This is a genomic window from uncultured Cocleimonas sp., from assembly GCF_947495625.1.
Classification (GTDB): Bacteria; Pseudomonadota; Gammaproteobacteria; order Thiotrichales; family Thiotrichaceae; genus Cocleimonas.
The window spans coordinates 1-115,343 of record NZ_CANLZW010000003.1 but is presented as its reverse complement, the minus strand read 5'-3'; the positions used below and the strand labels follow the sequence as shown (position 1 = coordinate 115,343).

Genomic DNA, 115,343 nt, shown 5'->3' with positions numbered 1-115,343 from the left:
TTCTTTTACTGGCTATCATTTCAGCTGGATTTGCTCAGATTTAAATAGCTATCCGATATCTCGTGCCGTTGCTGCCTCTTCTGCCGTGCCTGTTGTTTTCTCTCCTATCACTCTGGAGAATCACGCGGGCAGTTGCAAGTTTTCACCTATCGTTTGGGATGTTCAAAAACGCAATAGAAACAAAGTAAAAAATAAGCAAAAGCGTTATAAAGATGCCCTTAGAGTTAAAAACTACCGCGATAATAAAAAGTTAAAATACCTGCATTTAGTCGATGGTGGAGTCGCTGATAATCTGGGCATACGCTCTATTCTGGATATCATTTCGTTTCATAACGACAGCATGTGGAGTGCGATGAAAACCTACGGCATGCAGGACACCAAAAAGATGGTTTTTATCAGCGTTAATGCCGCCAGTTTTCAAAACCCCATTATTGCCACCCGAAAGCGAGCGCCTTCAACGGTTGATGTGATTGATACCACCACCACAATCCAATCCAATAAGTACAACACGGAGACTATTGACTTATTAACGAGCAAATTCCCTGTCTGGAAAAAACAAGTACAAACATCACGCTGTCGAGAAAAGCCCAGTAAAGACTGCGCAAATATAGAGTTTCAATTGATTGAAATTAATCTTGAAGACCTGAGACCCTCGGAACTTAAAGAATTAGGAATCGTTCCCACTGCCCTCGAGCTACCGAATAAAACCGTAGATCAACTGGAAGATGCTGGCATGAAATTAATGCAACGCTCAAAGAGCTTTCAAGCATTTATTAACGGGCTAAAGTAAGGCATTCAATATTTAAGGTCACCCCCCTACTTTGGAGCACTTTTTTAAAAGCATTCTCAAAGAGATGCTTCAAAGCCTGCTAGAAAGGAGACATCAACACTTCTGCGGATATAATAATTGTCGCCGCAAGCATTAGGCTAATGATCAATATGGGTAAGATTGTAAGTTTCATGATTAGCTCCTTTGTCTTTTATGACTGTGACTATTGCTGTATGAATAATATATTGGATTCTCACTGTTAATTCCGTGAAGTTCATCACACTTTCACAAAAGATCCGTTAATAATTTAAAGGTCACCCCCCTACTTTTAACCGCTTTTTTAAAGAGTATTTCCAAAGACCCTGATTCAGCGTTAAAATAGCCTTCTACCATTTATAATAGAGAAGAATCCCCATGCCAGAGTATCGTTCACGCACATCCACCCACGGCCGTAATATGGCTGGAGCCAGAGCCCTATGGCGCGCTACTGGTATGAAAGATGACGATTTCAGTAAGCCAATCATCGCTATTTCAAATTCATTCACGCAGTTTGTGCCAGGTCATGTCCACCTGAAAGACATGGGTCAGCTTGTAGCACGCGAAATAGAAAAAGCGGGCGGTGTCGCAAAAGAATTCAATACCATTGCTGTTGATGACGGTATAGCAATGGGTCACGATGGCATGCTTTATAGTTTGCCATCACGCGAAATTATCTCTGATTCTGTGGAATACATGGTGAACGCGCATTGTGCGGATGCTTTAGTCTGTATTTCTAACTGCGACAAAATCACACCGGGCATGTTAAACGCTGCCTTACGCTTGAACATTCCAGTGATCTTTGTATCTGGTGGACCGATGGAATCGGGCAAAGCGGTTATTCAAGATCAGGTGGTAAAACTTGATCTGGTTGATGCCATGGTTTCCGCCGCTGATGATAAAGTCTCAGATGAAGATGTGTTTAAGACGGAAGTTTCAGCCTGTCCTACCTGTGGTTCGTGTTCAGGCATGTTTACTGCAAACTCAATGAACTGTTTGACAGAAGCTTTAGGTTTATCGTTGCCAGGCAATGGTTCGATGCTGGCAACACACTCTGATCGTGAGCAGTTATTCTTAGAAGCGGCTCGTCAGATTATGGTTCTGACTAAACGTTGGTATGAAGAAGACGACGAGACTGCATTACCACGTAACATTGCTAACTTCAAAGCCTTCGAAAACGCGATGAGTCTCGATATCACCATGGGTGGTTCGACCAATACTGTTCTGCATTTACTTGCAGCAGCTCATGAAGCTAAAGTCGATTTCACCATGGACGATATGGATCGTTTGTCTCGCTCAGTGCCTAATTTGAGCAAAGTAGCACCTGCAACTCAGCTATACCACATGGAAGATGTACATCGCGCTGGTGGCGTTTTCAGAATTCTGGGCGAGCTAGAACGAGGCGGTATGCTTCATACAGAATGTAACACCGTTCACGCGCGCACAATGGGCGAAGCACTGGAAAAGTGGGATATCGCACGTAACCCATCTGAAGAAGTACAAACTTTCTATAAAGCGGCTCCGGGAAATGTACGTACCGTGCATGCCTTTAGTCAAAGCAAACGCTGGGATGATCTAGACATTGATAAAGTCGGCGGCTGTATTCGTGATGTTGAACACGCTTACTCTAAAGACGGTGGTTTAGCAGTACTTTACGGAAATATCGCAGAAGATGGCTGTATCGTAAAGACAGCGGGCGTTGATGAACATATCTTGACCTTTGAAGGGCGCGCACGTGTTTATGAATCTCAAGATGATGCAGTAACCGCAATCCTTGCTGATGAGATCGTCGAAGGCGATATCGTTGTTATTCTTTATGAAGGACCAAAAGGTGGACCGGGCATGCAGGAAATGCTGTATCCGACCAGTTACTTGAAATCAAAAGGTCTTGGCAAAGCTTGTGCATTAATCACCGACGGTCGTTTCTCTGGCGGCACATCGGGTTTATCGATCGGACACGCTTCACCAGAAGCAGCAGAAGGCGGAGCGATTGGACTAGTCGAAGAAGGCGATACCATAGATATCGACATTCCGAACCGTAAAATTTCGCTTAGAATTTCTGATGATGAGCTGCAACAGCGCCGTGATGCAATGGATGCCAAAGGTAGCGCAGGCTGGAAAGCTGGGCCTCGTCCGAGAAATGTCACTCCAGCATTAAGAGCCTACGCAGCTATGGCAACATCTGCAGCAAAAGGTGCGGTTAGAGATGTGTCTCAAGTTGAAAAGTAATGTTTAGCGTTATACCTATGCATTGAATGTATTAAAAAAGCCTCGATACTCTCGAGGCTTTTTTGTGCTTTATTTTCGTATATAGTTTTTATATAACCATGCTGCTTTGTTGTCATACACACCCCCCTACTTTGGGGCGTTTTTTTTCAGGAATATAAAAAAATCTGTTAAAACCTATTTACTGAAAAACTACTCAATACGTCTTTAAAGTCAGCCAGTGTTTGATTGTTTTTATCACTATCAATCAACGCCGTAATAATTTTTGCCGATATGGGTGCTTGCGTTAATCCCAAATGTTGATGACCAAAGACCATCCCAATTTGAGGATGTTGCGGGTGCAAGTCGATAACTGGCAAAGAATCTGGCAATGTTGAGCGATTACCCATCCATTCACTGGGCTGTTGTTTATCAGCATCAAAATTCGGGATTATCGCATTGATATGCTTACTCAAGGTTTCATAACGCTTTGCAACGGGTTTTGAATCCACATTGGCAAACTCGGCAAAACCGGTGATTCGCATTCCGGTTTTGAGTGGCGTTAACATCACATGCCTATCAGCCGACATAATCAAACGCTTAAATTTAACTGGGCTATCTGGAAACGTTAAGTGATAACCTCGTTCGGCTACCAGCGGAATATCCAGCCCCAGCTGTTCAAGTAGTTTTTTACTCCAGACTCCCGCGCAAACCACTAATTTATCAAAGTCAAAATCACCACTGGAGGTAGATAAACCAACGCGTTGATCAGGCGTAGAGATTTGCTTCACTTCTGATTGTTTGAAATTCCCACCTTGCTCTACAAAGCGATCAAATAGCGCGACTGCCGTTTCATAGGGCTCTAATAATTGCACGGATTCTGGGCAATAAAGCGCATGTTTTATATCACGTGATAACGCGGGCTCTATATCAAATAATGCCGAATCTTTTAAGATTTCACACTCAATACCCTGTGCTTGTAGTGCTTTCTGGCAGTTTTCTGCTTGCTTGATACTTGAAGACTTTTCCCATACTTGGAGATAGCCACTTTTACGCATCATTTCTTCGCAATTAGATTTATTTAATAGCGATTTCCAGGCATTTATGGAATGTTTATTTAAAGCGACAATGGCTTTACGGCTTTTATTTTGCCGTGATTTAGCCGCCTTTTTTAGAAACTTGATGCTCCACGGGATGAAGGAAAACAAGTGATCTGGGGTAACTTTTAATGCCGCATTTTCACTAAAAAGTTGCTTCACTGCAGAGACAATATTCCCCACTGTAGCCTGAGGATCAATGAGCTCTATGGCAAGGAAGCTGGCATTACCATAGGAAGTCTCAGTTGCTGGGTTCGTTTTATCAAATAACGTAACCTGATAACCAGCTTCCTGTAATTCGAGCGCTGTAGTAATACCAATAATGCCACTGCCGACAATCGCAACAGTGCCTTTTGGTTGGTCTTGATTCATCTTAAGTTTCGTCTACTAAACCTTCATAAGCCAAAATAGCTGCCGCTAAATCCTCTCTTGCTGCACCCACCGATTTAAAGAGTGTAATTTGTTGATCGCTGTCTAAAAGCTGACTGCGACCCTCGTGCTGCTTTCCACTTAATTCAGATAATTCGGCAACGACATCATTTTTATCAAACGTACCATTTTCTATGGGTTGAGTTAAATCACCCGCTTCAACGATGGCTGCCAATCGTGTGTCGACAAAAACGGCTGATTTCTGGACCGCAGCATCATCAGTTTCACGCATATCTGGTTTAAATCCACCTACTAAATCGAGGTGCGTACCAGGCGTTAGCCATTCACCTAAAATAATTGCTTGAGTCGACATGGTTGCACAGCTGATGATATCTGCCGAAGCTGCGGAATAAGCTAAATCTGCATCCGTACAGACCGTTGCGGGCAATCCTTCTGTAACAAATGTGGCAACCAGTTTTTCTGCAGATTGTTGATTGCGGCTCCATACTTCGATTTGATCTATTGGTCGGACAGCACTGTGTGCATATACTAATTCACGGGCTAATCGACCAGAACCGATGAGCAATAATTTATGCGAATCTGCACGGGATAAATATCGGCAGGCCAGCGCTGAGGCTGCAGCAGTGCGTCTGGCAGTTAGCTCATCCGCATCAACTTGCAATAATGGTTCGCCTGTTTTTGCACTACTGAGTAGATAACTACCATTTAGCCCGGGAAGCCCTCGAGCGCTATTCCCAGGAAAAATAGTAACTTGCTTCACCCCAAGATACTCGCCTTCAATCCAGGCTGGTTTTAATAACAAAGAAGCGGTTGGTTCATTGGGTACGTTCAAGTCATGCTGGTGACGCAAGGGCTCAATCACTTCAGAGGTGAAAACGGTATCGATGGCATCAATCAGGTCTAGCCACGGAAGTTTTGCTTTAAGTTGCTCACTGCCAAGATAAGGTATGGAATTCATTTAAATGCTCACAATATTTGATACAGGATATTATAGTTTATTAAAATCACACCCCCCTACTTTGAGGGCATTTTTTTCTTATGAGGATGAATCAGAGAACATAATAAAAATTACAGGATAGATCAAAGACAGGGAATTAAAGATAAGTAATCAGTAATTCAGTTTTAAAAATTAGAATTCAGGCTTCAACTCGCGCGCAAATAATTCTGTGACGGCATCTTCGGGTGCCATGCCTTTATAAAGAACCTGATGAACGCATTCGCTAATCGGCATCTCAATCCCGGCACGCTCAGCTAGCATATGGATACTGTGTGATGTCTTGGCGCCTTCCACGGCTTGTCCAATCTCAGCAATTGCAGCATCAAGATCTTTCCCCTCACCAAGCGCTAAACCCAAACGTCGATTACGTGATTGATTGTCGGTACACGTTAAAACCAGATCACCAACACCGGATAAGCCCATAATTGTTTCATGTTGCGCACCCATCTTATCGGCAAGTCGCATAATTTCCGCAAGACCTCGAGTGATAATCGCAGCTCTTGCATTTGCGCCAAAGCCTAAACCATCAGAAATTCCAGCGGCTATGGCTAGCACATTTTTCACTGCACCCCCGAGTTCTACGCCGAGCACATCATCACTGGTATAAACACGGTAATTACCCCCTTGAAATGCTGCAGCAGTTCGTTCTGCCAATGCTTCTGTAGATGCCGCTGCAGTCATTGCTGACGGCAAACCTTTGGCAACTTCAGTGGCAAAGGTAGGTCCAGAAACCAAACCATAAGGTATATCTGTACCTAATTCTTCAATAAGCACTTCATGCAACAACTTTCCGCTTCCCACTTCAAGGCCTTTGGTTGCCCAAACAATGGTGTGTTGCTTGCTAAGTTTTGGTTTTAATTGCTTAAGCAAATCACGAAAGCCATGACTGGGTATAACGATTAATTGATCGTAAGAATGTTGAACTAGATCATCGATTGAACTAGAACACTTCAGATTATCTGGGAAAGGAATTCCCGGAAGGAATCCGGTGTTTTCGCGGGCTTTATCGTAAGCTTCGATATGCTCGGGATTGAAATCCCAGAGCAATACATCTATGCCATTTCTAGCGAGTTGCAACGCCAGAGCAGTTCCCCATGAACCTGCACCGTAAACCGATATTTTCTGGGGACGCTCTGATGTTGTCATGTTTTTTTACTCTTCTTAAATTTACTCTTCTAATACTTACTCTTAAACGATATATGCTTAGACAGATCGACTAATTATACTTCAGTCGTCTCTGCTGGTGCTCCACCGTTTGCTTGAGCTTCTTGCTGCTTAGCAACGTTTTGTGCGTAAAGTGCATCAAAGTTAATTGGAGAAAGATGCATTTCAGGGAAGCTACCTTTAGATACCAAGTTTGAAATCACTTCACGTGCATAAGGGAATAAGTTGCTTGGACAGTAACTAGCCAATAAATGGTTTAATTGCTCAGCTGGGTAACCTTTGATAAGAAAAGCACCTGCTTGAACTACTTCTACAAGAAACGCCGTTTTTCCGTCTTTACCTTTTACTGATACTGTTAAATGAAGCTCAACTTCATAATGATCTTCACCCAACGGATTAACCTGAGTATTTAGGTTTAGGTTTGTATCTGGTTCCCAATCCTGTGTGAAAATAGCTGGACTATTCGGAGACTCAAATGAAATATCTTTTACGTACACACGCTCGATAATGAACTGCTGCTCTTGAGCTTCAGTTTTCTGAACAGCTTCCTGTCCGTTTGGTTTTGCGCCGTTTTGTGAATTTGTATCTTCAGCCATCTTGTTCTATCCCTAATTTCTGATCCAGTTCGCCTTGTCGGTCGAGAGCGGCAATGTCATCATAACCACCTACGGATTCATCATTTATAAAAATTTGCGGAACGGTATTTCGCCCGCTACGTTGTTCCATTTCATCCCATAGATCACGGTCGCGACCTACGCTAATTTCAGTATATTCTACGCCTTTTTTCTTGAATAAAGACCTTGCACGCATACAATATGGGCAGAATCTTGTGGCATACATAATTACTTCAGCTGGCATATCTAAAACTTCTATCGCTTAGACAATGGTAAATTTGCTGATTCCCATGCCATGATACCACCAGCAAGATTAGAAACATCTTCAAAACCAGCTTTTGTTAATTGATTACATGCATTTCCAGAACGACTACCACTACGGCAATAAACCAATACCGGAGATTGTTTGTTCTTGCTTAATTCACCAATTTTTTGAGGTAATTGCGCCAAGGTTATATGTCTAGCACCTTTAATGATTCCTGACGTTAATTCTTTATCTTCACGTACATCAACAACCACAGCGTTATCTTTATTTAATAACATTACGGCTTCATTAACATTAACCTGCTTATATTTTCGTGTAAAACGAGATATTTCAAGTTTGATAATAAACAATAATACTGCAACAAAACCCAGTATAGGCAATGGGTTATTACCAGCGAAATCAATATATTCTTGCATGAATTTTCTTTAGAAATGAATAAAAAGGGGTAAGATAACCGCACTAGAGCTTTGCGTAAAGCTCTAATACTGTTTTTTCAGGCTGAAGAGTCAGCCTGATGGAATTTTATATTGCTATTCAGTCGAAAGTTTAATGCTTAAAACCTAGCGATAAATATCAGTGTGTACTGCAAAAAACATCTTGCATCATGCTGATAAGCTTAAGCGTGCGAGCATCACCAACACGATAAAATACTCGATTTGCTTCTTTTCTCGAAGCGAGTATTCCTTTGTCACGTAAAATAGCTAAATGCTGTGAGATATTGCTTTGTGATGTACCGACACATTCTACGATATCTTGAACACTGACTTCATTTTCACCAAGCACACACAAAATTTTCAGACGCAATGGATGAGAAATAGCTTTAAGTGAACGCGATGCTGTTTCAACGTCCTCCTCTCTAACTAAAAGGTCGCTCACAAGTGTGCAACTTTCATCTGCACCCTGGGCAATTTTCGGACTATTCATATATTATAGATACTCGACAGGTAGGTTATATTCGTTATTCAATATATTATAAAACAACGATACTATAATATACTCCGACTGTTTTTATATCAAGCCGATTATAATTTACGTTAATGCTTAAAAGTTCGTTTACGAACTGATAAAATCTCGACAAATGGGGCTAAAAATTACAACAATTAAAATAAAAAGTTCGACTGTGAAAATGAATGTTTTTACGGCACTTGCTTGCTGTGCTTTACTGACAATGCCTATATCCAGTAACTTTGCAGAAACATCTGGACAAAAACAAAGCAAAATCCAGAACAAGATATCAAACACAAACAAAATACTTGAGAAGGAACGAAGCAAGTCGAAGCAGCTCTCAAAAAAAGTGATAGTCACAGAAGACAAACTCAATGAGATTTCCAAAAGACTCCATAGTACCGAGACTAAAATAAATTCATTAACGTCCAATCTAAACAAGTCGAACGAAAAAAAACGGAAATTATTGATACAAACCAATCAACAAAAAGATGCCCTTGCACAGCAAATGCAGGCTTTGTATACATCGGGCAAACAATCTCATTTACGGTTATTACTCAAGCAGGACAATCCATCAGATATTAGTAGAACGATAAAGTACTACGAATACATGAATAAACATCGTTTAAAGCGTATTAAAGGCATTCAAGTCCAGCTGGATAAAGTAAAACTGATCCAAGATAAGATCAATGCTGATACCAAGACCTTAAATGAATTGCAAGCCAAACAAAGTTCAAGAAAAATGCTGTTGAAAAAGACAGTAGCAGAACATGAGTCCGCCCTTAAGAAACAGAAGAAAGTCGTCTACTCGCAAGAGCAAAAATTATCGAAACTGAAGAAGGAAGAGTCACGCCTAAAAGGTGTCATAGAAAGACTCGCCCAAAAAAACCGAAAGGAAGAAGCGGAACGAAAAAGACAGGAACAACTGAAAAAAATAGCTAGCCAAAAAGCAACACCAAAGACAACACCCAAAGCAACTAAACCAAAACAAACAGGCCAGGTAGTCAGCAGACGATTTGTTCCTAATAAACCATTTTCTTCTCTCAAAGGAAGACTTTCATGGCCAGTTAAGGGTCGTCTTACTCAAAAATATGGCAGCAGTAGAAACACTAAACAAAGATGGAAAGGTGTCATTATTTCTGCGCCAGCGGGCTCCAATGTACATGCCATAGCCCGTGGCAAAGTCGAATATAGCGGCCGATTAAAAGGCTATGGCTATCTTGTTATTATCCGTCATGATAAGAATTATCGCAGTCTGTATGCCTATAACCGCAGCGTTTATAAGAAAGAAGGACAGATTGTAAAGGCGGGCGAAATCATTGCCGCAGTAGGAAATTCTGGCAGCCAAACTAACTCTGGCTTATATTTTGAGATTCGCCGTGGCACAACACACCATAATCCTGCCCAATGGTGCAGGTAAGTATTAAAAAAATAAGCATTTTTCACTCAGCTTATTTAGTGACAATATCTCTAATATTAGGGTAATATCGATTCATCCTACTTGTGTATTAGAGAGTTGTATGCCCTTAAAAAAATCACTAACTACTGGCGCTATTTCTGGCGTTTTTATTGGGCTCGCGGTCTCTTTTAGCATTAATGCGTTTGCTTTAAAACCTAGCTCTCAAACGCTTCCACTTGCGCAACTCAAAAAGTTCTCAGAAGTCTACGCCAGAATCAAAAATGATTATGTAGAAGAAGTGGATGATAAAAAATTAATCACTGATGCGATCAGTGGCATGCTATCAGGGCTTGACCCTCACTCTGCATATCTTGATGAGGAAGCTTTTACAGAATTGCGTGTGGGCACTTCAGGTGAATTTGGCGGCTTAGGTATTGAAGTCGGCATGGAAAATGGCTTCGTTAAAGTCATCGCTCCTATCGACGATACGCCAGCGAAAAAGGCAGGGCTAAAATCAGGTGACTTAATAATTCGCCTCGATGATAAATCGGTTAAGGGTTTAACACTCAACGATGCAGTCAAATTAATGCGTGGTAAACCTGGCGAAGCCATCGAACTATTAATTACTCGTGAAGGTAAATCAAAGCCGTTCAAAATCACAATCGTTCGAGATGTAATCAAAGTAAAAAGCGTTAAAAAGAGAATTCTAGAAAAAGATTATGGATATCTTCGTATCTCTAGCTTTCAATCTAAGACAACTGATAACACCAAAACGGCTATTGAAGATCTACTTAAAGATAATAAAAATGCACTAAAAGGACTGGTACTTGATCTAAGAGATAACCCTGGCGGTGTTTTAAATGGGGCAGTTGGCGTATCTGATGTTTTCTTAAGAAAAGGTAATATCGTCTATACCGAAGGGCGCGTTGATGATGCCCTAATGCGTTATAACGCGACACCTGATGATTTACTCGAAGGTGCGCCCTTAGTCGTACTCGTTAATCAAGGATCAGCCTCAGCCTCTGAAATTGTTGCAGGCGCTTTACAAGATCATAAGCGAGCACTAATCATTGGCACTAAAACATTTGGTAAAGGATCCGTTCAAACGGTACTCCCTCTGGACGAAAAGACTGGCGTAAAATTAACCACAGCACGTTACTTCACACCATCAGGCCGATCAATTCAGGCGAAAGGCATTGAGCCAGACATTACCGTTGAAGAACTCGAATTCAAAAAGAAAGATGAGAATACTGAAGAAGACATTTCTCCTCTATCAGAAGCAGATTTAAGTGGCCACATCTCTAATCCCAACGGAGAGAAAAAGAAACCTGAAGCATCTAACAATGATGCAATAGATGCTAAAGATAAATCAGAAGAGAAAAACTTAGTCGAAACTGATTTCCAACTCTACGAAGCCCTTAATTTGTTGAAAAGTATGAATCTGATTCAAGAAATGAATTTAAAGAAAGGCTAATGATTCTTTTAAGAATTTATTATAAAAATGACTGTGGGGGATTATTAAATAGTCACCCCCCTACTTTTAGGCACTTTTTTTGCGAGACCAAATATTAATTAGCCTTACACTTAAAGTTTTCGCTAAAGAGTAAGGCATCAATCATTTTTTGCGGTAGAATCCCCGCCCATGAATATTCGCACACAACTTGAAACAATAATCACTCAGGCATTGGCCGATGCTGGCGCGCTTAACAATGCTCCTGCCGTTGTAAAAACTTCCTCTCGACCAGAGTTTGGTGACTACCAGGCAAATGGCATAATGGGCGCTGCTAAAGCACTCAAAATGAATCCCCGAGAATTTGCCGCCAAAGTTTTAGAAAACCTTGATCTATCGACCTACGCGGATAAGCTGGAAATAGCCGGACCTGGATTTATCAATATTCATTTAAAGAACGAGTGGTTGCAACAACAAGTAGAAAAAACGCTCGAGTCAGATAGATTAAATATAGAGAAAGCAGAACACCCTGAAACCGTCGTCATCGATTACTCAGCACCAAATCTAGCCAAAGAAATGCATGTTGGCCATTTGCGTTCTACCATTATCGGAGATTCAATCGCCCGTGTTTTAGAGTTTAGCGGACACAAAGTGATTCGCCAAAACCATGTCGGCGACTGGGGCACTCAATTTGGCATGTTGCTCACATACATGGGTGAGTTAAAACAGCAAGACAGTGAAATCACGCTGCAATTAGCCGATTTAGAAAAGTTTTATCAAGCAGCAAAAGTGCGCTTTGATGAAGATGCTGATTTCGCTAAACAGGCTCGTGATAACGTAGTCAAACTACAAGCAGGTGACCCAGAGTTTCTGGCCTTATGGAAACAGTTCATTGATACCTCACTCAATCATTGTGATGAAATCTACAAAATTCTGAACGTATTACTAACACGTGAAGATGTGATGCCAGAAAGTGCCTATAACGACGACTTGGCCAATGTTATTAGCGACCTGAAAACAAAAGGTCTATTAACTGAAGACCAAGGCGCGCAATGCGTTTTTCTCGAAGAGTTTAAAGGTAAAGACGACTCAATCATTCCGATGATTGTGCAAAAATCTGATGGTGGCTATTTATACGCGACGACAGACTTAGCCGCACTTCGCTATCGTAATGATACGTTGAAGATGACACGTGGCCTGTATCTTGTCGACGCACGCCAAAGCCTGCATCTCAGACAAGTATTTGCTGTGGGCAAAAAAGCAGGATTTGTAAAAGAAGAAACCAGCCTCGAACACATGGCATTCGGCACCATGATGGGTAAAGACGGCACACCATTTAAAACTAGAACTGGTGGCACCGTGAAACTTATTGATTTACTCAATGAAGCCCAGCAGCGCGCGCTTGATCTTGTTACGGAAAAGAACCCTGACTTAGACCAGGAAAGTCGTGAAAGCATCGCCAAGACTGTTGGCATTGGCGCTGTAAAATACGCAGACTTGAGCAAGAATCGGACGTCCGACTATATTTTCAACTGGGACACCATGCTCAGCTTTGAAGGAAATACAGCTCCCTATTTACAATACGCCTATGCGCGAATTCAAAGCATATTCCGTAAAGCTGGTGCAATTGATACATCTGCGAAAATTATTATTGAAGAGCCTGTAGAACGTCAGTTAGCAAGCAAGCTATTACAACTTTCAGAAGCCATTGAAGCTGTAGCCAAAGATGGTACGCCTAACATTTTGTGTAATTATCTTTATGAGTTATCTGGAAACTTCATGACTTTTTATGAAGCTTGCCCAATTATGAAAGCCGATGAAAACACCAAACAAAGCCGCTTAAAGTTATCTCAACTTACCGCTAATACGCTGAAAACTGGATTGGACTTGCTGGGTATTGATGTAATGGAACGAATGTAACGTATTCGTAGATTGAATCATCAATCCTCAATCATTAATTTAAAGCCTTCATGCGAGGCTTTAAATCCAAGATCATTATAAAACCGGATAGCATCAGAACGCTGTTTGTTTGAGGTTAACTGAACAATATTACACCCCCGTACTTTGGCGCGTTTTATTGACCATTCGAATAGCTGCTTACCATATCCTTTACTGCGATGATCTTTATGCACACGCACACCCTCGATTAAACAACGCCATGAGCCTTTATAAGTGAGATATGGAATAAAGGTAAGTTGCAACATCCCAATAATCGATGTTTCTGATCCTTCTTCTATCTCCGCAACTATCAATTCATTATTGATATCATCACTAATTATCTTCAGCGCTTTTATATAAGCCTCATTAACAGGCTTTGAAGAATCTTCGCGATGCGCACCCAACTGATCATCAGCCAACATTTCTATTAAAGTAGAGAGGTCACTTTCCTGCGCTTGTCTATAAATCAAATCCGCTACCATTTCTTTAGAGTTTAAATATTCTTAGTTTTAACAGCGCTCAGGCTTTAACGGCTTCACTAAGTTTTTCTTCTGTTATCGGGAAACTCAATGATTCCGCAATATCATAGCGAGCCTGCAATTTAGCTAATTGGCTTTCGTGCTCTTTATCATAGAAAATAATTACTCTTATTCCACTATGTCTTTGAACGACGGACATCATGGATTCTAAAGAGCTGGTTCGATCACGAAAGTCGGATTGATAATTAAATTCGGCGACGATTACAGTAGGGACTTTTTTCTTAAGCAACTTTAGTACTTTCCGCATACTGGTTTCGGTGATGACTTCAAAGCCCAGTTTTTGATACAACTCAGTGAAATTTGGATACCCCCCAATTTCACTGACTGCTAACAATAATGGAGATTCACTCACCCTAATCCCTTTCAAACTCGTAAATTAAATCAAGACCGTATTCATCCACCGACGTTTCAGCTTCGAGCGACAGCACCTTATTAATTTTGTATTTAATCGCAATTTTTTGGGTTTGGTCAAATAAACCGAAGAGATAGCGTACATATAATCTCGATCCCAACCTTTTACCTAAAGCCAACTCACTTTCTCTTAAGTCCTCTTTAGTTACGATATTAACGTCATCCAGACCAAACGATGCGCCGATATTCTGAGCCAAACTACCACTACCGGTTATACCAAGGCCCCTAACTGCTGACATCAATAAAGCACTTTCCTGACCAGATGCCGAAGATAAACTATGCCCTGTTAACAGGAAGCTCAATGCCTCACTTTCGGGCATCGCAGGGTTAGAGAAAATAGTAGATTTAGGGTTAAGAACATTTCCACCAAGGTGAACGCCAACAACTTGATTATCGACTGTTCTAGTAGCTCGAATATCCATACCCACAAGCTTAGGTGAGCCATTGAATATTAATCGACCATTGTTGATTTCTAAATCCTGACCATAAGCCTGAAATTTTCCATCAGTCACTCTTAGAGAACCATTGGCTAAAACATCCCGTCGGTTGTGAGTGACATTAACATCACCAGATAGTCTTGCTTTTAAACCAAATGCATCTAATCGTACTTTATCACCTAATACGATAATCACATTCGGTTGTAATTTTACTGCTGAAACCTGTTCACCAGGCTTTCTCTCACCAATGACAAATGCATCACCTGATTCATCGATACTACTTTCAGGAATATCATTTAATCGTATATCAGCATAAGGAATAGTCACCTTGCCTTTGATACTGACTACCTCAGGAGATAAGCCTAAAACGATATCTGGAGACATCGTAGCCTTAATTTCATTGGTGTTCATAAAGCGAATATTATTGCCGCTAATTTTTATATTTGCTTTCCACTTTGCCACATCTTGAATATCCATATCGCCGGTGACATTTAAAGCGCCTTTACCCATCAACATTCTACCGTTGATTTTAGCTTTTCCGGGCTGATCTGCAGTGACATTAATATTGATGTCGGTTAACTCTGTACCTGCTTCAGGTAATCTAAGGTAAGCATTTTTTATATCTGCCTGACCTTTTATTTGAGGCTTACTTAGTAATCCACTAAAGCTAAACTTACTACTGAGCGCCCCACGTAAGCCTCGACTATGAGGGATAAGCTCCTGAGCAAAGTTAATATTTGGTATATCGAAATTAGCCTTACCATCAATAGTATGTTTGCCATTTTCTGGAGACAGTTTGATTTTGGCATTTGCTGAGAATTGACCTCGATTAACTATTTTCATCGAGGCATCAGCATTAATAGTTCGATTATCTATGGTTGCATTAATTTCTGCGTCTTCATAAAAGAAATCACGTACCTCATCATCAGCTTTAAAGGAGAAACTATTACTCGGGAGCTTAAATTGTATCTTCCCCTTAGGTCTCCCACTGTTTTGCTGGATATCGTAAGATCCATTTACAACACCATTTAATTCCATACCCTCTGGCAACCAGGGCTTTGCTAACTCCAATGGTATTTCATTCAAGGTACCCTTGGCATTTATACCAGAAGCTTCAGACCAACTAGCTGTTGAACAAGCATTGGTCTTTTTACTCGACAAACAAAATTGATCAGCACTAAATCCACTTTTTGAAACACTAACTCGTGCAGGCTTTTGAAGTGCCCAATCACCTGCTTGGGTATCATCTAATTTTAATTGCTGAAGAATCCCACTCCACTGTTGGTTTTTCCAGCCGCCATTAGCCTTAAGTTGTACTTTCGCCTCTTGATGATCAATTAACGCAGAAATAGTATGATTTTCTATAGATCCATTTAACTCTAAATTAGCGTCATCTATCTTCTGACCATCACTTTCAAAATTCTTGAGCTTTCCATTTATTTTATAAATATTGTTTGTAGTACTCGCTGTGAAGTCAGCAGAATCCAGGTTAAAAGTTTTATATTTTATTTTTTTAGCGTCTACAGTCGCATTTATAATAGGCTTATCTATGGTTCCCTGGAGTTGGCCTTTAACTATTAATCTTCCAGATAATTCTGATGCAATTTCTTTAAGATTTTTACTATCAATATTCCAACTTAAGTTAAAAGGACTGCTGGCACGCCCCGTCACCTGAAAACGGTTATCTCCAATAATGGTGTTCAGTTCTTTAACCATCGGTACACCATCAACTAATTGAACTTCACCTTGCAGATTCATATCTGACTGACCTAACTTAAAGTCTTGGTACTGCAAATTAGAGGCTACTAATTTTGTTGTGATAGTAGGAGACTTATAAAGACCAACAATCTGGGTATCTCCCTGTATACGTCCGGCTAAATCAGGTGAAACCTGCTTCAGATCTGGCGCATTAATATTAATTTTTAAGTCTAGTGGCTCGCCTGCATTACCGTTTACTAGAAGAATATTTTTACCACTAGCAACATTGAGCTCTTTCAACTGAATTATTTTTTTATCTAGGCTAATTTGTCCTTTTAGGGTTAAAGCTTCTTCCCCTTGTCTAATCCCATTAAATTCGAGATTTTTTGCGGTTATATCTAAGGTAGATACAGGCTTTTCAATCAGACCTTTTAAGGTTGCGCTTCCATTGATACTACCGGCTAATTGGGGAGAAACCTGTTTTAGATCATTAGCCTCAATATTCCATTTCAAATCAAGTGGTTCAGTAGCAGTTCCAGATAGGCTTACGGTGTTCTTTCCACTTTTGATTTGCGCACTTTTTAGACTTAGCACGTCATTATCAACAACCACATCCGTTTCAATTAATATTGGAAGTGTTGATTGCTTATATCCAGCATAGGCAAGGCTATTGGCTTTAACTTTGGCCTGTATTTCTGGCTTTTTATATTCACCTTTGATGGTAACAGCGCCTTCAACTCTTCCTGCGACATCTGGAACTAATTGTTTTAGTGATTTCGCATCAACTTTAATATCCAGATTTAATGGCTCTGTTACCGCGCCATCAACCATAATTGCGTTATCCCCGAGTGTCACCTCAAGTTTGTTTGCTTGAACTAAGCTCTCTCGTTCTGTAACCTGACCTTTGGCTGTTAATTTCTGTCCACGGAACGTCCCATCTAACTCTACAATTTGTAACTGGTTCTCTAACCGGGAATCTAAAAAGGTGCCTGTATATTTTATTTTTGCATCAGCACTGGCTGGCCATTCTGGTAATAAACTACTCGTGGTTAGATTTTTTGCATCAGCATCAAAATTCCAGCGAATTTCCGGGTCCCAATTCACATTACCTTTCGCTTCTGCATTACCATGAACACTGACGAATATAATGTCATCAAACGTAACTTGCTTGTAATCTCCTTCACCTTTAACCAGGGCTGTTCCCTTGCCTAGCTGTTTTTGCTCAAGAACTAAATCGCCATCAAAAATATAATTAGTGAGTGTTCCTTTAACATCAACTGTTCCATTTACATTTCCAATGACATCATGCTCAAAGGACGCAGTGCCTTTAGTTTTGATTTCATGGGGCTGATTCATGTTCAGCTCACCATCGACCACATCGATTCTTAAGGGTCGATTTAAAATAATAGGAGCGCCTTTTAATTCTTCAAAATTAAGTATATTTTGCTTTATTGTTGCTTTATTGAGTTGGATATCCTGAATCTGGAATAGCAACGTTTGACTCTTACTATCCCCAGGTATGCTTTTAGTAATTTGTAATGATTCTAGTTTTAAAACATCAGCATCTAGATTAATGGGCAATCCAAAGTTAGGCAAAGAAGTAACATCCTTTGACACCTCATCTGACTTAGTCTTTCCTTGCAAGTCTATTGATAATTTTCCGACAGTTACATTTTTGGCGTGGATCTTTTCATTTTTGATATCAAATTTATTGAGTTTTACATCGATATTCTCAAGCACGACCGCAACGCCATCCTCCCAAACGAACTTGTCTACATGAAGTCCTGATAAAACACTACCCGATACCCCTTTAAGGGTGAGTTGCTTTAGTGAGGAGTCGGCAAGGTACGCAATAGTTTTCGGGCCTATTGGAGTAAAAAGCGTGATCACTAATGCAAATAATAGAACTAGTAATAGTGACATCACCCAGAACAAAGGCGAGAACACATACTGATTTAAATGTTTTCTCACAAATCAGATCCCACACTTAGATGTAGATGAGGGTCGCCAAAATCATCCTTAGGAAATCCGATATCAATTCGAACAGGACCAACGGGAGAGCTCCAACGTGCACCAAAACCAACACCTACTTTCATACCAGGATCACTCCAGCTTTCAAATGCATTACCTGCATCTACAAAAACTGCTGCACTCCAGGAGTCATTAATTGGATGTTGATATTCTAGACTTAGGTCTAACAGATGCTTACCACCTATTACTTTTCCATTATCATTCTCTTCACCAAGGCTTTCAAAAGTATAACCTCTGACACTAGTGCTACCGCCGGCAAAAAACCTTAAACTTTTAGGAAGACTATTAAAATCTGAAACTATAGAAGCGCCTAGATTCATACGGGCCAAAATACGTCCAGGACCAACTTGCTTGATACCTTTTGCTTGAACTTTAAGCCGAGTAACATCCTGATCGCTCAGGAGTGCTTCCAAAGCAGAGTCTAGAGATAATTTTAAGCGCCACCCATCTTTAGGATTAAGTAAGCTATCGGCAACTACTTTTTCTAAACCAACACCGAACATCAATAGTTCAGCATCAGTTTCATCCTCGCTATCCACCTGCGTCTTATCTTTAATAGCCTTTATGGAAGCCGTTCTAACCCACCCATTGCCAAATTTACGAACAAGAGTAGCCCCAACAGATAAGGTATGACTTTCAATATCATCATTTGAGTCTTTCTTTAGATCAATACTATAGATCAGACTATTATCATCAGGATTATTTCTAGGGTTTAATAACTGAACAGAGAACTCTGGAAGTTTTTCAGAATATTGAGCCTTGACCTTTAGTTGCTTGCCACTTTTTCCCAAATAGCGCCTATTCATTTCTGCAGCTATACGAGCACCTGTATCAGAGCCATAGCCTACTTTGAACTTGTAAGCATTTCGTTTTTTAGCGGTTAACGTGATTACAACAGGTAAACGGAAATTTTTAGCTTGTTCATTAAGTACTTCGACCTTAATCAAATTAAAATAACCGCTACGTTGCAATAGTTGCTGTTGATTAATTAGGTCTTCAGCGAAGAAAGGATCACCTGTTTTAAGCAGTATATATTTTGACATCGCTTTTTCAGACAGAAGCTCTTGATCAACCGTTATTTCTCCGTATTGATAACGCTTTCCTGTATTTAGAATGAGTACAACGCTCGCTCGATATGTTGTTGGATCGACCTTGATACTATGCTTTTCAAATTCAGCATCATAGTAGCCTAATGATTGCGCAGCTTCTGAAAGCTTAGTTTTGAAATCAGTATAATTCTGATGATTGAGCACATCACCTTTTGAATAAGGCGGTTTCTTAATTATATCTGTAAAAAGCTTTTCGTTTTTACCTTCACCAACAACTTCAGTTAATATTGATGTGACTTTAGTTGATTTACCCGGTTTAACCGTCAAACGTAGCTTCCAACAGTTATCGACGATAGATCCACCAGACACCAGCTCTGCATCGTAGTAACCCAAAGCTCTAGTAGCTTTTCTTAAATTCTTTTTTACCGTTGTGAAGAACTGTTTCACTTCTGCTCGATCGGCAGTACATTCAGGAACAGTAACAGGCATATGGAGTTCGATGTTTTTCTTTAGATCATCCTCAACCCCAGTAACGTCTATGGTTGCTAACTTTGCTGATGGTAGAGTAGCTTCATCATCAACTTTTGTTTCAGACTTTTTGCCAGTTTTTGTGTCAGGCTTATTCTCAGGTGTCTCTTCAGACTCTGTATCATTTTTTGTAATAGCTGCTTTAATGATTTGATTGTCAACATCATCATTCGCATCTCCTGCAAAAACAGAATACGAAATAAGTAAACTACAGAGAATAAAGGGTAAGCTTTTCAACATCTATTGCTCAAAGCTCCAACGAAGGATGGCATCTTGTATTTTTGCACCGCGCCCAGCTCCCGTTCTTTTTCCATTATGTTGAATGGCAATAACAAGTCTTTTCCCTTTTCGATTTAACATATATCCAGAAATTGCCGTCACAAAGTCTAACGTACCAGTTTTTAAATGACTTCTCCCACGCAGTTCGTCTTTCCTGAAACGATTCACCAAAGTTCCATCAACACCTGGCAAAGACATGGAGGCCATAAATTCAGGCATATACGGATCTCTATAAGCGGCCTCTAACAAATTACCCATTTGTCGTGCAGTCACTAGCGCTGACCTTGATAAACCAGAGCCATTTTCTAGCTGGATGCCATTAGTATCAATATTATTAGCATTCATTGTATCTAGAATAGCTTGTCGTCCCTTTGTTAGAGTACCAGGTGACCCATATTTTTTCGCACCAAGAGTAAGCAATAATTGTTTTGTCATCACATTATTACTCCATTTATTGATCAGTCGTATCTGTTCTCCAAGTGTTGGAGAGCTATGCACATGAAATAGTTCATCTTTTGCTGATACTCTACCTACTTTCAGGCTCCCTTTAAGAGTGCCGTTGAGGTCTAACCAAAAATCACGGAAGGCATTAAAAACATGTTCTTCAGGTTTAGAAATAGCACGCAAGATAAATCGTTGTTTACATTTTGCGGCGTAATTTCCACTGATAATCAACTCGCCCTTTTTATCCCTTTTTAATTTGGGACGTAAATGGGATTTCCTGCACCTGCCTTTGGTTAATTTTATCTGATTCTTAAAATTAAAATCAGTTATATCAGGATATGGTTTAACCTTAACCTTACCGATCGACTTACTTTTTTTACTCTTTTTCTTTCCTTTGGATACCTGATCATTCTCTTCAGGGGTAAAGAGAAAACGAGTTGCCTGAAAATTAAACATCAACGCAGAGGATTGAGCGTTATAAATTCGAAATGCCTTACCGTCAAAAGCTGCCGGGTCATGAATGGGTAACTGGAAATAACTATTATCAATAATAATATCTCCTTCAATATGCTTTAAACCCTTATCACGTAAAGTCTTAACCAGCTTCCAGAAATTTTCATAAACCAGAAAAGGGTCTCCGTAACCCTTTAAAATTAAATCACCGGATAACACCCCCCCACTTATAGGCCCTTTTGTCCAAACCTCTGTTCTCCAGGAATAATTTGGTCCTAACTCTTTAAGCGCGGCATAGGTAGTTAGCAACTTCATGGTTGATGCTGGTGTGCGTAATTTATCAGCGTTAAGTTCCAGCATCGGAGCATCAGCGTTTAAATCACGCACATAAATACTGATATTTTTTGTGGGTATCTTATATTTTTTTAAAAGTTTATTAACTGACTCTGGTAAATCTTGAGGCGTTTGTTTATTGATGTAATATGTTTGTGCGGGTTGCGGATCTTCTTTAGCATCGCTTACTTTAGTTTGACTGGACTCTTTGGCATTTACTGATCCGACATTAACTGAGCCAGCAATGAAAAGCCCACAGGCAATCATTATCTTAGCGCATGAAAAGATACGCTCTTTTCTATCTGTTAATTTCATTAAATCCCCAATCGACAAAGTCACTGATCTTTATTTAGAGTACTGAATATTTCATCGATATTAATTGATGCTTAAGACCTTGATAGCGTTATTTTCGCAGTATTGCCATCTTAGGTCAAAATCAAGTAATTTCATTGAGTAGATTCGTTGTTTGTTAGTGTTATTTTCATGATATGAAGGTCTCGGATCGAGCTCTAATAATTGCCTTATCAAAACTTCAACATCTTCTCCTAAACGATGACTGGCATAATGACACGCCTGAATTATTTCGTCACTCATAAGCACTGTCATTTTGTTTAAGGGTCTCTCTTTTGCATACCCAGCTTCTGCTTCAGGTATTGCATCGACATATGGCAGATAAGGTTTTATATCCAAAATGGGCGTACCATCCATAAGATCACAACCTTTAAGGTGCAACACGACCCTCGAAGATTCTATTTCAATACTTTCCAATTCAACGACCGACAAACCTATTGGGTTAGGACGAAACGTGGAACGCGATGCAAACACACCTACTTTTGTATTTCCACCCAATCGTGGCGGTCGCACCATAGGTTTCCAACCTTGAGATTCTGTTTTATGAAAGGCAAATTGTAGCCAGACATGTGAAAAACCGTCTAATTCTCGAACACTCTCCTCGGTAAATACCTTATCCAGTTTAAGCTGAGCTTTTGCCGCCGTTACTAATCCAGGTTGCCTGGGTATCCCAAACTTCTCTTTAAAACAGGAGGAGATTAATCCTATAGATGTAAAATTCAGGCTTTTCATTCTGCTGGATTATACTGATGCTCCGACCTATTATTAAATGCTTCATACAAAAATAATCAAATGAGACTAGAATTAGAGCTAAACTTAACTACATTCATATTTTACAAAATTATTTTAATTAACCGATGTCAAACAACATAGCTATAAAATAGCAAAGGCCTGATTTTTATGAGTCAAGATAGCGATAAGGATGCCGAGTTGAATAATTATAATATCCAAGTAACCGTTTCTACCCAGTACATAGAAGCTGAATCTAACCCCGAAGCCAGTCGATTTGTTTTTGCTTACACCATTAAAATTGAGAATAAAGGTGATATCGCCGCTAAATTAATCAGTCGCCACTGGATAATTACGGATGCTAATAACCGCATTCAAGAAGTGAAAGGCAAAGGCGTGATTGGCGAACAACCCTATTTAAGGCCTGGCGAATCCTTTGAATACACCAGCGGCACAATGATGGAAACCCCCGTTGGATCAATGCAAGGCACCTATCAAATGGTTGCCGACGATCAACATCACTTTGATGCAATTATCGAGCCGTTTACGCTAGCTCTACCGAGAATGTTGAACTAGTACTCACTGTACGAAAGCCCATCATCAAATAGGTGTTCCATTCATCTTAAGTCAGTAGACAAAATTTGCCATTAGACATAATCTTTGCTTAACCCCAAAGACAATAGTTACCTAATAATTATAATAAAGACTAATAATTGATGAAAATAGCAACTCACTATTTCTCCAGCATTGTTTTATGCACTTTTATTCTGACATTCAGTAGCCAGGCGCATGCCGCTATGTATAAGTATGTAAAAAAAGATGGCTCCACCCTGCTTTCGGGTGAAAAACTCTCAGGCTCTGGATATAAATTAGTAAAAATCTATCAGATCAAGAAAAAAGGCGCGTACAAATCTAGTATTAAGAAAAAGCCCAAAACAGATAAAGTTTCATCAGCGCGAAAAACAAAACAAAAATCCACTTATAAAAAACGTAAGAATTCACGTTTAAGCAACAACAAAGGCATCAAATATGCCAACCTTGTCGACCCTAAAGGTCGCGACAATGGAATTATTGTTGGCTGTGGAAACGATCGACATTTAAACAAACAAGCACGTGTTTACAAAAAACCGATTCAGATTTATTCACGTATTTACGATGTTGATGAAGAACTGATTCACGCAATTGTAAAGCAGGAATCCTGCTTCAATGAAGGCGCGCATTCACGTGTCGGAGCGATAGGCCTGATGCAATTAATGCCACAGACCGCGCTTGGATTAAGAATTAATGACCCCTGGAACCCAGAACATAATATACAGGGTGGCGTAAAATATATTGCAAAAATGCTGGAAAGATTTGATGGTAATTACAAACTTGCAATTGCTGCTTATAATGCCGGACCTGGTAATGTAAATAAATACAACGGGATTCCACCTTTTAACGAAACACGAAATTATGTAAAAAAAGTTTATGCCGAATATAAACGACTGAAAAAAGTTGGGATTGGCTATAAGAAAAAAATACAACTAGCCTCTAAATAACAAAAAATCAGCATATCCGTAATTATAGAAAAATATAGTCACCCCCCTACTTATAGGCACTTTTTACAATTATAGAAGTAAATTAAAAGTACCTAATAGAAAATCCAATATTTTCCATCTTTTTAGCTTTCTCCAATTGTTGACGTATCACAAGCTGTAGTATCCTTACGCCTTGAAATATTGCGTTTAAAATAGGAGTTAAACGATGTCAATGTCTGACCGCGACGGTCTAATCTGGTTTGATGGAAAAATGGTACCTTGGCGTGAAGCCAATGTGCATGTACTTACTCATACATTACATTACGGAATGGGTGTTTTTGAAGGCGTACGTGCTTATAAAACCGATCAAGGACCTGCGATTTTCCGCTTGAAAGAACATACGGATCGTTTGTTTGATTCTGCAAAAATCATGAATATGGAAATGCCATTTTCAAAGGAAGAAATCACTAAAGCACAAATAGCTGCCGTTAAAGAAAATAACCTGGATTCCGCTTACCTAAGACCCATGTGTTTTTATGGCTCAGAAGGTATGGGACTTCGAGCTGATAATCTTAAAACGCATACCATTGTTGCAGCCTGGGAATGGGGTTCGTACCTTGGCGCAGAGAACATGGAAAAAGGATTACGCATTAAGACATCTTCATTCACACGTCACCACGTGAATATCAGTATGTGTAAAGCTAAAGCGAACGGTCATTACATTAATTCTATGCTTGCACTTCAAGAAGCACTAACGGATGGTTATGATGAAGCACTTCTTCTAGATGTTGAAGGTTTTGTTGCAGAAGGTAGTGGTGAAAATATCTTTATCATTAAAAATGGTGTCATCTATACGCCAGACTTAACATCTGCACTCAATGGAATTACTCGCAATACCATTACTGCCTTTGCTAATGATCTTAACTACGAAATCGTAGAAAAGCGCATTACTCGCGATGAAGTCTATATTGCGGATGAAGCCTTCTTTACTGGAACAGCAGCAGAAGTAACTCCCATTCGTGAATTAGACAATAGAGCTATCGGTAACGGTACTCGTGGCCCTATTACTGAAAAATTACAATCATTGTATTTTGACAGCGTTCATGGGAAGGTTGAAAAATACAAAGACTGGTTAACTCTGGTATAACACTATAAGAGTTACAAACAACGAAAGGACATCAAATGGCATCACAGGGAAGTTCAGATAAAGAAGCGGATTATAAAAAGTTAAATATTACGAATGATGTCACTATTACCCGTAATGAATTACCTTTGCATTGTCCGACAAATGTTTCTGCCCTGTGGTGCGCACATCCTAAAGTTTATCTCGCGATAGAAAACTCGAAAGATGGTACTGCACGATGTCCTTATTGCGGAACGTTGTACCATCTTCAAGACTAATTAATATAAACGTTAAAATGCCCTCAAAATTTTTCAACCCACGTTATTGGCCAACTTGGCTTGGGGTTGGAATTCTCAAACTCATTATTCTGCTCCCTTGGTCTGTTCAAATGGTGTTAGGCAAGTGGCTGGGGATTTTGATTTATTCTGTTGCATCCTCTAGAAGAAAAATAAGTCAGATTAATCTGGAAATTGCTTTTCCTGAACTTTCAAAAGCTGACTTAGAAAAACTCAACCGAGATCATTTCATCTCAATGGGTCAAGGCCTTATTGAGGCTGCACTAGGCTGGTGGGGTTCTGATGAAAAAATAGAAAAGCTCGCGCATGTGGAAGACTTTGATTATCTAAGGGATGCATTAAAAGATGGCAATGTCATTATGTTAGGTGCTCATTTTTCTAGCCTGGAAGTAGGTGGAAGAATTATGGCGTTAGAAATGCCCATTCATGTTACCTATCGCCCACACCAAAATGCACTGATAGAATATTTAGTGGCTTTACAAAGAGATACTAAATACGGCAAAGCCATACCTAAAAGCAGAATTCGTGACATGATAAAAAGCATTAAAAATGGATCACCTGTCTGGTATGCCACCGACCAAAACTACCGAGGCAAAGGAAGCTTACCCGTCCCTTTCTTTGGCGTTGATGCTCCAACAAATACGGGTACCGCGAGACTAGCAAAGATGACAAATGCCAAAGTTATACCTTGTATAACAGTCCGTTTAACTGGCAAAAATGACAGCCGCAAAGGCTATCTAATAAAAACTTATCCACCACTTGAGAACTTTCCAAGTGATGACGCATTGAATGACACAACGCGCTTGAATCAGATATTAGAAGATTTGATAAAAGAGTATCCCGATCAATACTTATGGACACATAAGCGATATAAAAATTACAAAACAGAAAATAGAGACTTCTATAAAGAATACTCGAAAAGCCAACTATCAGGTCACAAATCATGATTATCCAGCGCTATCTGGTGCGCGAAATCATGTCTACATTTTCAGCCACTTTACTGGTATTGATGCTGATTATTGTTGGCAATACTTTTGTCCGTTTATTGGGAAAAGTTAGTGGCGGCAATTTACCTATTGATGCGCTGAGCAAACTGGTTTTTCTAGGATCCATTAATGGATTAATAAAACTTGTTCCAATCGCCTTACTGATAGGCATGATGCTCGCATTCGGGCGTCTTTATAGAGACCATGAAATGTCGGCTTTGCATTCCTCCGGCATTGGTCCAAAACAATTTTACAAAGGCATTTTCCTATTTGTTGCACCATTGACGCTCATTATTGCTGGGTTAACCTTATTTGTCATTCCAGATTTAGAGAAAACCAGTTACAACATCAAACAAGAAATAAAACAACGGCCTGAAGCATCTGGTATCCCTGTCGGTGAGTTTATGCACAGTAAAACCGGCGGAAAAAGCATCACTTTATTTGTTGAAGATATCGATGAAGAAAATGTTGTGATGAAACGCTTCTTTATGCACCTAAATGATAAAGAGGAGACGCCTAACAAAACTGAATCTACAGATTCCCCAACTAAAGTTGACGATAAAAAAACAGAAGACAATGTTGAAATTATCGTTTCTGCACAACAAGCCCTACTTTACGTCGACCCCAAGAGCGGCAATAGAATTGTCAAAATAGAAAATGGAAGTCGCTACGATAATAATAAAAGTACCGGTGAATTCAGTATTTTTAATTTTGCAGAACATGGCATTCATATCCCGGCACTCGAAATAAATATTTCTAAAGATTTGGAAACAGAGCCTACTCTTGAATTACTAAAACTTCAGAGTAATGAGAGTAACGCAGAGATCCATTGGCGCTTGGCATTGATTCTTCAAGCACCTGTGATGGCACTTCTGGCATTCCCCCTTAGTCATACGACACCTCGACAAGGACGTTTTGGGAAACTTGCGTTTGGCATACTGCTTTATGCGGTATATGCCAATTTGATCATTACAGGTAAATCAATGATAGAAGATGGGCGAATTCCTAATTGGCTCGGGCTTTGGTGGACCCATGCGATTTTTATTGCTCTCTCCCTGTGGTTGCTCCGTAGACAATATGGAAATCTAAAATGAAGATTTTAGATCGCTATTTATGGAGCTCTACCATCCAAGGCATACTCATTGCATGGCTGGCCTTGGTAATTTTAGATACCTTTTTTGCTTTTATTAATGAAGCGGGGAAAACCAATGCGCTTTACACCACAATGCAGGCAATTATTTATTTAATTTACACTCTTCCAGCTAGTTTCTATGAGTTTTTCCCGACTTCAGTTCTGATTGGGACCCTTTTAGGGTTAGGCAATCTTGCTGCAAACTCTGAATTTATTGCGATGCGAGCCGCCGGAGTATCTATTGGAAATATTGTGTCCTCAGTTATAAAACTAGGTGCTTTGTTGGCGATAGGGATATTTGTTGTCGGCGAGTGGCTAGTCCCTGCCAGTGATTTACATGCGCGTAATTTTAAAGCGCAATTAAAAAATAAAAATATTGTTCTTGTGGATGATTCTGGTCTCTGGGTCAAAGAAAAGCGAAGCATCATCAAAATAGGTAAAGTGTTATCGAGCACACAAGTATCAGATGTGTCGATTTATTCGTTTAAAGAAGATCACTCGGGTCTTGAAACTTTAACCTCAGTGAAAAATGCCAAGGCAAATGATAAAAACTGGGATTTTTATCAAGTTAGTACAACTAAATTTGAAGATAACCATGTGCTGAAGACATCAAATGAATTAGAAACGGATATAGCGTTTATAGACCCAAAAGTTTTAGATGTTGCAAATACTGACCCGAATCAATTATCCAGTAGCGCACTTTCTAAAATTATTGAATACCAAAAACAAAATGCCATCAAGACTGACAAATACGAGCTTATCTACTGGAAAAGATTCTCAATTCCCTTATCGACATTAGTCATGCTGATACTAGCAATGCCATTTTTATTTAGCTCAAACCGGGGGGGTGGCATCGGACAACGAATTTTCGTAGGTATTCTTGTTGGAATCATTTTCTATCTGGCAAACAGAACCGCCAACGAATTAGGTGCGGTTTATGGCTTTTCTCCCCTGGTTAGTGCATTTCTCCCCTCTATTATTTTTCTATTTATTGGGCTTTTGGCAATAAGCAGGAAAACTTGATTCCTTTATAAATTAAATTATCGTTTTTTTACACATCTAAAGCGATTAGATCGAGAGAAAGAATTCACTTACAATGCTAGCCATAACACTCCTACCCCATTTTAACCACCACTTAGGAAGCGAGTAGTAATTCCATGACAGATAGCCCCACACATAATATACCGAGTGACAATTTGAGGTGGTGTCTTGAACAGATAGAAAACGGCCCATGGAGTGCTATCCAATTACGAGGAGAGCAAATATCTGACACTCAGTTCAATCAGGACGATATTGACCTTCTCGTATCTAACGAATCTGCGAAGATTTTACTTAGTGCTATATATACTTGGGTATGTGAACGCAAATGTCACGCTCGAGTTATGTCTCGGAAAAATCGAAAAGTACAACTGATATTGTATTCAACAGATGGGAAAGATTGCGTCATATTCGATCTTTGGCTAGAACTTTGGCAACTTGATCACAAGAGATCCTGCCTCACTTATTCTGGAGCAAAAGATGCAATCAAAACACCGCAAAGTTCTATCAGCAGATTTCCTGCTAATCTTGAAGCATGCATCTATATCCAACATCTTATATGCAAAAAACGCAGCATCGATAATCAATCAACCATTAGTAGATTAAACTACTACAACGAAAACTGTGACAAAGAACTCACAGATGTGATCGTAGATATAGTAAACACTCAAAAAATTTCGCAAACGATCGACGAATTGACACTGAAATATATCAATGAACGATGCTTAATTAAAAGTCCCAGTAACTTTACACACACAACCAAACGATTAAGCTCCCTAATCAAAGAAAGCTGGCTGGCTGCTCCTAGAGAGAACCGAATGATCTCTATCATGGGCAGTGACGGTGCGGGAAAAACAACTATAGCAACCCATTTACTAGAATCAGAAGACAATATATCTCGTGTATTTACCGGTAAACACCTATATAGAAAATCATATATCCATAAACTGTTGGTCATTTTTATCAGACCTCTGCTATTTCAATCGAGAGAGACTTTCGATGAAAAACTAGCGCCGTGGGTTTATCTTAGAGCCAGTCTAGGCATTCGCATAAAATACTGGAGACAGAAAAATAAAGGACTGATGTTAGTAGATAGAACAATTATGGATTTTCTGTATCTAGACAGAAAAACAGATACACCACGATTTTCCAGATTCAGATTTTTATCCAATATCTTCGGCAAAAGAATCCCTATCATTCATTGTATTGTTAATCCTCAAAACATATCTGACAGAAAACCTGAAATGACAGAACAAGGAATCCTGCACTACAACCAGGACATGTTTAACTGCCATTCCCTGCGATCACCCACAGACTACCTGGCATTTAACAATGATTGTTCACTTGAAGATTCTGTGGAAGCGCTCACAACCATACTGAACAAGCTGTGATTCCAGTTAAATCGGTTATAACAAGACATCAGAGTGAGTTATAATTCCAGATCACATTAATCACCATACTCACATTTACAGGATTGCCACCCTATGAGCTCCAGCGAAGTCCTACAACTTAAAGATAAGTCGGCATTTGGCGCAGGCGGCAGGCGACTTTGTTTTACCCATCCTAATGATCCCAGTAAGTGCGTCAAGATACTCAGACAAGATGATGAAAGAACCGTGCGCTTAAAAAAGAAGAGAATTATTCCTGCCAGCTTTCACCGTGAATACGACAATAATCGCCATGAAATGGAAGTGCTGAATGAGCTATACGATCAAATCGGAGAGGGGATGACAGACCACTTGCCGAGATGTTATGGCATGCATGAAACTGACTTGGGACCAGGTCTTGTTTTAGACCTAATCCGAGATGAAGACGGTCAAATTGCAAGAAGTATTCGTCAGCTGATTACCGATGGTTTTGATCTTGCAGATTTACGAACTGCATACGATAAGCTTGGTGATTTCCTGCATGAGCATATAGTACTTTCCAGAAAACTACTTGACCATAACATCGTCGTAAGCTTTGACAAAGATGGTGTCCCAACCATGTATATCATAGACGGATTGGGAGACCCAGCTTTTATACCTCTTGCGCGCTGGTCTAAAACTCTGGGAAGAGCCAAAGTAAAAAGGCGCGTCGAAGAAGCATGGCCCAGGTTTGAGAACTTCGCAAAACAAGGTGGCGTTACGCAAGAAATGCGAAAAAACAGTACGTGGGATCAAGGTATACTTAGACACAGAGATTAAGATTGAACATAAATAAACAATCTCTGAAATCAACAACTATATTCCGAAACACAATTTCGAGACACAGGCACGTTTAATGAGAAACGCCCACACAGAAAAACTGAAAGGCATCATCAGACCTTTTTTTTACAAGCTATTCAAACAATCAGGAAAGAGTTATCTTTGCCCAATCTGTGGATACCAAGGACCCTTTAAAGATAAACGCATAAGCAAACAACCCGATCTGGTTCGTATCGATAGTAAATGCCCCAAATGTGCCTCCAACGAACGTCACCGTATGATGTACCTCGTATTCAACGAAGTATTTAATGCCGCTGAAACACAAGGAAAGAGCGTACTACATATCGCACCGGAAGATTGCCTTAAAGATCTGGTCGCAGAGAAGTTTGAGACGTATCACACCGCTGACTTACTAAAACAAGATGTGGACTTTAACGAAGACGTTCAAGCCATGTCATTCAATGACAACTCCTATGACTGCGTAGTAATTTCAAGGGTACTTACTATACCGCCCGATTTGGATGCAAGTCTTTCTGAGATTCATCGTGTACTCAAACCTGGAGGATTAGCTGTTATAGCAGAAATATATAAACATGAAGAAACCAAAGAGTTTGGTAAAATGATTAACGAGCGTTCTCGTGAAATCGGGATCGACCTCATAGACAAAATTGACACTGTATTCGATGAAGTTGAATGCTTTTCATCAAATCGTTATGACGAACAGTATCAACTGGCGAACAAGATGGTACTCGACGGGCAGCCCACCGATAATTTCCCAGACAAAGTTAAAATCAACAATGTGGGGTTTAGCGAGCTGGTTGTCATTGGCAAAGTCGCGAACAAGACCTAATTAATTGAGAGCAGTTTGTCATGAAATCACCAATGCGCTGGCTAAAGCGTCACAAAGAACTAAAGAAAAATGCCAGCCGACGCATTGAAGTTGAAGCCGCACTTGAACGACGCGAAGGGCAAAAAATAAAATTAAGCCCAGCTGCAGCAAAAGGAGGTTACGATGAGATTTACTATGCATCCAAAAATGGAAGCAGATTTGCAGTAGTTAGAATAAATAGCGAGCACAAAATAATAAATGACCCAATTGGCCCTCTTGACCCTGGTATCCCGCTTGGTCCCGTTGATCGTTTAAGCAGAGAATGGGATGCCTACGTACAACTTGCACCAGGTGGACTTTCTCCTGAACCGCTTTGGCGATCTGAACACGCGATTGCGTGTAGTTGGTTACCCTGGGAAAGACTTTCCGGATATTTAACAAAAAACCGAGCGGAATTATGGAAGGTGCTAAGTAACGTTTTTCCTCTTATTTCAACAATGCATAGTCTAGGAGTGATTCATCTGGATCTTAACCTTGGCAACATACTCATAGACCCAAATAGTGAGAAACTATCAGTCATTGATTTTGAATTTGGCCCCGTGGAATGGGTTAATCAGGAACAACAAATGGCGTTTGACTATTTGCGGCTGATTGACGATTGCCTGAAGCCTAGACGCGGAGGAAAAGTATTACTTGAAGATCCGAATAAATTAATAGAACTGCTCGGGGAGCATGTACCGGAAGCGACAAGAAACGCCGATCTTCACTTCGTTTACTCAAAGCTGCAACGCCTACAGCAACAACCTGAACTTTGTGTGCTGTTACAAACGATTTTCATCAATTTGCCAAACCCTCACACTGAAGAATAGCCTGAACTAGCAATCGAACATTATCTCAAAAAGTCTTTTAAACGTTCTAGTTTTACATTTTTTCTAATAGATTCGACAGTATTTTTTATTTCTTAATACCTCGTCGACCTATTTTCATCTTTAGCTTGAATGCATAAAAGTTATCTTTTCCACTTACCGTTACTCGTTTTAAAAGATAGGGATTTGTTTTTTTAAAATCAGAAATCCCCGTTTCAACAGTCGTCGCATTTGTATACCCTGCTGATTCGACTAAGTCTAAATCAGCTTGATCAAACAAGCCAAACGGGTAGCAAAATGAATGGCACTTAATACCGAAAAGATCTTCTATTTTTTTCTTAGAACACACTATTTCTTCATGCTTCTGTTTTTCTGAAAGCGTCGGCAAATTATCATGAGTAACAGTATGCGAACCTATTTCAATCAAGCCAGATTCTAATAACTCTTTTACCTGTTCGTCTGAAAGCTTAGGCTCAGCCATTAGCTCACCTGAATTATTCTTTTTTTTACGTTTGCTCGACCATTCTCTATTGTGCCGATCAATAACTAAATAAATGGTCGCTTTCGCTTTATATTTCTTTAGCAATGGCAGAGCATTGCTAATGTTATCTTGATAACCATCATCGAAGGTTATAGCGATACTTTTTTCAGGCAACTGATCCTTTTTTGACACTAACTCAGACATCGTAAAGAACTGCCAATCATTATCAATCAGGTATCGAAGCTGCTTTTCAAACATTTCAGGTGAAACACGTAAAGAATTGAATTTTGCCCCTTTGATAGGGTTACTAATCATGTGATACATCAGTATTCTGGGATACTTAAATGGAACTGCCTTTTTCCACCAGGCATATCGATGCGAATAATATGCGCCTAATAACACGAGAAATAAAATCAGTCCTACATAAATAGACATAAACTAATTTTTCTCACTCAATGCGTCATATAAAGCCACAGTCTTATCTAACATTTCCTGTTTACTGTAAACAGCTAGCTCACCTTGAGGAGCTTGAATGCTACCATTATATAATTGCTTACATCGTATTGCGGTTTCTTCAGTATCGTTCAAAGCTACCAGACCAGCCGGATAAACTTGCCCCATAGTTTCACCAACACCACCATGATTATAGGCAATGACTGGCGTTCCCAAACTAATCGCCTCAACGGCTGTGCGACCAAAAGACTCCGGTTGCGTTGAGAGTGACAAAACAGCATTTGAGATAGCGTATATTTCCTTCATGTCTGATCGATAGCCGGCAAAGGTAACGTAGTCTTCAAGCCCATCAGACTTTACTCTTGCATACAGCTCTTGCGCATATTGCTTTCTTTTGGGATCTTCTCCACCAACGATCAAGCCATGCACATTGAGATTTTCTGATTTCAATGTATTCAGAACATCCAGAAAGTCATTGTGACCTTTCAAGCGCGTCAAACGACCCGGCAGGGTGATTACCCATTTCCCCTGAGTTTGTGGATACTCTTGATACCAGGCAGCAAGCCATTCAGCTTCTGGTTGATAGTGAAATGGAAATTCTTTTATATCGATACCGCGTGCAATGGTAATGATTTTATCTTCATTGGTTTCAGGGTATTTATCGAGAATATAAGATTTCACCGTATCTGAAACGGCAATGACTTTCTCACCATAAGTCATTATCTTACTGTAACGACTCACTGAATTTAAACCATGCATTGTGGTGATAAAGTGCGGTCGATTATTTGATGCCATTTTACGCCAGGCTAGCCAAGCCACCCAAGCAGGCATTCTGGATCGTGCATGAATAATATCGATTTTATTCTGCTGCAACCATGCTCGGAGCTTACTGCCCTGCAAAAAAGTCAAAGGTGACTTTTTACCTAAATCCCAAAATATGTGTTCGCTGCCCTCTTCCTCAAGTCTTTTTACTAAACGACCACCTGCAGACATTACAATTGACCTATGTCCGGCATAAACTATTGCTTTAGCAACCTCTAGCGTTCCCTTTTCCACCCCCCCACTTTCAAGGTCAGGAAGTAATTGCAATATCGTTAATTGTTTAGTCATTTATAACTCAAACTTCTCTAATAAAAGTTTTGCACAGCGATCTGCCTCGTAGAGTTCAGTTACTGTATGGGGTCGATCTAGAGTGTTTAAAGAATCAACCGCGCCTTCGCTGATCAATCGGTCAATTTCTTTAGTTATCCGGGAAAGCTTATCATAATCAAGTTCAATTACGCCTGCTTTAGCTCCTGATGTGAGCGCTTCATATATCATTGAAATACTGTCAGCCGTCACCCAAACCTGTTCACTTTCATGCATTTTTTGTGGGAGCCAATCCGAAGAGACATTTTCAGGAACAATTAACACCAATTCCGGGAAATTTGTTTTAACTTCATCGTAGGTATCTTGTGGCGTTCTACGTGAACCAGCAATCACCCATTGGATTTCTGGCTGTTTCGTAAGTACATTCTGGATCTGTTTAATAAGCTTTTTCGAGCTCCATTGATAATGTTTAGAAGGCCCTCCAAGCATTATCAAACCAGTATTCTTCACTGATGACGTTGTATTTGGCACGACACGATTAATCGCACCTACTGTTTCAATGATATTACTTCTGTTACCTGGGTTATCGTGTCTAGGGATAAAACATAAATCAAAAAAGAGAGAAGGCAGACTTGGGCTCATCATCACCACGACCTTTCCACCAAAACACCTTCTATAAGCAAGTAAGCTCAAATGCGTTTGATGTCCTGCCCCTACAATTAAATCTGGAGTATCCTCTTTTTTATTTATAAAACACCAGTTGAACAACCACATTTTCAGTGCTTGAATCTTAGTCAGTAAAGGAGGGCGGACAATATTAATCTGACGATATTTGCTTAATGCTTCAACTAATCCTTCAGATTGATTAGCATGACCAGGTCTTCCATCCGTTAATACCCAGACATTTAATGTATTGTCTTTTTTTATATCTGAGATATTCATTATCTTTTGCTCATCTAATTAGTTTAATAATTAGAAACATTGCCTATATTCACTAACTTTGTCATCCTATAGGATTCTAATCCTTATCGCATTTTAAAACTTCTGTTTTAGCTAATTTAACTATGAAAATATCTATTATCAGCGGCAGCCACCGCCAAAACTCTCAAAGCATCAAAGTAGGCAAACATATTGAGAAAACATTATTAGAATCTAAATTATCTGATGATACTTATTTATTAAGTCTAGCTGGAAATCCAATACCTTTGTGGGATGAATCTATTTGGGAAGGTGATGAAGAATGGAAGCGTATTTTAGATCCCATCTCTGATGAATTAGAGAACAGTGATGGATTTGTAATTATTTCACCTGAATATCACGGGCAAGTACCTGCGGCACTTAAGAATTTCTTTTTAATGTGGAAAAAACAGTTATCTCATAAACCCGCACTTATTGTTGCGGTATCTTCTGTTGACGGTGGTTCTTACCCTGTTGCTGAATTACGCATGAGTAGTTATAAAAACAACCGAATCTGTTATTTACCAGAACACTTAATCATTAGAAATGTAGAATCAGTACTTAACGATGATCAAGAGAAGAATGATGTCGAGGCTGACAACTATTTTCGCGAAAGAATCCAGTGGAGCTTAGGTATACTAAATGAGTATTCCAAAGCTTTGAAATTAGTTAGGGATAGTGGTGCTACTGATACAGATAAGTTTACTAACGGCATGTAAAAGAGTTGAACAAGCAACGTCTAGAAAAAAAGCCCTAAAAGTAGGGGGGTGACTTTTTAAATTATAGGATGGGTTATAGAGGCTTCTGAGCAATGATCATTGCTTCATTTCTTAATCCAGAATCAGTTTTACCTAGCTCTCCATTTTCTCTGTAGAGAATTATCTGTAATGAATCACAAAGATCTAGAAGCTCTCCTGCTTTTAATCGAAAATCAGGATTACTAGGTCCTGTATCAGTCACTTTTAGCTGAGACCAGGTTTGATAAAACAATAACCCTCCCGGCTTTAGTGACTCTACTATTTGAGGGAATAACTCACGATTCAAAAAGTAACTCACTACGATAACATCGTACCTCTTTTCAGGCATTCCATCACTTTCAACGTCTCGAAGAATCGTATCTATCTGTAATTTATTCTCCATAACATAAGAAGACAAACCATCAAGAACAACAGATGAAATATCTACCGCATCGACAATAAAGCCATTTTTAGCTAAAAATTGAGCATTGCCCGCCCTTCCACAAGCTAAATCTAAGGCATCTCCTCCTGAGAGAGGCAGCAGATAAGAATTGTCACTAAGTACTGTTGCGACTTTTGCAGAAGAAAAGTCAGCCTGCTGATATGCTTGATCCCATTTGTCTTTTTTACCTGACATTTATTTCCTCCAGAACGCGGGCGTAAGGACGACAAGCAATGTAAATATTTCTAAACGTCCCATAAGCATCGATAAACACAATAGCCACTTGGAAAAATCACCCACTTCTTTATAGTTTTGTGCCACTTCTCCGAGCCCGGGACCTAGATTATTTAACGTTGCTGCTACAGCAGAAAACGCAGTAACCTGGTCCATTCCTGCAGCCATCAAGATCAACATAAACAGTACAAAAATACCGATATAAACCGAGAAAAACCCCCACACCGCTTGAATAACACTTCTATCAACAGGTTTTTTATTCAATTTAATCGCAATTCGTGCATTTGGATGAATAAGCCTGAGTACTTCACGCCAGCCCTGTTTAAATAACAACAGAACCCTGATTACTTTCATTCCGCCACCTGTAGAACCTGCGCAACCACCAACAAAACTAGCAAGAACTAACAAGACAGGTAAAAATCCAGGCCAATGACTATAATCTGTAGTAGTAAAACCTGTGGTTGTAGCAATCGAAACCACCTGAAACATTGCATGATAGTAGGATTCTGAAAAGCTCCCATAAACATGCATAAAGTATAAATACGCAAGAGTTACAATGGTAAGCAGAACGAATAGCAGACCATATAATCGAAACTCAGAATCTCTTTGGTAAGCTTTTAAGCTCAATGATCGCCAGGCGATGAAATGTAAGCTGAAATTTGCCCCGGACAACAACATAAAGACGACGGCAACAAGTTCTATCGCATGGCTATTAAAATAGCCCATACTCGCGTCATGAGTAGAAAACCCACCAATCGCTACCGTAGAGAAACTATGACTAATAGCATCAAATACATCCATACCCGCAAGATAATATGCAACCGCACAAGTGACAGTAAACGTCAGATAAATAATCCATAACAGCTTTGCTGTGCCTTTTATTCTTGGTGTTAACTTAGAGTCCTTTACAGGGCCAGGAGCCTCAGCACGATATAACTGAATGCCACCAATACCGAGAATGGGTAATATTGCTACAGCCAGTACGATAATACCCATACCGCCCAACCACTGTAACTGTTGCCTGTAGAATAGAATGGATTTGGGTAAATCATCGAGACCTACTATGACAGTAGCTCCGGTAGTCGTTAGTGCAGATACAGACTCAAAAACCGCATCAACAAAAGAGATCTGCAGCTCATGCGAGAAAATTAAGGGTGCAGATCCGGCCATCCCTAGTACGCTCCAGAATAGAACAACTACTAAAAACCCTTCACGTAAACGCAGCTCTCTTTTTCTATGCCGTACAGGAAACCAGAGGACGGCACCTACAATAAAAACAAGTAAAAAACCTTTGATAAATGGTGCTATGGAAAGGTCATTATAAATCCAGCCAACCAAAACGGGTGGCAACATGGTGAAACTGAACAACACCATGAGCAAACCCAAAATACGCTGAATGATAAAAAGTTGCATAAAGAATCAGGCCTAAATGTGGCCTAAACCAACCTGAAACATTTTTTCAACGGCATTAATATAGCGTTTATCAGCAAGGAATAAGATGACATGGTCTTCTTCTTCTATGACGGTGTCATGATGCGGCATGATTACCTCATCTTTGCGAACAATAGCACCTACGGTAGCACCAGGAGGTAATTTTAAATCAGCACGCTTCCTACCAACGACGCGTGAATTTTTAGCATCACCATGAGCGACAACTTCAATGACTTCTGCATCACCTTTACGTAATGAGTGCACTGATACAATGTCTCCACTTCTAATATGGGTGAGTAACGCACCAATAGTTATCTGCTGAGGAGAAACGGCATGATCTATATTGGCATTTTCGACTAAATCCACATAACCCGTTCGATTCACTAAAGACATCACTTTTCGTGCCCCCAATCGTTTAGCAAGCATTGCCGATAAAATATTAGCTTCATCATCATTGGTCAGCGCACAAAAGATATCAGTATCTTCAATATTCTCTTCAAGCAGTAAAGACTCATCTGCAGCATCACCTTCTAGAACGATTGTCTTATTTAAACTCTCTGCAAGCTTTTTTGCAATTTCAGGGGACTTTTCAATTATTTTGACTTTGTATCTGCCTTCTTCGAGTGCATTGGCCAATCTTCTTCCTACATTTCCGCCGCCAGCAATCATAATGCGTTTGTACGGCCTATCGACACTTCTTAATTCACTGACGACAGCTCTGATATGTTGAGCACTCGCGATAACAAAAATTTCATCGTTAGCCTCGATGACAGTACTTCCATTTGGACTAATCGCTTTTCCATCTCGAAATATCGCTGTGATCCTTACCTTCACTTCTGGTAGGTGCTCTCTCAATTTCCGGATTTCACGGCCAACCATCGGCCCTTCATGGAATGCTTTAACCGCGACCAATCTTACTCGACCACCAGCAAAATCTAAAACCTGAGTAGTACCTGGATTAGAAATAAGGCGAAAAATATAATTGGTAATTAACTGTTCTGGACTGATCAAAACATCAACCGGAATTAATTCAGGTGTGAACAGTTCTGGGTGTTGCAAATAACCTGAAGCTCTTACTCTAGCTATACGTGTTGGGGTTCTAAACAAACTGTATGCAATCTGGCAAGCCATCATATTAACCTCATCACTATTGGTGACGGCAATTAACATGTCAGCATCATTCACATTGGCCTGCTCTAAAACATCGGGGTGAGATGCTGGGCCTAAACGAGTATGTACATCCAGCTTTTCTCTGAGATCACGAAGCGAAGCAATGTCTGTATCAATGATAGTAATATCATTATCTTCATTCGCTAGATTTCTCGCTAAGGAGCTACCAACCTGACCTGCTCCCAGAATAACAATATTCATTGCTTAATTTCCCACACACTGCTAAAAAACTTGGTGCTCAAATTATTTTCCATATTTTTTGGGATCAATCTTCAGCGAACGCATTTTACGATATAAATGAGTTCGTTCCATTTGCACTAACTCAGCGAGTTTGCTTACATTACCCTCTACCAGCTTTAACTGGTGATCTAAATAGTCATGCTCGAATTGCTCTCTAGCTTGTCGTAAAGGCAACTCAAATAAACTATCCGAATTCTGACTAAGTTCTTGTGAGAAGACAGGAATTTCAGTACCAATGGCCTCTTCAACTTCTTCTTGCGTAATTTCTGAATCGGTTCCTAAAATCAATAATCGTTGTACCAGATTACTTAATTCACGAATATTTCCTAACCATTGATAGTTCCTTAAAAAGTTTTGGGCAGGCACTGAAAAATGTCGATAAGGCAAACCTTCGTGTTCAATCTGTTGATCTACATAGTAATTTAACAATTCTGGTACATCTTCCGGATGCTCACGAAGTTCCGGAATCATTAATGGAACAACACTGATTTCCAGATAAAGCTCTTTATCAAAACTGTCTGCTTCTACATCGTCTCTTAAATCATGCTGGGATGAGAAAATCAATTTTACATTGAAAGGAATATGTGAATCTCCACCCACACGAGTGAAATAACCTTGACGTAAAGCAATTAATAAACGTTTTTGAGCATCTTTTGATAATGCTCCTATATCAGAAAGATATAATGTCCCGCCCTGAGCTTGATCGAATAACCCATAAGTAATTTTATCATCAGACTCAGAACCAAATAGTTCGTTGCTCATATTATCTTTGGGGATAAGAGAAACTGTCGACTTCAAAAATAATCGCCCACTATTATCACTCTGGGAATGGATATAACGCGCAAATACCTCTTTACCCACACCACCTTCGCCGTAAATAAGAACCAGACTATTATGTTTTGATATACGGTCTGCCTGCTCTCTAAGCTTGACCATGATGGGGCTATTTCCCACAGGATATTGAGGCTGGCTTATTTGATCCCGTAGTTCTTTGTTCTCTTGAACCAGCTGTTCAGAACGGAGTGCATTCTCGATACACAACAGCATCTTGGCAATCGACAATGGCTTTTCAATAAAGTCATGAGCACCTAAACGTGTTGCTTCTACAGCTGTTTCTATAGTGCCGTGCCCTGACATCATAATCACTGGACAGACCAGAGAGCTACTGTTTTGCCAATCTTTTAGTAAAGAGATACCGTCTTGACCTGGCATCCAGATATCAAGTAAAACCAAATCTGGCCTTCGTTTTCTTCTAAGCTCTTTAGCTTCTTCGGCATTTTCAGCCGTTTCAACTTCGTACCCTTCATCTTCAAGTATTTCACTCACTAACTGACGAATATCTGGCTCATCATCGACTACGAGAATATATTGTGCTGTCATCAACTATCCTTTTCATACGGTAGGTACATGGTAAAACTTGCACCCCCGTTTTCATTATTTTTGGCTAATACATTGCCGTCATGTTCTTCTATTATACGCTTTACTATGGCTAGTCCTAATCCCCCACCTTTGGTTTTAGTGGTTTTATAAGGTTCGAACAAATGTGGCAGTAACTCTTTAACTATCCCAGGTCCATTATCTTCAATCACCAGAACAAACTCTTTTGCTCCTTTTGTTGATACTATAACTTTACTGCTAATGCTTAATTTTGAATCTCCATGACCATCAAAATCATGCATAGCATCCAGCGAATTCTTTATTAAATTGACTAAAAGCTGCCTGATACGATCTCCATCGATGTTAAGTATAGGTGAGCCTTCTAATTTTAGGATAATTTCCGCATTGGATTGATTAATTCTATATAGTTCAACAACTTCTCGAATCAAACCATTAATATTTATTTTTTTAAGTTTAAGCTCTGGTATTCTTGCATACTCACTAAATGCATCAACCATTGTTTTCATGCTATCTACTTGATGCACAATAGTATTACTCATTCTTTCTAGTAATTCTGCAGAGTCCTGATCTAATAAAGGCTTAAGTCTGCGTTGTAAACGTTCTGCTGAGAGGCGAATAGGCGTTAATGGATTTTTGATTTCATGAGCCAGCCTTCTAGCCACCTCTCCCCAGGCAGCATCATGCTCTGCCTGCACCACTTCACTGATATCATCAATAACCAATAGATAGCCTTGTGCGCCGTCGATAAGTTCGGGTAAGACAACACCTCTACACACCAAAGTATGTTTTGTATTTCCCAGCATCAGCGTTACTTCTGTTTGCCAATCCTTGTCTTTTGGATCATCGCTAGAAGCAGATTCCATTAACTTAGGCATTATTGATCCATAAAACGGCAACAACCCATCCGTAACACTACATAATGCTTTGAAACGCTTACCTTTGAATTTATCTAATGGAGCATCTAAAAGCTCTTCAGCGGCATGATTTATTCTTCTGATTATAAAATCTTCATCGAGTGTTATGACACCCGAGGTTAGGCTTCCTAAAACTACGTTTAAATAATCATGTTGCCTTTGAACTTCTTGTTGACTATCAGCACTTTCCTTTTGCGCTCTGGACAATTTTGTGGTCATCACATTAAAAGATCTAGCTAATAAGCTAAAGTCATCTTTCTCGTCAACATCTAACTTTTTTTGTAGATCACCTGAAGCAACGGCATTGGTTGCTTCTAATAGTCTTCTGACCGGTTTCGTTAACCGAATAGAATATATAAACGCTGCCCAGACTGAAAATAAAATAGAAAGCAGCATGATGAGCAATAAGGTTATTCTAAATCCCCTTTTGATAAGCTCTTTCTGATAGCTGATTTCCTGATACTGTTTATAAGTATCTTGAACACTATCGGCTAATATTCTCTCTTTTTCAGAAAAAGGAAATAAAGCGGTTAAGATAAATGTTTCTCTCCCAACACCCAGTGAAATATTTAATGCCACACGTGAAAACAAGCCGCCCTCACCTACTGGCTCAAGTTGGTACATATACCCGCGACTGGACAGTTTCCTAATGATATCCTCAGTGGGAAAGTGAGGTAACAAAGAGCTCATTTCTTCGCCGCTATAAACCAGTACGCGTTTATTGCTGCCGAATAAAACAATCTCATAGGCTCCCATTGCAATTAGTTGTCTATCCAGAAATGACCCATAATCTAAAGTATCGACTCGCTTAAGTGCCGTACCTGCCCTTTCTAAATTAAACAAATGCTGCCTCATACGAACATCAAGAGAGCTTCTAGCAAGCTCCAGTGAATCGTCTAACGCCCCTTCAATTTTTACATTAAACCAGTTATCTACCCTGTCTCCGATAAAATTCATCGAGAAATACGAAACAACCAATACAGGTAAAATAGTTAACAGAGAAAAGGCGTACATCAAACGTAACGTAAAACGCGAACCCGCTTTTTTGGATCGTAAATGAACTAGCGCTTTAACGACGTTATAAAGTATTAAGCTCGTCAATATTACCAGCACGGCAATATTTAATGGTATTAACCAGGTATTAATTGCACTGGATTGATCAGGGTTTTTTGTCGATACGCTTAATAATATAAAAGAAGTTACTAACAACAAAAAAGTAACTAAAACAGGAAAGATTTGAAAAAAGAAGGTTCTTAAGGAAGGGGCCACAACACGCCCTCGCTAGTCAAACGATACTGATCGTTAAATAGTGACTGGATACGCAACGGCAATCGTAAGGTAGCAGGAGCCATATCAGCGATGGCAAAAATATAAAACTCTCCATCATCACCATCTTTTAAAAATTCAGTGATATCTGGCAACTCATAGCGCCTTGATTCACCTAATTTCCGAAGGGAAGCGGATAAGCTTGAAAAATTCCAATGCTCATTAGTATCAATCTTAGATAAGACATAATGTCGACTTAAAGCATGATACTTAAGTTGATAGTTGACGGTTAAAATGGGTATATCTTTGTTAAACCACCAGCTACTGTGTTCACCTAAACGAATTTGAACCCGGGTATTTAATGTCACACCATTTTTTAAAGCATCTCTGAGATAATCAGTCAATTTATACTCTATACGAGTAGACACCTCGAATTTTTTAGGCGTTCCTTTTAGATTAAAGTCTTTGAAATCAATATCACCAGCAAAAACATTGCCCGATGGCAAAGCAAAAAGCATAGCTACTATTAGAGGGAGAAATATTTTTGGAAAACCAGACATGTTGCAATTTTACCACTAATGATAATCGTTGTAATCAGCTGGCTGATATAAATCGAAAGATTAATACACCCCCCTACTTTAAGGGGCTTTTTTACTATTCATTATGCTGATAATAGTTAATAAAGGTAGGCATAAACCTACCTTTATTAAGACTATAAGCAGACTAAAAGTTCACAAAATACGTGATCTAGCCTGTAAGAATATGCTTTTTAGATTAACTAACAGCTAATTCTTTTTCTTTTTCTGAAATTTGTTCTGAAACTTGCTCTTCCATATTTTCATGAATAGCCGTTTCTTGAGGTGCAATTTTTTGCATGGACTTGATTTTATTTTTAGAAAAATCCTGAGACCAGAAGTCTTCCCATAGATCAATGAAATTTAGGGAGTTCTGCAATAAATCAGACTGATCATAACCGCCTGCACCTTGCGCTAAAATCAACCAAAGATCATTTTGATGAAAATCATCACAGGCATCATTTTCCTCATCTTCTGAAACTCCATGCACCTGGTAATAGCCTTCCTGAACAGGAATTCCTAATGCGCCAGTGTTCAAACGCATTACTGGACTGAATATCATGACAATTTCTTCAGCGATGGCTAGCAGTGTTAGAAGTAGTGGATAATCATCATACGCAGCCAAAAAGCATTCTTTTAACTTTTGAGTAACTGGCGAAGGGACAAACTCCTGTCTATCTTCATCGGTAATGCTCATATCTGTCATCAACTCTTCAAATAGAATCAAATGAGATCTTTGAGGTGTACCCTGGAAATAACAAGGCTCGCCAATTTTGTAATGAAAACCAAATTCATCCAAAGTATTTAGTGTCAATAAAAAGCGCGCATAGGCTTTACTACCCGGCTTCATTACATTTTCTACTTTTTTAGATTGGTACTGAGCCATCAACAAGGCATCGGTAAAGATATGCACAATTGCACGGTATTCCATGTGCATGGTCTGCATTTCCTGCAATGAATATTCACAAGCATTCATTGCAGAAACAATTGGATGTTGATTTATTTTATGATTTTTGACAGATGAAATCAGGACTTGGAGGAACTCCATATTTTCGTTCCACTTAGTTTCACCGACACTCGCTATCATTTCTTTCACTGCGTTTTGTCTAATCTGATCCATGATTAATCTCCTTAATATTAAGTTAGTAAGAGCAAACGTTTTGCAAAGAAATATGCTCAATCAATAACTGAATTGGGGGTTTGGAAATTTATCCTTAGGGCATGAAATATGTATATTTTCCCGAAAGATTATCATCACCAAAATCTTCAGAAAGTGACTAAGAAGACGCATAAAAGGTCAATCCGTTGAGCCATTTATGGTTCATATTTCTTTTTTGGTAATCATAATAATCAGCAAAAAATACTGATTATTATGATTTCATACTAAATAATATATGTATTGCGCACAAGTGATTTGAACGATGAATATTAGCTAGAAACATAGATTATGGGCGCAAAGCCATACGGTGAAAGGCTGAGAGGTACTTAAATTAATTGCTGTTATTTGTTTTCTGGATTTTGGCGTAATAAAAGCCATCCATTGAATTATCCCCGGGAAAAATCTGCTTACCCAAGGACTCAGAAGAATCTATCACAACTATTTCGGCATCAGCATTATTGTCTAAAAATGAGCGGATTTGATCTTCGTTCTCTTCAGGTAAAATTGAACAGGTAGCATAAAGAAATAGCCCACCTGGCTTTAGTTTTTCCCAGAGTGCTTGAAGCATTGCCGCCTGAAGTTTTTGTAACTCGGCAATATCGCTGTTTCTACGTAACACCTTGATATCAGGGCGCCTTCTTATAACGCCTGTGGCAGAACAAGGCGCGTCCAATAAAATCCGGTCAAACAGAATATCTTTGGCATAAGCCTCAGTATCCAATGCATCTGCTACGACTAAATTAGCTTTTAGGTTCAATCGCTCAAGGTTTTCACTGACCCGTTTCATGCGTGTTTCACTATTATCAATAGCGATCACTTTCAGTTTCTCAGCAGATTCAAGAATATGCCCTGTTTTGCCACCGGGTGCTGCACACGCATCAAGTACCTGCATGCCTTCTTTGCAATCTAACAAGATACCAGCAAGTTGCGCTGCGCCATCCTGTACTGATGAAGACCCTTCAGAGAAACCGGGAAGGTCTTTTACATTTTGAGGTTTAGTCAGCTTTACTGCAGTGGATACGCCTTCCAAAGGCTCAGCAGCTATCTCAGCATCATTAAGTTGTTGCAAATACGCATCTCGGGTTTGATGATTCAGATTAACCCTAAGCGTCATTGGAGAACGTAAATTAGACTGCTCTAAGATTTCTTCCCAATTATCGGGCCATGCTTTTCTAATACGATCTATTAACCATTGCGGAAAAGCATATTTGGCTGGTTCTTCAGCTAGCATTTCTTTTTGAAGTTTTACTTGCCCCCGTAAGAAATTCCTTAAAACGGCATTTACCAAATTTTTAGCCCAAGGCTTCTTCAGACCTTTGAGCGCACTTACGGTTTCACCCACAGCCGCATGGTCGGGAGTTTTCTGGTAAATAATTTGATACAAACCAACACGGATCAAACACTCTACATCCTTATCTTTCTTCTTTAAGGATTTACTCATAAGAATGCTGATAAGCGCAGACAATGGTTCGTGCCAACGCAAACTTCCATAACAAAGATCGCTAACCATTGGGCTATCATTATCAGACAGAGCAGTGCTTAAGGATTCTCCGTTATAAATAACAGATTGAAGGATTCGGGCTGCAGCAACTCTTGGGTTAACAGCCTGCTTATTGTTATTTTTCTGCATAGTTAGAGTGATTTTATTGAGTGACTATCGTGAATTAAACGCTTTTCAAGCATTAGAGCACTCATCATTAAGCAATGACACCCCCCTACTTTCAGGCACTTTTTTAATATTGAATCTTTTGATGAATGCTCTGATGAATCTTTTAATCTATTTATAGTGGCGCGCATTATGAGGGAAATACATTTCCCATTAGCGATTGGCCATTGATAAAATCCTTTACATCCATCGCTTTTTTACCTGGCAACTGTAAACGTGAGAATGATAAAACACCATCCCCTGTAGCAATGACAATGCCTTCTGAAGATTCAGAGATTACTGTGCCTGGTTTCTGGTCGCTATTTTCTTCCACTACTTTCGACATATAGATTCGAAGAGGCTTACCATTCAATAGAGTAAAAGCTACTGGCCATGGATTAAATGCGCGTATCTTTAAATCAATATCTTTCGCTGACTGACTCCAATCTATCTCGGCTTCCGCTTTATTGAGCTTTTCAGCATAAGTCGTTAAAGCATCATCTTGAATCACAGGTTCTAGTTCATCTTTTTCGATGAGATCCAAAGCTTTTAGTAGGGCTTCGGCACCATCACTGGCAAGGCGATCATGAATCGTCTGGCTCGTATCTTCTGTGGTAATTGGACAAGTGCGCTTAAGTAACATATCGCCCGTATCCAGCCCCAAAGCCATCTGCATGATAGTGACGCCTGTTTCCGTATCACCGGTTTGAATTGCGCGGTGGATAGGCGCAGCACCGCGCCATCTAGGCAACAGTGAACCATGGATATTCAAACAACCATAGCGCGGCATATCTAATACTGCCTGCGGCAAAATCAAACCATAAGCCGCTACGATCATTACATCTGCATCATAAGCACTGAGTGTTTGCTGCGCATCTTCATCCTTTAAGGACAATGGTTGCTCAACAGGTATTCCAGCATCAACCGCTACTTGCTTTACGGGACCGAACTGAACTTTTCTGCCTCTACCAGCGGGTCGATCTGGTTGGGTATAGACAGCAACGACCTTATGCCCAGAGCTTATTAAAGACTGAAGCGCAGGAACTGCAAAATCAGGCGTACCTGCATAGACGATTTTCAATGTTTATTACTCTTTAACGTTCTTTTGGGGCATTTGTTAAGCGCTGGCAGCTTGTTTAGCGAGCTTTTCGAATTTCTTACGTAATCGTTGCTGCTTTAAAGGAGACAAGTAATCAACAAATAACTTACCTTTTAGATGATCTAATTCATGTTGAATGCAAACTGCCAATAAACCATCAGCGTTTAATTCAAACTCCTTACCGTCTCTATCTAATGCTTTAACCGTGATAGATTCTGATCGTTTTACTTCAGCGTAATATTCAGGCACAGATAGGCAACCTTCTTCACAAATCTCTTCGCCTTCGCCATGCAGAATTTCCGGATTTATCAGACAAAGTGGTTCATTCTTCTCTTCCGAAACATCCACTACTACTATTTGTTGATGTACATTTACCTGTGTTGCAGCCAGGCCGATACCTGGCGCTTCGTACATAGTTTCAAACATATCATCAACAAATGCTCGAATCCCATCAGTCACTTCTGTCACTGGTACTGCTTTGGTGCGTAAACGCTTATCCGGAAAACGCAAAATATCTAAAATAGCCATAAAATAGTCCAATCTCAATTATTTTCTAATAATACCGTAAGTCTGAAAACAGTGCATGAGATAGATGAGGTACGATATTATTAATTCATAGTTTTATAACAACATATAGACACCAAAATAATAAACAATAAAAATAAGAGGGTTTTCATGTCTTTTAATTTCCTAAATTTAACGCGTCTTCCAGTGTTAACGTTATCGGTATCTGCACTCTCTCTGTCTTTACTAAGTGGTTGTAGTGGCTTAGATGGCTACCAAGGTGCATCTCAGGCAAAACCTGCTGCTTCCTCCTCGCATGCGCATGACCCTTACGATAGTTACTACGGAGCGCCATTAGCCAAGTCAAAAACTGCAGGCTACAGCCCTAAAATTGCACGAATAGTCACTAAAGCTAAGTTTAAACACAACGCGCCTAAGCGTTATGTGGTTAAAAAAGGTGATACTTTGTGGGGGATTTCAAACAAATTCTTGCAAAATCCGGCTTATTGGCCTGAAGTTTGGGACAAAAACCAAAAAGTAAGAAACCCACATCTAATCTACCCTGGTGACGTACTATTTATTTACCAAGGCAATAGAAATGTAAAAATGTCTGACGGATCGATAGTAGAGAAACTCATTCCTCAAATGCGTATTGAGCGAACTGGCGATGGTGAGCCAATATCTACTCTGGCACCATTTTTAGTGTGGCCAAAAGTAGTTGATGAAGACACCATAAAAAATGCGCCTTATATCGTTGATGCACGTGATGCAAACTTGTTAATTGAAGAAGGTCAAACGGTTTACGTTAAGAATCTAAAAGATAGAAAAGCGGGTGGCGAATACGCGATTTTCAATGTAGGTGAAGTGATTTCAGACCCTGAAACCCAGAGAAGTTTTGGGCGTGAAGTGGTTTACACAGGTTTCCTAAACGTTGAAAAACTCGCTATGAATACCGAAGTGGCAACCGCACAAGTGGTAGAATCAAAACGTGAAATCAGACGTGGTGATCGCCTGATGTATATAGAAGATCATACACATACACTAAATAAACCAATCATTATCCCTACTCACAAAGTTCGCGGAAGCATTATTTCTTTATTCGATGCAGAAATGATTTCGGGTCAAACACAAGTTATCACCATTAACAAAGGCGCTCGAAGCGGAATTAAAGAAGGTTATACCTTAGGCGTATATTCACCAGGAAAGATGGTTGATGACCCTATCGCTTTAAAAACAGGCAAGAAATTCTATGAGCCTGTAAAAGCAGCGAAGGTAGGAATACCGCCTTCACGTTCTGCAACAGCAATTGTTTACAAAGTATTAAACGATATTAGTTACGCGGTAATTACCCATTCAACTCATGAAGTTAAAAATGGATATAAGATAGGTAACCCATAACATTACTGTTAACTCTTAATATTAAACATCATTTAGGGCCCATGTATGATTTATACTGGGTCCTTTTTAATGTCTTAACATTTTTGGTCAATCTAAAACCTGATGAAAACAGAAGATGAATTACAATCCTGGATAGCGTTATGGCGGGTATCTGGAGTCGGCTCAAAAAGCTTTCAAAAGCTTTTAAACAATATTGGTGACCCCGTTTCTGTATTTTCATCCAATATGTCTACACTTACCCAGGCAGGTATCTCAGAAAAACTGGCACATGCCATTCTTGATGCTAAAAAGGATCAAGAGATGGCCACTCCAGATATCGAGTGGCTAAATGCAGCTGATGACCACCATATCATTACCATTCTATGCGAAGAGTACCCTGAGTTATTAAAACGCATCAGTGACCCACCACCTTTATTGTATGTTCACGGTCAGCTTTCATTACTTAAAGACCCTCAAATAGCTATCGTAGGAAGTCGTAATCCTACTCAAGGCGGGACAAACAACGCTTATGAGTTCGCCAAACACTTAGGTCAAACAGGCTTTTGTATTACAAGCGGCTTAGCAATGGGCATCGATGGCTCTGCGCATACTGGAGCATTGGAAGTAAAAGCACCCACAATAGCGGTTATCGCTACTGGCATCGATAGAGTATATCCAGCCAAACATCGAGAGATGGCACATAAAATTGCGGATAACGGCGCAATAGTGACCGAATTTCCGATCGGCACACAACCTGCATCCAGCAACTTCCCGCGCCGAAACCGGATTATTAGTGGGTTAAGTTACGGCACGCTTGTGGTTGAAGCTGCCCAGAAAAGCGGCTCATTGATTACGGCACGCTTGTCGATGGAGCAAAATCGAGAAGTTTTTGCCATTCCCGGATCCATTCACAACCCACTTGCGCGCGGCTGCCATCAACTTATCAGGCAAGGGGCAAAGCTAGTGGAAACCGCACAAGATATTATGGAAGAAATGGCGAGTGTCATTGACCTCAACTCACTGTTAAGCGATCAACAGGTTTCAAGCAGTAGTGCTAATGAAAAATCTACCGATAATAAAGAAGCGTTCGGAGCAGGTTCGGCAAGTAGCAAACCCAACACTGAAAACCAAGCCATTGATTCGAAACAAAATACACATACAGACGACGACCAACAAATCATTTTGCAAGAAATGGGCTTCGACCCCATCTCGATTGATCAATTAGTGGTCAGAACAGGAATCGATACGGCCTCGCTATCAGCATCTCTATTAATGCTGGAATTACAAAACCAGATTGCATCAAATGGTGGTGGAACTTACACCCGGCTTAAGTAACAGAAGAATAACTAACGAATAGCCAAGCAAGCCAAGATCAAGCTGTCATAACAACCAGCTGTCAGTTTAACCATGTCAATCAGACTTGTTCAGGTGACATTCACCTTCATTTACTATAAAATTCCTCTAATAATACGATCTTGTATAAACCTACAAGATAATTTAGAAAAAAACTTCTCTCCCCGTAAAGAAGCATTTTCTGATAGCAAATTAGAGACCCCAAAACACATGAAAGAAAATACATTGGATGTACTTTTTTACCTTTTTGATAACTTTGCTGAAGCTGAAGATGTCGCTCAAAATAGAGATATTCTTCATGGTGAACTTAAAGATGCTGGTTTCCCCAAGACCAGAATTACTAAAGCATTTGATTGGCTAGAAAGTCTTGCTGATGATGACAAAATTTATATTTCAGAGCCTAAAGCACAATCAATTCGTCAATTTTCAAAATACGAAGCACGTTGGCTAGATCAGGAATGTCAGAACTATATGTTCTCTCTTCGCCAGACAGGTGTTCTAAGTTCTGAGATGTTTGAACGCACGGTCGATCGTATTTTAACGTTAGGCGATAAGGAATTTGATATTAATCGCCTTAAGTGGGTGATTTTGATGCTATTACTCAACCAGCCAGACACTGAAGCTGAATACATCTGGATGGATGACGTGGCACTTGGAGAAGAATCCCCCGTTTATCATTAATTTATGATTTAACACTGCTAACAATACAAACAGATTTAAAAATGGTCCTTTTTAGGGCCATTTCTCATTTTTGACGTAAACGAAATTCTATCAATTCTTTGCTCTTTAAACGAAAAGTCACCCCCCTACTTTTGAGCACTTTTTTGAAGAATCGTGAACCTCAGTGATTTTTATTTGTCATTAAATTTAGCTTTATAGTATTTAATTTAGATTACATCTAAGGCTCTCAAAAATGCCTATATTTCGCACTAAATCGCTAATTAGAAAAATTTCATCCTTTACTAAAATGAACATTCCAGTGTATTGTTGCCACCAATTTCCCAACAAGATCCCGATTAAAATATCGATTTTTAATCATTTCACAGACATTTAATAAGGCACGATATAACGTATTATGGGCAGATCACTAGTCATTGTGGAGTCGCCAGCAAAGGCGAAAACCATCAACAAATACTTAGGCAAAGAATACATTGTGAAATCGAGTGTAGGTCATATTCGTGACTTGCCAAAAGGCGGCGGAAGCCAAACTGGAAAGAAAAAAGCACCAACACTCGCCCAACTGACGAAAGGTATGAGTGAAGTCAAAAAAGCGGCTTTTAAGAAGAAACGCGATAATGACAACCTTGTTCGTCGTATGGGAATTAACCCTGATAATGACTGGCAAGCTCAATACGAAATACTCCCAGGCAAAGAGAAGGTAGTTGCCGAATTACAAAAATTGGCAGCCAAAGGCGATAAAGTCTATCTCGCGACCGATTTGGATAGAGAGGGAGAAGCCATTGCCTGGCATTTAAAAGAAGTTATCGGCGGAGATGATGATCGCTTTGAGCGCGTAACGTTTAATGAAATCACCAAAACAGCTATTCAGGAAGCCTTTAAAGAACCTTCAAAACTGGATGTAGATCGTGTTAATGCTCAACAAGCCAGACGTTTTCTAGACCGTGTTGTGGGATTTATGGTCTCGCCTTTATTATGGTCGAAAATTGGACGTGGTCTTTCTGCGGGTCGAGTACAGTCAGTTGCTGTGCGTTTGATCGTTGATAGAGAACACGAAATCAATGCATTCAACCCTGTTGAATTCTGGGACATACATGCTGATCTTGCTACCAAAGCTGGCGAAGCCTTGCGCATGGAAGTTACCAAAGACAATGGTGAGGCGTTTAAACCTGTTAATGAAAAGCAGGCAATGGATGCCGTCGCAAAACTGAAAGATGCCGACTATTCATTACTTAAACGCGAAGACAAAGCAACTAGCAGCAAACCCAAAGCACCTTTTATTACATCAACGTTGCAGCAAGCTGCAAGTACTCGATTTGGCTATGGCGTAAAACGCACCATGGGCTTAGCTCAACGCCTTTACGAAGGTGGCTACATCACCTATATGCGTACCGACTCAACCAATTTGAGTAAAGATGCACTGGAAAGTGTGCGCGAATACATCGGCAAAAAATACGGTAAAGAATACCTACCTGAAGCGCCAAATCATTACGGTGCCAAGAGTGGCGCACAAGAGGCCCATGAGGCGATTCGTCCGTCTGATGTAAAAGTCATGATGAGTGACTTAAAAGACATGGGTGATGATGCGAAAAAGCTATACGAGCTTATCTGGCGTCAGTTTGTTGCCTGTCAAATGGTGCCTGCTAAATACGATTCAACACGTTTGACCGTACAAGCTGGCCAATACTATTTAAATGCTTCGGGTCGCACCTTGCGCTTCCCGGGTTGGACAAAAGCTCTGCCGCCATTGAGCAAAAAAGATACGCCTGATCTACCTGATCTAAGTCAGGGTGATGTGCTCAACTTGGTCGAGCTCGACCCACAACAGCACTTTACTAAGCCGCCTCCACGTTACACGGAAGCATCGCTAGTTAAAGAACTGGAAAAGTGCGGCATTGGCCGCCCATCTACCTACGCATCAATCATTTCAACGATTCAAGATCGCGGTTACGTTAAAGTAGATTCCAGACGCTTCTTTGCAGAGAAAATGGGTGAGATCGTCACCAAACGCCTAGTAGGTAGTTTCGAAGAACTAATGAATTTCGACTTCACAGCCGAGATGGAAAAAGAGCTGGATGAAATTGCAGACGGCAAATTGGAATGGAAAGACGTTCTCGATAATTTCTACAAAGACTTTAAAGTCAATTTAGAACATGCCGGTGCGCCACCTGAAGAGGGTGGAATGAAGACCAATGAAATGGTCATGACTGAGATTAAATGTCCTACCTGTGGACGTAATATGGGTATCCGTACTGCGGGAACCGGTGTATTCTTGGGCTGTGATGGTTACAATCTTCCACCTAAAGAACGCTGTAAAACAACCATTAACCTTGTACCTGCTGAAGAGTCTATCGATGTAAATAACGAAGACGCTGAAACTGAAGCACTGATGGCAAAGCATCGCTGTAAAAAATGTGATTCAGCAATGGACAGCTACTTCATCGACGAAACCACTAAATTACATGTGTGTGGTGAAAACCCGGAATGTGATGGTTACGAAATCGAAAAAGGCACTTTCAAATTAAAAGGCTACGAAGGCCCTGTGGTTGAATGTGAAAAATGTGGTCATGATATGCACCTTACTACGGGTCGTTTCGGCCCATATATGAAGTGTAGCAATGAAGATGAATGTAAAAACACCCGTAAAATTCTGCGCAATGGCGAAGTCGCACCACCACGCGAAGACCCCGTTCACATTCCTGAATTAGAATGTGAAAAGTCTGATGCTTACTTCATTTTACGTGACGGTGCAGCAGGTTTATTCCTTGCAGCTAGTACCTATCCGAAATCACGTGAAACCCGTGCACCTTTGGTTGAAGAATTAAATCGTTTCAAAGATCGTATTTCTGAAAAGTTTTATTATCTCGCGGATGCACCAGCAACTGACCCTGACGGTAATAAAGCAGCAGTCCGCTTTGATCGCAAAACCAAAGAACATTATGTTAGAACCGATAAAGACGGTAAAGCAACAGGATGGTCAGCACGTTTTGAAGACGGTAAATGGGTAGAAAAAGTACCTGCTAAAAAAGCAGCGAAAAAGAAACCTGCCAAGAAGAAAGCCGCACCAAAGAAGAAGGCTGCTGTTAAAAAGTAATAACACACCCCCCCACTTATAAGCTCTTTTTCATAAAAAAACAGGCTATAAGTGGGGGGGTGCATTTTCTAAAGATTGCACATGTTAATTACCCAGAAACCACAAGAATTAATCAATATTTTTCGCAACGGCGGAGTATTCGCTTATCCGACGGAAGCGGTTTATGGACTAGGTTGTGATCCAGATAACGAACAAGCCGTAAACCAGATTCTTGAATTAAAGCAACGCTCTGTCGGCAAAGGACTTATTCTTATTGCTTCGGATTTCTCACAAGTTGAAAAGTATTTGAAGCCCCTCAACCAAGACCAATTAGCATTCATTCAACCAAGTCAGACCACTTACATTTATCCTGCAAGAGATACTGCGCCAAAATGGCTCACGGGTAATTTCAACTCACTTGCGGTTAGAATTAGCAAATTGGCAATCATTCAAGAGCTATGTTCAACGCTTGATTCCGCACTGGTCTCAACCAGCGCAAACCTCAGCGGTCAGGAACCTGCTCGAAGTAGCGCTGGGGTAGATTCAGTTTTTCACAATAAAATTGATGCAATACTTGACGGTGAAACAGGAGATTTACTCACTCCAACCGAGATACGTGATAGTATCAGCGGCGAAATTATAAGAGCCTAAGTTTTTATCAAGCTTGTTTTTATTAACAATGTTCTTATTGATAAGTAACTTTCAACCTAGCTTTAAACAACTACCTTTAAAAACCAGCGTTTTCAAGAATAACTACCCAAGAAGCCTAATTCAAAATGTCATTGATCCAACTTAAAAATATCCAAGTCAGCTTCGGCGGCCCTGCCCTGCTTGATCAACTAAGCTTAACGATCGATGCTGGTGAACGCATTTGTTTGATTGGCCGAAACGGCGCAGGCAAGTCAACCTTAATGAAAGTTCTGAATCGCGAAATAAAAGCAGATTCGGGCGAAATCATCGTTGAGAAAGGCGCTGTCATTGCTCAGTTAGAGCAAGAAGTCCCTCAGGATATGAGCGGCAGTGTTTATGAAGTCGTCGCATCAGGGCTCGCTGAAACGGGCGAACTATTAAGTGCTTTTCATGCGATGAATGAAGAGGACGATATCGGCTCTGAAGACTGGATGAAACGTTTTGAGCGCATCCAGCATAAATTAGAATCCTGCAATGGCTGGCATTTCCAAAATACCATCGATACCGTTATTTCCAAACTAGAGTTAAATGCGGATGTTGATTTTGGCCAATTATCTGGTGGTATCAAACGTCGCGTATTACTCGCACGCGCGTTAGTTCAGGAGCCAGATGTATTACTCCTTGATGAGCCGACCAACCATCTGGATATTGAGGCGATTATCTGGCTGGAAGAATTCCTACTCAGCTTTAATGGTTCATTAGTTTTCATCACCCATGATCGCTCTTTCTTGCGACGCTTAGCGACACATATTATTGAAATCGACCGTGGTCAAGCAACAAGCTGGCCGGGTGATTATGAAAACTTCTTACGTCGCAAAGAAGAAACTTTACACGCTGAAGAATTAGAAAATGCGCGTTTCGATAAGAAACTGGCACAGGAAGAAGTCTGGATTCGTCAGGGAATCAAAGCCCGACGTACCAGAAACGAAGGACGTGTGCGTTCATTAGAAAAAATGCGTAACGAACGCAGTGAGCGCAGAGAACAGCAAGGACAAGTCAATATCCAAGTCGATGCGGGACAGAAAACAGGTAAGCGTGTAGTTGAAGTTGAACATATTAATTACACCCTACCGAATGGACGTGTGTTGATTGATGACTTTTCTGCATTGGTTCAGCGTGGCGACAAAATTGGCTTAATCGGTCCAAACGGTGTGGGCAAGACAACCTTACTTAAAGTGTTATTGGGTGAATTAAAACCCGATTCTGGAAAACTTATCGAAGGGACAAACCTTCAAGTAGCCTACTTCGATCAACTTCGAAGCCAGCTTGATGAGAATCGCTCAGTAAAAGACAACCTTGATCGTGGCGCCGATAAAGTCATCATTAATGGAAATGAAAAACACGTTATCAGCTATCTACAGGATTTCTTGTTTTCGCCAGAACGTGCCAACTCACCCGTGAACGCACTTTCAGGTGGTGAGCGAAACAGACTATTACTGGCGAAACTTTTCATCAAACCAGCCAATGTATTAGTACTCGATGAGCCTACCAATGACCTGGATGTTGATACACTCGAATTACTGGAAGAACTCTTACTAAACTATACTGGCACAGTGCTTATCGTCAGTCATGATCGTGCGTTTATTAACAACCTTGTGACTAGTTGTTATGTGTTTGAAGGCGAAGGTCAAATCAGCGAGTACGTCGGCAGTTACGATGATTGGTTGCGTCAAAAACCTGCAGTAAAAGCACCTACTAAAGCACAAAAATCAGCGAAAAAGAAAGAAACACCCGTTGAAGCACCTACTAAAGAGACACAATCTGAGGCCAGTGAAACTAAAAAGCTTAGCTTTAATGAGCAGCATGAACTTAAAAACCTGCCCCTTGAAATTGAAAAGTTAGAAGATCGTATCGCAGAATTAGAAGTCCTGATGAGTGAGCCGGATTTCTTTTCTCAAGAACATAAAAAAGTCTCCGCAATTACTGACGAATTACAGCAGTCTCAGACTATACTTAAAGAGAAATACGATCGCTGGGAAGAACTAGAAGCCTAGCGATTTTAGTAGTTAAAAACCTAAGTTAACAGGAAGGTTAAAACAACATGGATATCGGTGATTACCGCCGCGAATACACTAAAGGCGGCTTAAAAAGACAAGACTTAAGCGAGTCTCCCTTTAAACAGTTTGAAAAGTGGTTTATCCAGGCCAGTGATGCTGAGTTATCAGACCCAAGCGCCATGACCATAGCCACTGTATCTGCTGCAGGCAAACCTTCGCAACGAACCGTATTACTGAAGATATTCGACGAGAAAGGTTTCGTCTTCTTTACAAATTACTCCAGTCAAAAATCCAGAGAGATCCAGGAGAATGCAAATGTTTCACTGCTATTCCCGTGGACAATGCTAGAAAGACAAGTAGAAATTAATGGTCGTGCAGAAAAGATACCGACCACAGAATCACTCAAATACTTTCTCTCTCGACCTCGCGGCAGCCAGTTAGGAGCGTGGGCATCTGCGCAGAGCTCCCCTATCAGTTCACGTGAAATTCTCGATGGACAACTGAAAAAAATCAAAGATAAGTTTACTCATGGTGAAATTCCACTCCCGGATTTTTGGGGGGGTTACCGTGTCATCCCTGAAACGATAGAGTTCTGGCAAGGAGGCGAAAGCCGTTTGCACGATCGCTTTGAATATACCCGGGAAAATACAGCGTTAAACGAGTGGAAAATCGAACGCCTACAACCTTGATAAATATAACATTAAGGTTTCTACACTTTATCGGAATTAGTGAACCGAAATCGAAAAACAGCCCCTAATATGTTAAGATAAATATAAATAATACACCCCCCTACTTTTGACGTCTTTTTCGGGCTATGCTAAAGAAACAAATAGGTAGGCGGTTAATAATAATTAGAAAAAACAGGGGCTTAATTACTTCATTCGCTATTGATAGAACCAATTGATGTTGGATTTGTCATATTAATACAGCGGCTGAATTAAGAATAATCATGAAAAAATTCCAACAAGTAACAATCTTGCAAGTGCTTGCGAGCAGTTTAATGGCATTGTTATTGAGTAGTGGCATAAGTAACGATGCTCAAGCATCTCCGTTTAATCAAAATTCCCCACTTGGAATGAATACCAATGAGGCACTCGAAGTAGATGCCAGTTTGCCGTTCGCAGATATTTTCCGTTTGGCACTTCCATTTAATGAAGCTCGTCCCTGGTTTACCAAAGGCAATGTCTCTTTCGATAAAGATGGTTGGCCAAAAAACCTCAATGGCGGACAAGCTGGCACACGTTTCCTCAGCCATATTCCTATCGAAGCATTACCCAAAGGCGAATATACCGTTCTCTATCAAGGCGAAGGTAAAATCAATTATGGTGCTAGCGCCAAAGTTGTAAAACGCTCTCCGGGTAAAGATATTATTAAACTGGTTCCAATGAAACAGCCAAATGAGATGTATCCTACGGCTACTGCGACCATGTTTATCAAAGAAAGTAACCCTAAAAACTATATCCGCAATATTCGCATTATGATGCCAGGCGGAATCTGTAGAAATGACCCGTTCAAACGTGTCACTACAGCGAGACAATGTGCCAACAATAGCTATCAATCATTTGCTGACAATCATAATCAGGTGATGTTTAACCCAGACTTTTTGAATTTCATGAAAGACTTTAAAGTTGTGCGTTTCATGAATATGTCAGGCGTTACGCGTAACAATATCCGCTCATGGAATGACCGTCCAACGCTACAAAAAGCAACCTGGGGTGGTAAAGAAGGTGTGCGCGGCGTACCGATAGAAGTGATGATTCAGCTGGCCAATATACTTGATGTTGATCCCTGGTTTAATATTCCGCACAACGCAGATAACGTCTTTATTAATCGTTTTGCACAAACAGTAAAGCAACAACTCAAACCAAATCTTAGGGTGTATCTTGAATACACCAACGAAGCCTGGAACAACATCTTCGTGCCACAAGCTGAACATATGAAGCAAACGGGTTATAAACTCAAACTGGATAAAGATCGTAATATCGCGGGTTCTAAGTACTACTCAATGCAAAGCGTTAACATTTTCAAAATGTGGGAACGCGTTTTTGGTGGGACCGATAGATTGGTGCGCGTAATGGGTGGTATGACAACCAATACCAAGCTTACCGAAACTTTATTGGGCTTTCAGAATGCCTATAAACACGTCGATGCTATTGCAGTAGCGCCTTACTTCCATTTTCCACAGGACAAAATGGCAGGTATCAAAAGTGTGAACGATGTCTTTACGGCATTAAATGCGCGGGACAATCGCTACTCTATTCGCAACACGCTTGATTTTGTGAAAAAACAAATGCAGGTTACCAAAGGCTTTGGCGTCGACTTAATCGCTTATGAAGGCGGCCAGCACCTTGTGCACCATAAAACACATTCAATGACTCAGGGCGCAACTCCGCACCTATATAAAGCAAATAAAGATAAACGCATGGGTGCAGCCTACTACCAGCTCCTTGCAGGCTGGAAAAAACTCGGTGGAAAACTGTTTATTCCGTTTTCCGCTCCTCGTCCTTCAACATGGCACGGTAGCTGGGGAATCAAAGAGCACATCGCAGAAACACCCGCGCAAGCACCAAAGTACAGATCATTACTGGGCTTTAGTCATGGTAATCCATGCTGGTGGGAAAGCTGTCGTGGCGGAAAAATTGTTCGTCATCAAAAACCAACGATTATTGCAAAGCATTTAGTGTCTGGAAAACAGGACGAGAGCTCAGCTAAATACGTAGCAATACAAAAACAACCACCGGGACAACGCACGCTGCATCAGGCGAAAGCGGAATTCATTGGTACGGTTATTCAAGGCACCATCGAGAACCCTCGTGATTTAACCGCAAGATGGCGCGCAAACTGGGATGATAATAATCTCTACGTTTGGGTTGGCATCATTGACGAAGTGCATGTGAGTGATTCTAAAGAATCGTGGGCTGATGATTCCATCGAAATCTATATCGATGCTGATGCCAGCCGTGGCGAAACCTATGACCAGTTCAATGATTTCCACTTAAGCTTTAGTTTAGGCAAGTCTGAAATCACAGCGGGTAGCACAACACCTCTGGATAGACTAAAAGATATTAAATACACCACTAGACAATTACCAACCGGTTACCAACTAGAGGCGGCTATCCCGTGGAGCACATTAAATATACAACCAAGTGCTGAGCACGCTATCGGTTTTGATATTCAAATCAATGACGATGACAATGGTGATGCACGCGATGCAAAAATCTCATGGAACGCCACTATCGATCAGGCATGGAAAAACCCACGCGTATTTGGTCAGCTGATTTTACAAGATAAAAATCAACGCTTTGCCAAAACAGATGATGATTCGCCGATGGATAAGAAAGCGTTTCAGTATCCACAATAAGGTCGCTTCTTTTACTACAACGTTGTGCTTTATTGATACAATGCGCTCATGGAAGAGCTATCAAACATACTATGCGGCGGTTCAGAAGACGATGAAATTTACGCCTTATTAGAAGATTCTAAGTCTGATGACAAAGACTCTAAAAACCTGCTGTTTACCGATGCTCAAGAACTCATTATCGCCTGGAGTGAAGAAGAACTCCCAGGTGCTATAGAGAAAATTGAAGCACTGAAAAGCGAAGGGTTGTACCTTTGCGGCTATCTGTCTTACGAAGCTGGCTTTCATTTTATCGATAAACCCATTAAAAAAAGGTTACCCAATCACCCGACACAACCGCTACTCTACTTTGTCGCTTTTAATAAACTGGAAATCATTAGTAGAGAAGAATTAGACAATAGCTTTGCCGAAATAAATACCTACCCGGAAGCTGACCTTTGTCCTCATAATTTTTCAATGAGTGTCGCCAAAGACACTTACTTGGAAGCCATCCGTAAAATTAGACGTTACATTATCGCCGGCGACACCTACCAGATTAACTATACGATCAAATACAAATTTGATTTATTGGGTAATGCAATTTCGCTCTACAAGGCACTGCGTAAAAGCCAGCCAGTTGAATTTGGCGCTATTCTAAACTTTCCTAATTCTAATATCGTTTCCCTATCACCCGAGCTTTTTGTTAAGAAAAAAGATGGCATGATTTACGCCAAACCCATGAAAGGCACAGCGAAACGCGGTAGAAATACCAAAGAAGATGAGTTCATTCTGGATTTTTTGAAAGACGATCCTAAAACACTCTCCGAGAATGTGATGATCGTTGATTTGATTCGTAACGACTTCGGACGAATCTGCGAAACAGGAAGCGTTACCGTAAAAAATCTGTTTGAAATACAAACCTTTAAAACAATCCACCAGATGATCTCCACCATTAAAGGCAAACTAAAACCGGAAATTCATTTATCAGAATTACTCCATGGACTGTTCCCTTGTGGCTCGATTACTGGTGCACCCAAAGTTCGAACCATGGAAATTATTAATGAATTAGAAGCCGAACCACGCGGCGTTTACACAGGAGCGATTGGTTACCTGCTGCCTAATGATGATTTCTACTTCAACGTCCCCATTAGAACCATAGATATCGGCAAAGATAACCGCTGCGAAATGGGTATTGGCAGTGGCATTATTTATGAAAGTAACCCACAAGCTGAATACGAAGAGTGCCTATTAAAAGCGAATTTTTTAACCGGTATTAATAATAAGTTTTATCTCATCGAAACCATGAAATTTGATGGAGAAAAACAGGATTATAAAAACCTTAGAAAACACCTTGAACGACTCAATTATTCAGCCAGTTATTTTGGCTTTGTGCTGAAACAACGCGCGATGCAGGAAAAGCTCTCTGATTTAAAAGCGACATTGTCATCCGAAAATAAATCATACAAAGTGAGACTCACTGCCTTTCACAGTGGTGATATTGAACTCACCCACGAATTGCTCCCTGAAGATGATGGAAAAATAAAAACCATCATGATCAGTAGTCGCAAGATAAATAGTAAATCAATCTTTCAATACCACAAAACATCACGCCGTGAGATTTATAACGAAGAATATGATAAAGCCATTAAAGAGGGTCATTACGAAGCGATTATCTTCAATGAACACAATGAAATAGCAGAAGCCTGCCGCCACAATATCTTCGTAAAAAGACAGGGTAAATGGTACACCCCCCCACTTTCAGCCGGTATTTTAGATGGCATTGAACGTCAAGATTTTAAACAAAAAACAGAAGCCGTCGAAAAATTCTTAACCCTGGATCAGTTACAACACTGCGAAGAGATTATACTCACCAACTCTGTCAGAGGCGAAGTTAGAGTCATTCTGGAAAAAGATAAACCAGTCACACAAGGCCTGGGAGAATCTGCACACTCAATTAATTTAGATGAGTACGTTGCGCTATCTAAAAAAGATGATGTCATTATTCTGGATGTTCGCCTACAACGAGATTACGAAGACTCAGAATTCACCTTGCCTAATTCTGAGTGGAAGGACCCTCTAAAAATAGAGAAATGGATCGATACCATCCCCAAAGATCAAAAAGTCGTCGTCTATTGTGTACACGGCAGAAGTATTAGTGAAAGTGTCACAGAACGCCTACTCTCTGAGGGAATTGATGCATGTTTTATCGAAAGCGGAATCGAGGGTATACGAGAATTAGGCGTTGAGGTTGATAGAAGCAACTCCTGGTTTTAAGAAATACCCACTGCTAAAACTACTCGTTAATTCTCGTTTCTAACACCCAATAAAAAAGCCTCCGATTAGAGGCTTTTTTATTGGTAAATTTCTAATCTAAATCTGCTTATTAAGAAATCTGCTGGTAATACAAATTCTGAGGATGATTAGCATCCGCAAAGAAATACCAACGCTCAGCAATCAGACCCACATATTGCACCGCAACTGCGATTAACGGAATGAAGTAAGCCGGGTTATTCAAACTCAATACCAAAAATAAGATAGGTATCAAAAAAGCTAACACTAAGAATATGTACTTGATGCTTTTCACGAAAGACTTAGATTTTCCGTGGAAGTATTCACGTGTATTAAATGACCCACCCATAGAGCCCTGAGCCATTTGCCTGATGTTATTGTGGTTAATACCAATAGCAGATCTCAGGTCGGATTTAGGGTTAATATTACGGTTACGCACCATTGAAGCTATACGAAAAATAAGCGCCGCTACGGTAAAGAGGATCGCCCAATTTGCATAGAAAGATACAAGACCTGTTTGTAAATATGCAGACAAAGCCGTTGCAACAGTAAAGCCAGACGCGGTACCCAATAAGATAAAGTTAATCACCGTCAATGGTGTGTGCCATTCCTGCAAAAACTTGATACAACCATAAATCATACCCGTACATATAAACAAAGCGTAAGTAGCAACAGTCGCGGCCAAACCAAGCAATAAGGTTGCATCAATCCCTGTGCCGCCAGGCATAGTAAATATTGGTGCAGTCCATCCAAAGTAATGTGCCGCACCATAAGCTGCTATGGTGACTATCGCAGCTGGCAATGCAATTACTTCGCGTGACAACCATGATGTGCGCCATTTAGTTGCCGTTCTCCAGGCTCTTTCTGGGTGACCCAAATGGAAGAATGATGCAAGCAGACCCACACACAAAAGCAAAATAGCCAGAGCACTTCCCCAAATGAAAAAGTTAACATCGTGTTGTGCTGGCATCATTTTAAATTGAGAAAAAATCTGACCTGTAAACAAAGCCAGAAACAAGCCCTGACCTGCGCCAATCAATGTTGTTAAAAATATTACCGAAAATGCTGGATGCATAATTTTTACCTAATAATTTTTTGTTTTGTTAATCAGATCTGTAACAACAGATCTGATTAACAACTTTAAAACACACCCCCCTACTTATAGGGGGTTTTTAAAACAACTAGGGTTGAGTGTTTGATGACTTAATTATCATCGAATTCTCAGCCCTCTATTACCAATTACTCATATCGTCGAGCGATGGACCTTTACCTGGCTCATTGTGTCTTAGACGCTCTTCTTTACTCAATGGATTATCAACACGCTCAAGCTCATCTTTATGAATCTTGATTTCTGTTTTACGACGCGGTAAATAATGATTTGCAGGCTTGGTTCCCCACTCTGGCATCAACTGATAACCCGCACGCTCACGAATTGCTTTTGATACTTCGGAGTTTTCATCGTGAACATCGCCAAACAAACGAGCACTGGTTGGACAAGACATTACACAAGCAGGCTTGCGCTCACTGACTGGCAATGCTTCGTCGTAGATTCGATCGACACACAGCGTACACTTCTTCATTACGCGTTGTTTTTCGTCGATCTCACGTGCGCCATAAGGACACGCCCAAGAGCAATACTTACAACCGATACACTTATCGTAATCTACCAGTACGATACCATCTTCTTCGCGTTTGTAACTCGCGCCTGTTGGACAAACCGGAACACACGGTGGTTCTTCACAATGCAAACAGCTTTTAGGAAAATGTACCGTTTCGGTTTGTGGGTAGGTACCAATTTCAAACGATTGAACACGATTGAAGAAAGTACCCGTCGGGTTTTCTCCATAAGCGTATTTATCAACCATTGGGCCAGCTTCGCCCGAGGTATTCCACTCTTTACAAGAGGTCACGCAGGCATGACAGCCAACACAAACATTTAAGTCTATAACTAGCGCTAACTGAGTCATTATTTCACCCCTCCATTTCTACCTAGCGTTTTGCGGAACGTACCCGCCACAAAACCTTGCCATTTATTTTTACGCTTCTTTTCCATTCCCGGCAAAGGCTTCACTGTGTCGAATCTCGGCAAAGTATGGCTGGCCTCATTATCACCCGCTTTATAAACGCGAACGCGAACGTCGTACCAACCTGCCTGACCTGTTACAGGGTCAGAGTTAGAAACATGGTCACCCGCATCATGCGGCGGTAACTCTTCTGAAATAACGTGATTTAACAAGAAGCCTTTATTGGATTCGTTGGCTTTTGGATCAAGCCCCCATGCACCAGACGCTTTACCAATTGCATTCCAGGTCCATACCGTTCCAGGTTCTAGTGATTCTGAGAATCGACACATACAGCGAACTTTGCCGTGCATGGATTCAACCCAGACCCAGTCACCATCCTCAAAGCCATTATTGCGACCAAGAATCGGGCTAACGAATAAATAGTTATGCGTATGAATTTGTCGTAACCATGCATTCTGCGAATCCCAAGAGTGATACATCGCCATTGGGCGCTGCGTCAGTGCATTTAATGGGTACTTTTGGGTATCAGTTAATTGCGACTCTAGTGGCTCGTGATGGAAAGGCAATGGATCAAAATAAGTTTCCACGCGCTTACGTAAACGATCGGGTGGCTGTCTACCTTTGGTTTTACCTTGGGCTGCCAAACGGAATTTTTGCAGAATTTCCGAGTACACATGAATATTGATCGGCTCGTCATAGCGGATCATATTGTGCTCTTGTGCCCAGTGTAAATAACCTCTGTTCCAGTTACGCATGTACTGGAATGACTTTGGCATTTCATAATGGAATACACAGTCATTCTTTTTATACATTTCCCACTGATTAGGATTTGGCTCACCTTTCATGGATTTTTCGCCACTTTTGCCACGCCATCCTGCAAGGAAACCGATTCCAGAGCCAGGTGCCGTTTCAAAGTTAATCACTAAATCACGGTAATCTTTGAATTTACGCTTACCGTTTTCATCGGTAAATGTAGGTAATTTCAGACGTGAACCTAATTCAACGATGACATCCTGAAATGGTTTACATTCACCTTTAGGTGGTAACACTGGAATACGAACCGCGTCCATAGGGCCGTCATATTCTGAAACAGGACGATCCAACATCGACATCGCATCATGACGCTCAAGATACGAAGTATCAGGTAGAATTAGGTCACCAAAATCTACTGTCTCAGAATGATAGGCATCAGCAACGATTATGAATGGGATTTTATATTCACCCTCTTCATCTTTATCTACCAGCATCTTACGAACTTCAGTGGTGTTCATTGATGAGTTCCACGCCATATTCGCCATGAATAACATCAAGGTATCGATTGGGTATGGATCGCCACGCCAGGCATTAGTTATCGCATTGTGCATCAAACCATGAACCGATAACGGATATTCCCACGAGAAGCCTTTATCAAGACGAATTGCTTCACCATCATCATCAACAAACAAATCATCAGGACCTGCAGGCCAACCTAAAGGCATGCCGTTTAATGGTGTATTTGGTTTAACATCATCCCAGCCTGTTGGTGGCTTAGGACAGGGAGGAATTGGGCGCGGGAATGGTGCTTTATGACGGAATCCACCAGGACGATCAATCGTGCCTAACAATGTCATTAATATGCTAAGTGCACGGATCGTCTGGAAACCATTAGAGTGAGCAGCTAAACCACGCATCGAATGGAATGATACCGGGTTACCCGTTACGCTATCGTGGTCTTTACCCCAGGCGTCCGTCCATTGAATCGGTAATTCGATTTTTTGATCGCGAGCGACGATACCCATCTCATGCGCTAAGCGGCGAATAGTATCAGCATCGATTCCTGTGATTCCTTCAGCCCACTCTGGCGTATAAGCTTCAACTCTTTCTTTTAATAACTGGAATGCCGGTTTACAAGGCGTGCCATCTTCCAGTTCAAACTCACCCGTAAGAAATGGATCAACACCTTCTTTACGCATGGGTACGACTTCATCATTGACGCGATCCCACCAGAACTTATTTTGAGGATCGAAACAACCTTCTTCGACTGGCTCATCATTACGAAGAAACATACCTTCGTTATGACTATCGCTAGTCATATCTATCAACTCTGCCGAATTAGTGTAATTGACGAGGAAATCTCGGTCGTACATACCTAATTTGATAATTTCACGAATAATGGCAAGTAATAATGCGCCATCCGTTCCAGGCTTTATTGGAACCCACTCATCTGCAATTGCAGCATAACCAGTACGCACTGGGTTAATCGCGATAAAACGACCACCATTACGTTTAAATTTTGATAGCTCAACCTTCATCGGGTTGGAGTGATGATCTTCAGCTGTGCCGATCATAAAGAACAACTTAGAGCGTTCTAGATCTGGTCCACCAAATTCCCAGAATGAACCACCAATGGTGTAGATCATTCCTGCCGCCATATTGACTGAACAGAACCCACCGTGAGCTGCATAGTTTGGTGTACCAAACTGTTTTGCGAACATACCTGTTAGCGCCTGCATTTGGTCACGACCTGTAAACAATGCAAATTTCTTAGGGTCTTCCGCACGAAGTTTTCCTAAACGCTCTTCCATAATGCCAAAGGCTTTATCCCAGGAAATCTCTTCGAATTCACCCGCACCACGCTCAGTGCCCGGCTTACGTAATAACGGTTTAGTCAAACGCGCTGGCGAATACTGCTTCATAATTCCTGAAGCGCCCTTCGCACACAACACACCCTTATTTAATGGATGGTTTGGGTTACCCTGAATATAGCGAACTTCACCGTCTTTAACGGTTACTTTGATACCACAACGACACGCACACATGTAACACGTTGTTGTTTTAACTTCTACGCCTTCAGTTTCTACAACTACTGGGATATTTTTCATGAACAACCTTCATTTGGGTAAACCATTAGAATTTAACTAAGTTCTAATTTAGAGCGTGGGATAATGCCCAACAATATTTTATATTTCAAATTCAATATTTCTATAAACGCATAAATGAGACAATTCATCTCATTTTTTTAAATTCATTAAAACTCTGAGTTAAAGTAAAATCATTACAGATAAATATTAGAATGTAATTAGATTCTAATTTAGATTAGCTCGATAATGCACAATTTATTTTTATATCACAAATTAATATTATTTATATCAATATAGACTTAGAAGAAACCGTGCAAGATTGTAGAAAAAAGACCTAGCTCTGCATAAATGCTATTTACGTTTCAAAAGACTAAAATGAGCCGAAAGGGACTCATCATTCTTTGTTTAACGCAGGCCCTTAGAAAGCCGCAGCTGCATAAAAACCACTTAAAAGTAGGGGGGGTGTCCTTAAAACCTTATTGATCAATCTTCAGAGAAACGATATTTTTTTATCTGCCATTCCTGTCCTGCGGCACATTCAATGACCAGGCAAGATGGGCCGCCATGAGTTCTCGTCTTGCCCGCTGCTCCAGGATTAATCACCCACGGATTCGCTTCTTTATCAATTACTTGTTTATGCGTATGACCATAAATAATAATCTTGGCATTGGGATGTGATTCACGTAACGAATCATGAGAAGGTTTGTGCGCACCATGAACATGACCATGCTCTACCGTTATGGTCTCACCTGCCACCTCGAAACTTAATATTTCAGGCAGTTCAGTATCGCTCAGATGACAATAAGGATCGTTATTACCTGTGACAGCAATCACTTTGCCTGATTTAGGCTGCATCGACTCCAGAATATCGACACCACAAATATCACCAGCATGCACAGCGATATCGCATTCGCGGACAATATCAGCAATTCGAGGATCAAGATGGGAGTGTGTATCTGAAACTACGGCTACTTTAGTAATCGTTTGGTTATTCATTGGCTCTGGCTATTCATTCACTTAGACTATTCATTAGCTATAGCTAATCATTGGTTTGATTTTGTCTAATTACAAAGAAGCAGACTAGCATTGTTGCTATCCTAAATTCAAACTTCTATCGAAGTTTATTTTTGACAGAATGCCCTGACAGTTTAATCTATACCTTAACTCTACCTCCTCTTGATCTGCAATACTTGCGTAGTACTCATAAGGAGATCCTGATCATGTCCAATTATTTTAAACTAGCTTAAACTACCGATATTTTCCCTGAAGATCGCCGCAATAAAATGACTATTACGACTCACTTCATGAAAAATAGCGACAGTTTTTTCTGCGCGTAAATTTAATCGACTTAATCAGGTTCTCCTCAAGAACTTTAGCCGCTTTGAGTCGACTTATTTTTGAGCTTCTGATAAGCCAGCAAATTATTTTTAATATTTAGTCATATAAAAATAATTTATTTAAAAGCAAATTTTTCTATCTGTACTTGATAAGGCAATGCGGGTATCTTGTACGGTTTTGGCATGGTGCCACAAATATTTTCGGGAGATAAGCATGATAAAACCACATGGTTCCGATGAACTTAATCCACTGTACGTATCTGACGCTGCAGAGCGAGAAGCATTGCAACAAGAAGCACAAGGATTACCTTCTATTGTCGTAAGTTCTGCCACAGCAGCGAATGCTGTCATGTTGGCTGGCGGTTACTTTAACCCACTCACTGGCTATATGAATAAGGCTGATGCACTTTCTGTTGCGGATAATATGCATACTGCTTCAGGCCTGTTCTGGCCGACACCTGTTCTCAACCTTGTTGAAGACGCTGGTGATATCAAAGCGGGTGATCGCATTGCACTGAAAGATCCCAATGTCGATGGCAACCCGGTTCTGGCCGTAATGGATGTGGAAGCGGTTGAAGAATTTACCGACGAAGAAATGGCAACCATGACCCAGTCTATTTACCGTCCTGCGAAAGGTGAAGAGCATATTGGTGTCGACACCTTTAACTCTCAAGGTAAAGTATGTCTGTCAGGCCCAATCAAAGTGCTTAACTACTCTTACTTCGAAAAAGAATTTGAAGGCACTTTCAAGACCGCTGTTGAAATTCGTCAGGAAATTGCTGATCGTGGCTGGAAAAAAATAGTAGCCTTCCAGACACGCAATCCGATGCATCTGGCACACGAAGAACTTTGCCATATGGCGATGGATAGACTTGGCTGTGATGGTCTGGTTATTCACATGTTGCTTGGTAAGTTGAAGAAAGGTGACATCCCTGCTGATGTTCGTGATGCAGCAATCCGCAAAATGGTTGAGCTGTACTTCCCTGAAAACAGCGCGATGGTTACCGGTTATGGTTTTGACATGTTATATGCGGGACCAAAAGAAGGCGTACTACACGCGCTATTCCGCCAGAACATGGGAGCTACCCACTTTATTATTGGTCGTGATCACGCGGGTGTTGGCGATCACTACGGTGCTTTTGATGCACAAACCATTTTCGACGATGAAGTTCCTGCAGGTGCGCTAGAGATTGAAATTTTCCGCGCTGATCACACGGCTTATTCTAAGAAGCTGGATAAGGTTGTGATGATGTCTGAAGCGCCTGACCACGAAAAAGATGATTTTGTGCTGTTGTCTGGTACTAAGGTTCGCGAAATGCTGGGACAGGGTATTGCGCCACCTAAGGAATTTTCACGTCCTGAAGTCGCTCAGATTCTGATTGAATACTATCAAAGCCAGAATGACTAATTCTGTCTAAGAGATATCTGTGACACAAAAAAGCCGGGAGTTTCCCGGCTTTTTTATTTAATAAAGGATTATTAATAAACGTTTTTAATAAAAATGGCTAATCCGACTGTTGATTTCAACAACCTAAGCCACCCCCCTACTTTAGGGCATTTTTTACACTGATCAATCGACGAGTTTGGCCCACAAATCATGCTCATCAGAATGTGTAATTTCTACTTCCGCAAACTGACCAGGCTCCAATAATTCACCTTCTATATATACAGCACCATCTATTTCTGGTGCATCAGCACTGCTTCTGGCAATGGTGATATCTTCTGCTTCGGTATCGCCTTGCTGAGTATCATCGGTGAGTACCGTCATACGCTTGCCTACTTTAGCAGCTAATTTATTCGCACTGATTTCTGCCTGCACTTCCATAAAACGTTCGAGGCGATATTGCTTTTCATCTTCAGGTACGTGATTAGGTAAATCATTAGAAACAGCACCTTCTACTTCAGAATAAGCAAAACAACCAACGCGATCTAGTTGCGCTTCTCTTAAGAAAGACAATAATGTCTCAAAGTCTTCCTCAGTCTCCCCAGGGAAACCCGCAATAAAAGTACTACGAATCGTAATATCCGGACACATGGCTCGCCATGCAGCAATTCGAGTGAGTACTTTCTCTGCATGAGCAGGACGTCTCATATCTTTTAAAATACGATGGCTTGCATGTTGGAACGGTATATCCAGATAAGGAAGAATACCTTTGTTCTCCGCATTTTCAGCCATAAGAGGTATCAGCTTATCCACATGAGGATAGGGATAAACATAATGCAAACGCACCCACGCATCCAACTCACCTAATGACTCTGACAACTGCTGGATATGAGATTTAACTGGTCTACCATTCCAGAAGCCTGTCTGGTATTTGGTATCGATACCGTAAGCACTGGTGTCTTGCGATACCACTAATAGCTCTTTAACACCTGAGTTAACAAGGTTCTCGGCTTCCTGCATAACATCGCCGATGGGACGACTCACTAAATCACCACGCAATGAAGGAATGATGCAGAAAGTACAACGATGATTACAACCTTCCGATATTTTCAGATAGGCATAATGTTTTGGTGTGAGTTTTATACCTTGTGGTGGCACCAAATCAAGATAAGGGTCATGTGGCGGTTTCAGCTGATCATGCACAGCACCCATAACCGCTTCATAAGCGTGAGGACCTGTTACTGCCAGAACACCCGGATGTGCTTCAAGCACCTTGTCTGCATCTGCACCGAGACAACCGGTTACGATAACTTTTCCGTTTTCTTGTAATGCTTCACCAATCGTATCCAGTGATTCTTTGACTGCACTATCGATAAAACCACAGGTATTGATGACAACCACATCAGCACCATCATAATCTGGAACAATTCCATAACCCTCGGTTTTGAGCTGAGTCAAAATCCTTTCTGAGTCGACGAGAGCTTTCGGACAGCCCAAACTTACAAAACCAACTTTAGGCTGATTAATATCCATTTCTTTACACCTGTTTTACTGTAAATAATTACTTTTTTAACTTAACCTTAACTTAACAACGATTAAACAAGGACTTAAGTCGAATCAGTATATGATAATTCTGTTTACTCTTATGCACAATTGTTTACTTCCCCGAAATTTTGTAGACAAAATTTGACACCTAATGTGATTTCTTACTCAAGACACGCAAAAAACCTTCGTATCTATCTGATATATAACAACATATATAAACTGATTAAAAATTAAGCAATTTGTAAAAATACCTAATAAAATGCGGCTTAGAGAGGCAAATATCGGACATATCAACAGAGTTATCCACAGATAATGTGGACAAGTTTATTAAAAAAATATGTCAAGCATTTTGATCTAATAAACCGAAAAAAATCTACGCTTACCATCCTCGTTTTTTAATGATAAGTATCAGGTATTTACGGACTCTTCTTTAAACTTGAATAGATAAACAACTCGCAAATCTTATAAGACCAGCTAAAACCAAGTTGATATTTTCTGAAGTGAATGGCTATAAAAAGCCGTTAATTCACCTCCGATCTTCATCAAATGAAAAGTTTAGAGAATGATAGGTGTACCTATTATCGAATATAGATATATCACTTCCTATCTATATTCGAATCTTTTCAGGTCGTTTAAAATTAAAATAGTAATACTTTTATCCATACTGAAGAAAACATAAGCATTGCTTATATTAGAAACACTTAATACTTAGTTTCGCTTACAGATGAAATATTACAAAATACACTCTACCTTTCGGAAGTCCGTATTGCATATTTATTCTATTAACTAATATTTGTTGAACAGTTACCCGCTAGAAATATTGATTAATATTGAGATCACTTCCAAATACAGAGAAAGAAATACTGATTATTTTTGAATGACTAACCTATCTAGCTAAAAACCAGATTACAAACCTGAGAAGAGCTCTATGTCAAAAAAACACCCTGTTGTTGCCGTAACCGGATCGTCTGGCGCCGGCACTACCTTCGTTAAACGTGCTTTCGAAAACATTTTTTTACGTGAGGGGATAAACCCGGCAATCGTAGAGGGTGACAGTTTACATAGTTTGAGCCGAAAAGATTTTGGCGAGCATCTTAAAATAGCGTCTGAAAATGGCAATAACCATTTCAGTCATTTTGGTCCAGAAGCGAATGATTTTGCCGCGATTGAAAGAACCTTTAAAGACTATGGTGAATCAGGTTCAGGCAAAAAACGATACTACCTACACAACCCTAGCGAAGCGGATTTACAAAATGAGCGCTTGGGTTGTAGTAAAGAATCAGGCGAATTCACACCCTGGGAAGATATTGAAACTGGCAGTGACTTGCTCTTCTACGAAGGTTTACATGGACTCGTTGTCGATAAAGCAAACGACATCAATTCACCCAAATATGTAGATTTAGGCGTAGGCGTTGTACCTAGCGTAAATCTGGAATGGATTCAAAAAATCCATCGTGACCACTCAGAGCGTGGTTATGACGAAGAAGTGATTGTAGATACCATCCTGCGTCGCATGCCTGACTATGTAAATTACATAGCACCGCAATTCTCTCAAACAGATATTAACTTCCAGCGTGTTCCAACCGTTGATACATCAAACCCTTTTATTGCGCGTGACATTCCAACAGCCGATGAAAGCTTTGTGGTTATTCGCTTTAAAGATCCGAACAAATTCATGATCGACTTCCCTTACCTGCTCAATATGTTGCACGATTCATTTATGACACGCCGTAATACCATTGTTATACCTGGCGGAAAAATGGGCATGGCGATGGAAATTATTCTGGCACCGATTATTCACCGCTTAATCAATAGTGCAAAATCAGCCTAAATAAAGAATAAATCAAGATACAAAAAAGCCTCGGTACTATTAAATGAGTACCGAGGCTTTTTTATATCTGTTTTAGATTATTACTAAACCTTCCTACTAATTAGAAGGTCACCCCCCTACTTTTGAATGATATTACGTTTTTGTTTTTTGAAAACGTAAATAGAATTTATGCAGAGCTAGGCCATTTTTTCATTTCGTTTATTGTTTACGCATCTTTCTCAGCTGCGTATTCGAATGCATCTGAGAATAATTGATCTTCGGGTAATCCCTGCTTAGCAAATGCTTCTTTAGCGGCATCAATCATAATTGGCGGACCTGCCATATAAATATCATGACCGGATAAATCAGCAAAGTCTTCTACCACAGAATTATGCACATAACCCGTTCTACCTTCCCAGTCACTGTCTTCTCCGAGATCTGATAACACAGGAATGTATTCAATATGCGGATACTGGAAAGCCCACTTCTCGGGTAAATCGTTTCGATATAAATCCGCTTTGGCTCTAGCTCCCCAGTACAAATGCACAGGACGCGTATCGGCCTGCTCAATCAATTGCTCGACCATTGCTTTGATTGGCGCAAAACCAGTACCACCTGCCACAAGAATTAATGGTCTGTTTGAATTTTCGCGCACATGAAAAGTACCGTAAGGACCTTCTATTCTTACCAGTGCCTTTTCTTTCATATCATTGAATACATGATCGGTAAATTTACCGTCTGGCACATGGCGCAAATGTAATTCCAGGTATTCATCATTAGAAGGAGAATTTGCGATTGAAAATGCGCGTCGGGTTTTATCGCGTAGGATGAATTCAATATACTGGCCCGCCTGAAAAGCCAAACGCTCTGAGTCTGGCAATTTCAACTGCATTTCCATAACATCATCGGCTAATTTTCTCAATGAAATAACACGCGCAGGTAACAATTTGATTTCTATATCACTGGAACTGCTAATTTCTTTGATATCTAACACCAGGTCAGATTTAGCGATAGACACACAAAATACCGCTTTACCCTGTTCGTGTTCATGTTCCATGACAGTCAACGGCAAACCTTGCGGATATTCTATTTCACCGGAAACAACCGTTCCCAAACAGGTGCCACAAGAGCCACTACGACAACCATAAGGAAGACCAATTCCCTGGCGCAATGCTGCATCCAGAATCAGCTCATTTTCTTCAACTTCAAACGTGTGTTCACTCGGTTGCAAAGTAACCTTATATGACATATTTACCATTATTCCTGTATTTGAGATCTAATTGTGAGAAAAAATATCGATTATAAAAAAACTTGAATTAACCCATTTCCTCCCTAAAAGTTCGATGAATAAGCATAGCTATTCCTCTCATTTTTATGAAGAAAACCGTAAAACCCTATGGCTATTTATTTCAATATTTCATCACTGTTAAATCGCTTTATTTTGCGATATCAGGGTTGAATTCTAACGCAAAAAAAATAATTTATATTTTTATTTCAAGAGCCACATCGCCAGCACAAGGCGTCTGTGCTGACAATAGGGACTTTTGCCCAACTTATCCACAGTTTATATACACCTTTCCACAAGCTTAAACACAATATGTTGTGCTTGACGATCACCCGCACCACACTCTATAGTATTACAACTTTTTATTGAAGTACTAAATTAAAAGCTGTGAACAGATTCATTCACTGGTCATTTTTAAACAAACCGGTCGATTATTAAGCAGCTGACTCAATAGAAAAAGGAAATGTTTTTGCTAAAAAATTCTCCACACATAGTCAACGTAAAGATTAGATTTAAGATGAACTATACAGGCTGATTAAACGACTTTAATAGGGCGCCAATCAAGAGCGACAAAAAGCATTACCTATACACCATAAGAAACATATATACGCAACGTCAAAAAATCAATATACGCATCAGATTTTAACGTTGTCATACATCACCAAAGGAAAAAACATGCAATCAGGCTCTAACGATAATTTCGCAAATTCCATCATCGACGAATCACAAGACCCAACAAAAAAATCCATGTTAACCGATGCTATCGATGAAACGATGCAAAGAACCTCTGCACAGGAAGATGTTGTTTATAAAGTAGTCCGTCGTAATGGCAAAGTGACTCCTTTCGACCGTAGCAAAATTGAAGTAGCACTGACCAAAGCATTCCTTGGTGTCGAAGGTGGCGTAGCAGCCGCATCATCACGTATTCACGACACTGTTAGAGTGATGGCACAACAAGTTAACGACAACCTATTCCGTCGCATGCCTGATGGCGGTGTTGTCCATATTGAAGATATCCAAGACCAGGTAGAATTGGCACTGATGCGTTCTGGTGAGCGTAAAGTAGCACGTGCTTATGTTATCTACCGCGAAGATCGCGCCCACGCGCGTGCTGAAAAGGCTGAGCAATCTGAGCCTACAAAGACTTCCAAGAAAGAGTCTATAAACATTACCACATCAAATGGGGACACCAAGCCACTCGATAGAAACCGTCTGCGTAAAGTAATCGCAGAAGCCGTTTCGGGCTTACACGGCGTTGATCAGGAGACTGTCGAAAAAGAGGCATTGCGGAATTTATTTGATGGCATCCCGGAAGAGGATGTCGGTTCTGCGTTAGTAATGGCAACGCGCGTCAACATCGATAAAGATTCTAATTATTCGATGGTGGCGGCGCGCTTGTTATTAGACAATTTACGTAGTGAAGCACTCACCTACCTAAACGGTCGTCATACAGAAGCAACACAGGCAGAGATGGCTAAACGCTACCCTGCGACATTAAAGAAATATATTAAACAAGCGGTTGAATTAGAACTACTCGACGAAGAACTAACACGTTACGACTTAACCAAGCTTGGTGCTGCGCTTAAACCAGAACGTGATCATCAGTTCACCTACCTAGGTCTTCAAACCCTTTACGATCGTTACTTTATCCACACCGATAACGACGTGCGTTTTGAATTACCTCAAATATTTTTTATGCGCGTTTCGATGGGCTTGGCGATTAATGAAGTCAACCGCGAAGAACGTGCAATCGAGTTTTACAACCTCCTTTCCAGTTTTAACTTTATGAGTAGCACGCCAACCCTGTTTAATTCAGGAACGCGTCGTCCTCAACTCTCCTCCTGTTACCTTACTACCGTGCCTGATAGTCTCGATGGAATTTATAGTTCTATTAAAGATGATGCATTGCTCTCCAAGTACGCCGGTGGTTTAGGGAATGACTGGACGCGTGTGCGTGGTCTAGGGTCTCATATCAAAGGCACAAACGGAAAATCTCAGGGGGTTGTACCTTTCTTGAAAGTGACCAATGATACTGCGGTTGCAGTTAATCAGGGTGGCAAGCGCAAAGGCGCAATCTGTGCATATCTAGAAACATGGCACGTAGACATCGAAGAGTTTATCGAGCTACGTAAAAACACCGGTGATGAGCGCCGTCGTACCCACGACATGAACTCAGCGAACTGGATTCCTGATCTATTTATGCAACGTGTTGCAGAAGAAGGCGAATGGACACTATTCTCACCAGAAGAAGTGCCAGACCTACACGACCTTTCAGGTAAAGCATTCAAAGCAGCTTACGAAGGTTATGAAGAAAAAGCCGCACGCGGTGACATGAGCCTATTCAAGAAAATCAAAGCCGTAGACCTATGGCGCAAAATGCTAGGCATGTTGTTCGAAACAGGACATCCATGGATCACCTTTAAAGATCCTTGTAACATCCGTTACAGCAACCAGCATGTTGGCGTGGTACACAGCTCAAACCTTTGTACTGAAATCATGCTACACACCAACGATGACGAAATCGCGGTATGTAACCTGGGCTCAGTCAATATTGCCAAGCACACCAATGCTGATGGCATCGACATGGAAATGCTTGAGAAAACCATTACCACTGCAATGCGCATGCTAGATAACGTCATCGAGTACAACTACTACAGTGTACCGCAAGCGCGTAACTCTAATATGCAGCATCGTCCAGTCGGCTTAGGTTTGATGGGCTTTCAGGATGCGCTATACAAGCAAGACATTCCATACGCATCACAACAAGCAGTAGAGTTTGCTGATCGCAGTATGGAAGCGGTTTCTTACTACGCCATCCAGACATCATCTAATCTTGCAAAAGAGCGTGGCACCTACCCAAGCTACGAAGGTTCTTTATGGAGCCAGGGCATCTTGCCGATTGACTCAATCGAGCTAATGGAAGAGCAACGTGGCGAATACTACCAGGTAGATAAATCAACCAGTCTGGATTGGACCTCACTACGCGAGCATGTAAAAGAGCACGGCATGCGTAACTCAAACACCATGGCGATTGCACCGACAGCGACTATCTCGAATATTTGTGGCGTCAGTCAGTCAATCGAGCCGACTTACCAGAACATGTTTGTTAAATCGAACCTCTCTGGCGAGTTCACCGTGATTAACCCATACATGGTTAACGAGCTTAAAGACCTAGGTCTTTGGGACGAAGTAATGATCAACGATCTTAAATACTTCGACGGCAGCGTACAACAGATTGACCGTATTCCAGAGAACCTTAAAGCGAAATACGCAACCGCGTTTGAAGTTGATTCACGCTGGTTGATTGAAGCAGGAAGTCGTCGTCAGAAATGGATCGACCAGGGTCAGTCATTGAACCTATACATGCAAGAGCCATCGGGCGCTAAACTCGACAACCTCTACAAATTAGCATGGGTTCGTGGTCTTAAGACTACTTACTACTTACGTTCGATGGGTGCGACAGCGATGGAGAAGACACAGGAAAGCAGCAGTAATGTGGCTAAGACTGCACCAGAAGCGCCTGAGGCAGTTGGATCAGCAGCGCCAGCCGCATGCTCCATCCTAGACCCAGATTGCGACGCGTGTCAGTGATCTGACACCTGACTTTGCATCGTTAGCGTTGTTGCAAGGACCTCTCAAACTGGTCACATACACATTGTATGCTCCCAGCTTTCGAGAACCTTGCGCCTAGCTAACAATACAAATTCAGGCGCCAGTAACAGTGTTAAAGACAAATAAATAACCAGATTACGGTTGTATAGTTTAAAAAAGACACCCCCCTACTTTAGGGCTGTTTTTAGAAAGAATTATTTATTGCGTCTAATGATGTGATTTACGACCATAAGCAAGGCGTCTGAGAAGCCGGAGCGCAGCGTACATTAAGTACGTGAGCAACGGAAGTCGCAGGACAACGCAGCAGATGGGTGAAAAGCGCATTAGTTAGATCAAAGAAACATCGAAGGGAATGCTTCTCCCCTTTAACAGAGAAGCAACTATTTTAAACTTATTGCATTTGTTAGGTGCGATAAACATCAAAGGAAGGAAGCGGTATGGCTAAGATGAAATCAAACCGCCCTACAAAAACAACAACAGCACGGGCTAGTAAAGTACGTCAGAAACGGAGAACATATAATGCTCAATTGGGACGACCCACTAAGCAAGACGACACCATCAGCGGTAACGGCATCAATACCACCATCAGCTGATACATTATCGGCAGAAGCATTATCGGCTGAAGCTCCATTACATGAAGCTGAGCCACAATCACTAGCGGCATCTTATGCAGCAAGCGGTGTACTTGGCGGTATGGACTTTGACGGTTCTTCACTAGAAGAAAAAGGTGTGGTACTTCCTGGTTCAACGCCAGAAGCGGCTGCACCGACGCCTGCTGATGCTAAATTAGCGGAACAAGCGATTGAAGGTATCGAGCGCGATCAGGCTGAAATTGCGGATTCAATTGCGCCAGTAAAAGCCAGCGACAAGCGTGTTATCAATGGCGAAGCAGACGTAAACCAGCTTGCACCGTTCAAATACCCGTGGGCGTGGGAATACTTCCTAAACGCCAACAAAAATCACTGGACGCCATTAGACATCAACATGGCGCAAGACGTACAAGATTATCAGCACAAGCTTAACGATGCTGAAAAACACGTCTACACCAATGTATTAGCCTACCTGACTACATCAGACATACTCGCGATGCGTAACATCGGCCTAGCGGTTATGGAAAAAATGACAGCGCCAGAGCTACAGATATACCAAGCGCGTCAAGTGTACGAAGAAGCACTGCACACATGGACATACCAGCACTGTATCGAAACCATCGGTCTCGACCAGGGTGAAATCTACAATCGCTACAGAGTCGTACCAGCGATCAATGGCAAAATCCAATTGGCTAATCGTCGTTTAGATTCAGTGATGCGTTCAGACATGAACTTAAAGAACCCAGACGACCTTAATGAGTTTGTTATGGCGTACACCTTCTTCGCAGGCATCTTCGAAGGCACATGGTTCTACAACGGCTTTACACCAATCTTCTCGCTACAACGTCGAGGCTTAATGAAAGGTACATCAGAGCAGTTGCAATACATCATGCGTGACGAAGTCATGCATGCGTCATTCGGTATCCGCGTTGTAAAGCAGATCATGCTAGAAAACAACGTAACGCTAGACCCAAAAGCCATTCGTGAAATGTGGGATGAATCCGAAGCGGCAGAACAAGCCTACTCTCATTACATCTTAAAGAATCCAATCCTAGGCTACACAGCCGAAGACCACATCGAGCAATTCCGCTTTATCGCCAATCGTCGCGCACGCCAGCTAGGCATGGAAGAACCTTTCCCAGGCGCTCAGAATCGCTCAGCATGGTTAGACGAGCAAGCGAATATGAAGAAAGAGAAGAACTTCTTTGAAACTCGTGTGACTGAGTATCAGACTGGTGGGGCGCTTGATTGGGGTTAACCAAAATGTCTCTATGATAGACGTAATATATAAAAGAACACGCAAGTAGCCCCGACGGAGTCGGCAAACCTACTTGCAGTGAGGGATGCACATTATGGTTGCGTTACCTAGCGGTGCTAGGGATCATAACAACTTTAATTTGGTACTACATCCCGCTGCTAGTATTAGTACTACTGGCAAAAATCCATATTTGAGGACGCAATCTTCATGTATGGCGTGTCGTCAAGCACGTTAAATCACTCAGAAACACTCTGGGTCGACCCGAGTATTATTAGGAAGACATTACAATGTTTACTTATAAGGCACGGAAAATCGAGATTAATATAGATGTTGCCGCAATATTGAGAGCATTATCGCTTTTAATATATTGTATCTTCACTTTATAAATCTTAACCTGTTGGGGCTAGTTTTCTAGCTCCTTCAGTATTTTTTAATACACCCCCCTACTTTCAGGCACTTTTTCATCTCACCATTAGTTGAATCTAGCGCTGTTGTTAAATCCCATTCAGATATGCCGAGCCACGTAGAAAATTGTCGATTAAGGTTTTCGTTGTTTGAGCAGAGCGAGTTCGAAAATCGCGACAATTTTTGAGTAGTGAGGGGACCGCTTGCGGCTTATCTGTTGGGCGGCACTTTTTGGGATACGTTTTTATTGCTGTAGATAAAAAGGTATCTCGTTGCCCTTCTCATCAATCCGAGGAAAAGAAACAGCCACAAGGCAGCGAAAACCTTCTCAATTCTATTTTAAAGGTCACCCCCCTACTTTTAGCCACTTTTTAATAATCCGAAACTAGCTCTCTAAAGCTCAGCTCTCATTAATCTAGTACACAATATAATAATAACACTGACAAATAATAATAAAGCCTAAAATAAATATATCTCTATGAGAAAACTCTTCGTCTACTTAATCTCTTTTTACCAAAAAAGAATTTCTCCACATAAAGGATTTTCTTGCGCCCACAGTGGACTACATAAAGGTGATTCGTGTTCTGAATACTCTAAAAAGCAAATACATGAAAAAGGTGTGTTTGCGAGTATTAAAGATATAAGACTACGCTTCGATGAATGTCGAGATGCAGCAGATATAATTCAACAACGTCGTCCACTTCTTGCTCAACGTGGTGATTGCGACCTTGGTTTGAGCGGTTGTGACTCTTGCGATATGAGCGGTAAAAATTCTTTACCGTATGATTGTTTGAGTAGTAGCTGTGATTTTTTTCATTCCGACAAAAAAAATCGTAGAAGAGATTCATGGATAATATTTTTCGTTGTTATTATATTAATAATTTCCTATTTTTATTTCAAATAAGCATAGCTACTGGGATAAAGCGTGGATGAGTAACATTTAATAGTCACCCCCCTACTTTCAGGCACTTTTAAGGAGCAACAATGATCAGAATACTCTGTTTTGGCGATTCTAATACCTGGGGATATGATCCCGAAACATCTCAACGGTTTGATAATAAAACCCGCTGGACGCAAGTGATGTTAAGCGAACTAGGTGCAGATTATGAAATCGTTGAAGAGGGAATGAATGGTCGCACGACCGTTTGGGATGATCCCGTAGATGGATTAATGAGTGGTCTTTCTTATTTAAGGCCGTGCCTACTTTCACAAAAGCCTCTGAATATAGTGCTGCTGATGTTGGGAACAAATGATCTAAAAGATCGGTTTTGTGTTTCAGCAGCGGAAATTGCGAAATCAGCGGGACGCTTAGTACAGATGATTCAGGCAAGTGATGCTGGAATAGAGGGCAAAGCACCTGAGGTAATCTTGATGGCTCCACCTCCAACTGAAAAAGGCATAGATGGTCTGGGGTTACGGCAAAACGGTTATGAAAAGTCGCGTGCTTTCACAGCCTGTTATTCACAAATAGCAGATGAACTAGGCTGTGAGTTTTTCGATGTTGGTAGTGTTATTGAATCGAGCCCAGTCGATGGTGTTCATTTTAGTGCACAGTCACACCGTTTATTAGGTCGAGAGATGGCAAAACTATTAATAAAGCGTTAATTAGCTCATCTCTTTTCTATTTTAAAATAACGCGGTAGGTCGGATAAGGAACGCCACCCGACATTTGTACCCGATCACACATGGTCATGTCGGATGGCACTATGTTTATCCGACCTACCAATCAATTAAGAAGACATCCTTACTTCTTAAAACTATCACTCTTCAATGCCGCACTCAGCTTATCCGCTATACATCTAAGGGGTTAGACTCCATTGACCTTATTTTAGTCGACTGTTTTAAGTCACCCCCCTACTTATAGCCACTTTTTTACTTAATCCAATTATCTGAAAAACCGCCTAAAAGGTGGGGGGTGTCATTTTAATCATACAAATCCAGATAAAACGTTCCAACAATCACAAAATATTTTTTGCTCTACTCTAGGGCAATTCTTATTAAACTGAATTGGTTAGTTTTGCATAGTTTCGGCACTTTACACTTGTTAATTTTGTTCTGTTAATAAGTAATTGACGCGCACTATAGTGATAACGCTATCGGAAATGTATTTCAATGCCTCTTATGTTCAATATAATTAAGTGTTCATTAATATTGAACATGCTACAATATTGAACAAATATACTGCCAAATAAAAGCAGTATGAGAAAAGAGATAAAAGCGCCATGGACCTATTAACAAAAGAATACGACATACTTGATAAAGCCATTGGTGCAATCTATCGTGAGACAGATTTGCAACTGAATATTATAGATCGTGACGTAAGCAAGTACGATAAACGGATAGATGCATTAATCCAGATGCCCGACAACGGTATAAAGCTGTATGTAGAAATAAAAAAATGGGCAACTCAAGCAAATTATGGCGCTATTATCAACCAAGTCAAAAATATTGCCGAACCTAACCATGGCCTGCTAGTAGCTGATTATATAAACCCTAAAATGGGCGAACGTTTAAAAGAGGCGGATATTCAGTTTATTGATACTGTTGGTAATGCGTATATCAACCAAAGACCTATCTACATTTATATTAAGGGCAATAAACCACAAAAAGACATTACAACAGATAATAAACCTAAAACGGGTAAAGCCTTTCAACCCACGGGTATGAAGATAATTTTTGCTTTTCTTAGAAATAAAGAGCTAATTAACGCTCCCTATCGGGAAATTGCTGATCAGGCTCAGGTAGCATTGGGAGCTGTGGGTTGGGTAATTCGTGACCTAATCGCACAAGGATATATTCTTGAAGGGATAAATAAGAAACAACGCAAACTTGCTGACTTTGCTCTTCTATTAAACAGATGGGTAGAAGACTATCCTTACAAACTAAAAGAAAAATACAAAATAGGTGTGTTCACCACGGATAATCCTTACTGGTGGGAGACAATAAACCTTGAAAAATTTGATGCTCAATGGGGTGGGGAAATCGCAGCAGCGAAATATAATAATTACCTTAACCCTAAAGATGCAATTGTGTATATCAATCAGGAAAATGTGAAGGATCTACTTCAAGCAGCTCGATTAAAAAAACCAGAACCTCATGAGAGAGCTAATATACGAATAGAGCTAGTAGAGCCATTTTGGAATAAAAAGATAACCGATACAAATTACATTGAAACTACTGAGCAGGCGAATTTAGCACCACCTATTATTACTTATGCTGACCTAATAGAAACAGGTGATGCACGCAACTTAGATACAGCGAAGAGGCTTCGTGAAAAATACATTCGTTAATATTATTGGCAAGCTTCCGCTGGGGTTAGTGGAAATATATGTCGATATCAGCAAGCATGCTCAAGCTTTGGATATTGATTTTCTAGTCATAGGCGCAATGGCAAGAGATTTAGTCTTAGTTCATGGTTTTGGTTCCAAAATAGAGCGGGGTACAAAAGATATAGATTTTGGAATTAATGTAGCAAGCTGGGATGAATTCAATGCTTTAAAAAACTGTTTACTTGACGCTGGTTACAAAGCAGACGCAAAGATAGAACATCGCTTGCACTACACAGAAAGTAATGAAGGCCTAGACTGGGAAATTGATATTATACCTTTTGGCGAAATTGCTGATAATCAGAACAATATTTATTGGCCTCCTGGACAAGACTTAGTAATGAATGTGCAGGGTTTTCTGGAGGCGCTTTCAGATGCATTATAAGTACAAATCAGCGAAAACCCAAAAATAACTATACCCGTTGCTTCTCCTGCTGGAATTTGTTTACTTAAGCTAATTTCATGGCTCGATAGGAATATTGAGTTAAGACCAAAAGACGCCTCTGATTTTGAATACCTCATTGAAAGTTATAGCAAAATCCCAGAAATATTCGATGCATTGTATGATCAAGGCTACATGGAGGCGCAAGAATGGGATGAAATTAAGGCTAGCACTATGAAGCTAGCTAATGATGTATCTGAAATTGCATCCATTGAAACAAAAGCTTTTCTTGAAACAGAGTTATTTAATAATGATGCAAAAAAAGAACAATTTGTAAGAGACATGGAAAGGAATACTCATAAAAATTTCACACAATGCGAAGAACTTTTCATTATTTTCAAAAATTCCTTTTTAAAAGTGGGCTGATTTCAGTAGTTACAAGTAAGACATCATTAGGATCAATTATCAAAAAACCGCCTCGCAAAGCATAAATTCCAATATCGTTTTTAGAAAACAAAAACGAGTTGTCATTCAAAAGGTGGGGGGTGTCATTTTAATCATACAAATCCAGATAAAACACGGACACACTGACAACAAGATAAGTAAAGCTGCAATTTAATCTCACAACCATTCCCGCGACATATTGATCAGCTCCAATTCCGTATATTCAAGAGCGAGTGCTTCTACCAGGCTGTACTGCTTATCCAGATAGGATTTATCCTTACTGATCATACACACACCTAGCTCTGCTTGTTGCCAGCTGTCTAGGGCATCAATTTCGGCTATGGAAGCATTGAACCGGTTGCCTAGTCGATCTTTTAAACTTTTGATCTGACGTCGCTTGTCCTTCAACGAGTGTGAATTAGGTATTTGCAGTTTGAGTTTAATCAGTAATATATGCATATTTAAAAACCAGATGTTTTATTTGCTGAGTTTCAACAACCAGGGTCGATAATTGTCGGTAATCAATGTCAGAGCAGAATGGATATCACTTGAGTTTTTCGGGTGAGCATTTTATCTCACTGTTCCTCTAACATCGACTCTAGCTAGGGCTCTGGGTTTTATCAACTTTGAATAGGCTTAAGGTATTGTTTATTAATAGCCGGTTAGTTCCAGAAAACCTTTGCCTTTATGCGTCCCGCTAACAGCGACAGTTCCTTCATAATACGCTATTGATGCAGGATTCCATTGATCCTTTTTTGTCGCTTTGATGCTTACGTCTATGCCCTTGCTTTCGATTTTTAATTGCCAGTTTAAGGGCAGTTCTTTGTTACCCACCGCAGTTAATTCATTAGCATTCAATTCTAACTCTGACGGCATAAGCATTGTTGTTGAGCCATCGGATTCAATGTATGTACCAGTGATGTAATCAGTCTGGCCTTGTAAGCGCATGCGGAATGCCATAATTTTATCGCCATTATCAAGATGTAGTGAAAACCAGTCCCAACCCAATGTTGCCTGGTCAAATAACTGTGATGTCCATTCTTGATCAAACCAGGCGTTGCCTTTAACTGCAATCTGCTTTTCTAAGTTGCTGGGGGTAGAATTTGTTAGCGCCTCGCTTATGGTGAAGGTTCCATTCACATTAATAAACGGCGCACTATAATAATGTGAAGCGTGTTTACTATTCGCTGATTTTATACTGTAACCGTCTTTTCCTTGCAGAACATAAGAACCCGTATTCGATAAATTTAGTTGGACGTTTAGATGATCAGCCACTTTAGAATCTTCTTCGCCGGTGCTGATCAACTTGGTATTAAAGATCAACTGCGCAGGCAACAAACCAGTAGTAGCGCTTGACCATTGCCAATCATCAATAAATAACTTAAACGGCGTTTGCTCTACTCCTACATTACCTACATTACCTACATTACCCACATTGCCACGTGCGAACTTCTCTGAAAACCAATGTTGTGATGCGCTGTGCACAGAAGCATGCGCCATATAAATATGCTCGTTGCTCCAATCTGATATTGAGTTCTCACTAGCAATACTTTGATTTTCACTTGCAACATTTGGGTTTCGAAAGCGGAACAGCGTCCATTGCAAGCCATAAACGTTGCCTTCATCATCTTGCAAGTTTGCAGTCAAATACCACCATTCGATATCAAATGAATCGTGGGAATAATGGTCTTTGGGAAATCTTATTTTATAGTTTGGGTCGGCAACTTCGCCTAAAAGTTCTGGGTTGGTATTGCTAAAACCTCTACCAAAAGATTGTGATGAAGTAGCAGTAGCATCTGAGCTACTTAAGTGATCACTTTTTGGGGCAAAAAGTAGCGCCCTACTTGCCACTATAAGCAAAGCAAGCACAATGACAAAAACAGCTAATCTAGAAACCTTGTTTAATTTACCCATCGGATATCCTCAATGAGCGGCCTTCTACCGGCGCGAATAATGGGAATAATAATCACCACGGTCACAACCAGTAAACTGGTGGCATAGATTTGTAGAATCTTCATCGGACTAATAATCAGTGGATAGGTCCATGAAAACGCTTGATAATTAATATCGTTAATTAAAACCCAACTTAATAAAATACCGAAAGGCGTCGCAAAGATTAAGGCGACAAAACATAACAATAAGTATTGAAATAAGGCGAGTAGCTGTGTTTTTAATGCAGACACACCCATACTTCGGATCAACATATTTTGTGGACGAACATCATTCATCAGCACAATAATAGCGCACGCTAGTGACAATGCAGCTACCAGCAGTGTGACCACATTCAGTCCATCGGTGATAATAAATGTGTCGTCAAATGCTTGCATCGATATTGCGAGCAGCTCTTCGGTTTTTAGTAACTTCCCTTCAGGGTCTAGTCCTGCGGTCAGCATTTTTTCTCGTAACAAATCAATATTACTCTCTGCTCCTTGCACTGCATACATACAGCATGTCGATTTTGATAAATCAAACATCTCTAGTGGCATCAATACCTGCTTATAAGGGCTGCCAAAATCGTAAATAATGCCCAGGATTTTGTACGACGAGATTTCGCCTGTGGCTGGATGAGGAAGTTCGACAACATCATTAATCTTATAATCAAAGCCGAAGGCAAACTGTTGATTAACTAACACGCCTTTACCCAAGGCAAACTCGCTCCATAAATTTTCATCTTTGCTTTTGTCATAAAAAGCCATGGCCTGTTGGTACAACTCGCCTGTCGGATAGCTAAATTGCTGGACTTGTTTGCCTTGAAAAGGAATTGTATTTTCTAGGCGTTGTTTTACATTCACACCGGTGTCTTTCGCTAAATCACTAAGATTTGGTTCTCCATTGTGATAAATATAATAGTCAGCTACCAAACGTTGCTCTAGCCATCCTACTGTTGCTCCGCGAAAACTATCTACCATCAAGTTCATACCAATATTGCTGGTAGCTGCAATAAAAAACGCACAGCAGGCTATTTTGGTTTTTCCTGATAAGGCTAAACTTTGTTTGGAGCTAACTTGCAATAAGGGGAAACGAGCAGGAATAAAGCGTTGAATTAATGCCAACATGCCGGGGTAATTGGCGAGCAGCAAACTACAACCGGATAAAATCACTAATGCGGTCGCAATCAGTAGCAACCAGAGTGCTTGCGCGTGGTTTAATATTATATAGGCGGCAGCTGCAAAAACCACAAAACTAAGCCAAATTATGCGCTTCCAAAAACGTTGTTGAACAAGCGACAACGGTACATCTTTGGTTTGCGCCAACTGATGGTTTAATTTATTTAACGGAATAAACGTGGCGCAAATACTGCCGACTAGGCTAATACCGGATACCTGGATGAGCAGTCCGATAATTGATACTTTTCCAAAGCCCACCTCTACAGAGTATAAATTTTCAAGCGTTGCCTGGACGGTGGGAGAGGCTAGTTTTGCTAATTCAATACCTAGCACAACACCAATAAAACTAGCCAACAGGGTAAGTAATATAATTTCAAGCAACTGTACGACAAACAATTGCAGTCTTGAGATGCCTAACTGTCGACAAATTTTCAGCCAGCTTAGTCTTGAATTTAATAGTAAGTTAACGGCGTTGACCACAATAAAAAGGCACACCACGAACATCAACAAGGCCATTGCCATTAAGTTTAAGTGAAAGCTGCTGGTGAGTTCGGAATCTTGCTCAGCGCCTTTGGCATTTGTCAGTTGAAGGTGGTTTGGTAGTGATTCTTGAAGTCTGTCCTGTTTAGCTTTTGATAACTCGCCAACCACTAGCAGCATCGATAATTCGGCATTTGGATAAAGGCGATATAGATCAGCAATATCCATAATGATGTCATTGCCCAATGCTGCACTTTCAAAAGTATTGAACTTTGGTAAGGGTGTTCCTGCTTCGGTTGTAAATGGCTCTAGCTGCTGATCGGGTAATTGCCCTAGCAGCTGTTCGAGTAACTGGGGATGCAAGATGGCTATGGGCTCTCCAAAGCCTAATTGCCTGATAAGTTGATTGCTATCATCCGAAGCACTACTAATGGTTTTTGCCGCCACATTTGACTGCTCTGACAAAGCTACTGGATTTAAAAAATCAGGCAAGCTAAGCAATGAAAAAGTATCGATGCCGGTGAAATCGATACGCCTTTGGGTAACTTTGGTAGTTTCACTAGCTTGAGTAGCAGCTTGATTATTTGTATAAATATGCTGCTTGGTTTGCGCCACTGCAATCAATTGGCTAAAGCCTTTTACTCTGAGTACAGAATAATCTTGCTTGGTGAGTTTTAGATTGGATGAGTTGGAAGTGATCGTTTGCGTAACGTTTGGAACTAGAAATTGTTGCTCGCTACTGTAGCTTTGTTTAGCGCTACTGTTGATCACCAATACGGCACTCAAGCCCGCCGCTGCAATAATCAACGATGCCATTAACATGAATAGGCTAAATTTGCTATTGCGATAGCTTTTCAATAAAACGGAGAGAAACGGCCAGTATTTCATATTGCTCATATTAAATTCGAGTCAAGCTGCCGTCGTCTAAATACCATTGTTGTTGAGTTAACATAGCCACTTTTCTGCTGTGAGTGACCATAACCAGTGCGGTATTGAGCTGCTTGCAAGTATCGACCAACAGTTGACTTACCAGGTCCGAATTTTTACTGTCTAGATTACCCGTAGGTTCATCGGCCAGTAACAATGGTGGTTGATGCGATAAGCCGCGCGCAATGGCAACTCGTTGTTGCTCGCCACCAGAAAGTTGGTTCGGCAGTTTATTGATGTGACTCTTAATACCCAGAGCATTGAGGAGTTCCTGGATATATTCATGTTCTACTTTGCCGGTTATTTTGGCAGGCAACATAATATTTTCCATTACCGTAATACAATCGATCAAATTAAATTTTTGGAAAATAAGCCCCACCTGGAATTGGCGATATTGGTCTGCTTGCCTTTCTGTGAACTGAGTGATGTCTTGATTTTCAGTTTGCGTCTCATCTAAAGAACTGTTTAATAATATTTCGCCACTGTCTGGTTTATCGAGTGCCGCTAAAAGATGCAAAAGCGTTGATTTACCCGAGCCTGAGGCACCTTGGATACTGATGCTGTCACCAGCATTTATGGTTAAATTTATATTATTGAGAATGGTGTGTTTCTCACCCGCATCGGTATAACTTTTCTGTAAATTTTTAAGGGCAAGCATAAAAAAGGCATCCAATAATTATGAGCAGAGTAACATTAATTACATAGTGCTATGTGGCATTGTTTTAGGCAATGAGGATAAAGAGGCTACGGCAAATAGTTACACCACTTCGCGTTTAGCTGGCTCCGGAGAGGTGAAGCACAGCCGAATAATTATTCGACTTGTCATTTATGGCTCCTAGGGAGCCTAGAACCCCCCCCCTGCTAAAACTCAGCAGGAATAGCGGCAAACATTCATCTCCAGATAACGCTCGTGAGCCGCTCCGCTCTCTATCCACTTATTTACTAGAACAAGTATCGTAGCATTATCAAACGTATTCTCTAGCTCACAGAAGGCACCGTAACGGTGACGTGGGCTGTCTCGATTCTCTGCAATTAATTCGCCTCCTTCCACAAATAATGTTCGCTCTGGGAAGGAACCCAGCGGTGCCGCAAAATCAAGCCCGCCATACTGTTCAACCAAAGCTCTCGCTTGAATAGTAAAGCCTTTGCGCGTCAGAGGGTGTGTAAGGTAATAGCTACTAAGCAATTCATCCGCTTGTTCCAATGTTTTTTCACGTAAGGAGACTGCATCTAATCCTGAGGAAGAATCCAGAATGATATTGCTTAGATTCAAAGCGCCAATTTCTAAACGAAGATCATCCACCATTTGCAAAGCTTCTCCATCAACAATAGCCTGCCAGTGTGATTCTTTTAGCTTCTTCAGTAGGGAAATAAAGGTCTGTTTGTTCATGCTAGATATTGTAACGAATATATGCAAATGCTTGGTGATAAATGAAAAGAACGCGATTTAGATAGAAAACATGATTATCGCAAAACAACATTAAATCTACACCTTAGTTAGGTTTATAGTCAGGATTATTATTCTTTAGTAGCTTAGCTGCATCAAGGATAAGCCTTATTCTGATTATTTGATTATTGCTTACTTCAAATAGCTGAGCCATGATTTCATCTACCCCACATACACCATGCCGCTTAGATTGATACACTAAACAGCAAGAGTTTCCTTTCTCAACTTCCTGAAGTATTTCATACGATATTGCATCAGCTGGCATACTCTCCCGCAGGGACTCAATATATTCTTCACCCGTATTGAATGTATAAAAAGGACCCGCAAATTTAAGATCTTCACTCAAGATTGAACTCAGATCCTCTAAGGGCTTTTCCCCAAAGAAAGACTTCATATAAATTTTTGCTAGTTCAGTTGGATTCATTTTGATTTCCCAGTTGCTACTTGAATTCACAGCCTCTATTAAGTCCTATTTATTCTGGCAACGCAAAAAACCCAGAATCAAGGCATAGTCATGCAGGAATGTTTACTGCCTTGCAACTGACTATAACGTAGATACTGGGTTTTTAACTCCTGGGGAGCCTGGAAAAAGCTATTACGCTGCCTTCATTTTATCGCTTACTGGAAACATGGTTGAAATCCGACGTGTTGTCTCGTCTAAGTGAAATTGGCTTTTTACAACAATTTCATCCTTGAGGATATCCGCTAAAGTTATCGAGTCTAAATAATCTGATAACTGCGCACTAAAGCCATTCCATAATCTATTGGCTAAAAAGTTTTCACCGTTATTAGCGTTTGGATTGGAATCCTTGGCTGATTCTTCAACAGCTAGAAGGATATCTGCAATAGTAATGTAATCAGGTGCTTTACCTAATCGATATCCACCACCTGGGCCGCGAACTCCGTCTACTAGTCCTGCACGTCTAAGTGTTGAAAAAATTTGTTCTAAATATGATACAGAAATAGTTTGAGAACCGGACAGTTCGATTAATGATACTGGGTTATTGAAATTAGCCGCCAAATGAATCATGGCTTTTATTGCGTATTGTCCTTTTGTAGATATTTTCATTTTTATATCCTCTCTGTTATTTACCTCATAAACTAATTACAAGAATATAAGAGTATATGTGAAATAAATGTTAAAACTATACAAATAACCTACAAATATTATACAAAAACTTCATGACGCAGTTAAATGCGACCCTCTTTTGAATGACAACTGGTTTTTGTAGTGTAAAAGCGACCTTGGAATTTATGCATAGCTCGTTGTTTTTTCGTTACACAAATAGGAATGTACTAAACTGATACTAACAATCACATTTGAACGTATTCAAGGATTTGAACTTATTTAGGGAGTTTCTCATGACAATTTTGCAAGAGCTTGAACAAACGATCACCGATATGGTGGATGATCAGCGCGGCATTTTAGCTGCTGATGAGAGTACGCCGACCATTAAGAAACGGTTTGATGCGATTAATACCGAATCAACTGAGGAGAGTCGTCGTAAATATCGCTCGTGGCTACTTTCAACACCTGACCTGGGTGACTATATTTCAGGCGTAATCCTGTTTGAGGAGACATTGGATCAAAACAGCGACGATGGTGTTCTTCTTCCCCAACTTGCCTGGAATCAGAAAATCGTTCCAGGAATTAAGGTCGACAAGGGCACAGCATTACTTCCCGGTGGACAAGGTGATTTAATCACTAAAGGCTTAGATGGACTGGCTGAACGTCTGGCTGAATACAAACAAAAAGGAGCACGTTTTGCCAAGTGGCGCGAGGTTTACTCCGTCAGCGATAGCAATCCCACTCCTTTAGGCATAAGTGCGAATGCAGAGATGTTGGCTCGTTATGCGGCGGTATGTCAGGAACTAGGTATTGTACCCATCGTAGAACCTGAGGTATTGATGGACGGCGATCATACTATCGAACGCTTTGCCGAAGTCAACGAGGCGGTACTCGCTGAAGTATTTAGTGCCTTACGCCGACATCACGTGCAGCTGGAGAATATGATTCTGAAACCTAGCATGGTACTTCCCGGTAAAGAACGTCGTCGCGCGAGCCCTGAGGAAGTTGCTGAAGAAACCCTGAAAGTATTCAAACGAACTGTCCCTGCGGCGGTTCCCAGTATTAATTTCCTCTCTGGTGGACAAACACCTACAGAGGCTACCGAAAATCTAAATGCCATTAACCAATTGAAAGGAAACGCTCCCTGGCAACTTAGTATTTCCTATGGACGCGCTTTGCAACAACCGGCTTTGCAGGCATGGTGTGGTAAAGATGAAAATCGTGAGGCCATGCAGCAAGCCTTGCTGAAACGCGCGCAAATGAATAGTCTGGCGCGCAAAGGCCTGTATACAGCTGACAAGGAATGAATTTAGCTTGAAACGTATCAAGCAAAGAGAGACAAGGGCTTTAGGTTAGCCACTAAACTCCAACGTTATTTCTATCAGTTTCGGCTGACATTTTTGAGGCTAGCTTTCTGATAAATAAAATGAAAAAGATAGTTAGCTTAAAACGCTTCACCAGCAAACCATATTGTTTCTTTTTGTGCGAGCAATGCATCTATGGTTTGTTTTACTTCATCTGCAGTCATTGAGTCTTTAAAGCTGATTTTATAAAAGCCATTATTATCTGCCGGGCTGCCAATTTTTATTTGCTTACCCTTTAATACATCATTATTGCTTAGTTCTTCTGAAGTACCGTTGAAGCCAACTAATAAAACGATCTTTGTAGTGCTTGCTAATTTCTCTTGATTATCAATTGGCTGAGTAACAGCTGAAGCAGTAGTAAAATCGCTTGTTTCTGTCTTTGATGGAATCACTATAGAGGCTATAACCGCTACCGATAATGCCAACACACTTACACTAGCAAAGCGTGCATATTGCGGCTTAATACCCAAATTCGGAATCAGTGAGTCAAATGCGTTTTTAAGTCTTTCTACCAGAGAACCTGTTGCATCCGATTGACGCTGAGCTTTAGTTGCTGGCTCTAAATTATCGATGACATTAAAAACTGCTTTCAAGCGCTCTTCTGGAGCTGCAATCACACTTTTATCGACTAGAGAGCCATCAGCATAATTGAGTAAAACGCTATCCTCAGAGACCAAATCAATCATTTGTTTCTCTAGGTTTAGTTGCTCTTGAAGTGAGGGATAGGATAGCAATGCATTTTCAAAAAATGCTTTATCCTCTTCTGAAAGTTTTCCAATGGCGAACCATGGAACCAGTTGTAAAACCTCTTCAGGTATATTAGTTGTGTTGTTAGTTTTCATATTAAATTTTTTCAATTCTGTTATTTATTAAGTCGCTTTTACAAGAAATTAGTTCATTGATATCAATTCATTAAGCATTTTATTATTGCGTCCCGATTTAGCAGATGTAGCAAAAGAAGGACTATTTTCTTTATTACTATCAATAACCTCTAAATTACGACCTTTAGGCATAATTGCTGTGAACAGAACATTATTACTTTGGTTAGCCGTGAATTGAAGAGCTAAGTTATCTTGAGTCGTTCTTAAGTTATTATTTCTACCGCTTTTAATCAAAATAGATGCAATATCATTTGCATTTTTTTTAATAGTGTTAGAAAGATTATCCGATGTATCCATTGCAAAAGAATTTACGCTTAATGCAAAGAAAATGAATGCTGATGCAAGTATTTTAGTAGTTTTCATTTTTTAGCTTCTTTATTTTTATTTTTAGTTTAAATAGTTTGTTGTTATGGCTTTCTGTAGATATAAGTAAAAAGTAAGTTCAATATTAAAACTTATCTTTGGTTAAACGGTTTGATCTAAATAAATATTAACTTCTATACACCATGAAATTACTAGAAATGACACCCCCCACCTTTTAAGTAATTTTTATGTTACTACGCCTGCCTTCTCTGCGGGTAAACATTAAGAATCAGACAAACACCATTCGAGTATGTCGTGTTTATCTTGCGCCAAACTTTGTGCAATGCCCCCATGCCAATTCTCCCAAGACTCCAGGTGATCTTTTTTTACAGCAGTTAATACAGGAATTTCTTGCATGAGCGCCTCGGAAAATACATCAAACATACCGTGCCCTTCACTTTCAGACAGCCCGAAGCGGTTTATGATAAATAAATCAATGGACAAGTCTGGTGCTGTTAGCTGATTGGTCAGTGACTTTGCTACTTGCGCTAATGCGTTGGCATCTAAATGACAGTCTGTAGCACCTTCACCGAGATTTTGGGTAACGGCCACATCTTCACCAAGGGACAAATCTTCAAGACCCAATCCCCCACAGCACGCAGATTTTCCTGCCACATGGTTTGGCATTGCATTCTGGATGACACCACCAAGACGGATTCCGCGAGCACGTAACGATTCGACGACTTCTGAAAACACTTGATTTAGAGCAGCCCCATCTTCATATACCACTGCTGCGATACGAGGTTTGGTATTCGTTCTCATGATTCTGTTCGCCTTTCATTAATGGTCGAATTGGATGTACGAGATTATTGCACGGAAATATTCCACGAGTCACTTTAAGGCAAACCCAGGCAATGAAGATTGATTTGCATCAAGGGTGAATTGGTTTTCTATATTGCTATAAAACACACATTAAAATTCTATTTCTTAAAATTCCCGCCCTTCAATGCCGCGCTCAGCTGATCCGCTAAGGCATTGTTTGACACTGCTGCTTGTTTTGATCCACGCTGGCTTTGATTAGATTTTTTATTAGAGCTTTGATTAGCGCCTGGCTTTTTAGGACTCGGTTTACCCGCACTATATGGTTTCTTATCTCCAGCATTCTGACCTGACTGTTGCTTGTCTTTAGCGCTGTCAGTGAGTCGCATGGTTAAAGCGATTCGTTTGCGTTGAAGGTCAATTTCTTGCACTTTTACTTTAACGATTTGCCCTGCTTTAACGACTTTATGCGGATCATCGATAAACTTATCTGCCAGGCATGAGATGTGTACCAGTCCGTCTTGATGTACGCCAACATCTACAAATGCGCCAAAGTTGGTCACATTAGTTACCGTACCTTCCAAAATCATGTCTTCTTTTAGGTCGCTAATTTTTTCGATGCCGTCTTTCAAGCTCGCTGTTTTAAACTCTGGTCGTGGATCACGGCCTGGTTTATCAAGCTCTGCAATAATGTCTGTGATTGTTGGTAAACCAAATTTCTCGGTGACATAGTCCGCTGGGTTTAGTGATTTCAACAGTTGAGTATCGCCGATGATATCGTTGATCTTTTTGCCTGTTTTTGTAGCGATTGCTTTTACCACAGAATAGGCTTCAGGATGAACGCCAGAGGCATCTAATGGGTTTTCACTACCCGAAATGATGCGTAAAAAGCCTGCTGATTGCTCAAACGATTTAGCACCCATACGAGGAACTTCTTTTAGCATTTTTCGGCTGGTAAAGCTGCCATGTTCATTTCTAAAATCGACAATATTATTCGCCAAGGTTTCGTTAAGGCCAGACACTTGCTTCAGCAACGGCATGGATGCAGTATTCAGGTCAACACCGACATCATTTACACAATCTTCTATGACGGCTTCTAATGAGTCTGTGAGCTGGTATTGATTCACATCGTGCTGATATTGCCCGACACCGATGGATTTTGGCTCGATCTTAACTAGCTCAGCCAATGGATCTTGTAAACGTCTGGCGATCGAGACTGCGCCACGAATGGTTACGTCCAAATCCGGGAATTCTTTGGCGGCAAATTCTGATGCAGAATATACCGAAGCCCCTGCTTCGTTGACCATGACTTTGGTAAGTCGTAAATCAGGATATTGCTTGATGATATCGCCCGCCAACTTATCAGTTTCACGTGAGGCGGTACCGTTACCTACTGCAATCAATTCTGCTTTGTACTTTTTAGCTAATGCGCCAATCGTGGCAATTGACTCATTCCATTGATTTTTAGGTGCGTGTGGGTAGATGGTACCTTGGTCCAGGTATTGACCGGTTGAATCGACCACCGCAACTTTTACTCCGGTGCGTAAACCGGGGTCTAAGCCGATAGTTGCTTTTTGGCCAGCAGGGGCAGCTAGCAATAAATCTTTTAAGTTTAAAGAGAAAACACGAATTGCTTCTGTTTCTGCTTGTTCGCGTAATTGGTTCATCAAATCACCGCTGATGTGCATATGCATTTTGATTTTCCAGGTCCAGCTTGCAACTTGTAATAACCATGCATCGGCAGGACGACCATTATCTGAAATATTCCAATGGCCTGCGATCATTCTTTCACAGGGGTGATCCATCGGTTTGGTAAACCCAAATTCGCCCGGTGCTTCAACGTCTAAGGTGACAAATAAAATGCCTTCGTTTCTGCCTCTAAAAATAGCGAGTGCACGGTGCGAAGGTACTTTTTTGAAAGGTTCCTGGTAATCAAAATAATCTTTAAACTTGATGCCTTCTTGCTCTTTCCCTTTAGCGACTTTGGCAATTACCAATGCATTGTTTTCCATGTACTCACGCGTTCTGGCAAGTAAGGCGGCATCTTCACTGAAGCGATCCATTAAAATATAACGCGCCCCTTCCAAAGCAGCTTTTACGTCAGCAACTGGATTTTCTTCGCTGTTTGACAGGTATTTTTCAGCTTCAACTTCTGGGTCAAGATTTGGGTTTTCGTAAAGCGCATCAGCTAGCGGTAATAAGCCAGACTCTATCGCTATCGTGGCTTTGGTACGACGCTTAGGTTTGTAAGGTAAATACAAGTCTTCCAGGGTGGTTTTAGTCTCAGCCGATTGTATCGAGAGTGTTAGTTCATCCGTGAGTTTGCCTTGTTCTTCAATGCTTTTAAGAATCGCTTCACGGCGTTTTTCTAACTCACGCAGATACTTTAAACGCTCTTCTAATTGACGCAGCTGTGTGTCATCTAACGCACCTGTGACTTCTTTTCGATAACGAGAAATAAACGGAACGGTTGCGCCATCATCAAGCAGCTCGATAGCGGCTTGTACCTGGCTTTCTTTGGTTGGCTTTACCGTAGAAAGTTCTTTGGCAATAGTTGAGATGATACGTGGCAGAGTAATAGACATAGAGTTTTTAAATAAATGAATAAATTAGAGAAAAATTGTGCGTATTATAAATAGGAATATATTTGGGAATACAATAATTTGGGGAGAGTAACATAAAAAAGTCACCCCCCCACTTTAAGCCGTTTTTTTATGCTTAAATTTTCTAACATCACAGACATAAAAAAGCCCGAATATAAATCGGGCTTTTTTGTATGCTTTATTTAGATATCTTGTTCAAACACCGTGTTTAAATACCAATAAAACTAAGCGGCTTGATGCATTGCAACCAATTCTTCAAAACACTCAGCAATGATTCCCAAGCCTTCTTCAATGATTTCATCAGATATCGTTAAAGGTGGTAAGAAACGAATAACGTTACCGTACAATCCACAAGAAAGTAACACCAAGCCTCTTTCCATTGCCGCACCAACAAGCGCCTTACATAAGTCAGCATCTGGCTCATCAGCACTACCGTTTTGCACAAGTTCAATCGCGATCATTGCGCCTCTGTTACGCACATCTCCGATTCTATCTGGGTATTGCTGCTGGAGGTTTTTCATGTTCTCGATGAATTTATCGCCTATTTGATTCGAACGCTGGACCAAATTTTCTTCTTTCATTACCTCGATAACGGCAAGTGCTGCGGCACAACCCACTGGAGAACCACCATAAGTGCCACCAAGACCACCTGGTAACGGTGCATCCATGATTTCTGCTTTACCAACAACGGCAGCTAATGGGAAACCACCCGCAATGCCTTTTGCTGTGGTCATAAGGTCTGGCTCTACATCTGAGTATTCACTACAGAAGAATTTACCCGTACGCCCAAAACCCGTTTGAATTTCATCGGCAATCATAACGATGCCATGCTTGTCGCATAATGCTCTTATAGCTTGCATGAATTCTGGAGGGGCAATATAAAATCCGCCTTCACCCTGAATAGGTTCTACGATAATTGCCGCAACGTCTGATGCTTCGATCTCTACTTTAAAGAGCAATTCGAGTGCCTTTAATGAGTCTTCTACTGATATACCGTGATACTCATTTGGGAACGGAGCATGATAAATCTCGGCAGGAAACGGACCAAATTTACTTTTGTAAGGGGCTACTTTACCCGTCAACGCCATGGTCATATTGGTTCTGCCATGGAAGCCACCGTTAAATGCGATGAGTCCACGACGCCCAGTATGCGCACGTGCAATCTTCACACAGTTTTCTACCGCTTCTGCACCTGTTGTGACAAAGATTGTTTTCTTAGGAGTATTGCCAGGTGCTAATTCGTTTAATTGTTCAGCCAGTAGAACTGCCGAATCATAAGGTGTAACCATCACACAAGTGTGGCTGAATCTTTCAATTTGTTCGATAGCTGCTGCTTTAACTTTAGGGTTGGAATGCCCTGTATTTGTTACTGCAATACCAGACCCAAAATCAATATAGCGATTGCCTTCGACATCCCATAATTCAGCATTCTCTGCTCGCTCTATGTATACAGGCGCAAGGGTACCTTGACCCCTTGCCATTGCTTTTTCTTTACGCGCTTGCCATTCACTATTTGTAGTCATTGTATTTACCATTGTCAGTAGATTTAGCAACTAGAGTTGAACTCATAGTTATTAAAAAATAGATCTTTAAATTAATTTGCAGAGAATAAGTACTTAATGATAGTTCGTACTTTGTACCATCCTATTTAAAGCAGTATAGTGATCAATATTTTTAGTAGCAAATGAGTTATTTTAACCTTTACTACTAATATTTCTCATAGGAATAGTCACTTGCTAGATAAACGAACAATGCCACTTTCGGCACTCAGAGCTTTCGAGAGTACTGGCCACCGCTTACACATGGGACAGGCAGGCGAAGACCTTGGCGTAACTCAAGGTGCCATCAGCCATCATATTCGCGCACTAGAAAAAGAATTAGGTGTGAAGTTGTTCACTCGTTCGAACAATCGCTTACAGTTAACTGACTCAGGAGAACGATTACTCAAGGCAGTTACAGAAGGATTTGATCGTATTCTGGATGGTGCACAACATCTGGATTCTGATAGTTTATCTGGAAGGCTTATCATAGGCTGCACCCAAACCGCAGGCGCTAACTGGGCAGCACCAATAATCGGTGAATTTCATCAAAGCTACCCGCTTATTGATATTCATACGGTGGAGATAAAGCCACAACAAAAAGAAATCCCAAGAGAGATAGATGTCGCTATCTGTTATGGCAAACCTATCGAAAACAATCGCTTAGTTGAAGAACTAACCTCTCTCCATGTTTTTCCCGTGTGCAGCCCTCGACTGGTGCACAAAAAAAACGCCATTAGTAAACCGAAACATTTAACCAACTTCCCCTTACTTCATGAAGGTTTACAAAACTGGTCTCGATGGTTTTCCAGCATGAATATTACGCCACCAGAAAACACTAAAAATATACATTTTTTTAACACCAATCTTACACTCAGTGCCGCCAGAGACGGATATGGCATTGCGCTCTGCAACCGCCTGGAAGTCCAGCAAGATTTACTCGAAGGACGATTAATTAAGTTACTGGATAAAACCATCCCCGAACTCGATAGCTACTATTTATTATCAGATAAACCAGAAAAACGGTCATTGCGCGCCAGACTTTTTGAAGAATGGATTAAGAATATATTTAATTAGCGGAATTAGTTAGCATCTAGATACTTACTACTGAGCGAATGACCTTGTGCGAAACTTATTCCAAGCATCTGTTGTCGAAAATACTTACTGTATGCATCTATATTTATTAAAGTAGCGTATACAGTTCATCACTAATCTATAGGTTTAAACTATGAAGAAAACACTGGGTGCTTTAATACCTCGAATTGCGCTATCTACGACTCTATTGGCTACCATAGCCCTTTCTCTCTTTGGTACCTCCAGCGCTTTTGCCGATAAAACCGTATTGGCTGGTGGTTGTTTCTGGTGTATGGAATCAGACTTTGAAAAACTAAAAGGCGTGACTGATGTTGTTTCTGGTTTTAGCGGAGGCACATCAAAGAACCCAACCTATAATGGCGACCATCAAGGTCACTACGAAGTGGTTGAAATCACGTATGACCCTAAAGTTGTGACTTACAAAGAAATTTTAGATTACTACTGGGTGAATATCGATCCATTCGATCCCCGTGGCCAATTTTGTGACAAAGGATCTGAATATCTCAGCGCTATTTTTGTCGCTAACGAGACTGAAAAGAAAATAGCCGAAGAGTCTAAGAAGAATATTCAAGCTCAATTCGGATCAAAGAAAATCGTTACTCCAATATTAAATGCTTCAACTTTCTGGCCTATCAAAGGAAAAGAAAGTTACCACCAGGATTATTACAAGAAAAGCCCATTAAAATACAAATACTACCGTTATAGCTGTGGTCGCGACAAACGTCTCAAAGATATCTGGGGTGATAAAGCAACCCACTAAGCTTTTAATTCGACTTGTTATAAAGTCACCCCCCCACCTTATGGGCACTTTTTTTAAATATAGTATTTTTTCAAAGCTCCATTTCGAGCGATGAATATTACAGAAATAATGGATTGGAATGAAGGTTGCTTTAGCAAAGTACTAGCGGGCTTCCTTCACTCCATTACTCCAATTCCTTTTGATTAAATTATTTGTAACGATTTAAATCCAAACCCAGTGGATTTGATATATATACACGCCAAATAAATTTCATTTATCCTCGTTAATTACTTTTCATAAAAGCTATAATTATTTTCGACATTAATTATCTAGCTTTAGCCTATGAGAACGTTTTTCGCCTTTTTGATCTCCGTTTACCAAACAAGAATTTCACCCCACAAAGGATTCATCTGCGCCCATAGAGGCTTACATAAAGGCGATTCGTGTTCGGAATACACTAAGAAACAAATTCTGGAAAAAGGGCTTTTAGCTAGCATAAAAACAGTAAGGCAACGCTTCAATGAATGTCGTGATGCAGCAGTTACCATTAACCAACGTCCTCCAATTTCTCAACGTGGTGATTGCGATTTGGGTTTAAGTGGCTGCGATGTCAGTAGTTGTGATTTAGGAGGTGGTGGCGGTGGTGGATCAACGTCCTCTGGCGGCTCAGGTGGATGTTATGGTCTTGACTGTGCTTCCTCCTTTGATATGACAAAGCGTAATTTCATCAGGCTACTGATAGCCTTGCTTATTATCGTTATCATCTCTGCGAGCTTGTATTATTATTTTATCGGACGTCAGATTGAATCGGTTGATATCCGCCTTAAAGAAGATATTGAAGAAACAAGCGATAGCGGCGCAATAGCTAAGATCTTCGGTTCTCAGCAGCCTGATTATCAGATTAACTTCGATTTGATAAATGGCTTGGCCAGAACCAATACACTCAAAAATAAATCCGCCAAAAACTGGATTAGTCTGAAGACTCAGGGATCATTTTATTTAACTGATATTTCGCGGATGGTTATTGTGAATAAAGAATTAACCAGAAGTAAAGTGCTTGAGTCTATCCCGAATCCGCAGAAGAAAGGTGCGGGTCAGATGTTTGAATACTCGATTAAACAGAAATGGGAATTGTTTTAGGTCACCCCCCTACTTATGAATGATATTACGTTTTTGTTTTTTAAAACGTAAATAGAATTTATGCAGAGCTCAGCTGTTTTTTCGCCGACAGGGCTTATACAGGGCTTGGTACTTTTTAATTAACCATCAACAAAAATAGTTTTTAGCAATAGAATATATTGCTTGTATAGATTTTAGTCTTACCCCAATAATACGTCGCTTTGTCTTGGTGCCTCTATGCAAGCCAGTATCAGAAAACCCACAACAGCCGATCTAAGCTTACTGATACTACTAGCATTGATATGGGCGTCTGCATTTCTTGCTATCAAGGTTGTCGTTGTAGACACAGGGCCGCTTTGGTTAGCCACTATCCGCGTTGTTGTTGCGTTTATTGTATTGCTCCCTTTTGCTATTTATAAAGGCTTTGTTTGGCCGTCCACGATTCGTGAATGGAAATTGGTCATGCTGGTGATGGCGTTAAATGTCGTAATCCCATTTTTCTTAATTTCCTGGGCTGAAACAAAAATTGATGCGGGCATGGCATCGATGTTAATGGGTGTTGGGCCCTTTATGGCTTTGCTCGGCAGTCACTTCACCACTCAAGATGATCGTATTTCAACAAACAAACTGATCGGCGCAATCTTGGGATTTTCAGGCATTTTGGTGTTGGTTGGCTGGGATGCTGCGAGAGGTTTAGGTGATAATTTACTCGGACAAGGTGCAGCAATTTTAGGCTCGGCGTGTTATGTCACTTCGGGTTTAATTATCCGCAGATTAGGTCGCTTTCCCCCGATTCAACTTTCAGCTTTTATTCTCGGCTTAGCCTCTATCAGTTTGCTGACAATCACGATTTTATTTGAAGGTATTCCAAAGGCGTCCTATCAGCAGGATACGTGGATGGGTTTAATTTACTTAGGCATTTTCCCAACCGCACTGGGTTATATATTGCGTTATCACTTAATTCAAACCATCGGTATGTCTGCTTTTGCTACAGGATTAAATCTGATTCCCGTATTCGGCGTAATGCTCGGCGCGATCTTTCTGGACGAGCAACTAACACTCAATGTATTAGTCTCTCTCACATTGATAGTTACGGGCTTATTTATCATTCGTCGAGGGTGATAGAGGAATGTGCCAGCAAATCGGATAATGGTTAGAGTAAGACTAACCCTCTCATTAATTATTTTATCACCCCCCTACTTTTGGGCACTTTTTTAAACCGAATAATAGAACACAAAAACTATGCCTCATCCTGTGATATTTCAAAACGCAATTTCATCAGACGAGTGATGCTTTTGCTGGTTATCATCATCTCTAACAAATGATTACTGTTAATGAGGACATCACATACTCTCTTTTGTTCTAGCTTGGTATTTTACAAGGTAAAACACACAAACTAATCCAATAACTATTTCCAAAGCAGCTGACTGCACAAATCCCTCAGACGGCATACCGTCAATTACCATGCTTAGCATTCTGGATAAGCCATAGGATAGATACAGTAAAGTCGAAATCACGATCGAAGTAAAAGTCATTCTGGTAAAGAAAGCTCCTGAGATAATCAATATTCCAGTTACTAGTAAAGCACCTCCAGATGCCCTGATTTCATTTAACAACGCGACGTTACCGCCAAGTTCAATGCTGTAAGTCGAATAGAAAGCTATAGGTATTACCACAATGGCGCCTCCAATTGCTGCAGCTATTAGTCCGGAAATAAATAATACTATTTTTAGCACTTTTAAATTTTTCATTTTACGTATCCTTTTTATATTGAACGGGTCATAGCTGGGGAGCAGTGACCCGCGTAGATAATGATTTAGGCAGATTTCTTCTGCATGAGAGGATTCCAGACACCAGATTCAATCGCCTTATGAATGTAGGTTTTAAAATCAGTTGCAGGTCGACCAAGTGCTTCTTCTACACCTGACATCACTTCGCAGTTTCTGCCATCAAATACCACGGTAAAGAGTTCACGCAGCAACCACTGCATCTCTTTTGGCACACCCTGTTCGTTTAAAGCGTTAATGTATGCATCAACTGGAATACTGGTGAATTTAAGCGGGTGACCAATAGCATCAGAAATCTCATCGATACATTGAGCAAAGGTCAAAGCACGTGGACCCGTGACTTCGAATAGCTTATTTCGATGGCTAGTTTCAGTCAGCGCAGCAACTACCACATCGGCAATATCATCCACATCAATGAAAGGCTCTGCGATGTCTCCAGCGGGAAGTACCAGTTCGCCATCCAGAATGCCTTCCAACATGAAGCTTTCACTAAAATTCTGAGCGAACCAACTGGCTCTAACGATATTCCATGAAAGTCCACTGGTCTTAAGTATTTCTTCTGCCCGCTGTGCGCCATCTTCACCTCGACCTGATAAAAGAACGATATGTTCCAGTCCAACATCTTTGGCTAGTTGCACGAATTCCTTAATCGTCGCTTCTGCTCTAGGTACCGCCAGATCGGGCTGATAGGTGACATAGGCAGAATGCGTGCCTTCAATGGCTGGTCGCCACGTGTCTGAGTTCTCCCAATCAAATGATAGACTTGTTGACCTCGACACAGCTCGTGTTTTGTAACCTAGTGATTGTAAACGCTGGTTTACCCTAGCCCCTGTTTTGCCGTTTTTACCGATAATTAGTATGGGTGACTGTTTCATGATGATTCTCCTTCGTAATAATTAATGTGATGAACAAACAGCTCTGCTTGTCATTAATGTCTATTATGAAGAACCCTAACTGGATAAAAAATGATTGTGCGTCTATGATTATGTACTTTTCGTCTAATTAGCTAGACACTTAGTTAGAATTCAAGAGAAAATCAAGACCATGATTCCAGAACAACGAGACATCCCCAGTTTTACCGATCCGCTTGGCGAAACCCTTCATCTGCTGCGGCTCAATGGAACCCTTTATTGTAGATCCGAGTTAACTGCGCCATGGGGCATTGATATGCCTCCGTTTGAAGACTATATGATGTTTCATGTTGTCACTGCGGGGCACTGCTGGCTAGAGATTGAAGGAGAAGAACCACGCCTGCTTCAACAAGGTAGTCTGACTCTTGTGCCCCATGGCATCGGACACAGGATTCGCAGTAGTCTTTCAGTAGATACCACACCGCTGTTTGATATCCCTCTTGAGAAGGTCAGCGAGCGCTATGAAATCATGCGCTATGGCGGTGATGGTGAATTAACCCATTTGACCTGCGGTGTGGTGAGCTTCGATCATATAGCTGGACAACAACTGATCGCGCAGTTACCAAAAGTCTTACAGATTGATAGCTGGCGAGATGAAGAAGATAGCTGGTTGCAAAGCACCTTACGTTTCATTGCCCGCGAAGCAAGAGAGCTGCGCCCTGGTGGAGAAACGGTTATTACACATTTGGCAGATATTCTCATTATTCAGGCGATTCGGACATGGATTGACTCAGCGCCTGAAGCTAAACAAGGATGGCTCGCTGCTTTGCGCGATAAACATATTGGAAGGGCACTCGCAACGATTCATCGTGAACCTGAAAAATACTGGACTGTGGATTCACTGGCTAAAGAAGTGGGAATGTCACGCTCAGGTTTCTCAGCACGATTTACTCAACTGGTTGGCGAATCAACCAAACGTTATCTTACCAACTGGCGCATGCAACTTGCCCGTGTACAATTAAAAGAAACCACTGATACCCTCGCAACTCTGGCTGACCGACACGGCTATCAATCAGAAGCCGCATTTTGCCGGGCATTCAAACGAGAGTTTGGTGTGTCTCCTGGTAGTGTTCGACATACCGATTAGATCCCACCTAAAATAAGCTAAGATACACTTAAATCTCAAATTATAAGTTTTTCTAATTGTAAGTATTTGATTTTCAGTTACAATAATTTCACTTAATCTGTCGACTCATAAAGAACCATAACTAATGGCCATTATTGCTTTCATCGGAAACAAAGGGGGTGTTGGTAAAACCACCTTGGCGATCAATATCGCTACTATGCTTAATCAAACAAGCCCCACATCGCTGCTGGATGCTGATCCACAAGGGTCAACGCTGCATTGGGCAGATATGATTGATAGCGAGAGTATGCCAGCCATTTTTGACGCAACTGGTGGTGTTGCCAAGGCCGTTAAAAAGCATCGGGATCAGACAGAGCATCTTTTGATAGATTGCCCGCCACAGCTTCATTCAGAACAAACACAGGCAGCGCTAAAACTTTGCGATATCGCGGTGATTCCCGTATTACCTTCACCACTGGACATTTGGGCTACAGTTGCCGTCAGTGAGGCTATTGAAGCAGCACGAAAGAAGAATCCCGATTTAAAAGCGTTGTTGGTGATTAACCAATTGGAGCCACGAACAAAATTATCTCGTCTGGTTCTTGATGCCATTAGTGAACTGGATACTCCGGTTGCTTCGACAACTTTAAACCGTCGTGTGGTTTATCGTTCGAGCATACTGGAAGGAAAAAGTGTTAGTCAGATGGGACGCCCCGGCGAAATAGCCGCCAACGAAATTAATCAATTAATAGCTGAGGTACTAGATACATGAGTGATACAAAAAAAACAGGCAATAAATTAGTTGCCTCAATTCGTAAAACCAAAGCAGGATCAGATACTGCCGCAGTCAAAACTGCGAAAAAGAAGACGACAGCAAGCAAAGCAACTAAATCCAAAACGAGTGCTGCACTAAAGCCCAGAAAGACTGCAGTCGCAAAAAAGACTCCAGTAGCTAAAAAAGCTCCAGTAGCTAAAAAGACTGCGGTAGCCAAAAAGAAAACTACACCTAAAGTGGCTGCCAAGAAAAAAACCAAGAGTCCTGCTGTTGCAAACAACAAAACAAGAATCAAAGAAGCGATCACGATTAGCCACAATACGCCATTCCCTGATGGCAGTCGTGTCTGGCCAGATTAAATCCAGAGTTAACGCTAATTTAACTAAGGGATGCTAATAAACAATTGAAGGTCACCCCCCTACTTTAAGGGCTTTTTTATTTTGCTGTTTAAAATGACTTGAGAGAACAAGATAATTCCCAAAGCTAATTTATTTACTCCAAGTCACTTTTTGTCCAAACAGAGGAACCGTTGAAATATCCATTTTCGCAGAACCGTTTTGAACCTGAGTGGCATGAGAAAGATAAATCATTGTCTGATGTTTCTCATCGTAAATGCGAGTCACTTTTAGAGATTTCCAGACAAGTGATGTCCGCTTTGAAAAAACGCTTTCACCACCATCATCCTTTTCAATATCGCCAATAACAATAGGACCTGTTTGGCTACAAGCCACCGATGAGTTAGAGGGGTCACTAAAAACCTGACCATTGCGGACACGCTCGATAAGTCCACGGTCAAAGTATGAAACATGACAAGTGATGCCCTGAACCTTAGGGTCTTCAATCGCTTCAACTTTGATGTCACTACCTAACCAGTCCACATTCACGTCACCGACCTCTTCTGCTTTCACAAAAGACGAAAAAGCCAAAAGAGAAAGCCCTAGGATTGTAAAGATTGGAAGTACCGCAGCATGTAGTTTAATCATAGATATTCCTCGCTGGTTTTTATATTGATTGTGATTGTCAAAGACGCCATTTAGTAATCACGCATAAGTATTGTAACGCTCACTTCACGTCGATGACTATATCAATATTCATCATGGGGACATTGCCGGATTTTCGCTATGTGCACTCGACCTGTCTTCACAATTAAACTAACAATATGGACTTTTAGGCGCTTCGTTATCCTAAAAAAAACACTATGCTTTAGTTACAATTCAGCGCTGCATCAGCACTTGCGGTTCCCGTATAAGGACCTATATCCTCACTCGTTAACTTGCCGTTTTGAAGTGAGGTTTTGATTAGTCGTTTCCAATTAGAATCGACAGTAATCATTGATGATTTATTTCCGCACTTTTGAACACCACCGGTGATGAAGTTATGTCCGATACTGTGATTGGTTAAGCCTTGTTTTTGAGCGACTTGCTGGAGTCCTCCATCGCGGTAACTCCAAACCCGTAGTATTTTTGCCAGGTGTGGGCGATCAATATAGGCGATATCCATTGTTCCATCATTGTCAAAATCCGCAATACCGACAGGGGCTAACCAACGATGAGAACTGCCAATATAAGGCGTGCTAGCAACAAGTGAGAGTGTATTCGGTGACTCCTTGGTGATTCCGTAAACCGCTATTTGCGCGCCTTTTTGATTGTGACTGCGAATGGTGATGATTTCATTTCGACCATCACCATCTAAATCCGTTAAGCGCGGATGGATATCTTCAAACACCTGTGACGCTTCCAGTGAAACCGACACTATTTTGCCTTCCATTGTTTTAGCATAAAGTGCCCCAGCTTCTATCTCATCACCCAATACGCCATGCGCATAACGTGTCGTTGCATCGTCATACCAGGCGGTTTTAATGCCACTTTTAGCCGTAACAGAAGTGACAAACGAATCTGGTAAATCAGTTTTTGGCAGCGTTTCGGCAGTTATTTGAGCGGTTAAAAATAATGAGCTGACTGTACAGATCGCTAGTGCTGATAAGCTTTGGAAATAGAATGGTTTAATCATAATTATATTTATCTTGTTATAAAATCACTTACATTTACGGTGTTCTGTTAACTACAGATGCATTCTTGGAAGAAAGTCACCCCCCTACTTACAGGCACTTTTTCAAGGAGCTAATAATCTAAGACAACAAGGCTACCGTCTTAACCTGTGCGAACACCCGCTTTCCCGGTTTTAAGTCGAGTAATGTTGCCGACTTCAGACTCGTTCTGCACAGTATCGGCACACCATTAGCCATTAGTCTTATCATTAGCTGGGAAACACCTTCGGAAATTATTTCTTCAACAACGACAGGGAAAGCATTCAGAATACTCGTACCCGTTTGACGTTCGAGTGTCAGGCTCACATCACGCGCGACAATTCTTAATCTGACAGTGGCTCCTATCTGCATATCTTGACGGATGACGGATAAGCGACCACCTGCAAAGTCGAGATATGTTAATCCGAATTCTTCATCGTGCTCAACGATGGTCGCCTGAATAAATGCGGCTGCCTTATCACTCTGTGCTATAGGCAGGTCGAGTCGTGAAAATAGTTCTGTAACATCACCTGTAGCCCTGACTTTGCCATTATCTAGCAACACCATATGATCGGCGAGTCGTGCGACTTCTCCCAATGAATGACTAACATAGATGATGGGGATATCGAGTTCATTGTGTAGCGACTGAAGATAAAGCATGATTTCTTGCTTACGTTCAAGGTTCAGTGATGACAGAGGCTCATCCATAAGCAAAAGTTCAGGACTAACTGCCAAGGCTCGTGCAATTGAAACGCGTTGACGTTCACCTCCAGAAAGTTGATCTGCCCTACGCTCTAATAATGCACCAATACCCAATAATTCTATGGCCCTTTCCAGAGAAACTTTTTGAGCAGAAACGGGAACACGCTTCATACCGTATTCGAGATTAGCCTTTACGTTTAGGTGAGCAAATAAACTCGCCTCCTGAAAGACATAACCCAGGGGGCGTTTATGTGGTGCGATAAAGTGTTTGTCGTCTTGCCATACAGAATCACCAACCTTTAAAAAACCATCGGGGCAGCGCTCTAAACCACTAATAGAGCGTAACAATGTTGTTTTGCCACATCCAGAAGGGCCAAATACTACGGTCACACCTTTGTTAGGAATTATTAGATCAACATCCAGAGCGAAGTCTTGACGATCAACACGGAAACGAGCCTGAATACTCATCAGCAGTTATCCTTGATCACGGCTGTGTAACCAGAAAACGGCGATTGAGTGCATACACTACCATTAGCATTAGAAAAGAGACGATTAATAAGCCGCCCGACAACCAGTGAGCCTGACTATATTCGAGTACTTCTACATGATCGTAAATGGCGATTGAAAGGACTTGAGTCTGACCAGGGATATTCCCACCGATCATTAACACAACGCCGAATTCACCAACAGTATGTGCAAAACCCAGCACTGCAGCGGTGAGAAAACCGGATCGTGCGAGTGGTATTTCTACTGTAAAGAATCGATCCAAAGGCGAGGCACGTAAAGTCGATGCTACTTCTAGCGAGCGAGTTCCAATGGCTGCAAAAGCACCTTGTAATGGTTGTACTACAAATGGCAGGCTATAGACGACTGATCCAATCACCAGACCACTGAAAGTAAATGCGAGTGGTTTTGCGCCTAGCCAATTCATCAAACCGCCGACTGCCCCATGTGGCCCAAGAGTGATTAGTAAATAAAAGCCTAATACCGTGGGTGGCAACACCAGAGGTAGTGCAACCATTGCTTCAATCAGAAATTTATAGCGCCAGCGAGTCCGTGCCAACCACCAAGCTAGTGGCGTTCCCAGCAGTAGCAGAATAATGGTAGAGACAGCCGCGAGCTTGAGTGTAATGATAAGCGCATTGAAATCACCTTCACTCAACATTATGGTGCATTTCCATAGCCAAAATCACGGATAATTGCGCGTGATGACTCTGTTGTCATGCTTGCCATAAAATCTCGTGCAGCTTCATTATCTTTTAACAGCACGGCTTGTTGCGTAATAGGAGAATAAAGCGATTGAGGTATATCCCAGTAGGCACCAGTTATAGGATGGTTTTTCTGTTTTAACTGGGAATATGCGACGAACCCTAGCTGAGCATTGCCGCTTTTTACAAACTGAAAAGTCTGTCCGATATTCTCACCGCGAACTACTTTTACCTTTAAATCATCCCATAAGTCTTTATTGTCCAATACTTCAAAAGCAGCTTTGCCATAAGGAGCTAGTTTTGGATGTGCCATTGCTAGGCGTTGAAATTCTCCTTCGCTTAAAATCTGCCCTTTCTTATCGACAAGTTTATCTTGCGGGCTCCATAAAACGAGTTTTCCCAAGGCATAGGTAAAGCGACTATCAGGGATGATTAAACCTTCGCTCTCGAGTAATTCAGGGCGTTTGCTATCAGCGGAGAAAAAAGCATCAAAAGGCGCACCATTCTTAATTTGCGCATAATGCTTTCCCGTAGAACCAAAGATTAGAGTGACTTTGTGGTTTGTATTTTCTTCAAACTCTTTGGCGATTTCTGCCATAGCAGTTTTGAAATTACTGGCTACAGCTATAAGAATTTCGTCCGCTTTTACAGATCTCGTGCTTGATATTACAACTATCAACAAGACATAGAACAGTTTTTTGATGATAATTGACTGCCTCATTTTAGTATTCTGTACCTTCTAATATCATCTTTATGTTATCTGCGGTTTATTAAAAGCAGACTGAAATATCTTTTGAATACATATAGATAAATACAGTTGAGCGGATTAACCAGTAACATAATTGCATTGCCGCAAAAAAGATTCAACTTTGTCGTCAGGTCATAGATGAAGCATCTTAGATTAATATTCTAACCAAGGTAATGACTTAAGTCTGACTCTTCTAATTCTCGCTGTATAAAGTTTTAAACTGCTCCACACGTTTTTTATTAACGCCAGCATCACTGTATCCAACTCGTGATGCTGATCGAAAATGAAATGTGCTTTTATTTTCATCGAAATTTGTATCGATTCTAATTTCAAAATCATCAACAAATCCAAAAATTGATGATGCAAAAGTAGCAGCTACATAATGATCTTTTTCGGTCTGTATGACTCCATTCATATCCTTAATTATGGATACTACTTTAGCCATAAACTGACTTTCTGAACTATCGATACCTAGAGGCAAAACATAATGATCAACATCATCCTTATATTCGCTGCAAACACAATTAGGCTTTTCAGAGCACTTCGATAGACTGCCATTGACTAAACCAGGAGCTTGCCCTTTTTGTGAGTATTTCCCAAGAATGAAAAAAGAGGCGATAGCTAATGCGATAAGTACTAAAACGATAATGAGTGCTGTTTTCATATTTTATAACTTTCAAATTTTAAGAGGCTGCGTTAAATAATTTATTCGGTATCTTTATTGCTATCCTCATTAGCAGGAATAAGCGTTACAGCTGCTTTAACTATCAACAACAACGGAAATAATCCATGCAATAAAAGATCAAAAATATCCATGCCCTGAGATAACTGACCATTAACGAGCATTTGAATTTTTTCAAAAAGGTGCGGCTGAGGAGTAAAAGGCGCTAGCCCAAGTGTTAATGACCCTAGAATCAGCACTAACCATGGCAAATTTCTAATCGTATTTATCAAAACTACTTTCCTTTATTTTTAGCACTCTGTTATGAATAACAAAGTATGTTAACTACTGTTTTTTGGTAGCGCTTTTATTAATCCTGAAGCGCCATCGTTGCCATTTTCATTGTGCTTTCAAATGATTCTGCACCCGCAATGAATAAACCATTGTGGCAGAACATAGCATCATCAATACCCGTCGCTGCTTGAAGCTCTTTATCAGATAATCCAGCCCATGGTGCAGGCAACGGCTTTCTATCTTCGAATGATCCAGGCTCAACCGGAACGGTTTGTATTCTCCATTGGCCGGTTTGAGAAGGGTAAACCATATACAACGCTCGTTCCGATAAGTCGTGAACCGTTCTTTTCCACGGGGTATATTTTTCTAATACAATGACTCGCGGGTCTTCAGCATTTTCAATCGCTTTAGCCACAATTTCTCTGGCACTAATACCACCGTTTGCGGATGCAATAAAACGGGTTAACAGGCGTGATGCAAACTCAACCGCTTCATCAAAACAATCATCAAAGTGCGCATCTTCTTGCCACGTTGGGTTAAACATTGAAATCGTTTGGCTCAGACTAATACCTTCAGAAACACCTTCGACATGGCCACAATCTATTGCATCAATCGTTGAAACAAGCCCCGAATCAACCGCATGTGCAACATCTTTATTGCCACCACAGATTTCGACACCGTACTTTTGCCAAATCAAACCAAAAGATGAAAAGGGAATACCATTTTCACGCGCTCCTGCACCACCACGCTGATGATGATCAAAACGACCCGCATCCGCATCATATACACCGCCGACGTCAATCACGATATCTGCCTTGTCGATCTTCTCTAAATCACGTGTGCGAATAAGGGTAAAAGGTGGAAGAATAGTCTTAAGTGCCGCGACACTAAAAACATCATCCGCATGAAAATTACCGTTGTGTGTTGCTATCGTTTTATCAGTCATTTTTTGTGTGTTGTTTTTTAGGAAAAATTGAATTGTTAGTTAAACGTATTACTTGAAATCATTTAATCAGCAAGATTTTGATCGCAGAGTCTATATGAAGACAGAGAACATAACATCACGCTTTCATAATTAATATATTACCCACAACCTATACATGACTGTGATTAAAGAGATATCAACTTATAAAAGTATATTGATGTGTCATATCTACAATCCATATTAAAAAGCTATAGCTAGAACTCCATATACTTATACCTTACCTGTACAATAAATATTTCAAAGACTCCTATAGTACTTAACCTAAAAAGGGTATCAATTGACATCCGAGAAAATTCGCCTATGAAAGAAACTTTCTGTAGATAAACATTATCAATCTTACTAGAAGGAGTAAAAGATAAATTCATACGTCGCCAAACATACAGAGCCTGTTAGTTCGCCGCCTACTTCCGTGGAATTATTTCAAAGTTATAAAGTAAATAAGGTAGAAATAACTGATATCAAAAAATGGCTTTCAAAAGGCATGGCTGATTTAAAGAGCAATCCTATGTTTAGTACGATTTACGGATTTTTATTTGCAATGGTGGGGATAGGATTAAGCATAATCGCAAGGGAAAACCCTGTTTTTGTAGCATCCATTACTGCCAGTTTTTTATTAATCGGGCCATTTTTAGCAATTGGGCTCTATGCAATAAGCAGACTAACTGAAAAAAAAAGATCCATCTTTGAGCCAGTCTGTGAACTCAATAAATCGTAACTTGGTACACATAGGACTCTATGGAATTACGCTCGGTTTCATAATATCCATCTGGGTGCGCTTATCAAAGCTTATTGTCGGTCTTTTGTTCAATGAAACTATTGTTACAGATCAGGGCTACATCGCATTGTTTCAAAGCTTAATTTCTATGGATCAGGGAGCACTTTTTGTCTTGTGATTATTTGCCGTTGGACTGGTTTTTGCCATTGTCGCATTTATTACTGGTGTCGCAACATTACCAATGCTGATGGACAAAAAAAGTAGACATAGTAACTGCGACTAGCATGAGTATCAGAGCCGTTATGAAAAACCCTGTAGGTATGGCAGCCTGGGCGGGCGTTAACCATCGCTGTAATTATCGGACTTGGAATCGCTTCATTCTTCGTCGGGCTTATCATTTTAATGCCACTGATTTCTTATGCAAGCTGGCACGCATATCGCGATTTAGTGGAAGATGAAAAGAAATAATTATTCTTAGTTTTTGAGCACATAACCCCGTTTCAGCGGGGTTATGTCTTTCTGTTATAACTTTAGGTCACCCCCCATATATGGTCTCCTCCATTTTTGCAAAATAATATTCAACCGTTTTGACAGGGATAGATTTGCTTCCATATATTCGG

The 115,343-nt window shown here is 40.7% G+C and carries 98 protein-coding genes and 1 pseudogene (1 of these 99 running past the window's edge); 45 read left to right on the top strand and 54 right to left on the bottom strand.

Annotation, left to right across the window (positions count from 1 at the left end; genetic code table 11):
* Together Q1A31_RS02730 and ilvD are read left to right on the top strand one after the other, a co-directional pair.
* Positions 1–790: the 3' portion of a patatin-like phospholipase family protein gene (locus tag Q1A31_RS02730; RefSeq protein ID WP_299871982.1), read on the top strand. 515 nt of this gene lie to the left of the window's left edge; only the last 790 of its 1,305 coding nucleotides appear in the window; its start codon lies off the left edge, out of view; the stop codon is at positions 788–790.
* A gap of 393 nt (positions 791–1,183) precedes the next feature.
* A complete protein-coding gene (gene ilvD, locus Q1A31_RS02725) occupies positions 1,184–3,034 on the top strand; it encodes a dihydroxy-acid dehydratase (RefSeq protein ID WP_299871979.1) in 1,851 nt (616 codons plus the stop codon).
* 167 nt (positions 3,035–3,201) lie between these two features.
* Here the strand turns inward: ilvD and Q1A31_RS02720 are convergent, their stop codons facing one another.
* The 7 genes from Q1A31_RS02720 to Q1A31_RS02690 all read right to left on the bottom strand — a co-directional run bounded on the left by Q1A31_RS02720 (position 3,202) and on the right by Q1A31_RS02690 (position 8,461).
* Positions 3,202–4,479: an FAD-binding oxidoreductase gene (locus tag Q1A31_RS02720; protein ID WP_299871976.1), complete on the bottom strand. Its 1,278-nt coding sequence runs from the start codon at positions 4,477–4,479 to the stop codon at positions 3,202–3,204.
* A gap of 1 nt (position 4,480) precedes the next feature.
* The gene (locus Q1A31_RS02715) at positions 4,481–5,455 is read right to left on the bottom strand and encodes an ornithine cyclodeaminase family protein (RefSeq protein ID WP_299871974.1); all 975 of its coding nucleotides are present in this window, start codon (positions 5,453–5,455) and stop codon (positions 4,481–4,483) included.
* Between the two features lie 171 nt (positions 5,456–5,626).
* Complete coding sequence (locus Q1A31_RS02710) at positions 5,627–6,640, bottom strand: NAD(P)H-dependent glycerol-3-phosphate dehydrogenase (protein WP_299871973.1); 1,014 nt, start codon at positions 6,638–6,640, stop codon at positions 5,627–5,629.
* 74 nt (positions 6,641–6,714) lie between these two features.
* Positions 6,715–7,254: a protein-export chaperone SecB gene (gene secB / locus Q1A31_RS02705; protein WP_299871971.1), complete on the bottom strand. Its 540-nt coding sequence runs from the start codon at positions 7,252–7,254 to the stop codon at positions 6,715–6,717.
* On the bottom strand, positions 7,247–7,498 hold the full coding sequence (gene grxC, locus Q1A31_RS02700) for a glutaredoxin 3 (RefSeq protein WP_299871969.1): 252 nt from the start codon (positions 7,496–7,498) through the stop codon (positions 7,247–7,249). The genes secB and grxC overlap by 8 nt, the downstream gene beginning before the upstream one ends.
* A gap of 29 nt (positions 7,499–7,527) precedes the next feature.
* Positions 7,528–7,953: a rhodanese-like domain-containing protein gene (locus Q1A31_RS02695; protein ID WP_299871966.1), complete on the bottom strand. Its 426-nt coding sequence runs from the start codon at positions 7,951–7,953 to the stop codon at positions 7,528–7,530.
* Positions 7,954–8,110: 157 nt separating this feature from the next.
* A complete protein-coding gene (locus Q1A31_RS02690) occupies positions 8,111–8,461 on the bottom strand; it encodes a helix-turn-helix transcriptional regulator (RefSeq protein WP_299871963.1) in 351 nt (116 codons plus the stop codon).
* A 202-nt stretch (positions 8,462–8,663) separates the two neighbouring features.
* Between Q1A31_RS02690 and Q1A31_RS02685 the strand changes: the two genes are divergently transcribed.
* The 3 genes from Q1A31_RS02685 (at position 8,664) to argS (ending at position 13,251) form a co-directional block, all read left to right on the top strand.
* A complete protein-coding gene (locus Q1A31_RS02685) occupies positions 8,664–9,902 on the top strand; it encodes a murein hydrolase activator EnvC (RefSeq protein WP_299872221.1) in 1,239 nt (412 codons plus the stop codon).
* Positions 9,903–10,002: 100 nt separating this feature from the next.
* Positions 10,003–11,355: a S41 family peptidase gene (locus Q1A31_RS02680; RefSeq protein WP_299871961.1), complete on the top strand. Its 1,353-nt coding sequence runs from the start codon at positions 10,003–10,005 to the stop codon at positions 11,353–11,355.
* 168 nt (positions 11,356–11,523) lie between these two features.
* Complete coding sequence (gene argS / locus Q1A31_RS02675; RefSeq protein WP_299871958.1) at positions 11,524–13,251, top strand: arginine--tRNA ligase; 1,728 nt, start codon at positions 11,524–11,526, stop codon at positions 13,249–13,251.
* Between the two features lie 20 nt (positions 13,252–13,271).
* Here the strand turns inward: argS and Q1A31_RS02670 are convergent, their stop codons facing one another.
* The 6 genes from Q1A31_RS02670 to tsaA are packed head-to-tail and all read right to left on the bottom strand — an operon-like array spanning position 13,272 to position 22,554.
* Complete coding sequence (locus Q1A31_RS02670) at positions 13,272–13,739, bottom strand: GNAT family N-acetyltransferase (protein ID WP_299871955.1); 468 nt, start codon at positions 13,737–13,739, stop codon at positions 13,272–13,274.
* Between the two features lie 49 nt (positions 13,740–13,788).
* Positions 13,789–14,160 (bottom strand): hypothetical protein, encoded by a 372-nt coding sequence (locus Q1A31_RS02665; RefSeq protein ID WP_299871952.1) that lies wholly within the window; start codon positions 14,158–14,160, stop codon positions 13,789–13,791.
* Position 14,161: 1 nt separating this feature from the next.
* Complete coding sequence (locus tag Q1A31_RS02660; protein WP_299871949.1) at positions 14,162–18,325, bottom strand: translocation/assembly module TamB domain-containing protein; 4,164 nt, start codon at positions 18,323–18,325, stop codon at positions 14,162–14,164.
* Positions 18,322–20,202, bottom strand: coding sequence for an autotransporter assembly complex family protein (locus Q1A31_RS02655; RefSeq protein ID WP_299871946.1), 1,881 nt, complete (start codon positions 20,200–20,202; stop codon positions 18,322–18,324). Before Q1A31_RS02655 ends, Q1A31_RS02660 begins: the two co-directional genes overlap by 4 nt.
* Positions 20,203–21,786: a D-alanyl-D-alanine carboxypeptidase/D-alanyl-D-alanine-endopeptidase gene (dacB, locus tag Q1A31_RS02650; protein WP_299871943.1), complete on the bottom strand. Its 1,584-nt coding sequence runs from the start codon at positions 21,784–21,786 to the stop codon at positions 20,203–20,205.
* 60 nt (positions 21,787–21,846) lie between these two features.
* A complete protein-coding gene (tsaA, locus tag Q1A31_RS02645) occupies positions 21,847–22,554 on the bottom strand; it encodes a tRNA (N6-threonylcarbamoyladenosine(37)-N6)-methyltransferase TrmO (RefSeq protein WP_299871940.1) in 708 nt (235 codons plus the stop codon).
* Between the two features lie 168 nt (positions 22,555–22,722).
* Here tsaA and apaG point away from each other — a divergent pair, with 168 nt between their 5' ends.
* From apaG to Q1A31_RS02590, 11 genes are all read left to right on the top strand, one after another.
* Positions 22,723–23,127: a Co2+/Mg2+ efflux protein ApaG gene (apaG, locus tag Q1A31_RS02640; RefSeq protein ID WP_299871937.1), complete on the top strand. Its 405-nt coding sequence runs from the start codon at positions 22,723–22,725 to the stop codon at positions 23,125–23,127.
* Between the two features lie 140 nt (positions 23,128–23,267).
* Positions 23,268–24,089, top strand: a complete 822-nt coding sequence (locus tag Q1A31_RS02635) for a lytic transglycosylase domain-containing protein (RefSeq protein WP_299871934.1) — start codon at positions 23,268–23,270, stop codon at positions 24,087–24,089.
* A gap of 205 nt (positions 24,090–24,294) precedes the next feature.
* Entirely contained in the window at positions 24,295–25,215 is a 921-nt protein-coding gene (locus tag Q1A31_RS02630) for a branched-chain amino acid transaminase (RefSeq protein ID WP_299871931.1), read from the top strand.
* A gap of 35 nt (positions 25,216–25,250) precedes the next feature.
* Complete coding sequence (locus Q1A31_RS02625; RefSeq protein ID WP_299871929.1) at positions 25,251–25,469, top strand: zinc-finger domain-containing protein; 219 nt, start codon at positions 25,251–25,253, stop codon at positions 25,467–25,469.
* A gap of 17 nt (positions 25,470–25,486) precedes the next feature.
* A complete protein-coding gene (locus Q1A31_RS02620; RefSeq protein WP_299871927.1) occupies positions 25,487–26,434 on the top strand; it encodes a lipid A biosynthesis lauroyl acyltransferase in 948 nt (315 codons plus the stop codon).
* On the top strand, positions 26,431–27,567 hold the full coding sequence (gene lptF, locus Q1A31_RS02615) for an LPS export ABC transporter permease LptF (protein ID WP_299871923.1): 1,137 nt from the start codon (positions 26,431–26,433) through the stop codon (positions 27,565–27,567). The genes Q1A31_RS02620 and lptF overlap by 4 nt, the downstream gene beginning before the upstream one ends.
* Complete coding sequence (gene lptG, locus Q1A31_RS02610; protein WP_299871920.1) at positions 27,564–28,628, top strand: LPS export ABC transporter permease LptG; 1,065 nt, start codon at positions 27,564–27,566, stop codon at positions 28,626–28,628. The genes lptF and lptG overlap by 4 nt, the downstream gene beginning before the upstream one ends.
* 134 nt (positions 28,629–28,762) lie before the next feature.
* Complete coding sequence (locus tag Q1A31_RS02605; protein ID WP_299871917.1) at positions 28,763–30,034, top strand: hypothetical protein; 1,272 nt, start codon at positions 28,763–28,765, stop codon at positions 30,032–30,034.
* Between the two features lie 93 nt (positions 30,035–30,127).
* Positions 30,128–30,829: a YrbL family protein gene (locus Q1A31_RS02600; protein WP_299871914.1), complete on the top strand. Its 702-nt coding sequence runs from the start codon at positions 30,128–30,130 to the stop codon at positions 30,827–30,829.
* Positions 30,830–30,905: 76 nt separating this feature from the next.
* Positions 30,906–31,679, top strand: a complete 774-nt coding sequence (locus Q1A31_RS02595; protein WP_299871911.1) for a class I SAM-dependent methyltransferase — start codon at positions 30,906–30,908, stop codon at positions 31,677–31,679.
* A 20-nt stretch (positions 31,680–31,699) separates the two neighbouring features.
* Positions 31,700–32,527 carry a lipopolysaccharide kinase InaA family protein gene (locus Q1A31_RS02590; protein WP_299871908.1) on the top strand — a complete coding sequence of 276 codons (828 nt, stop codon included), beginning with the start codon at positions 31,700–31,702 and terminating at the stop codon, positions 32,525–32,527.
* Between the two features lie 85 nt (positions 32,528–32,612).
* On the opposite strand, the gene Q1A31_RS02585 is transcribed toward Q1A31_RS02590, so the two are convergent.
* Genes Q1A31_RS02585 through Q1A31_RS02575 form a run of 3 tightly spaced genes read right to left on the bottom strand, consistent with a single transcriptional unit; the run spans position 32,613 to position 35,489 of the window.
* Positions 32,613–33,440: a polysaccharide deacetylase family protein gene (locus Q1A31_RS02585; protein WP_299871905.1), complete on the bottom strand. Its 828-nt coding sequence runs from the start codon at positions 33,438–33,440 to the stop codon at positions 32,613–32,615.
* Between the two features lie 3 nt (positions 33,441–33,443).
* Positions 33,444–34,568: a glycosyltransferase family 4 protein gene (locus Q1A31_RS02580; protein WP_299871902.1), complete on the bottom strand. Its 1,125-nt coding sequence runs from the start codon at positions 34,566–34,568 to the stop codon at positions 33,444–33,446.
* Entirely contained in the window at positions 34,569–35,489 is a 921-nt protein-coding gene (locus Q1A31_RS02575) for a mitochondrial fission ELM1 family protein (protein WP_299871899.1), read from the bottom strand.
* A 122-nt stretch (positions 35,490–35,611) separates the two neighbouring features.
* Between Q1A31_RS02575 and Q1A31_RS02570 the strand changes: the two genes are divergently transcribed.
* The gene (locus Q1A31_RS02570) at positions 35,612–36,223 is read left to right on the top strand and encodes an NADPH-dependent FMN reductase (RefSeq protein WP_299871896.1); all 612 of its coding nucleotides are present in this window, start codon (positions 35,612–35,614) and stop codon (positions 36,221–36,223) included.
* A 73-nt stretch (positions 36,224–36,296) separates the two neighbouring features.
* On the opposite strand, the gene Q1A31_RS02565 is transcribed toward Q1A31_RS02570, so the two are convergent.
* From Q1A31_RS02565 to def, 10 genes are all read right to left on the bottom strand, one after another.
* Positions 36,297–36,878, bottom strand: coding sequence for a methyltransferase domain-containing protein (locus Q1A31_RS02565; RefSeq protein WP_299871893.1), 582 nt, complete (start codon positions 36,876–36,878; stop codon positions 36,297–36,299).
* Positions 36,879–38,330, bottom strand: a complete 1,452-nt coding sequence (locus tag Q1A31_RS02560) for a TrkH family potassium uptake protein (protein ID WP_299871891.1) — start codon at positions 38,328–38,330, stop codon at positions 36,879–36,881.
* Positions 38,331–38,342: 12 nt separating this feature from the next.
* A complete protein-coding gene (gene trkA / locus Q1A31_RS02555) occupies positions 38,343–39,719 on the bottom strand; it encodes a Trk system potassium transporter TrkA (protein ID WP_299871888.1) in 1,377 nt (458 codons plus the stop codon).
* A 42-nt stretch (positions 39,720–39,761) separates the two neighbouring features.
* Positions 39,762–41,138 carry a sigma-54 dependent transcriptional regulator gene (locus Q1A31_RS02550; RefSeq protein ID WP_299871885.1) on the bottom strand — a complete coding sequence of 459 codons (1,377 nt, stop codon included), beginning with the start codon at positions 41,136–41,138 and terminating at the stop codon, positions 39,762–39,764.
* Entirely contained in the window at positions 41,138–43,339 is a 2,202-nt protein-coding gene (locus Q1A31_RS02545; protein WP_299871882.1) for an ATP-binding protein, read from the bottom strand. The genes Q1A31_RS02550 and Q1A31_RS02545 overlap by 1 nt, the downstream gene beginning before the upstream one ends.
* The gene (locus Q1A31_RS02540) at positions 43,324–43,896 is read right to left on the bottom strand and encodes a DUF4390 domain-containing protein (RefSeq protein ID WP_299871879.1); all 573 of its coding nucleotides are present in this window, start codon (positions 43,894–43,896) and stop codon (positions 43,324–43,326) included. The genes Q1A31_RS02545 and Q1A31_RS02540 overlap by 16 nt, the downstream gene beginning before the upstream one ends.
* A 214-nt stretch (positions 43,897–44,110) precedes the next feature.
* The gene (locus Q1A31_RS02535; RefSeq protein WP_299871877.1) at positions 44,111–45,031 is read right to left on the bottom strand and encodes a hypothetical protein; all 921 of its coding nucleotides are present in this window, start codon (positions 45,029–45,031) and stop codon (positions 44,111–44,113) included.
* Between the two features lie 370 nt (positions 45,032–45,401).
* A complete protein-coding gene (rsmB, locus tag Q1A31_RS02530) occupies positions 45,402–46,700 on the bottom strand; it encodes a 16S rRNA (cytosine(967)-C(5))-methyltransferase RsmB (RefSeq protein WP_299871874.1) in 1,299 nt (432 codons plus the stop codon).
* 166 nt (positions 46,701–46,866) lie between these two features.
* A complete protein-coding gene (fmt, locus tag Q1A31_RS02525) occupies positions 46,867–47,796 on the bottom strand; it encodes a methionyl-tRNA formyltransferase (RefSeq protein WP_299871872.1) in 930 nt (309 codons plus the stop codon).
* 36 nt (positions 47,797–47,832) lie between these two features.
* Complete coding sequence (gene def / locus Q1A31_RS02520) at positions 47,833–48,342, bottom strand: peptide deformylase (RefSeq protein WP_131907493.1); 510 nt, start codon at positions 48,340–48,342, stop codon at positions 47,833–47,835.
* Between the two features lie 147 nt (positions 48,343–48,489).
* Here def and Q1A31_RS02515 point away from each other — a divergent pair, with 147 nt between their 5' ends.
* From Q1A31_RS02515 to pabB, 9 genes are all read left to right on the top strand, one after another.
* The gene (locus Q1A31_RS02515; protein ID WP_299871867.1) at positions 48,490–49,716 is read left to right on the top strand and encodes a LysM peptidoglycan-binding domain-containing protein; all 1,227 of its coding nucleotides are present in this window, start codon (positions 48,490–48,492) and stop codon (positions 49,714–49,716) included.
* Between the two features lie 102 nt (positions 49,717–49,818).
* A complete protein-coding gene (gene dprA, locus Q1A31_RS02510) occupies positions 49,819–51,030 on the top strand; it encodes a DNA-processing protein DprA (protein WP_299871865.1) in 1,212 nt (403 codons plus the stop codon).
* A gap of 228 nt (positions 51,031–51,258) precedes the next feature.
* Complete coding sequence (locus tag Q1A31_RS02505; RefSeq protein ID WP_299871863.1) at positions 51,259–51,729, top strand: DUF494 domain-containing protein; 471 nt, start codon at positions 51,259–51,261, stop codon at positions 51,727–51,729.
* A gap of 394 nt (positions 51,730–52,123) precedes the next feature.
* Positions 52,124–54,820: a type I DNA topoisomerase gene (topA, locus tag Q1A31_RS02500; RefSeq protein WP_299871860.1), complete on the top strand. Its 2,697-nt coding sequence runs from the start codon at positions 52,124–52,126 to the stop codon at positions 54,818–54,820.
* 81 nt (positions 54,821–54,901) lie between these two features.
* Positions 54,902–55,450 (top strand): Sua5/YciO/YrdC/YwlC family protein, encoded by a 549-nt coding sequence (locus Q1A31_RS02495; RefSeq protein WP_299871857.1) that lies wholly within the window; start codon positions 54,902–54,904, stop codon positions 55,448–55,450.
* Positions 55,451–55,575: 125 nt separating this feature from the next.
* Entirely contained in the window at positions 55,576–57,483 is a 1,908-nt protein-coding gene (locus Q1A31_RS02490) for an ATP-binding cassette domain-containing protein (RefSeq protein WP_299871855.1), read from the top strand.
* Between the two features lie 47 nt (positions 57,484–57,530).
* On the top strand, positions 57,531–58,175 hold the full coding sequence (gene pdxH / locus Q1A31_RS02485) for a pyridoxamine 5'-phosphate oxidase (RefSeq protein ID WP_131907500.1): 645 nt from the start codon (positions 57,531–57,533) through the stop codon (positions 58,173–58,175).
* A 260-nt stretch (positions 58,176–58,435) separates the two neighbouring features.
* Positions 58,436–60,847 carry a sugar-binding protein gene (locus Q1A31_RS02480; protein ID WP_299871846.1) on the top strand — a complete coding sequence of 804 codons (2,412 nt, stop codon included), beginning with the start codon at positions 58,436–58,438 and terminating at the stop codon, positions 60,845–60,847.
* Positions 60,848–60,895: 48 nt separating this feature from the next.
* The gene (gene pabB, locus Q1A31_RS02475) at positions 60,896–63,097 is read left to right on the top strand and encodes an aminodeoxychorismate synthase component I (RefSeq protein WP_299871843.1); all 2,202 of its coding nucleotides are present in this window, start codon (positions 60,896–60,898) and stop codon (positions 63,095–63,097) included.
* Positions 63,098–63,206: 109 nt separating this feature from the next.
* Here the strand turns inward: pabB and Q1A31_RS02470 are convergent, their stop codons facing one another.
* From Q1A31_RS02470 to Q1A31_RS02455, 4 genes are all read right to left on the bottom strand, one after another.
* Positions 63,207–64,187: a DmsC/YnfH family molybdoenzyme membrane anchor subunit gene (locus Q1A31_RS02470; protein WP_299871840.1), complete on the bottom strand. Its 981-nt coding sequence runs from the start codon at positions 64,185–64,187 to the stop codon at positions 63,207–63,209.
* 157 nt (positions 64,188–64,344) lie between these two features.
* Complete coding sequence (locus tag Q1A31_RS02465; protein ID WP_131907503.1) at positions 64,345–65,079, bottom strand: 4Fe-4S dicluster domain-containing protein; 735 nt, start codon at positions 65,077–65,079, stop codon at positions 64,345–64,347.
* On the bottom strand, positions 65,079–67,997 hold the full coding sequence (locus tag Q1A31_RS02460; RefSeq protein ID WP_299871829.1) for a molybdopterin oxidoreductase family protein: 2,919 nt from the start codon (positions 67,995–67,997) through the stop codon (positions 65,079–65,081). Before Q1A31_RS02460 ends, Q1A31_RS02465 begins: the two co-directional genes overlap by 1 nt.
* A gap of 462 nt (positions 67,998–68,459) precedes the next feature.
* Complete coding sequence (locus Q1A31_RS02455) at positions 68,460–68,972, bottom strand: metallophosphoesterase (RefSeq protein ID WP_299871826.1); 513 nt, start codon at positions 68,970–68,972, stop codon at positions 68,460–68,462.
* Positions 68,973–69,527: 555 nt separating this feature from the next.
* On the opposite strand from Q1A31_RS02455, the gene sat reads away from it, so the two are divergent.
* Positions 69,528–70,721: a sulfate adenylyltransferase gene (sat, locus tag Q1A31_RS02450; protein WP_299871823.1), complete on the top strand. Its 1,194-nt coding sequence runs from the start codon at positions 69,528–69,530 to the stop codon at positions 70,719–70,721.
* 162 nt (positions 70,722–70,883) lie between these two features.
* Here the strand turns inward: sat and rimO are convergent, their stop codons facing one another.
* Positions 70,884–72,224, bottom strand: a complete 1,341-nt coding sequence (rimO, locus tag Q1A31_RS02445) for a 30S ribosomal protein S12 methylthiotransferase RimO (protein ID WP_366942961.1) — start codon at positions 72,222–72,224, stop codon at positions 70,884–70,886.
* A 946-nt stretch (positions 72,225–73,170) separates the two neighbouring features.
* Here rimO and Q1A31_RS02440 point away from each other — a divergent pair.
* Positions 73,171–74,073: a phosphoribulokinase gene (locus tag Q1A31_RS02440; RefSeq protein WP_299871817.1), complete on the top strand. Its 903-nt coding sequence runs from the start codon at positions 73,171–73,173 to the stop codon at positions 74,071–74,073.
* A 205-nt stretch (positions 74,074–74,278) separates the two neighbouring features.
* On the opposite strand, the gene Q1A31_RS02435 is transcribed toward Q1A31_RS02440, so the two are convergent.
* Positions 74,279–75,301 (bottom strand): CDP-6-deoxy-delta-3,4-glucoseen reductase, encoded by a 1,023-nt coding sequence (locus Q1A31_RS02435; protein WP_299871815.1) that lies wholly within the window; start codon positions 75,299–75,301, stop codon positions 74,279–74,281.
* Positions 75,302–76,084: 783 nt separating this feature from the next.
* On the opposite strand from Q1A31_RS02435, the gene Q1A31_RS02430 reads away from it, so the two are divergent.
* The 7 genes from Q1A31_RS02430 (at position 76,085) to Q1A31_RS02400 (ending at position 85,336) form a co-directional block, all read left to right on the top strand.
* Complete coding sequence (locus tag Q1A31_RS02430) at positions 76,085–78,928, top strand: ribonucleoside-diphosphate reductase subunit alpha (protein ID WP_299872218.1); 2,844 nt, start codon at positions 76,085–76,087, stop codon at positions 78,926–78,928.
* Between the two features lie 540 nt (positions 78,929–79,468).
* On the top strand, positions 79,469–80,797 hold the full coding sequence (locus Q1A31_RS02425; RefSeq protein WP_299871812.1) for a ribonucleotide-diphosphate reductase subunit beta: 1,329 nt from the start codon (positions 79,469–79,471) through the stop codon (positions 80,795–80,797).
* 883 nt (positions 80,798–81,680) lie between these two features.
* The gene (gene yidD, locus Q1A31_RS02420; RefSeq protein ID WP_299871810.1) at positions 81,681–82,106 is read left to right on the top strand and encodes a membrane protein insertion efficiency factor YidD; all 426 of its coding nucleotides are present in this window, start codon (positions 81,681–81,683) and stop codon (positions 82,104–82,106) included.
* Between the two features lie 80 nt (positions 82,107–82,186).
* A complete protein-coding gene (locus tag Q1A31_RS02415; RefSeq protein WP_299871808.1) occupies positions 82,187–82,807 on the top strand; it encodes an SGNH/GDSL hydrolase family protein in 621 nt (206 codons plus the stop codon).
* A gap of 617 nt (positions 82,808–83,424) precedes the next feature.
* Positions 83,425–84,492, top strand: a complete 1,068-nt coding sequence (locus Q1A31_RS02410) for a type IV toxin-antitoxin system AbiEi family antitoxin (RefSeq protein WP_299871806.1) — start codon at positions 83,425–83,427, stop codon at positions 84,490–84,492.
* Positions 84,473–84,913, top strand: a complete 441-nt coding sequence (locus Q1A31_RS02405) for a hypothetical protein (protein WP_299871804.1) — start codon at positions 84,473–84,475, stop codon at positions 84,911–84,913. Before Q1A31_RS02410 ends, Q1A31_RS02405 begins: the two co-directional genes overlap by 20 nt.
* A 6-nt stretch (positions 84,914–84,919) precedes the next feature.
* Positions 84,920–85,336, top strand: coding sequence for a nucleotidyl transferase AbiEii/AbiGii toxin family protein (locus Q1A31_RS02400; RefSeq protein WP_366942960.1), 417 nt, complete (start codon positions 84,920–84,922; stop codon positions 85,334–85,336).
* 195 nt (positions 85,337–85,531) lie between these two features.
* On the opposite strand, the gene Q1A31_RS02395 is transcribed toward Q1A31_RS02400, so the two are convergent.
* The 7 genes from Q1A31_RS02395 to Q1A31_RS02365 all read right to left on the bottom strand — a co-directional run bounded on the left by Q1A31_RS02395 (position 85,532) and on the right by Q1A31_RS02365 (position 92,384).
* Entirely contained in the window at positions 85,532–85,813 is a 282-nt protein-coding gene (locus tag Q1A31_RS02395) for a DUF503 domain-containing protein (RefSeq protein WP_299871802.1), read from the bottom strand.
* A gap of 192 nt (positions 85,814–86,005) precedes the next feature.
* The gene (locus tag Q1A31_RS02390) at positions 86,006–87,268 is read right to left on the bottom strand and encodes a lipocalin-like domain-containing protein (RefSeq protein WP_299871800.1); all 1,263 of its coding nucleotides are present in this window, start codon (positions 87,266–87,268) and stop codon (positions 86,006–86,008) included.
* A complete protein-coding gene (locus tag Q1A31_RS02385) occupies positions 87,256–89,838 on the bottom strand; it encodes an FtsX-like permease family protein (RefSeq protein WP_299871799.1) in 2,583 nt (860 codons plus the stop codon). Before Q1A31_RS02385 ends, Q1A31_RS02390 begins: the two co-directional genes overlap by 13 nt.
* 1 nt (position 89,839) lies before the next feature.
* Positions 89,840–90,526: an ABC transporter ATP-binding protein gene (locus tag Q1A31_RS02380; RefSeq protein WP_299871797.1), complete on the bottom strand. Its 687-nt coding sequence runs from the start codon at positions 90,524–90,526 to the stop codon at positions 89,840–89,842.
* Positions 90,527–90,736: 210 nt separating this feature from the next.
* Complete coding sequence (locus Q1A31_RS02375) at positions 90,737–91,258, bottom strand: hypothetical protein (protein WP_299871795.1); 522 nt, start codon at positions 91,256–91,258, stop codon at positions 90,737–90,739.
* A gap of 103 nt (positions 91,259–91,361) precedes the next feature.
* Positions 91,362–91,739 carry a hypothetical protein gene (locus tag Q1A31_RS02370; protein WP_299871793.1) on the bottom strand — a complete coding sequence of 126 codons (378 nt, stop codon included), beginning with the start codon at positions 91,737–91,739 and terminating at the stop codon, positions 91,362–91,364.
* Between the two features lie 171 nt (positions 91,740–91,910).
* On the bottom strand, positions 91,911–92,384 hold the full coding sequence (locus Q1A31_RS02365) for an Rrf2 family transcriptional regulator (RefSeq protein ID WP_299871791.1): 474 nt from the start codon (positions 92,382–92,384) through the stop codon (positions 91,911–91,913).
* A gap of 293 nt (positions 92,385–92,677) precedes the next feature.
* On the opposite strand from Q1A31_RS02365, the gene Q1A31_RS02360 reads away from it, so the two are divergent.
* Positions 92,678–93,691, top strand: coding sequence for a class I fructose-bisphosphate aldolase (locus Q1A31_RS02360; protein WP_299871790.1), 1,014 nt, complete (start codon positions 92,678–92,680; stop codon positions 93,689–93,691).
* 137 nt (positions 93,692–93,828) lie between these two features.
* Here Q1A31_RS02360 and Q1A31_RS02355 read toward each other — a convergent pair whose 3' ends face one another.
* The 5 genes from Q1A31_RS02355 to gabT form a co-directional block, all read right to left on the bottom strand.
* Positions 93,829–94,590 carry a hypothetical protein gene (locus Q1A31_RS02355; RefSeq protein WP_299871788.1) on the bottom strand — a complete coding sequence of 254 codons (762 nt, stop codon included), beginning with the start codon at positions 94,588–94,590 and terminating at the stop codon, positions 93,829–93,831.
* Positions 94,591–94,638: 48 nt separating this feature from the next.
* On the bottom strand, positions 94,639–94,992 hold the full coding sequence (locus Q1A31_RS02350; protein WP_299871787.1) for a hypothetical protein: 354 nt from the start codon (positions 94,990–94,992) through the stop codon (positions 94,639–94,641).
* 222 nt (positions 94,993–95,214) lie between these two features.
* Positions 95,215–95,754, bottom strand: a complete 540-nt coding sequence (locus tag Q1A31_RS02345) for a DUF2478 domain-containing protein (RefSeq protein ID WP_299871786.1) — start codon at positions 95,752–95,754, stop codon at positions 95,215–95,217.
* 158 nt (positions 95,755–95,912) lie between these two features.
* Entirely contained in the window at positions 95,913–98,336 is a 2,424-nt protein-coding gene (locus Q1A31_RS02340) for a Tex family protein (protein ID WP_366942955.1), read from the bottom strand.
* A gap of 242 nt (positions 98,337–98,578) precedes the next feature.
* Positions 98,579–99,877: a 4-aminobutyrate--2-oxoglutarate transaminase gene (gabT, locus tag Q1A31_RS02335; protein ID WP_299871785.1), complete on the bottom strand. Its 1,299-nt coding sequence runs from the start codon at positions 99,875–99,877 to the stop codon at positions 98,579–98,581.
* A gap of 210 nt (positions 99,878–100,087) precedes the next feature.
* Between gabT and Q1A31_RS02330 the strand changes: the two genes are divergently transcribed.
* From Q1A31_RS02330 to Q1A31_RS02315, 4 genes are all read left to right on the top strand, one after another.
* Positions 100,088–100,969 carry a LysR substrate-binding domain-containing protein gene (locus tag Q1A31_RS02330; RefSeq protein ID WP_299871784.1) on the top strand — a complete coding sequence of 294 codons (882 nt, stop codon included), beginning with the start codon at positions 100,088–100,090 and terminating at the stop codon, positions 100,967–100,969.
* Positions 100,970–101,120: 151 nt separating this feature from the next.
* A complete protein-coding gene (msrA, locus tag Q1A31_RS02325; RefSeq protein ID WP_299871783.1) occupies positions 101,121–101,747 on the top strand; it encodes a peptide-methionine (S)-S-oxide reductase MsrA in 627 nt (208 codons plus the stop codon).
* Positions 101,748–102,068: 321 nt separating this feature from the next.
* Positions 102,069–102,866, top strand: a complete 798-nt coding sequence (yidD, locus tag Q1A31_RS02320; RefSeq protein ID WP_299871782.1) for a membrane protein insertion efficiency factor YidD — start codon at positions 102,069–102,071, stop codon at positions 102,864–102,866.
* Between the two features lie 216 nt (positions 102,867–103,082).
* The gene (locus Q1A31_RS02315) at positions 103,083–103,967 is read left to right on the top strand and encodes a DMT family transporter (protein ID WP_299871781.1); all 885 of its coding nucleotides are present in this window, start codon (positions 103,083–103,085) and stop codon (positions 103,965–103,967) included.
* Between the two features lie 221 nt (positions 103,968–104,188).
* Here Q1A31_RS02315 and Q1A31_RS02310 read toward each other — a convergent pair whose 3' ends face one another.
* Complete coding sequence (locus tag Q1A31_RS02310; RefSeq protein WP_299871780.1) at positions 104,189–104,596, bottom strand: DUF4345 domain-containing protein; 408 nt, start codon at positions 104,594–104,596, stop codon at positions 104,189–104,191.
* Positions 104,597–104,661: 65 nt separating this feature from the next.
* Positions 104,662–105,507, bottom strand: coding sequence for a hypothetical protein (locus tag Q1A31_RS02305; protein WP_299871779.1), 846 nt, complete (start codon positions 105,505–105,507; stop codon positions 104,662–104,664).
* A 169-nt stretch (positions 105,508–105,676) separates the two neighbouring features.
* Here Q1A31_RS02305 and Q1A31_RS02300 point away from each other — a divergent pair, with 169 nt between their 5' ends.
* The 3 genes from Q1A31_RS02300 to Q1A31_RS02290 all read left to right on the top strand — a co-directional run bounded on the left by Q1A31_RS02300 (position 105,677) and on the right by Q1A31_RS02290 (position 107,743).
* On the top strand, positions 105,677–106,630 hold the full coding sequence (locus Q1A31_RS02300; protein WP_299871778.1) for an AraC family transcriptional regulator: 954 nt from the start codon (positions 105,677–105,679) through the stop codon (positions 106,628–106,630).
* Between the two features lie 124 nt (positions 106,631–106,754).
* Positions 106,755–107,381 carry a ParA family partition ATPase gene (gene parA, locus Q1A31_RS02295; protein ID WP_299871777.1) on the top strand — a complete coding sequence of 209 codons (627 nt, stop codon included), beginning with the start codon at positions 106,755–106,757 and terminating at the stop codon, positions 107,379–107,381.
* Entirely contained in the window at positions 107,378–107,743 is a 366-nt protein-coding gene (locus Q1A31_RS02290; protein ID WP_299871776.1) for a hypothetical protein, read from the top strand. Before parA ends, Q1A31_RS02290 begins: the two co-directional genes overlap by 4 nt.
* Before the next feature lie 129 nt (positions 107,744–107,872).
* Here Q1A31_RS02290 and Q1A31_RS02285 read toward each other — a convergent pair whose 3' ends face one another.
* The 8 genes from Q1A31_RS02285 to Q1A31_RS02250 form a co-directional block, all read right to left on the bottom strand.
* Complete coding sequence (locus Q1A31_RS02285; RefSeq protein WP_299871775.1) at positions 107,873–108,310, bottom strand: CreA family protein; 438 nt, start codon at positions 108,308–108,310, stop codon at positions 107,873–107,875.
* Between the two features lie 277 nt (positions 108,311–108,587).
* Entirely contained in the window at positions 108,588–109,394 is an 807-nt protein-coding gene (locus Q1A31_RS02280; RefSeq protein WP_299871773.1) for a VCBS repeat-containing protein, read from the bottom strand.
* Positions 109,395–109,512: 118 nt separating this feature from the next.
* Positions 109,513–110,580 carry a molybdenum ABC transporter ATP-binding protein gene (gene modC, locus Q1A31_RS02275; protein WP_299871771.1) on the bottom strand — a complete coding sequence of 356 codons (1,068 nt, stop codon included), beginning with the start codon at positions 110,578–110,580 and terminating at the stop codon, positions 109,513–109,515.
* Positions 110,581–110,596: 16 nt separating this feature from the next.
* Positions 110,597–111,277 (bottom strand): molybdate ABC transporter permease subunit, encoded by a 681-nt coding sequence (gene modB, locus Q1A31_RS02270; RefSeq protein ID WP_299871769.1) that lies wholly within the window; start codon positions 111,275–111,277, stop codon positions 110,597–110,599.
* On the bottom strand, positions 111,277–112,041 hold the full coding sequence (gene modA / locus Q1A31_RS02265; RefSeq protein WP_299871767.1) for a molybdate ABC transporter substrate-binding protein: 765 nt from the start codon (positions 112,039–112,041) through the stop codon (positions 111,277–111,279). The genes modB and modA overlap by 1 nt, the downstream gene beginning before the upstream one ends.
* A 220-nt stretch (positions 112,042–112,261) precedes the next feature.
* A complete protein-coding gene (locus tag Q1A31_RS02260; protein ID WP_299871764.1) occupies positions 112,262–112,732 on the bottom strand; it encodes a DUF1499 domain-containing protein in 471 nt (156 codons plus the stop codon).
* A gap of 41 nt (positions 112,733–112,773) precedes the next feature.
* The gene (locus Q1A31_RS02255) at positions 112,774–113,022 is read right to left on the bottom strand and encodes an RND transporter (RefSeq protein WP_299871761.1); all 249 of its coding nucleotides are present in this window, start codon (positions 113,020–113,022) and stop codon (positions 112,774–112,776) included.
* A 77-nt stretch (positions 113,023–113,099) separates the two neighbouring features.
* Positions 113,100–113,969 carry an MYG1 family protein gene (locus tag Q1A31_RS02250; protein ID WP_299871758.1) on the bottom strand — a complete coding sequence of 290 codons (870 nt, stop codon included), beginning with the start codon at positions 113,967–113,969 and terminating at the stop codon, positions 113,100–113,102.
* 520 nt (positions 113,970–114,489) lie between these two features.
* On the opposite strand from Q1A31_RS02250, the pseudogene Q1A31_RS20965 reads away from it, so the two are divergent.
* Positions 114,490–114,901 (top strand): annotated as a pseudogene (locus Q1A31_RS20965) (DUF2189 domain-containing protein).
* A 106-nt stretch (positions 114,902–115,007) separates the two neighbouring features.
* Positions 115,008–115,181, top strand: coding sequence for a hypothetical protein (locus Q1A31_RS02240; protein WP_299871754.1), 174 nt, complete (start codon positions 115,008–115,010; stop codon positions 115,179–115,181).
* Positions 115,182–115,343: the final 162 nt, after the last annotated feature.

Bases quoted from the DNA above. Each gene is read 5' to 3' on its own strand.
- yidD (WP_299871782.1), top strand. From the start codon at position 102,069: ATGAGAACGTTTTTCGCCTTTTTGATCTCCGTTTACCAAACAAGAATT.
- dacB (WP_299871943.1), bottom strand. From the start codon at position 21,786: ATGAAATTAACAGATAGAAAAGAGCGTATCTTTTCATGCGCTAAGATA.
- Q1A31_RS02410 (WP_299871806.1), top strand. From the start codon at position 83,425: ATGGACCTATTAACAAAAGAATACGACATACTTGATAAAGCCATTGGT.
- Q1A31_RS02480 (WP_299871846.1), top strand. From the start codon at position 58,436: ATGAAAAAATTCCAACAAGTAACAATCTTGCAAGTGCTTGCGAGCAGT.
- Q1A31_RS02715 (WP_299871974.1), bottom strand. From the start codon at position 5,455: ATGAATTCCATACCTTATCTTGGCAGTGAGCAACTTAAAGCAAAACTT.
- Q1A31_RS02560 (WP_299871891.1), bottom strand. From the start codon at position 38,330: ATGCAACTTTTTATCATTCAGCGTATTTTGGGTTTGCTCATGGTGTTG.
- Q1A31_RS02340 (WP_366942955.1), bottom strand. From the start codon at position 98,336: ATGTCTATTACTCTGCCACGTATCATCTCAACTATTGCCAAAGAACTT.
- Q1A31_RS02620 (WP_299871927.1), top strand. From the start codon at position 25,487: ATGCCCTCAAAATTTTTCAACCCACGTTATTGGCCAACTTGGCTTGGG.
- lptG (WP_299871920.1), top strand. From the start codon at position 27,564: ATGAAGATTTTAGATCGCTATTTATGGAGCTCTACCATCCAAGGCATA.
- pabB (WP_299871843.1), top strand. From the start codon at position 60,896: ATGGAAGAGCTATCAAACATACTATGCGGCGGTTCAGAAGACGATGAA.
- yidD (WP_299871810.1), top strand. From the start codon at position 81,681: ATGAGAAAACTCTTCGTCTACTTAATCTCTTTTTACCAAAAAAGAATT.
- Q1A31_RS02585 (WP_299871905.1), bottom strand. From the start codon at position 33,440: ATGTCTATTTATGTAGGACTGATTTTATTTCTCGTGTTATTAGGCGCA.
- Q1A31_RS02310 (WP_299871780.1), bottom strand. From the start codon at position 104,596: ATGAAAAATTTAAAAGTGCTAAAAATAGTATTATTTATTTCCGGACTA.
- Q1A31_RS02395 (WP_299871802.1), bottom strand. From the start codon at position 85,813: ATGCATATATTACTGATTAAACTCAAACTGCAAATACCTAATTCACAC.
- Q1A31_RS02415 (WP_299871808.1), top strand. From the start codon at position 82,187: ATGATCAGAATACTCTGTTTTGGCGATTCTAATACCTGGGGATATGAT.
- dprA (WP_299871865.1), top strand. From the start codon at position 49,819: ATGAAAACAGAAGATGAATTACAATCCTGGATAGCGTTATGGCGGGTA.
- Q1A31_RS02575 (WP_299871899.1), bottom strand. From the start codon at position 35,489: ATGAATATCTCAGATATAAAAAAAGACAATACATTAAATGTCTGGGTA.
- Q1A31_RS02630 (WP_299871931.1), top strand. From the start codon at position 24,295: ATGTCAATGTCTGACCGCGACGGTCTAATCTGGTTTGATGGAAAAATG.
- Q1A31_RS02625 (WP_299871929.1), top strand. From the start codon at position 25,251: ATGGCATCACAGGGAAGTTCAGATAAAGAAGCGGATTATAAAAAGTTA.
- Q1A31_RS02315 (WP_299871781.1), top strand. From the start codon at position 103,083: ATGCAAGCCAGTATCAGAAAACCCACAACAGCCGATCTAAGCTTACTG.
- Q1A31_RS02455 (WP_299871826.1), bottom strand. From the start codon at position 68,972: ATGAATAACCAAACGATTACTAAAGTAGCCGTAGTTTCAGATACACAC.
- Q1A31_RS02495 (WP_299871857.1), top strand. From the start codon at position 54,902: ATGTTAATTACCCAGAAACCACAAGAATTAATCAATATTTTTCGCAAC.
- argS (WP_299871958.1), top strand. From the start codon at position 11,524: ATGAATATTCGCACACAACTTGAAACAATAATCACTCAGGCATTGGCC.
- Q1A31_RS02690 (WP_299871963.1), bottom strand. From the start codon at position 8,461: ATGAATAGTCCGAAAATTGCCCAGGGTGCAGATGAAAGTTGCACACTT.
- tsaA (WP_299871940.1), bottom strand. From the start codon at position 22,554: ATGAAAAGCCTGAATTTTACATCTATAGGATTAATCTCCTCCTGTTTT.
- msrA (WP_299871783.1), top strand. From the start codon at position 101,121: ATGAAGAAAACACTGGGTGCTTTAATACCTCGAATTGCGCTATCTACG.
- Q1A31_RS02655 (WP_299871946.1), bottom strand. From the start codon at position 20,202: ATGTTGAAAAGCTTACCCTTTATTCTCTGTAGTTTACTTATTTCGTAT.
- Q1A31_RS02540 (WP_299871879.1), bottom strand. From the start codon at position 43,896: ATGTCTGGTTTTCCAAAAATATTTCTCCCTCTAATAGTAGCTATGCTT.
- modC (WP_299871771.1), bottom strand. From the start codon at position 110,580: ATGAGTATTCAGGCTCGTTTCCGTGTTGATCGTCAAGACTTCGCTCTG.
- lptF (WP_299871923.1), top strand. From the start codon at position 26,431: ATGATTATCCAGCGCTATCTGGTGCGCGAAATCATGTCTACATTTTCA.
- Q1A31_RS02440 (WP_299871817.1), top strand. From the start codon at position 73,171: ATGTCAAAAAAACACCCTGTTGTTGCCGTAACCGGATCGTCTGGCGCC.
- Q1A31_RS02505 (WP_299871863.1), top strand. From the start codon at position 51,259: ATGAAAGAAAATACATTGGATGTACTTTTTTACCTTTTTGATAACTTT.
- Q1A31_RS02590 (WP_299871908.1), top strand. From the start codon at position 31,700: ATGAAATCACCAATGCGCTGGCTAAAGCGTCACAAAGAACTAAAGAAA.
- apaG (WP_299871937.1), top strand. From the start codon at position 22,723: ATGAGTCAAGATAGCGATAAGGATGCCGAGTTGAATAATTATAATATC.
- Q1A31_RS02305 (WP_299871779.1), bottom strand. From the start codon at position 105,507: ATGAAACAGTCACCCATACTAATTATCGGTAAAAACGGCAAAACAGGG.
- Q1A31_RS02435 (WP_299871815.1), bottom strand. From the start codon at position 75,301: ATGTCATATAAGGTTACTTTGCAACCGAGTGAACACACGTTTGAAGTT.
- Q1A31_RS02710 (WP_299871973.1), bottom strand. From the start codon at position 6,640: ATGACAACATCAGAGCGTCCCCAGAAAATATCGGTTTACGGTGCAGGT.
- Q1A31_RS02365 (WP_299871791.1), bottom strand. From the start codon at position 92,384: ATGAAAATATCTACAAAAGGACAATACGCAATAAAAGCCATGATTCAT.
- Q1A31_RS02460 (WP_299871829.1), bottom strand. From the start codon at position 67,997: ATGAAAAATATCCCAGTAGTTGTAGAAACTGAAGGCGTAGAAGTTAAA.
- Q1A31_RS02605 (WP_299871917.1), top strand. From the start codon at position 28,763: ATGACAGATAGCCCCACACATAATATACCGAGTGACAATTTGAGGTGG.
- Q1A31_RS02565 (WP_299871893.1), bottom strand. From the start codon at position 36,878: ATGTCAGGTAAAAAAGACAAATGGGATCAAGCATATCAGCAGGCTGAC.
- modA (WP_299871767.1), bottom strand. From the start codon at position 112,041: ATGAGGCAGTCAATTATCATCAAAAAACTGTTCTATGTCTTGTTGATA.
- Q1A31_RS02680 (WP_299871961.1), top strand. From the start codon at position 10,003: ATGCCCTTAAAAAAATCACTAACTACTGGCGCTATTTCTGGCGTTTTT.
- Q1A31_RS02570 (WP_299871896.1), top strand. From the start codon at position 35,612: ATGAAAATATCTATTATCAGCGGCAGCCACCGCCAAAACTCTCAAAGC.
- Q1A31_RS02695 (WP_299871966.1), bottom strand. From the start codon at position 7,953: ATGCAAGAATATATTGATTTCGCTGGTAATAACCCATTGCCTATACTG.
- gabT (WP_299871785.1), bottom strand. From the start codon at position 99,877: ATGACTACAAATAGTGAATGGCAAGCGCGTAAAGAAAAAGCAATGGCA.
- Q1A31_RS02425 (WP_299871812.1), top strand. From the start codon at position 79,469: ATGCTCAATTGGGACGACCCACTAAGCAAGACGACACCATCAGCGGTA.
- Q1A31_RS02580 (WP_299871902.1), bottom strand. From the start codon at position 34,568: ATGACTAAACAATTAACGATATTGCAATTACTTCCTGACCTTGAAAGT.
- Q1A31_RS02430 (WP_299872218.1), top strand. From the start codon at position 76,085: ATGTTAACCGATGCTATCGATGAAACGATGCAAAGAACCTCTGCACAG.
- topA (WP_299871860.1), top strand. From the start codon at position 52,124: ATGGGCAGATCACTAGTCATTGTGGAGTCGCCAGCAAAGGCGAAAACC.
- rsmB (WP_299871874.1), bottom strand. From the start codon at position 46,700: ATGCAGAAAAATAACAATAAGCAGGCTGTTAACCCAAGAGTTGCTGCA.
- Q1A31_RS02595 (WP_299871911.1), top strand. From the start codon at position 30,906: ATGAGAAACGCCCACACAGAAAAACTGAAAGGCATCATCAGACCTTTT.
- Q1A31_RS02490 (WP_299871855.1), top strand. From the start codon at position 55,576: ATGTCATTGATCCAACTTAAAAATATCCAAGTCAGCTTCGGCGGCCCT.
- Q1A31_RS02380 (WP_299871797.1), bottom strand. From the start codon at position 90,526: ATGCTTGCCCTTAAAAATTTACAGAAAAGTTATACCGATGCGGGTGAG.
- Q1A31_RS02470 (WP_299871840.1), bottom strand. From the start codon at position 64,187: ATGCATCCAGCATTTTCGGTAATATTTTTAACAACATTGATTGGCGCA.
- sat (WP_299871823.1), top strand. From the start codon at position 69,528: ATGATAAAACCACATGGTTCCGATGAACTTAATCCACTGTACGTATCT.
- Q1A31_RS02515 (WP_299871867.1), top strand. From the start codon at position 48,490: ATGTCTTTTAATTTCCTAAATTTAACGCGTCTTCCAGTGTTAACGTTA.
- Q1A31_RS02635 (WP_299871934.1), top strand. From the start codon at position 23,268: ATGAAAATAGCAACTCACTATTTCTCCAGCATTGTTTTATGCACTTTT.
- Q1A31_RS02720 (WP_299871976.1), bottom strand. From the start codon at position 4,479: ATGAATCAAGACCAACCAAAAGGCACTGTTGCGATTGTCGGCAGTGGC.
- Q1A31_RS02355 (WP_299871788.1), bottom strand. From the start codon at position 94,590: ATGAAAACTAACAACACAACTAATATACCTGAAGAGGTTTTACAACTG.
- Q1A31_RS02550 (WP_299871885.1), bottom strand. From the start codon at position 41,138: ATGACAGCACAATATATTCTCGTAGTCGATGATGAGCCAGATATTCGT.
- Q1A31_RS02345 (WP_299871786.1), bottom strand. From the start codon at position 95,754: ATGAGAACGAATACCAAACCTCGTATCGCAGCAGTGGTATATGAAGAT.
- def (WP_131907493.1), bottom strand. From the start codon at position 48,342: ATGGCTATTTTAGATATTTTGCGTTTTCCGGATAAGCGTTTACGCACC.
- Q1A31_RS02370 (WP_299871793.1), bottom strand. From the start codon at position 91,739: ATGAATCCAACTGAACTAGCAAAAATTTATATGAAGTCTTTCTTTGGG.
- Q1A31_RS02260 (WP_299871764.1), bottom strand. From the start codon at position 112,732: ATGAAAACAGCACTCATTATCGTTTTAGTACTTATCGCATTAGCTATC.
- trkA (WP_299871888.1), bottom strand. From the start codon at position 39,719: ATGAATATTGTTATTCTGGGAGCAGGTCAGGTTGGTAGCTCCTTAGCG.
- Q1A31_RS02290 (WP_299871776.1), top strand. From the start codon at position 107,378: ATGAGTGATACAAAAAAAACAGGCAATAAATTAGTTGCCTCAATTCGT.
- Q1A31_RS02300 (WP_299871778.1), top strand. From the start codon at position 105,677: ATGATTCCAGAACAACGAGACATCCCCAGTTTTACCGATCCGCTTGGC.
- Q1A31_RS02250 (WP_299871758.1), bottom strand. From the start codon at position 113,969: ATGACTGATAAAACGATAGCAACACACAACGGTAATTTTCATGCGGAT.
- parA (WP_299871777.1), top strand. From the start codon at position 106,755: ATGGCCATTATTGCTTTCATCGGAAACAAAGGGGGTGTTGGTAAAACC.
- Q1A31_RS02280 (WP_299871773.1), bottom strand. From the start codon at position 109,394: ATGATTAAACCATTCTATTTCCAAAGCTTATCAGCACTAGCGATCTGT.
- secB (WP_299871971.1), bottom strand. From the start codon at position 7,254: ATGGCTGAAGATACAAATTCACAAAACGGCGCAAAACCAAACGGACAG.
- ilvD (WP_299871979.1), top strand. From the start codon at position 1,184: ATGCCAGAGTATCGTTCACGCACATCCACCCACGGCCGTAATATGGCT.
- Q1A31_RS02360 (WP_299871790.1), top strand. From the start codon at position 92,678: ATGACAATTTTGCAAGAGCTTGAACAAACGATCACCGATATGGTGGAT.
- Q1A31_RS02385 (WP_299871799.1), bottom strand. From the start codon at position 89,838: ATGAGCAATATGAAATACTGGCCGTTTCTCTCCGTTTTATTGAAAAGC.
- Q1A31_RS02600 (WP_299871914.1), top strand. From the start codon at position 30,128: ATGAGCTCCAGCGAAGTCCTACAACTTAAAGATAAGTCGGCATTTGGC.
- Q1A31_RS02375 (WP_299871795.1), bottom strand. From the start codon at position 91,258: ATGAACAAACAGACCTTTATTTCCCTACTGAAGAAGCTAAAAGAATCA.
- Q1A31_RS02390 (WP_299871800.1), bottom strand. From the start codon at position 87,268: ATGGGTAAATTAAACAAGGTTTCTAGATTAGCTGTTTTTGTCATTGTG.
- Q1A31_RS02685 (WP_299872221.1), top strand. From the start codon at position 8,664: ATGAATGTTTTTACGGCACTTGCTTGCTGTGCTTTACTGACAATGCCT.
- grxC (WP_299871969.1), bottom strand. From the start codon at position 7,498: ATGTATGCCACAAGATTCTGCCCATATTGTATGCGTGCAAGGTCTTTA.
- Q1A31_RS02535 (WP_299871877.1), bottom strand. From the start codon at position 45,031: ATGGATCAGATTAGACAAAACGCAGTGAAAGAAATGATAGCGAGTGTC.
- Q1A31_RS02240 (WP_299871754.1), top strand. From the start codon at position 115,008: ATGAGTATCAGAGCCGTTATGAAAAACCCTGTAGGTATGGCAGCCTGG.
- Q1A31_RS02350 (WP_299871787.1), bottom strand. From the start codon at position 94,992: ATGAAAACTACTAAAATACTTGCATCAGCATTCATTTTCTTTGCATTA.
- pdxH (WP_131907500.1), top strand. From the start codon at position 57,531: ATGGATATCGGTGATTACCGCCGCGAATACACTAAAGGCGGCTTAAAA.
- Q1A31_RS02465 (WP_131907503.1), bottom strand. From the start codon at position 65,079: ATGACTCAGTTAGCGCTAGTTATAGACTTAAATGTTTGTGTTGGCTGT.
- modB (WP_299871769.1), bottom strand. From the start codon at position 111,277: ATGTTGAGTGAAGGTGATTTCAATGCGCTTATCATTACACTCAAGCTC.